This window comes from Hydrogenophaga atypica (genome assembly GCF_042665215.1).
Taxonomy (GTDB): Bacteria; Pseudomonadota; Gammaproteobacteria; order Burkholderiales; family Burkholderiaceae_C; genus Hydrogenophaga; species Hydrogenophaga defluvii_A.
This window is the reverse complement of sequence record NZ_JBHTCA010000019.1, coordinates 1-81397: the sequence shown is the minus strand read 5'-3', so window position 1 is coordinate 81397 and position 81397 is coordinate 1. Positions and strand designations below refer to the sequence as shown.

62 protein-coding genes, 4 tRNA genes, 2 pseudogenes and 1 riboswitch are annotated in these 81397 nt (G+C 64.5%); of the genes and pseudogenes, 21 read left to right on the top strand and 47 right to left on the bottom strand.

Translation table 11 applies throughout. The features are described 5' to 3' along the window. From gudD to ACFQPB_RS18300, 5 genes and pseudogenes are all read left to right on the top strand, one after another. Positions 1–161: pseudogene (gene gudD / locus ACFQPB_RS18320) on the top strand (glucarate dehydratase); the annotation flags it as partial. A 37-nt stretch (positions 162–198) separates the two neighbouring features. Beyond that, positions 199–1173 (top strand): TRAP transporter substrate-binding protein, encoded by a 975-nt coding sequence (locus tag ACFQPB_RS18315; RefSeq protein WP_382199902.1) that lies wholly within the window; start codon positions 199–201, stop codon positions 1171–1173. Positions 1174–1233: 60 nt separating this feature from the next. Further along, positions 1234–1764, top strand: a complete 531-nt coding sequence (locus ACFQPB_RS18310) for a TRAP transporter small permease (RefSeq protein ID WP_382199901.1) — start codon at positions 1234–1236, stop codon at positions 1762–1764. Beyond that, on the top strand, positions 1761–3068 hold the full coding sequence (locus tag ACFQPB_RS18305) for a TRAP transporter large permease (RefSeq protein WP_382226378.1): 1308 nt from the start codon (positions 1761–1763) through the stop codon (positions 3066–3068). The genes ACFQPB_RS18310 and ACFQPB_RS18305 overlap by 4 nt, the downstream gene beginning before the upstream one ends. A gap of 11 nt (positions 3069–3079) precedes the next feature. Next, a complete protein-coding gene (locus ACFQPB_RS18300) occupies positions 3080–5500 on the top strand; it encodes a glycoside hydrolase family 31 protein (RefSeq protein ID WP_382226375.1) in 2421 nt (806 codons plus the stop codon). A gap of 9 nt (positions 5501–5509) precedes the next feature. Here the strand turns inward: ACFQPB_RS18300 and ACFQPB_RS18295 are convergent, their stop codons facing one another. Continuing rightward, on the bottom strand, positions 5510–6268 hold the full coding sequence (locus ACFQPB_RS18295) for a sulfite exporter TauE/SafE family protein (protein ID WP_382226372.1): 759 nt from the start codon (positions 6266–6268) through the stop codon (positions 5510–5512). Between the two features lie 23 nt (positions 6269–6291). Beyond that, a complete protein-coding gene (locus ACFQPB_RS18290) occupies positions 6292–7218 on the bottom strand; it encodes a patatin-like phospholipase family protein (protein WP_382226369.1) in 927 nt (308 codons plus the stop codon). Positions 7219–7280: 62 nt separating this feature from the next. Here ACFQPB_RS18290 and ACFQPB_RS18285 point away from each other — a divergent pair, with 62 nt between their 5' ends. Beyond that, entirely contained in the window at positions 7281–8330 is a 1050-nt protein-coding gene (locus ACFQPB_RS18285; RefSeq protein ID WP_382226367.1) for an extracellular solute-binding protein, read from the top strand. A 259-nt stretch (positions 8331–8589) separates the two neighbouring features. Here ACFQPB_RS18285 and amt read toward each other — a convergent pair whose 3' ends face one another. From amt to ACFQPB_RS18270, 3 genes are all read right to left on the bottom strand, one after another. After that, positions 8590–10125 carry an ammonium transporter gene (gene amt / locus ACFQPB_RS18280; protein WP_382199891.1) on the bottom strand — a complete coding sequence of 512 codons (1536 nt, stop codon included), beginning with the start codon at positions 10123–10125 and terminating at the stop codon, positions 8590–8592. A gap of 35 nt (positions 10126–10160) precedes the next feature. Beyond that, the gene (gene glnK, locus ACFQPB_RS18275) at positions 10161–10499 is read right to left on the bottom strand and encodes a P-II family nitrogen regulator (protein WP_382199889.1); all 339 of its coding nucleotides are present in this window, start codon (positions 10497–10499) and stop codon (positions 10161–10163) included. A gap of 62 nt (positions 10500–10561) precedes the next feature. Then, positions 10562–11233: a TorF family putative porin gene (locus tag ACFQPB_RS18270; protein ID WP_382226365.1), complete on the bottom strand. Its 672-nt coding sequence runs from the start codon at positions 11231–11233 to the stop codon at positions 10562–10564. A 244-nt stretch (positions 11234–11477) separates the two neighbouring features. Between ACFQPB_RS18270 and ACFQPB_RS18265 the strand changes: the two genes are divergently transcribed. Together ACFQPB_RS18265 and ACFQPB_RS18260 are read left to right on the top strand one after the other, a co-directional pair. After that, positions 11478–13034 (top strand): YifB family Mg chelatase-like AAA ATPase, encoded by a 1557-nt coding sequence (locus tag ACFQPB_RS18265; protein ID WP_382226362.1) that lies wholly within the window; start codon positions 11478–11480, stop codon positions 13032–13034. Between the two features lie 129 nt (positions 13035–13163). Further along, the gene (locus ACFQPB_RS18260) at positions 13164–15659 is read left to right on the top strand and encodes a GspE/PulE family protein (protein ID WP_382226359.1); all 2496 of its coding nucleotides are present in this window, start codon (positions 13164–13166) and stop codon (positions 15657–15659) included. A gap of 122 nt (positions 15660–15781) precedes the next feature. On the opposite strand, the gene metH is transcribed toward ACFQPB_RS18260, so the two are convergent. The 4 genes from metH to ACFQPB_RS18240 form a co-directional block, all read right to left on the bottom strand. Continuing rightward, positions 15782–18505, bottom strand: a complete 2724-nt coding sequence (gene metH / locus ACFQPB_RS18255; RefSeq protein WP_382226356.1) for a methionine synthase — start codon at positions 18503–18505, stop codon at positions 15782–15784. 23 nt (positions 18506–18528) lie between these two features. After that, positions 18529–18596: riboswitch (S-adenosyl-L-homocysteine riboswitch) on the bottom strand. A 184-nt stretch (positions 18597–18780) separates the two neighbouring features. Next, the gene (locus ACFQPB_RS18250) at positions 18781–18978 is read right to left on the bottom strand and encodes a hypothetical protein (RefSeq protein ID WP_382199997.1); all 198 of its coding nucleotides are present in this window, start codon (positions 18976–18978) and stop codon (positions 18781–18783) included. Then, complete coding sequence (locus tag ACFQPB_RS18245) at positions 18951–19352, bottom strand: RNA-directed DNA polymerase (Reverse transcriptase) (protein ID WP_382226354.1); 402 nt, start codon at positions 19350–19352, stop codon at positions 18951–18953. The genes ACFQPB_RS18250 and ACFQPB_RS18245 overlap by 28 nt, the downstream gene beginning before the upstream one ends. A 541-nt stretch (positions 19353–19893) precedes the next feature. Beyond that, the gene (locus tag ACFQPB_RS18240) at positions 19894–20880 is read right to left on the bottom strand and encodes a porin (protein WP_382226352.1); all 987 of its coding nucleotides are present in this window, start codon (positions 20878–20880) and stop codon (positions 19894–19896) included. A gap of 360 nt (positions 20881–21240) precedes the next feature. On the opposite strand from ACFQPB_RS18240, the gene groES reads away from it, so the two are divergent. After that, the gene (groES, locus tag ACFQPB_RS18235; protein ID WP_342130091.1) at positions 21241–21531 is read left to right on the top strand and encodes a co-chaperone GroES; all 291 of its coding nucleotides are present in this window, start codon (positions 21241–21243) and stop codon (positions 21529–21531) included. Between the two features lie 43 nt (positions 21532–21574). Next, positions 21575–23224 (top strand): chaperonin GroEL, encoded by a 1650-nt coding sequence (groL, locus tag ACFQPB_RS18230; RefSeq protein WP_382199875.1) that lies wholly within the window; start codon positions 21575–21577, stop codon positions 23222–23224. 187 nt (positions 23225–23411) lie between these two features. Here the strand turns inward: groL and ACFQPB_RS18225 are convergent, their stop codons facing one another. Both ACFQPB_RS18225 and tal read right to left on the bottom strand, forming a co-directional pair. After that, entirely contained in the window at positions 23412–24950 is a 1539-nt protein-coding gene (locus ACFQPB_RS18225; RefSeq protein WP_382226350.1) for a methyl-accepting chemotaxis protein, read from the bottom strand. Between the two features lie 110 nt (positions 24951–25060). After that, positions 25061–26008, bottom strand: a complete 948-nt coding sequence (gene tal / locus ACFQPB_RS18220) for a transaldolase (protein ID WP_382226347.1) — start codon at positions 26006–26008, stop codon at positions 25061–25063. A gap of 55 nt (positions 26009–26063) precedes the next feature. Between tal and ACFQPB_RS18215 the strand changes: the two genes are divergently transcribed. Beyond that, a complete protein-coding gene (locus ACFQPB_RS18215; RefSeq protein ID WP_382199870.1) occupies positions 26064–26912 on the top strand; it encodes a MurR/RpiR family transcriptional regulator in 849 nt (282 codons plus the stop codon). Between the two features lie 2 nt (positions 26913–26914). On the opposite strand, the gene ACFQPB_RS18210 is transcribed toward ACFQPB_RS18215, so the two are convergent. Then, positions 26915–28900 carry an SDR family oxidoreductase gene (locus tag ACFQPB_RS18210; RefSeq protein ID WP_382226344.1) on the bottom strand — a complete coding sequence of 662 codons (1986 nt, stop codon included), beginning with the start codon at positions 28898–28900 and terminating at the stop codon, positions 26915–26917. 171 nt (positions 28901–29071) lie between these two features. Between ACFQPB_RS18210 and ACFQPB_RS18205 the strand changes: the two genes are divergently transcribed. The 4 genes from ACFQPB_RS18205 to ACFQPB_RS18190 all read left to right on the top strand — a co-directional run bounded on the left by ACFQPB_RS18205 (position 29072) and on the right by ACFQPB_RS18190 (position 32553). After that, the gene (locus tag ACFQPB_RS18205; protein WP_382226341.1) at positions 29072–29731 is read left to right on the top strand and encodes a phasin family protein; all 660 of its coding nucleotides are present in this window, start codon (positions 29072–29074) and stop codon (positions 29729–29731) included. Positions 29732–29843: 112 nt separating this feature from the next. Further along, entirely contained in the window at positions 29844–31088 is a 1245-nt protein-coding gene (locus ACFQPB_RS18200; protein ID WP_382226339.1) for a patatin-like phospholipase family protein, read from the top strand. A gap of 5 nt (positions 31089–31093) precedes the next feature. Further along, the gene (locus ACFQPB_RS18195) at positions 31094–31753 is read left to right on the top strand and encodes a TetR/AcrR family transcriptional regulator (protein WP_382199862.1); all 660 of its coding nucleotides are present in this window, start codon (positions 31094–31096) and stop codon (positions 31751–31753) included. Between the two features lie 23 nt (positions 31754–31776). After that, on the top strand, positions 31777–32553 hold the full coding sequence (locus tag ACFQPB_RS18190; protein WP_382226336.1) for a tetratricopeptide repeat protein: 777 nt from the start codon (positions 31777–31779) through the stop codon (positions 32551–32553). 137 nt (positions 32554–32690) lie between these two features. On the opposite strand, the gene ACFQPB_RS18185 is transcribed toward ACFQPB_RS18190, so the two are convergent. Continuing rightward, on the bottom strand, positions 32691–34199 hold the full coding sequence (locus tag ACFQPB_RS18185; protein WP_382226333.1) for a wax ester/triacylglycerol synthase family O-acyltransferase: 1509 nt from the start codon (positions 34197–34199) through the stop codon (positions 32691–32693). 97 nt (positions 34200–34296) lie between these two features. Here ACFQPB_RS18185 and ACFQPB_RS18180 point away from each other — a divergent pair, with 97 nt between their 5' ends. Continuing rightward, positions 34297–34551 (top strand): acyl-CoA-binding protein, encoded by a 255-nt coding sequence (locus ACFQPB_RS18180; RefSeq protein ID WP_382199857.1) that lies wholly within the window; start codon positions 34297–34299, stop codon positions 34549–34551. Between the two features lie 12 nt (positions 34552–34563). On the opposite strand, the gene ACFQPB_RS18175 is transcribed toward ACFQPB_RS18180, so the two are convergent. From ACFQPB_RS18175 to ACFQPB_RS18160, 4 genes are read right to left on the bottom strand one after another with little or no spacing between them, the layout of a single operon-like run. Beyond that, positions 34564–35802: a CaiB/BaiF CoA transferase family protein gene (locus tag ACFQPB_RS18175; protein WP_382226330.1), complete on the bottom strand. Its 1239-nt coding sequence runs from the start codon at positions 35800–35802 to the stop codon at positions 34564–34566. Continuing rightward, a complete protein-coding gene (locus ACFQPB_RS18170; RefSeq protein WP_382226327.1) occupies positions 35799–36122 on the bottom strand; it encodes a polyhydroxyalkanoic acid system family protein in 324 nt (107 codons plus the stop codon). Before ACFQPB_RS18170 ends, ACFQPB_RS18175 begins: the two co-directional genes overlap by 4 nt. A 9-nt stretch (positions 36123–36131) precedes the next feature. Then, on the bottom strand, positions 36132–37187 hold the full coding sequence (locus tag ACFQPB_RS18165) for an aminopeptidase (protein WP_382226325.1): 1056 nt from the start codon (positions 37185–37187) through the stop codon (positions 36132–36134). Between the two features lies 1 nt (position 37188). Beyond that, a complete protein-coding gene (locus tag ACFQPB_RS18160) occupies positions 37189–39258 on the bottom strand; it encodes a molybdopterin-containing oxidoreductase family protein (RefSeq protein WP_382226323.1) in 2070 nt (689 codons plus the stop codon). 98 nt (positions 39259–39356) lie between these two features. Here ACFQPB_RS18160 and ACFQPB_RS18155 point away from each other — a divergent pair, with 98 nt between their 5' ends. Together ACFQPB_RS18155 and ACFQPB_RS18150 are read left to right on the top strand one after the other, a co-directional pair. Continuing rightward, the gene (locus ACFQPB_RS18155) at positions 39357–40565 is read left to right on the top strand and encodes a M20 aminoacylase family protein (protein ID WP_382226320.1); all 1209 of its coding nucleotides are present in this window, start codon (positions 39357–39359) and stop codon (positions 40563–40565) included. Between the two features lie 17 nt (positions 40566–40582). After that, a complete protein-coding gene (locus ACFQPB_RS18150) occupies positions 40583–41680 on the top strand; it encodes a M14 family metallopeptidase (protein WP_382226317.1) in 1098 nt (365 codons plus the stop codon). Here the strand turns inward: ACFQPB_RS18150 and ACFQPB_RS18145 are convergent. From ACFQPB_RS18145 to ACFQPB_RS18115, 7 genes are all read right to left on the bottom strand, one after another. Then, on the bottom strand, positions 41677–42441 hold the full coding sequence (locus tag ACFQPB_RS18145; RefSeq protein WP_382226315.1) for a type III pantothenate kinase: 765 nt from the start codon (positions 42439–42441) through the stop codon (positions 41677–41679). The two genes, ACFQPB_RS18150 and ACFQPB_RS18145, sit on opposite strands and share 4 nt — an antisense overlap. 45 nt (positions 42442–42486) lie before the next feature. Continuing rightward, positions 42487–43908 carry an amidase gene (locus ACFQPB_RS18140; RefSeq protein WP_382226312.1) on the bottom strand — a complete coding sequence of 474 codons (1422 nt, stop codon included), beginning with the start codon at positions 43906–43908 and terminating at the stop codon, positions 42487–42489. Continuing rightward, positions 43905–45416, bottom strand: coding sequence for a M81 family metallopeptidase (locus ACFQPB_RS18135; protein ID WP_382226309.1), 1512 nt, complete (start codon positions 45414–45416; stop codon positions 43905–43907). The genes ACFQPB_RS18140 and ACFQPB_RS18135 overlap by 4 nt, the downstream gene beginning before the upstream one ends. After that, positions 45413–47044 carry a dipeptide ABC transporter ATP-binding protein gene (locus ACFQPB_RS18130; protein ID WP_382226306.1) on the bottom strand — a complete coding sequence of 544 codons (1632 nt, stop codon included), beginning with the start codon at positions 47042–47044 and terminating at the stop codon, positions 45413–45415. Before ACFQPB_RS18130 ends, ACFQPB_RS18135 begins: the two co-directional genes overlap by 4 nt. A gap of 3 nt (positions 47045–47047) precedes the next feature. Continuing rightward, positions 47048–47920 carry an ABC transporter permease gene (locus ACFQPB_RS18125; protein WP_382226303.1) on the bottom strand — a complete coding sequence of 291 codons (873 nt, stop codon included), beginning with the start codon at positions 47918–47920 and terminating at the stop codon, positions 47048–47050. A 1-nt stretch (position 47921) separates the two neighbouring features. Continuing rightward, entirely contained in the window at positions 47922–48875 is a 954-nt protein-coding gene (locus ACFQPB_RS18120; RefSeq protein WP_382199835.1) for an ABC transporter permease, read from the bottom strand. 99 nt (positions 48876–48974) lie between these two features. Then, on the bottom strand, positions 48975–50570 hold the full coding sequence (locus ACFQPB_RS18115; RefSeq protein WP_382226300.1) for an ABC transporter substrate-binding protein: 1596 nt from the start codon (positions 50568–50570) through the stop codon (positions 48975–48977). A 74-nt stretch (positions 50571–50644) separates the two neighbouring features. Between ACFQPB_RS18115 and ACFQPB_RS18110 the strand changes: the two genes are divergently transcribed. Further along, on the top strand, positions 50645–52093 hold the full coding sequence (locus ACFQPB_RS18110; RefSeq protein ID WP_382226297.1) for an amidase: 1449 nt from the start codon (positions 50645–50647) through the stop codon (positions 52091–52093). A 306-nt stretch (positions 52094–52399) separates the two neighbouring features. On the opposite strand, the gene ACFQPB_RS18105 is transcribed toward ACFQPB_RS18110, so the two are convergent. Together ACFQPB_RS18105 and ACFQPB_RS18100 are read right to left on the bottom strand one after the other, a co-directional pair. After that, the gene (locus tag ACFQPB_RS18105; protein ID WP_382226380.1) at positions 52400–52807 is read right to left on the bottom strand and encodes a rhodanese-like domain-containing protein; all 408 of its coding nucleotides are present in this window, start codon (positions 52805–52807) and stop codon (positions 52400–52402) included. Positions 52808–53011: 204 nt separating this feature from the next. Then, positions 53012–53524 (bottom strand): annotated as a pseudogene (locus ACFQPB_RS18100) (MBL fold metallo-hydrolase); the annotation flags it as partial. Between the two features lie 165 nt (positions 53525–53689). Between ACFQPB_RS18100 and icmF the strand changes: the two are divergent. Continuing rightward, positions 53690–56983 carry a fused isobutyryl-CoA mutase/GTPase IcmF gene (icmF, locus tag ACFQPB_RS18095; protein WP_382226294.1) on the top strand — a complete coding sequence of 1098 codons (3294 nt, stop codon included), beginning with the start codon at positions 53690–53692 and terminating at the stop codon, positions 56981–56983. Between the two features lie 83 nt (positions 56984–57066). Continuing rightward, complete coding sequence (locus ACFQPB_RS18090) at positions 57067–57999, top strand: exopolyphosphatase (protein ID WP_382226291.1); 933 nt, start codon at positions 57067–57069, stop codon at positions 57997–57999. A 34-nt stretch (positions 58000–58033) separates the two neighbouring features. Here the strand turns inward: ACFQPB_RS18090 and ACFQPB_RS18085 are convergent, their stop codons facing one another. The 21 genes from ACFQPB_RS18085 to ACFQPB_RS17985 form a co-directional block, all read right to left on the bottom strand. Next, positions 58034–60814, bottom strand: a complete 2781-nt coding sequence (locus ACFQPB_RS18085; protein WP_382226288.1) for a S8 family peptidase — start codon at positions 60812–60814, stop codon at positions 58034–58036. Positions 60815–60965: 151 nt separating this feature from the next. Then, entirely contained in the window at positions 60966–62069 is a 1104-nt protein-coding gene (locus ACFQPB_RS18080; protein ID WP_382226286.1) for an MraY family glycosyltransferase, read from the bottom strand. A gap of 30 nt (positions 62070–62099) precedes the next feature. Next, positions 62100–62861 (bottom strand): glycosyltransferase, encoded by a 762-nt coding sequence (locus tag ACFQPB_RS18075; protein WP_382226283.1) that lies wholly within the window; start codon positions 62859–62861, stop codon positions 62100–62102. A gap of 97 nt (positions 62862–62958) precedes the next feature. Then, positions 62959–63033: transfer RNA gene (locus ACFQPB_RS18070), tRNA-Thr, on the bottom strand. A 17-nt stretch (positions 63034–63050) separates the two neighbouring features. After that, positions 63051–63126, bottom strand: a tRNA-Gly gene (locus tag ACFQPB_RS18065). A gap of 62 nt (positions 63127–63188) precedes the next feature. After that, positions 63189–63264 (bottom strand) — tRNA-Phe (locus ACFQPB_RS18060). Positions 63265–63308: 44 nt separating this feature from the next. After that, positions 63309–63989: a response regulator gene (locus tag ACFQPB_RS18055; protein WP_382226280.1), complete on the bottom strand. Its 681-nt coding sequence runs from the start codon at positions 63987–63989 to the stop codon at positions 63309–63311. A gap of 30 nt (positions 63990–64019) precedes the next feature. After that, on the bottom strand, positions 64020–66311 hold the full coding sequence (locus tag ACFQPB_RS18050; RefSeq protein ID WP_382226276.1) for a sensor histidine kinase: 2292 nt from the start codon (positions 66309–66311) through the stop codon (positions 64020–64022). A gap of 5 nt (positions 66312–66316) precedes the next feature. After that, positions 66317–66988: a DUF4390 domain-containing protein gene (locus ACFQPB_RS18045; protein ID WP_382226273.1), complete on the bottom strand. Its 672-nt coding sequence runs from the start codon at positions 66986–66988 to the stop codon at positions 66317–66319. Continuing rightward, entirely contained in the window at positions 66960–68318 is a 1359-nt protein-coding gene (gene rsmB, locus ACFQPB_RS18040) for a 16S rRNA (cytosine(967)-C(5))-methyltransferase RsmB (RefSeq protein WP_382226272.1), read from the bottom strand. Before rsmB ends, ACFQPB_RS18045 begins: the two co-directional genes overlap by 29 nt. After that, positions 68315–68872 (bottom strand): LemA family protein, encoded by a 558-nt coding sequence (locus ACFQPB_RS18035; protein WP_382226269.1) that lies wholly within the window; start codon positions 68870–68872, stop codon positions 68315–68317. The genes rsmB and ACFQPB_RS18035 overlap by 4 nt, the downstream gene beginning before the upstream one ends. Before the next feature lie 98 nt (positions 68873–68970). After that, positions 68971–73191, bottom strand: coding sequence for a DNA-directed RNA polymerase subunit beta' (rpoC, locus tag ACFQPB_RS18030; protein ID WP_382226266.1), 4221 nt, complete (start codon positions 73189–73191; stop codon positions 68971–68973). A gap of 26 nt (positions 73192–73217) precedes the next feature. After that, complete coding sequence (gene rpoB, locus ACFQPB_RS18025) at positions 73218–77345, bottom strand: DNA-directed RNA polymerase subunit beta (RefSeq protein ID WP_382226263.1); 4128 nt, start codon at positions 77343–77345, stop codon at positions 73218–73220. A gap of 249 nt (positions 77346–77594) precedes the next feature. Next, a complete protein-coding gene (gene rplL, locus ACFQPB_RS18020) occupies positions 77595–77969 on the bottom strand; it encodes a 50S ribosomal protein L7/L12 (protein WP_382199697.1) in 375 nt (124 codons plus the stop codon). 38 nt (positions 77970–78007) lie between these two features. Next, the gene (rplJ, locus tag ACFQPB_RS18015) at positions 78008–78535 is read right to left on the bottom strand and encodes a 50S ribosomal protein L10 (RefSeq protein ID WP_382199696.1); all 528 of its coding nucleotides are present in this window, start codon (positions 78533–78535) and stop codon (positions 78008–78010) included. Positions 78536–78788: 253 nt separating this feature from the next. Next, positions 78789–79484, bottom strand: coding sequence for a 50S ribosomal protein L1 (rplA, locus tag ACFQPB_RS18010; protein WP_382226260.1), 696 nt, complete (start codon positions 79482–79484; stop codon positions 78789–78791). A gap of 1 nt (position 79485) precedes the next feature. Further along, positions 79486–79917 carry a 50S ribosomal protein L11 gene (gene rplK, locus ACFQPB_RS18005; RefSeq protein WP_086121537.1) on the bottom strand — a complete coding sequence of 144 codons (432 nt, stop codon included), beginning with the start codon at positions 79915–79917 and terminating at the stop codon, positions 79486–79488. Between the two features lie 125 nt (positions 79918–80042). Continuing rightward, positions 80043–80570 carry a transcription termination/antitermination protein NusG gene (nusG, locus tag ACFQPB_RS18000; RefSeq protein WP_382199983.1) on the bottom strand — a complete coding sequence of 176 codons (528 nt, stop codon included), beginning with the start codon at positions 80568–80570 and terminating at the stop codon, positions 80043–80045. Between the two features lie 68 nt (positions 80571–80638). Further along, positions 80639–81019, bottom strand: coding sequence for a preprotein translocase subunit SecE (gene secE, locus ACFQPB_RS17995; protein ID WP_382226257.1), 381 nt, complete (start codon positions 81017–81019; stop codon positions 80639–80641). 140 nt (positions 81020–81159) lie between these two features. Further along, positions 81160–81235 (bottom strand) — tRNA-Trp (locus tag ACFQPB_RS17990). 11 nt (positions 81236–81246) lie between these two features. Then, positions 81247–81397 (bottom strand): EF-Tu C-terminal domain-related protein (locus tag ACFQPB_RS17985; RefSeq protein WP_465262282.1); only part of this gene is annotated, 151 nt, incomplete at its 5' end.

Here is an 81397-nt window from a genome sequence, read left to right as displayed (position 1 = left end):
AGAGGCCCGGCCTGGGCATAGAGATCGACATGGCCGAGGTCGCGAAGGCCCACCAGCTCTACCAACAACATGGCCTGGGCGCGCGCGACGACGCCATGGCCATGCAGTACCTGATCCCGGGCTGGACGTTCGACCACAAACGGCCTTGCCTGGTGCGCTGAACCGATTTTTCACACGTCATCACAAGGAGGAGACCCCATGACACACACCACCCTGCGCCAACTGGCCTTGGCCGCTGCCGCTGCCCTCGTTTGCCATACTGCCAATGCTGCCGAGACATTGCGCCTGGCCCACGGCCTCAACGACACACACCCAGTACACAAGGCCATGGAGCGTTTTGCCGAACTGGCCAAACAAAAAACCAAGGGCGAGGTCGAGATCAAAATTTTCCCCAACGGTACCCTGGGTGGAGAACGTGAAACCCTGGAGCAGGTGCAGAACGGCGTGCTGGAGATGACCAAGGCCAGTGCCTCGCCGCTCGAAACCTTCGCGCCTGAGTACAAAGTCTTCAACCTGCCTTTCGTGTTCCGCGACAAAACACACTTCTTCAAAGTGTTGGACGGTCAAGTGGGTGCGAACATCCTGGCCTCCTCGCGTGCGCGTGGCTTCATCGGGCTGGCGTTCTATGACTCGGGTGCGCGCAGCTTCTACGCCAAGAAGCCCATCACCAGTCCTGACGACCTCAAGGGCATGAAAATCCGCGTGCAACAAAGCCCCACCACCATCAAGATGATTCAGGCCTTGGGCGCATCGCCCACGCCCATGCCCTGGGGGGAGGTCTACCCGGCCTTGCAGGCGGGCGTGGTGGACGGTGCGGAAAACAACGTGACGGCGCTGACCAGCGGCCGTCACGGTGAAGTCAGCAAGTTCTTCTCCGTCACGGAGCACCAGATGGTGCCGGACGTGCTGGTGATCTCCACCGCCAAGTGGGACTCGCTCAAGAAGCCGGTGCAGGACGCGCTGCGTGAAGCGGCCCAAGAGTCCTTTGTCTACCAGCGCCAGCTGTGGGCCGATGCCGAAAAAGCCGAGACCACAGCCGCAGAAAAGATGGGGGTGAAGTTCAACACCCCGTCCAAGGCCGCCTTTGTGACCAAGGTTCAACCCATGATGGACGCCGAGCGCAAGAACGCCAAGATTGCCGGACTGCTGGACCAGATCGAGGCCACCCGCTGACCTGACCACGAGACCCGCCGGTGGCCCTGCGGGTCTCTCGCCGCCACAGGAGAAAATCCCATGCTCAACACCTTGCGCACAGGCGTGGACCGACTGCTACAAGCCGCCCTCGTCTTGTGTTTCGCTGTTCTGTCATTTTGTGTGCTGTGGCAGGTCTTCACCCGCTACGTGCTCAACGACCCATCGACATTCACCGAAGAGGTGTCGCGTTTTGCTGTCATCTGGCTCAGCCTACTGGGCACTGCCTATGCCTGCGGGAAGCTTGAGCACATGGCCTATGACATGTGGGCAGCCAAGCTCAGCGGCCCTGCACTGCTGCGCCACATGCAGATGGTGGCCTTGATCGTGCTGCTGTTTGTCGTCGCCGTTTTCGTCTACGGCGGCGGTAAGCTGGTACTGCGTGCACATGAGGTCGAACAACTGTCGGCCACACTGGAGGTGCCCATGTCGTGGGTCTACGCCTGCATCCCACTGTCGGGCCTGTGCATGACTTTCTACCAGCTCGCCATCCTGATCGCCCCCGAGCGTTTCAAGGCTCCCGATGAGGTGAAGGACGCACTCGACCACGCCGAAAAGGAGATCGCCGCATGACCACAGCACTGCTTATTTTGGGCGTCGTCTTCACCGTTTTGCTGCTGATCGGCGTACCGGTCAGCTTCTGCATTGGCATCGGCACCCTGATCGCACTGTTGACGGTGACGCCCACCATTGACACGGCGCTGATCGTCTCGGCGCAGCGCATCGCCTCCAGTCTGGACAATTTCACCTTGGTCGCCATTCCATTGTTCATCCTGGCCGGCAGCCTCATGAACACCGGCGGGATCGCCCACCGACTGATTGACCTGGCCAAAGCGCTGGTGGGCTGGCTGCCTGGTTCGCTGGCCCACATCTCAGTAGTGGCCAATGCGCTGTTTGGCGCGATCTCCGGCTCCGCCGTGGCCAGCGCGGCCACCGTGGGCGCCACGCTGTCGCCATTGCAACGCAAGGCAGGCTACAACATGCCCATCTGCGCTGCAGCCAACGTGGCAGCCTCGCCCTGCGGCTTGTTGATCCCGCCTTCTGGCGCGCTCATCGTCTATTCATTGATTTCAGGCGGTACGCCCATCGATGTGTTGTTTGTGGCAGGTTATATCCCCGGCCTGATGATGGGCGGTGCCGTCATGTTGTGGCTGGCCGTGTTGGCCGCTCGGGGCGACTTGCCGCGCGACGTGCGTCGCTACGGGCTGGGGGAATCGGTGCAAATTTTTCTGCGCGCCCTGCCGGCACTGGCCATGATTTTTATCGTCATGGGTGGCATCGTCGGGGGCATTTTCACCGCCACCGAGGCCGCTGGGGTGGCCGCGTTCTACACCCTGCTGCTGAGCCTGGCCTACCGCAGCCTGAGTTTGGGCAACCTGCTCAAGGGCATGCTCAACGCCGCCGTGGGCACCGCCGTGGTGATGCTGATGGTGGGGGTGTCAATGACCATGTCGTGGCTACTGGCCAGCACCGGCTCGGTGCAGGCTCTGGGCAACGCCATCATTGAGTTGTCGTCCAACCCTTGGGTGTTGCTGTTGCTGCTCAACGTGTTGCTGTTGCTGTTGGGCACCTTCCTGGACATCACACCCGGCCTGCTGATCTTCACCCCCATTTTTCTGCCGGTGGCAGTCAAACTGGGCATCTCGCCGGTGCACTTCGGCATCATCATCACGTTCAACCTGTGCATAGGCTTGGCCACCCCACCAGTGGGCAGCACCTTGTTTGTGGCCGCACGCACCGCCAAGGTGCCGCTGGCCGCACTCACGCGGCCCCTGCTGCCCATGTTTGCTTTCCTCATCCTGGCCCTTGGGCTGGTCACTTTTATCCCCGCCTTGTCGCTCTGGCTGCCTGAACTGCTGCTGGGCAAAACCGGCTGAAATCATCCCTCATGCGGCTCGACCAACCTCCCGTCTTCTCGCTCCACGCCCACCACGGCAACCACCTCAAACTCAGCAGCCCCGAAGGCCACACAGCCCACGTCTTTGTGCTCGAAGACGACATCGTGAGGTTGATGGTGCTGCCGGGTGGTCACGTGCACATGCCACGCACCTGGGCCGTCGCGCCGGGGCTGACCGATCTCCCGCCTGAAGGCCGTGACCGTTTCGACCTCAGCGGCTTCGCGCTGCCCCGCTTTGAACTGGAACAGGCAGATGGCGAGCTGAGCGTCTGTACCCGACAGGTGCGCCTGCGTATCCGCCTGGCTGGCCTTCACTGCAGTTGGGACACCCGTTGCGACGATGGCTCATGGCAAACCGTGTTGCGTGATCGTGCCACCCAGGCCTACAACTTCGGCTGGTGGGACCAGCGTGTGTACCACTACGTGCAGCGCGAGCCAGGTGAGCGGTACTACGGCCTGGGCGAGCGTGCGGGCGAAGCCAACCGCGCAGGCCAGCGCTACCGCATGTGCAACCTCGACCCCATGGGCTACAGCGCACGCCACACGGACCCACTCTACAAGCACATTCCCTTCTATATCACCCGCAGCCAAGGCGAGGCCTGCGCCAGCCACGGCCTGTTCTACGACACACTGGCCGAATGTGTGTTCGACATGGGACGTGAGATGGACAACTACCACGGCCCCTACCGGCACTTCGTCGCCGAACACGGTGACCTGGATCTGTACTTCATTGCAGGTGCGCAGCCAGCCGATATCACGCGCCGCTACACCTGGCTGACCGGGCGGCCCGCCTTTGCGCCGCGTCATGCCCTGGGGTACTCGGGCTCCACCATGGGCTACACCGACGCGCCGGATGCGCACGCGCGCATGGACGACTTCCTGCAGCGCTGCGCCGAACACGACATCCCCTGCGACTCCTTCCACCTGTCCTCAGGCTACACCTCGATTGGGAAAAAGCGCTACGTCTTCCATTGGAACCGCGAAAAGTTTCCCGACCCCGCAGGCTTCGTGCAGCGCTGGCGCGATCACGGCGTGCGGCTGTGCGCCAACATCAAACCGGCGTTGCTGCGGGACCATCCGCGTTTTGCCGAAGCGTCCCAGGCCGGGCTGCTGGTGCAGGACCCGGACGGCCAGCCCACGGCCACACAGTTCTGGGACGACTCCGGCGCATACCTGGACTTCACCCAGCCCGCCACCATCACCTGGTGGAAGGCCTGCGTGACAGAAAGCCTGCTGGAGATGGGCGTAGCCGCCACTTGGAACGACAACAACGAGTACGAAATCTGGAGCGCCCAGGCACGCATCCATGGCTTCGGTCAGCCTCGCGCCGCACGCGAGGCGCGGCCCTTGCAAACGCTGCTGATGATGCAGGCCTCGCATTCGGCGCAGGCGGCGTTTTCGCCGGATGAGCGGCCATGGCTGGTGTCGCGCTCGGGCATGCCAGGCATGCAGCGCTATGTGCAGACTTGGTCGGGCGACAACCGCACCTCTTGGGAAACACTGCGCTACAACATACGCATGGGTCTGGGCCTGGCGATATCAGGCATCTCCCACACCGGACACGATGTCGGGGGGTTTTCCGGCCCAGCGCCCGATCCGGAGCTGTGGCTGCGATGGGTGCAGTTCGGCATATTCATGCCGCGTTTTTCTATCCACTCATGGAACGATGACGGCAGCGTCAACGAACCCTGGATGTACCCACAAACCACACCGGCATTGCGTGGGCTGATGCAGTTTCGCTGCCGCCTGATGCCCTACCTCTACCACCTGCTGTGGCGCTACCACAGCGCCTATGAGCCAATGATCCGGCCAACCTGGCACGATTTTCCAGCCGACGCGCAATGCGACGAAGAGAACGATGACATGCTGTTGGGGCCAGACCTGCTGGTAGCAGCCGTGGTGGAGCCGGGACAGCGCGAGCGCCGCGTCTGGCTGCCGGGCCAAGGCGGCTGGTACGACTGGCGCAGCGGCGCGCTCCACACCGCCGGTCAGTGGATCACTTTGGCCGCCCCACTCGATGGACCCCCGCCTTTGTTGGCACGGGAGGGCTGCGCGATTCCACTCAACACGGCACAAGCGGGCTTTCGCCGCACCGAGGACGAGCGTGGTTTCCGAGTCTTTCCGTTTCAGCACATCGGTGATTTCGAATCATTCTGCTTCGAAGACGATGGCCTTAGCAACGCTGCTCTTGCTGGGCAACACGGTCACTGGCGGGTGCGGGTCAGCAGCCAAACACAATGCCTGCGCATCGAGGTCCATCGCCTTGGCCCACTGCCCCCCACACAACACACGCTGTCCCTGTGGCTACCGCCGGACGAAAACCGCCCCGTTGAACTGGTAGGGGCATGCCTGCAGAGCGAGCAACACGACACCGACCAGTGGCGCCGTTTGGACATCCGCGTTGTCCAATGATTGAAGCAATCAGCGCAGGTAGGCGTCAAACCCGGTCTTGAGGATGAGTGCGCTGACCACCACAATGAACACGCCGCGCACAAAACCCGCGCCGTGTTTGAGCGCCAGGCGTGTGCCGAGCACGCTGCCCAGCACATTGGCCACCGCCATCACCAACGCAAAGTGCCACCACACGTGGCCCTTCCACGCAAACAACATCAGGGCCGAGGCGTTGCTGGCGGTGTTGAGCAGTTTGGCCGATGCGCTGGCGTTCAAAAAGTCGTAGCCCAGCCAGCGCACAAACAGGAAGACGAAGAAGCTGCCGGTGCCGGGGCCAAAAAAGCCGTCGTAGAAGCCGATGACCAGCCCCAGCGTGCTGGCCGCCATCGCCTCGCGGGCATCCACAAAACGCGGCGTGTGGTGGCGCCCCAGTTCTTTTTTGAGCAGGGTGTAGATCAACACCAGCACCAAAATCGCGGGCAACACCTTGCGCAGGAACTCGGGCGATATGACCGTGACTGTCCAGGCCCCGGCAAGCGAGCCGGCAAAACACACGGCCACGGCGGGCAACAAGGCGCGCCAGCGCAGGTTCACCCGGTTCGCGTACTGCCAGGTGGCCGCCGCCGTGCCCCACACCGAAGCGCCCTTGTTGGTGCCAAACAGCGTGGCCGGATGGGCCGCAGGAAAGGTGGCGAACAGCGCTGGCACCAGCACCAGGCCGCCGCCTCCCACAATCGAATCCACAAAACCAGCCAGACCCGAGGCCAGCGTCACCACAATCCATTCCATGGGAAGGATTGTCGCACCCGCTGTCACAGGGGCACGCGGCGCTCCAGCAGGGCTTTGAGGCGTGGCAAGGCGGCCGTCATGGCGGCACGCCCGGCTTCAATCGAACGCTGACGCGACGCAAAGTCGGCGCTGCCGACGCCGGCCAGCGCGGGCCGAACCACCAGATCGGCGCTGCCCAGCTCCAGCCGGTTGATGCTCTGCCCCATGATGGCAAAGGTCTGCAGCAACATGCGGAAGGTGTCGTTGGTGGGATTGCCCTCGGGCGCGCTGGAGATGTCCACCGCGATCACCAGCTCGGCCCCCATCTGACGCGCCTGGCGCACCGGCACCGGTGCCACCAAGCCACCGTCCACGTACTCGCGGCCACTGATGTCCACCGGCACGAACACCCCGGGCACGGCGCTGGAAGCGCGCACCGCCGTGCCGGTGTCGCCACGCCGGAAGACCACACCTTCGCCGCGCTGCAGTTCGGTGGCCACGACGCCCACGGGCAGCACCATCTGCTCCAGCAGCTTGCCTCCCACCTGCTGGTTCACGTAGCGCGCCAGCGCGTCGCCACGCAACATGCCACGGCTGAACAAGGGCAAGGTCCAGTCGGTGATGGCCGCCTCCTCCATTGACAAAGCGGCCCGCTCCAATTCCGCGCCGTTTTTGCCACTGGCGTACAAGACCGCCACCAGGCTGCCCGCCGAGGTGCCGGCCACCATCGCCGGGCGAATGCCGTTGCGCTCCAGCACCTGGATGACCCCAATGTGCGCAAACCCACGTGCCGCGCCGCCTCCCAGGGCCAGGCCCACGCGCAGCGGCCGCGTGGGCGCGGGTTGCGCCACGGGTGCTGGCGTGGGCTCAGGCGGCGTGGGCGGCTGCGGCGGCGTGGTGCACGCCGCCAGCACGACCAGCCCCAGCAGCATGCCCATACGCCACAGCCCATCCCGAACATGGATCTTCATTAAGAATGATTCGCGTTAGTGTTAATATGCCGCTGATTTTATCTGTCCACAGGAAAGTGACCATGCGTCTGAACGTCCGCCCCACCCTCGTGTTTGCTGCTGCGCTTGTGGCCCTGTCTGCGCCCGTGCTGGCGCAAGACAAAGTGCTCAACCTGTACTCGGCGCGTCATTACCAGACCGACGAGACGATGTACGAAGCCTTCACCAAGGCCACCGGCATCAAGATCAACCGCGTGGATGGCGATGACGCCGGCATTGTGAACCGACTCAAGGCCGAGGGCGCGTCTTCGCCGGCCGATGTGGTGCTGCTGGTGGATGCCGCCCGCATGGCCTCGGCCGACAGCCAGGGGCTGTTCCAGCCCATCCAGTCCAAAGTGCTGGACGACGCCATTCCCGCCCACCTGCGCGCTGCGCGCACGGCCGACGGCGTGACCTGGACCGGCTTCTCGACACGCGCCCGTGTGGTCGTTTACGACCCGCTGCGGGTCAAGGCCGCCGACGTGGCCACCTACGAGCAACTGGCCGACCCCAAGCTCAAGGGCCTGGTCTGCACCCGCGCCGGTTCGCACCCGTACAACCTGTCGCTGTTTGCCACCGTGGTCGAGCGCCTGGGCGACGCCCAGGGCGAAGCCTGGCTCAAGGGTTTGGTGGCCAACATGGCGCGCGACCCCAAAGGTGGCGACACCGACCAGGTCAAGGCCGTGGCCTCGGGTGAATGTGGGGTTGCGGTGACCAACTCCTACTACGTGGCGCGCCTGATCAAGTCCAGCAAACCCGAAGACCGCGCGGTGATGGAAAAAGTGCGCGTGGTCTTCCCCAACCAGGGCACCTCCGGCACCCACGTCAACATTGCAGGCGCTGCGGTGGCCAAACACGCCAAGAACCGCGCCAACGCCATCGCGTTCATGGAGTACCTGGCCAGCCCGTCGGCCCAGAACTACTTTGCCGACGGAAACAACGAGTTCCCGGTGGCCAAGGGCGTGAAGTCGGACAACCCCGCCATCAAGGCCATGGGCGGCGAGAACTTCAAAGGCGACAACGTTTCGCTCACCGTGGTGGCCAAGAACCTGCCCAAGGTGCAACAGATGCTGGATCGGGTCGGCTACAAGTAAAGACCACCCCGTTGCTTGCCCGCTTCGCGTGGCCGCATCCCCCTCAAGGGGCGACACCAGCCGTCCGGCAAAGCCGGCCCGGCGGTGTCCCCCGGCAATATCCTCCACAAAAAAACCGGCCCATGCCGGTTTTTTTGTGGGTAAAACCAAGACGACAGAAAAAGACCCGACCGCTTGCGCTGGTCGGGCCAAACATCTTTTGGAGATGATCTCTCTGACGGCTCAGTGACGGCAGGCCCTCGCGGGCCCGCCGTGTGGTTCAACGGTTGTAGGCGGTTTCGCCGTGCGAGCGGATGTCCAAACCTTCGCGCTCGTCTTCCTCGCTGACACGCAGACCAATCACCATGTCAACGATCTTGTAGGCCACGAAGGACACCACGCCCGACCACACGATGGTGATCAGCACGCCCTTGAGCTGGATCCAGACTTGCGAAGCGATGGAGTAGTCGGCAGCGGTCACCATGGTGGCAGTGACCCAGTCGGCCACGAAGCCAGGGCCACCCAGTGCGGGGCTGTTGAACACGCCCGTCAGCAAGGCACCCACAATGCCGCCCACGCCGTGAACACCGAACACGTCCAGCGTGTCGTCGGCACCCAGCATGCGCTTGAGACCAGTCACACCCCACAGGCAGGCGAAGCCAGCGATGAAGCCGATCACCAACGCGCCACCGATGCCCACGTTGCCGGCAGCTGGCGTGATGGCCACGAGGCCGGCCACGGCACCAGAGGCGGCACCCAGCATCGACGCCTTGCCCTTGTGCATGGCTTCACCCACGCACCAGGCCAGCACGGCGGCAGCGGTGGCGGCAAAGGTGTTGATGAAGGCCAGGGCAGCAAAGCCGTTGGCTTCCAGGGCGGAGCCGGCGTTGAAGCCGAACCAGCCCACCCACAGCAGCGAGGCGCCCACCATGGTCAGCGTCAGGCTGTGCGGGGCCATGGCTTCCTTGCCGTAGCCGATGCGCTTGCCCACCATGTAGGCACCCACCAGGCCGGCGACAGCGGCGTTGATGTGCACCACGGTGCCGCCGGCGAAGTCCAGCGCGCCGTGTTGCCAGATCAGGCCGGCCTTGCCGGTCATCTCGGCGGCCACTTCGGCCGAGCTGTAGGCGTCCGGGCCCATCCAGAACCACACCATGTGGGCAATCGGCAGGTAGCTGAAGGTGAACCAGATCACCATGAACAGCAGCACGGCCGAGAACTTGATGCGCTCGGCAAAGGCGCCCACGATCAGCGCGCAGGTGATGCCGGCGAACGTGGCCTGGAAGGCGGCGAAGCTGATCTCAGGAATCACAACGCCCTTGCTGAAGGTCGCCGCGTTGGCAAATGTGCCCGCCGCGTTGTCCCAGATGCCGTTCATGAACAGCCGGTCAAAACCACCGATGAAGGCGTTGCCCTCGGTGAACGCGAGGCTGTAGCCATACACAAACCACAGCACCGAGATCAGCGAGAAGGTGACCATGACCTGCATGAGCACCGACAGCATGTTCTTGCTGCGGACCAGGCCGCCGTAGAACAAGGCCAGGCCAGGCACTGTCATCAGGATGACGAGCAAGGTGGCGACCATCATCCAGGCGGTGTCACCCTTGTTGGGGACGGGCGCCGGAGCCGCTTCGGCGGCAGCGGGTGCCGCAGCGGCAGGCGCAGCGGCCGGTGCGGCGTCAGCGGCTGGCGCCGCCGGGGCGGCCGCAGCAGCAGGCGCCTCGGTGGCGGCAGGCGCAGCGGTCTGGGCCATGGCGGTGAACCCGCCGAAGGTCAGACTCAGGCCCAGGAACAGGCCAGTGATCAGTTTTTTCATGGGATGACTCTTTCTTCTGCGATGGGTTGCCGCTGTCAGAGCGCTTCTTTGCCGGTCTCGCCGGTGCGGATGCGCACGACCTGGTCCAGGCTGTAGACAAAAATCTTGCCGTCGCCAATCTTGCCGGTACGCGCCGCACCTTCGATGGCTTCGATGACGCGATCGACCAGTTCGTCGGCAACCGCCGCTTCGATCTTGACCTTGGGCAGGAAGTCGACAACGTACTCGGCGCCGCGGTACAGCTCGGTGTGCCCTTTTTGGCGGCCAAAGCCTTTGACTTCGGTGACGGTGATGCCCTGCACGCCGATGCCCGAAAGTGCTTCGCGCACTTCGTCCAGCTTGAAGGGTTTGATGATGGCGGTGACCAGTTTCATGGGGTTCCTCTCGATCGCGTTTCGGTCCGGCCCACCCCCGGCGGCGGTGGGCCGGCGGGTTATCACATGGCCTTGGCGAAGGTCACGACCAGGCGGTTCTTGTTGATGTCGCCGTAGACGTCTTTCTTGTTGGCACCCACCAAAGCGCCCTTGACCGAGTAGCCGTCGCCCAGGTCGTAGCCCAGGCCAACGCTGTAGTCGGTGTAGTCGGTGTAGTCGGTGCCGTTCTTGAAATCGGTGAAGCCGACACCCACGCTGGCGGTCAGGCCTTTGGCCACTTCCATCGAGTAGCTCAGGCTCAGGTAGCCGGCCTTGCTGCCACCGAAGTACATGTCGGACACGGTGCGGTAGTACTTGGCACCAAAGCCGGCAAAGCTCACGCCCGCATAGATTTCATTGGTGTTGGCCATGCCAGCGCCGGGGTACATGTAACGCAGGAAACCGACGTCGTAACCCACACCAGCCACTTCGCCCTTGTAGCCACCGTAGATGTCGGTCTCCAGGCTGTTGCCCGGCAGCCAGTTGACGTTGGAGTTCCAGATACCCACATAGGCACCGCTGCTGTGCGCGTAGTCAAAACCGCCTTGCAGGGCGGGCTTGTTGGCGGTCTGGTCCTGGCCACGGAACTTGTAGCTGCTGTTGATCGACACGTTGGCCGACAGCTGGGCAGAAGCCAGCATGGGCGCAGCAGCCAGCGCAACGATGGCCAAAGACTTGAATGCAGAAATTTTCATGGAGGACTCCGGTGGTTGATGGAAGACGGGGCCTCTTAAGCAGGGACTGTGCCAAGCAATGTCAATTCGGTGCCCAAGCCCATGCCACAGGCCTGTCCGCAGGGTAGGATGCGCCCACATCTGCGCCAAAATGCGCCCGCCCCAGCGCTTTCGCGCGTGGCGGCCAGCGTTTTCGCACCAACAACGTGCATTTCAGGGTCGGTACGCGCCGCCAGGGCAATGCACCAAATCAGGGAGTGGCGCCATGGGCTTGTCTTTGGTGCACAGCCGGGCCTTGGTGGGCCTGGACGCACGGCCGGTGCGTGTGGAGGTTCACCTGGCCAATGGCCTGCCCAGCTTCACGCTGGTGGGTTTGGCCGAAACCGAGGTGAAGGAGGCGCGCGAGCGTGTGCGCTCTGCCCTGCTCAACGCCGGGCTGGACTTCCCCTCCAACAAGAAGATCACCGTCAACCTCGCACCCGCCGACCTGCCCAAGGACTCGGGCCGATTTGACCTGCCGATCGCGCTGGGCCTGCTGGCCGCCAGCGGCCAGATCCAAACCGAGCGTCTGAACGGCTGGGAGTTTGCGGGTGAGTTGTCGCTGGGCGGCGAACTGCGGCCGGTCCGGGGCGCGCTGGCCATGGGCCTGGCCACCGGGGACCCACTTGGTGCCAGCCCCAGCCGCTTGGTGCTCCCGCCCGGCAGCGCCGAAGAGGCGGCCATGGTGCCCAGCGCACAGGTCTACCGCGCACACCACCTGCTGGACGTGGTGCGCCAATTTCTGCCCGACGCTTCGCTGGAGTCCATCGCCAGCGGCCCGGACGACGGCGCGGGTTGGTGCCGTGTGCGCAACGAGGCACCCACAGAGGGTCACCGCAGTGGCCGGCCCGACTTCGCGGATGTCAAGGGGCAGCCCCAAGCACGGCGGGCGCTGGAGATCGCTGCGGCAGGTGGACACAGCCTGCTGCTGGTGGGCCCACCGGGCAGTGGCAAGTCCATGCTGGCCCAGCGTTTCGCCGATCTGTTGCCCCCCATGACCGAGGCAGAAGCGCTGGAGGCCGCCGCAGTCGCGTCGCTGGCAGGGCGTTTCCAGCGTGAGGCCTGGGGACAGCGCCCCGTGGCCGCCCCCCACCACACCGCCAGCGCCGTGGCGCTGGTGGGAGGCGGATCGCCACCACGCCCCGGCGAAATCTCCCTGGCGCACCAGGGTGTGCTGTTTCTCGATGAATTGCCCGAGTTCCCCCGCGCGGCCCTGGAAGCGCTGCGCGAACCCCTGGAAACCGGCCGGGTGCGCATCTCCAGGGCGGCACATCAGACGGAGTTTCCTGCACGCTTCGTGCTCGTGGCAGCCATGAACCCGTGCCCGTGTGGCTACCTCGGCCATCGCCAACGCGCCTGCCGCTGCACGCCCGACCAGATTCACCGCTACCAGGGTCGCGTCAGCGGGCCACTGCTCGACCGCATCGACATGCACATCGAAGTGCCCGCCTTGCCCCCTGACGCCTTGCTGGCCCCCCAACAGGGGGAGACCACCGCCGAGGTGGGCACCCGGGTTCAGGCCGCTCGGGCGCTGGCACTGGCCAGACAGGGGCGCCCCAACCAGGCCCTGGACGGGGAGGCATTGGACACCCACGCCCAAGCCACACCCGAAGGCATGGCGCTGTTGCAGAAAATCGCCACCCGCCTGGCGTGGTCGGGGCGCAGCACCCACCGCACGCTGCGCGTTGCCCGCACCATCGCCGATCTGGCCGGCAGCCCACAGGTGGAGCCTGCACACATGGCCGAGGCGGCCCAGTACCGGCGGGCGTTGCGCAACCCGTAAATATGTGAGCACTTGTGACAATCACACCCTGGGTGCTGCCGATTCGCGCTTACCATAAGCGCCACCCGCCTGCCCACAGGGCTGTTCTGCTGTAGGGATGGCGACCTCACCCCATTGCACGCCATGTCCATGAGCCCGTCCGCAGCGCAAGAACCTACCCGCACCTCCACCGCACCGGCGGCATTTTTCTGGCCCACTCCACCTTATGCGAGCTACCGCGACGACACCGGTGCGGTGTCGGGCTGGCCTTGTGCGGTTGAAGGGGCCAACGGACAGACCCGCAATTGCCTGCTGATGACGGTGATCCCGGCCAACCGCGCGGCCTTGATCCAGGTGCCGCCCGCGCAAGTGAACATGCCACTGCGGTTTGCCATGTTCCGGCGCATCGTCTTGAAAACACCGCTGGCACCCAGCGGCCCAGCGGTGGACGCCGACGGTTTTGCCCAAAGCGAATTGCTGGACTACCGCCAGCGCCTGCACTACCGCGTGCACCTGGCGGATGGCAGCTCGGTCGAGGGCGAAACCGTGGGCCACGTGGAAAACGCCACCGGCCTGTTTCTGTTCCACCCGCTGGACGACCGCGACACGGTGGAACGGGTTTTTTACCCCCGCGAGGCCTACCGGGAGGTGCAACTGGGCGAGTCCATTGGCCAGGTGCTGGTGGACAGCCAAGCGGTGACCAAGGAACAGGTGGAGCGTGCAGCCGCCGAACAGGAGAACCTGCGCAACCGCAAGCTGGGTGACTACCTGGTGATCAAGGAAATCGTCCAGCCCGAACAGCTGCTGCAGGCGCTGGACCAGCAGTCCAAGATGCCCATGGTGCGCATCGGCGAAGCCTTGACCGCGCTGGGACTGATTTCGGACGACCAACTCAAGGACGCGCTCGACAAGCAGAAAACCGAACGCACCGTGCCCCTGGGGGAACTGCTGGTCAAAAGCGGGCTGCTGTCGCGTCAGGACCTGCAAACCGCGCTGGCGCGCAAGATGGGCTTCCCGCTGGTGGACGTGGCGGGCTTTCCCATCGAGGCCGATGCGCTGCGCAAGGTGCCGTTTGCCATGGCCAAGCGGCTCAAGGTGCTGCCGCTGCTGTGCCGCGACGGGGTGCTCATCGTCGCCGCCGAAGACCCATCCAAACGGGCGACCATTGAAGAGTTGGAGTTCACCACCCAGAACAAAGTGGTGGCGGCGCTGGCGGGCATTTCGCAGCTGGCGCAGGCCTTGCCTGCGGCCTACGGCAAGTTTGGGCTGGATGCGTCGAAAGTGCTGTCCATGCCCGGGCGCAACGACGAACAGGAGCCGGCCACGGCCGACAAGCTGCTGGAGTCGCTGGAACAACAATCCGGTTTCGCCGAACTGGACAACGAGCCGCTGATCGAACAGTCGGACAACTCGCTGGTGCGCCTGATCAACACCATGATCATCGACGCCTGCAACCAACGCGCGTCCGACATCCACGTCGAAACCTACCCGACCAAACGCAAGGTGCGCATCCGCTTCCGCAAGGACGGGCATCTGGCCCCCTACATGGAGCTGCCCCACACCTACCGCGCGGCCCTGGTGGCGCGCATCAAAATCATGTGCGACCTCGACATCTCCGAGCGCCGCAAACCGCAGGACGGCAAGATCGAGTTCGCCAAGTTCTCCAGCCAGTACCCGGTGGAACTGCGTGTGGCCACCGTGCCCACCCAGGGCGGGGCCGAAGACGTCGTGATGCGCATCCTGGCCTCGGCCAAACCCCTGCCCATGCCCGACCTGGGCCTGAGCGCGCCCAACCTGGCACAGCTCAAGGACGCCGTGGAGCGACCCTACGGCATGGTGTTGTGTGTCGGCCCCACGGGTTCGGGCAAAACCACCACGCTGCACGCGGTGTTGCAGCACCTCAACACCCCGCGCCGCAAGATCTGGACGGCGGAAGACCCCATCGAAATCACCAACCCCGACTTGCGGCAGGTGCAGGTCAATCCCAAGATCGACTGGACGTTTGCGAAGGCCCTGCGCTCTTTCCTGCGCGCCGACCCCGACATCATCATGGTGGGCGAAATCCGCGACCAGGAAACCGCCCAGGTGGCCATCGAAGCCTCGCTGACCGGCCACTTGGTGCTCAGCACGCTGCACACCAACAGCGCGCCTGAAACCATCCTGCGCCTGCTCGACATGGGCATGGACCCGTTCAACTTCTCCGACTCACTGCTGGCGGTGGTGGCGCAACGCCTGGTGCGTCAGTTCTGCAACGAATGCCGCAAAACCGAGGTGGCCAGTACCGAACAGGTGGACGAGTTGGTGCGCGACTACCTGCGCGCCTTCCCCGACGACCTGCGCCCCACCGCCGAGGCCGTGAAAGCCGAGTGGCTGGCACAACATGGTCGCAACGGGCAACTGCAGCATTTCCACGCGCCCGGCTGCAGCCACTGTGACAACACCGGCTTCAAAGGCCGAATGGGGGTGCATGAGCTGATGGTCAACGGCCCCGAATTGCGCCGACTGATCCAATCCCATGAACGGCCGGAAGTGCTGCAGTTTGAAGCCATGCGCCACAGCCACTTCCGCACGCTGCGCCAGGACGGCATCGAAAAGGTGCTGGCCGGGTTCACCAGCATCGACGAAGTGCGCGCCAACTGCAATTGACCCCCTCCGGGCGTGCACGAGCGAAACGCAAGCGCGGACACAACCGGGGATGCCGTCGGTCCGGCTCCGCCGGCCGACTGGCATCGCCCCCTGGGGGGTGAAGCCGAAGGCGGCGCGGGGGGTTACAAGTTCGGGGCCAGCAAACGCTGCAGTTCGCGCTCGTCGGTGTGTTTGCGTGCCGAGAGGTCACGCACCTGATCATCACCAATGCGGCCGACGTTGAAGTAGGTGCTTTGTGGGTGTGCCAGGTAAAAGCCGCTGACGCTGGCCGCCGGCGTCATGGCCAGGCTGTCGGTCAGGCCCATGCCAATGTCGTCGCACTGCAGCAGATCGAACATGTCGCGTTTCACGCTGTGGTCGGGGCAGGCAGGGTAACCTGGCGCAGGACGGATACCCTGGTATTTCTCCGCGATCAGGTCTTCGTTGCTCAACGCTTCGTCCGACGCGTAGCCCCACAAATCGGTTCGCACCCGCTGGTGCAAACATTCGGCAAACGCCTCGGCCAGGCGGTCGGCCAAGGCCTTGAACAGGATGGCCGAATAGTCGTCGTGGTCGTCCAGAAAGATTTTTTCGCGCTTTTCGCTGCCCAAACCCGCCGTCACCGCAAACACGCCCACGTAGTCAGGCGCCACGCCTTTGGGCGCCACAAAGTCTGCCAGGCAACGGCTCGGACGCATCACGCCGTCGATCACCTGTTTTTCGGTCTGCTGACGCAAGCCGTGCCAAGTCATGGCCACCTGGGTACGGCTCTCGTCGGTGTAGAGCTCAATGTCGTCGTCGTTGACCGTGTTGGCCGGGTACAGACCCACCACGGCGTTGGCACTCAACCATCGGCCCTCAATGAGCCTTTGCAGCATGCGCTTGCCGTCGCTGAACACGCGCTGCGCCTCGGCCCCCACCACCTCGTCCTTGAGGATGGCCGGGAAAGGGCCGGCCAAATCCCAGGTCTGGAAGAAGGGGCCCCAGTCGATGAAGCGAGCCAGCTCGGCCAGATCGAAGTTCTTGAACACCCGGCGGCCGATGAATTTGGGCGCCACCGGCCGGTACGCGGACCAGTCGATGGGCGTCTTGTTGGCCCTTGCCTGACTCAGTGGCCACAGCGGCACCTGTTTCTTGTTGGCGTGCTGCTGGCGCACCTTGTCGTAGTCGGCGTTGAGATCGGCAATGAACTGGCTGGCCTGCTCACTCAACAGACCTTGCGCCACGCCCACGCTGCGCGAGGCATCGGGCACGTACACCACCGGGCCTTCGTAGTGGGGTGCAATCTTGACCGCGGTGTGGACACGGCTGGTGGTGGCGCCACCGATGAGCAGCGGTATTTTGCGCAGGCGGAAGTGGTCGTCTTTCTGCATCTCACCGGCCACGTACTGCATTTCCTCCAGGCTGGGGGTGATCAGGCCGGACAGGCCCACGATATCGGCACCCTCGACCTTGGCGCGCGCAAGGATCTCGTGGCACGGCACCATCACGCCCATGTTCACCACCTCGAAGTTGTTGCACTGAAGCACCACGGTGACGATGTTTTTCCCGATGTCGTGCACGTCGCCCTTGACGGTGGCAATCACAATCTTGCCCTTGGGCTTGGCGTCGCCTCCGGCGGCCACCAGCAGGCGCTTTTCTTCTTCGATGTAGGGCAGCAGGTGGGCCACCGCCTGCTTCATCACGCGCGCGCTCTTGACCACCTGGGGCAGGAACATCTTACCCTGGCCAAACAGGTCGCCCACCACGTTCATGCCGTCCATCAACGGGCCTTCAATCACGTGCAGCGGCCTGCCGCCATCTGCACGGATGGCCTGCCACATTTCTTCGGTGTCTTCGGTGATGAACTCATTCAAGCCATGCACCAGTGCGTGGCTCAAACGCTCGCGCACCGGCAAGGCACGCCAGGCGTTCTTCGTGCTGTCGTCGCGTGCAGCGCCTTTGGCGCTTTCGGCGATTTCCACCAGACGCTCGCCGGCGTCCGGGCGCCGGTTCAGCACCACGTCTTCCACGCGCTCGCGCAACGTGGGCTCCAACTCATCGTACACACCGATCATGCCAGCGTTGACGATGCCCATGTCCATGCCGGCCTGGATGGCGTGGTAGAGGAACACGGTGTGGATGGCCTCGCGCACCGGGTCGTTGCCACGGAAGCTGAACGAGACGTTGGAGACACCACCCGACACCTTGGCGCCCGGCAGGTGCTGTTTGATCCAGCGCGTGGCATTGATGAAGTCCACCGCGTAGTTGTTGTGCTCTTCGATGCCCGTGGCAATGGCGAAGATGTTGGGGTCGAAGATGATGTCCTCCGGCGGGAAGTCCACCTCGTCCACCAGGATGCGGTAGGCGCGTTCGCAAATCTCGATCTTGCGCGCAAAGGTGTCGGCCTGCCCGGTTTCGTCAAAGGCCATGACCACGGCCGCTGCACCGTAGCGGCGCACCAGGGTGGCCTGGCGTTTGAACTCGGCCACACCCTCTTTCATGCTGATGGAGTTGACGATGCCCTTGCCCTGGATGCAGCGCAAACCCGCCTCGATGACGCTCCACTTGGACGAATCGATCATCACCGGCACGCGGGCGATGTCGGGTTCGGTGGCCATCAGGTTGAGAAAACGCACCATGGCGGCCTCGCTGTCGAGCATGGCCTCGTCCATGTTCACATCGATGACCTGGGCACCGTTTTCCACCTGTTGACGCGCCACGGCCAGCGCCTGCTCGTACTCGCCGTTGAGAATCAGCCGAGCAAAGGCTTTGGAGCCGGTCACGTTGGTGCGCTCGCCGATGTTGACGAACAGGCTGCCTTCGCCCACAACCAATGGCTCCAGGCCAGACAACAACATGGGAGGAACGTTCGCAAAATCGGGCATGGACTCACCTGAAGAAAACACAGTACAGGTGAGCGTCGTTGTCATCCAAGCCTGACACCCGGCACCGGGTGCTGCAACGCTCCTTGGTCAAGCACGTATTTTAAAGTCGATGGGGCCACAAAAGCGCCACCAAAGCGCTGCCAAGGCAACGGGTGAACATCAAATCGGCATAGGGGGCCTCCCTCATAGGAGGCGCACCTGCCACACCACCCGGCATGCGGGTCCGCCCCGGGCGGTTCGAGAGCTTGAGGTCATGACAGCCTTGGTGCTCCCAGTCAATCGAAGTACGCAATGGTGAGCACCGTTTTGAGCAATCGGTCACTGTTGCGCAACCAGCGGCGGCTGCTCACTGCCACTTGCCGCGCCACGTATTCTTTCGCACCCAGTGCTTTGAGTGCCCGGTAGGTGGTCTTCGCCCCCTTCCAGTGCTTGAGCTGGATCGCCCTCAAGCGGTGGCGCAACCACTCGTCCAGCTCTCGCGAGACCCTCGACGTTTGCGCCAGTCCGAAGTACGCCTTCCTGCCCAGCAGGTACCCAGCTCACGCTGGCTCCCATCGGGTTTGGGTATCAACACCTTGCGTACCGGAATGGGCCGGTAGCTGCCTGCCAGAAGCGCTTGGCGGATGTCGGGCCAGCTCGTGCGGATCAGCTGGGCGGTCTGCTCGATGTCGAGCCCGTCCACCCCAGCAGCTCCCTTGTTGGCCTTTACTTTTCTCCACGCGGCCAGCAGGTTCTGTCTCGTCAGCGCCGCCTCCAGCAGGCCAAGGCCCGCCATCGGCTTTGCCGACCCTGTGCCCTGGTGTTCAGCGAGCGGGCCGTTGGCTTCGTCGCTGATGAGATCACGCATGGCTTCACCGTGCGCTACGCTCACCCGCCCAGGTTGCCCCAGCATCTGACGCATGGCCTTTGACATCTCCCTGTCCTCAAGCACTCACTCTCGTTTGGTCCTTCGCCCTTGCCTTGTGACCTCATCGGCCCCGGCGCCTGCTACTACGACCTTTGCTGACTTCTCGCTCCGGCACAGCCGTCGCCCTTTCAGGCACAAGGCGAGCTCTCCCCAGGTAAGAACGCACACCTTCATCGCACAGCCGCCGCATCTACGCCACCTCGCCTTGGTCACAAGAGCTTCGCGGTTGTTTGCCCGCTTGCCCTGCTTGGCAGCGCCTTCTATGCGGTTCTTGTTCATCGGCTCGCGATTTACGCTTCACGCTTCCTTCCCACGCTCGGTCGCCCTCACGCAGCTGCGCTTCACTTTGCTCACTGTGACCAGCTCGCAGCGGGACTTGCACCCGCAGGTCATCCAAGCTGGGCGCACAAACGAAAAAGCCCGCTGTGTTTCCACAGCGGGCTTTTCATCTCATCCAAGCTGGCTTACGCCAGCGTATGGATTAGAAGGTGTGGCGAATGGACAGGTCGAAATTGGCCTTGGTGCTCTTGGCCTTGCCATAAGTACCGATCACGGCAGTGCGCTTGCTCAGGTTGTATTGAGCGCCCAAGCCCAGCTTGTTGGATTTGACCTTGGGGCCAGCAGCCAGTGCTTGGGTCTCAGAGCGGATGTAACCAGCGCTGAACACGGTAGCGCCCATGGGCACGTTCACGCCGAATTGCAGGGCGGTGTACTTGTTGGCGGGGTTGGCAGCGGAGCCGCCTTCGACGTTGTGGTAAGCCACTTTCAGATCGGCAACGCCGAAGTTGTAGCCGGCACCGATCACATATGCGTCATCGTCGTAACGGTTTTGCATCACGCCGCCCATCACGGTCAAAGGACCGGCAGCGTACACAGCATTGGCGCTGAACAGCGCCTCGGTGCCGGCAGCAGCGCCGCCCAGCTGAGCTGCGGTCTGGTCTTTGAAGCCGTAGGTGACGCCAACAGTCAGGCCACCGAACGAAGGGGAGGTGTAGTGAATGCCTTCCGAACGGCCCAGGTCAGCGTTGTCGGGACCGGTCGACACGTTACCGGCGGCAGCAGCGACGGAAGCCGAACGCACGGTGCCCCAGGGGTCAGCCCAGTTGTTCACATCGTTGTAGGCTTCAATTTCGCGGCCCAGACGGATGCTACCGAAACCACCGCTCAGACCCACGGTCGAAGCGCCTTGGAAGGTACGGCGGCCAGCGTTGGTGCCGTCGTTGTTGCCGTTGGTGGGGTTGAAGCGCTGTTGCAGCACGAAGTTGGCCTTCAGACCGCCGCCCAAATCTTCAGTACCGCTGAACACCAGGTTGTTCAGACCGTTACCCGCTTGGTTCAGCGTGGTGGTGCCTGCTGCGCCGTTGCGCACAATGCCCACATCCAACGAACCAGACAGGGTCACGGAAGACTGGGCGAAGGCGGCGCCGGTGGCAGCCACTGCGGCCAGAGCAATCAGAGTCTTTTTCATTGAGAGATTCTCCAAGGTTGAAAAAAGAGGCCGTGGGCATCAGCCCCAAGCCAACCTCCGTTTTGGGAAGTTGCTCTTATTGCACCAGAACCTGCCCGGTGACGCAAAACTTTCCCGGCTTTTGGGCACCGGGATGTTGTTTGAGTGCAACGACAAACAGGCACGACTCACTCGCATCCGTTTCGTCGTTCATTTTCATCACCTTGAAGGTTGGCACTTGAAAAATCGGCAGCACAGCCTAAAATCAGCACTCGTTGGACTTGAGTGCTAACATTGCACCATCCCACCGGCGCAGCCCTGGCAGCACACCGGTGTGGACTCCAGCTTTTACCCACTGTTGTTACACATTCAGGAGATTCCATGAAACTGCGTCCTCTCGCCGACCGCGTGATCGTCAAGCGTCTCGAACAAGAAACCAAGACCGCTTCGGGCATCGTGATCCCCGACAACGCCGCCGAGAAGCCTGATCAAGGTGAAGTGCTGGCCGTCGGCCCGGGCAAGACCAACGACAAGGGCGAAACCAAGGCGCTGTCCGTCAAGGTCGGCGACCGCGTGCTGTTCGGCAAGTACAGCGGCCAGACCGTCAAGGTCGATGGCGACGAACTGCTGGTCATGAAAGAAGACGACCTGTTCGCGGTCGTCGAGAAGTAATTCCCGCCCCACCTATTTCTCTATTTATCTAGGAGTCTGACAAATGGCAGCAAAAGACGTGATTTTTGGCGGCGAAGCCCGTGCCCGCATGGTCGAGGGTGTGAACATCCTGGCCAACGCTGTGAAAGTGACCCTGGGCCCCAAGGGCCGCAACGTGGTGCTCGAGCGCTCCTTCGGCGCCCCCACCGTGACCAAGGACGGTGTGTCCGTGGCCAAGGAAATCGAGCTGAAGGACAAGCTGCAGAACATGGGCGCCCAGATGGTCAAGGAAGTCGCTTCCAAGACCTCGGACAACGCCGGTGACGGCACCACCACCGCCACCGTGCTGGCCCAAGCCATCGTGCGCGAAGGCATGAAGTACGTGGCCGCCGGCATGAACCCGATGGATCTGAAGCGCGGCATCGACAAGGCTGTGGAAGCCCTGATCGCCGAGCTGAAGAAGGCCTCCAAGCCCACCACCACCTCCAAGGAAATCGCTCAAGTTGGCTCCATCTCCGCCAACAGCGACGCCTCCATCGGCGAAATCATCGCCAACGCGATGGACAAGGTCGGCAAGGAAGGCGTGATCACCGTGGAAGACGGCAAGTCGCTGCAAAACGAGCTGGATGTTGTTGAAGGCATGCAGTTCGACCGTGGCTACCTGTCGCCCTACTTCATCAACAACCCCGAAAAGCAAGCCGCGCTGCTGGACAACCCGTTTGTCCTGCTGTTCGACAAGAAGATCAGCAACATCCGCGACCTGCTGCCCACGCTGGAGCAAGTGGCCAAGGCCGGCCGGCCGCTGCTGATCATCGCCGAAGACGTCGAAGGCGAAGCCCTGGCCACCCTGGTGGTCAACACCATCCGTGGCATCCTGAAGGTCGTGGCAGTGAAGGCACCTGGCTTCGGCGACCGCCGCAAGGCCATGCTGGAAGACATCGCCATCCTGACGGGCGGCAAGGTCATCGCTGAAGAAGTGGGCCTGACCCTGGAAAAGGTCACCCTGGCCGACCTGGGCCAAGCCAAGCGCATCGAAGTGGGCAAGGAAAACACCACCATCATCGACGGCGCCGGCGCTGCCGCTGACATCGAAGCCCGCGTGAAGCAAGTGCGCATCCAGATCGAGGAAGCCACCAGCGACTACGACCGTGAGAAGCTGCAAGAGCGCGTGGCCAAACTGGCCGGCGGCGTGGCCGTCATCAAGGTCGGTGCCGCCACCGAAGTCGAGATGAAGGAAAAGAAGGCACGCGTGGAAGACGCCCTGCACGCCACCCGCGCTGCGGTGGAAGAAGGCATTGTGGCCGGTGGTGGCGTGGCCCTGCTGCGCGCACGCCAAGCGGCTGGCGCCATCAAGGGTGACAACGCCGACCAGGACGCCGGTATCAAGCTGGTGCTCAAGGCCATCGAAGCGCCCCTGCGCGAAATCGTGGCCAACGCCGGTGGCGAGCCCTCGGTGGTGGTCAACGCCATCTTGGCTGGCAAGGGCAACTACGGCTTCAACGCCGCCAACGACACCTACGGCGACATGATCGAAATGGGCATTCTGGACCCGACCAAGGTGACCCGCACCGCGCTGCAGAACGCCGCTTCGGTGTCCAGCCTGATGCTGACCACCGAGTGCATGGTGGCCGAGTCGCCCAAGGACGACGCACCTGCCGGCGGCATGGGCGGCGGTATGGGTGGTATGGGCGACATGGGCGGCATGGGCATGTAAGTGCTCCTTGCCTGAGACGCCATGCCGGCGTTGCAAGGGCTTGCCGTGGCGCTCTGCCACTGTCTTCGCCCTTGCGCCTTGGCCTGGCGCCTCATGCTGCGTCGGCGTACGTTGCTGCACGCTGACAACCCAAAAATAAAAAAACCCCGCGAGGCGACTCGCGGGGTTTTTTGTTGGGGCGCCTTGTTCAAGCGGTCTGGTGACCGAGCTTGAACACACCAATGGCCTCCGCCAAGCCGGCGGCCTGCTGCTTGAGGCTTTCGGCCGCAGCGGCACTCTCCTCCACCAAGGCGGCGTTCTGCTGGGTCATCTGGTCGAGCTGGCTGACCGCGACATTGACCTGATCAATGCCCTCGGCCTGTTCCCGCGCCGCATTGCTGATCTCGCCGATGATGGCCTGCACATTGGCCACGTTCTGCACGATGGCACCCATCGCCGCACCGGCGTCGTGCACCAGACGGCTGCCGTCGTCCACCTTGCCCACGCTGTCGCCAATCAGTCGCTTGATTTCTTTGGCCGCTTCGGCCGAGCGCCCGGCCAGTGAGCGAACCTCAGAGGCCACCACCGCAAAACCCCGCCCCTGTTCGCCCGCGCGCGCGGCTTCAACCGCCGCATTCAGCGCCAGGATATTGGTCTGGAAGGCGATGCCGTCGATCACGCCGATGATGTCCGAGATGCGCCGGGACGATGCGTTGATTTCGTCCATGGTCGTGACCATGCGCTGCATCACGTCACCCCCTTGCTCGGCAGCGCCCGAAGCCGCCACCACCACCGACTGCGCCTGCTGCGCCGCATCGGCCGACTGGCGCACGGTGCTGGTGATTTCTTCCATGCTGGCGGCCGTTTCTTCCAGGTTGCTGGCCGCCTGCTCGGTGCGTTGGCTCAGGTCTTGGTTGCCACTGGCGATTTGCGCGCTCGCCGTGCCGATGCTGTCGATGGACGCGCGCACATGCCCGATCACCCGCACCAGCGAGTCGCTCATGGTGGCCAGGGCACGCATCATGTCGCCCACTTCGTCCCGCCCTCGCGCCAACACCGGCGTGCTCAGGTCGCCTGCCGCCACGCGGTTGGCCACCGCCACCGCCTCGTTGATGGGCGCCACCACCGAGCGGCTGATGATCACGGAAAGCGCCAGGCCCACCCCGGTGAGCGCCAACATCAACACCAGGCTGATCCAGGTGGCGCGCTCGCCCGCTCGCGTGGCTGCGGCCTGTTGCTCGTGTGCGTCTTTCGATATCTGTTCAGACAGTTCCCGCACCAGACGTGACGGATCGCGATCCACCCCTTGCACCGCTTTGTCACCCACCGCCGAATCAAAGTTGGCGGCCTGAAACGCGGCGTAGCCCTGCGTGTAGCGGCTGGCCATGGTTTTGTGCGCCGCCAGGAACTGCCGGGCCAACTCACGGGCTTCGCCGTCAGGCAAAGTGTCCACCAGTTCGGTGGTGCGTTTGGCCACGGCAAATTCAATCTTGCCAAATGCCGACCAGTAGCGTTCCCGCTGTTGGGGGTCGCCGCCCCGCAGCAAGGTGTTTTTCCACTCCTGCACCTGGGTTTTGAACTGGCTGTCGATCTCGCGCGCGGTGCGCTCGCGCTCCAGCGAGGCAGCGACCTCGGTGTTGAAGCGCGCCAGCGCGCCGTTGAGCGCGTAAACGCCGCCCAGCCCCGCCAGCAGCATCAGCAACAAAATGGCACCAAAGGCCAGGGGAAGTTTGAGCTTGAGCTTCATGGCTTGCGTCCCAGAACATGTGGCCACGGCCGGCCACACCTCAGACGCTACCCCACCCCGCTCAAAAGGTAAAGTTTGTTAATTGTTTGCGGTGAATCCGCCACAAAACATCAGAGGCTTTGGATCAAGGCGTCCAGCTTGCGCGCATCGGCGCAAAAGGCGCGTATGCCTTCGGCCAGTTTTTCCGTGGCCATGGCGTCCTCGTTGAGCGCAAAGCGGAAGCCCGCTTCGTCATAAGACACCGGCTCCAGCGGCAGTTCGCGCGCGGCGGCGGCATCCAGCACACGGGGCAACGGGGCGTTGTTGGCGGCCAACTCGGCCAGCAACTCCGGGCTGATGGTCAGAAGGTCACAACCTGCAAGTGCCTGAATCTGGCCCATGTTGCGGAAACTGGCGCCCATCACCTCGGTGGGAATGCGAAAACGTTTGTAGTACTCGAAAATGCCACGCACCGAACGCACACCGGGGTCGTTCACGCCAGACTGGGCGGCCTCGTCCCAGGCAGCGCCGGCCGACTTCTTGTACCAGTCGTAGATGCGGCCCACGAAGGGCGAGATCAGCTGCACCCGGGCCTGACCACAAGCCACGGCCTGTGCGAATGAAAACAGCAACGTGAGGTTGGTGCGTATGCCCTGGCGCTCCAGCGCAGCGGCGGACTGTATGCCCTCCCAGGTGGCGGCCACCTTGATCAGCACCCGCTCTTTGGCCACCCCCTCGGCCTGGTACAGCGCGATCAGGCGTTGCGCGCGGGCCACGGTGGCGTCGGTGTCGAAACTCAGACGCGCGTCCACCTCGGTGGACACGCGGCCGGGCACCAGCGCCAATATCTCGCAGCCAAAACGCACCAGCAGCCGGTCCACCAACTCATCCAGAGCAGCACCTGAATGGGCGGCCACCGTCTGCGCCAACAGGGGTGCGTAGTCGGCTTTTTGCACCGCTTTCAGAATGAGGGACGGGTTGGTGGTCGCGTCTTGCGGCCGAAAGCTGCCCATCTGCTTGAAGTCGCCGGTGTCGGCCACCACGGTGGTGTGTTGCTTGAGTGCGTCGAGCTGGTTCATGGACGGGGATTATCGAATGAAATAAAGTTACGGTTTTGCCCGTCCATCGCACACCATGCTCGATCGCATCAAGGCCTCCCTGCCCTCCCTGGCGCCCGCTGAACAGCGCGTGGCCCAACTGGTGCTGAGCGACCCACGCCGCTTTGCCCAGTTGCCCGTGTCGGAGTTAGCAGCACGTGCCGAGGTCAGCAAACCCACTGTCATCCGCTTTTGCCGCAGCATGGGCTACGACGGCCTGAGCGATTTCAAGCTCAAACTGGTGGGCACGGTGAGCGAAGGCGTGCCCTTCATCCACCGCAGCGTGGACGTGGACGACAAAACCGGCGACGTGCTGGTCAAGGTGATCGACAACACCGTGGCCGCGTTTCTGAAGTACCGCAACGACGCATCCACCCACGCCGTCGAAAAAGCGGCCGACGCCCTGCTGGCCGCCTACCGCAAGGGCAAACGCATTGAGTTTTTTGGTGTGGGCAATTCAGGGGTGGTGGCGCAGGACGCGCAGCACAAGTTTTTCCGCCTGGGCGTGCACACCGTGGCGCACAGCGACGGCCACATGCAGGTAATGAGCGCATCGCTGCTGGGGCCGGGTGACTGTGTGGTGGTGATCTCCAATTCGGGGCGCACGCGCGACCTGATGGACGCCACCGACATCGCGCGCAAACACGGCGCCACCACCATCGTCATCACCGCCAGCGGCTCACCACTGGCCGCCGCCGGTCACATCCACCTGGCGGCTGACCACCCCGAAGGCTACGACCGCTACAGCCCCATGGTCTCGCGCCTGTTGCACCTGCTCATCATCGACGTGCTGGCCACCACGCTGGCGCTGCGCATCGGCGGCGCCAAGCTGCAACCGCTGCTCAGCGAGATGAAAAACAACCTGCGCAGCAAACGCTATACCTGACCTTAAAAGTGAATTCCCTGCATCATCTGCTGCAGGGCCGCAGCCTCCGGTGAAAGCTGCGGCTTGCCGCTCTTGTCGCCCTTGGCGGCACTGGAGTCGGGGAACATGCGGAAGCTGGTGTTCATCACGATCTGAGCGATGCGCGGCACAAAGGCGTGCAGCACCTGGCCCGTGATGCCCATGCGGGTGGCGATGCGCACCGGCTTGAAAATGCAGGCCTGGGCGATCAGGTCAGCCGCTTCTTCCGGCGCCAAGGTGGGCACGTTTTTGTAGATCTGCGTCGGCGCGATCATGGGCGTGCGCACCAGCGGCATGTTGATGGTCGTGAACGAAATGCCCTGGTCGGCAAACTCACTGCTGGCGCAGCGCGTCCAGGCGTCGAGCGCGGCCTTGCTGGCCACGTAGGCGCTGAAACGGGGCGCGTTGGTCAGCACGCCAATGGAGCTGATGTTGACCACGTGCCCTTTGCGCTTGGCTACCATGCCGGGCAGCAAACCCATGGTCACGCGCAGACAGCCAAAGTAATTGAGCTGCATGGTGCGCTCATAGTCATGGAAGCGGTCGTAGCTGCTTTCAATGGCACGGCGGATGGAGCGGCCAGCGTTGTTGATGAGGAAATCCACGCCGCCGTGTTTGTCGATCAACAGTTGCACAAAGCGGTCGCAGTCGGCCATGTCGGCGATGTCGGCGGGGTAGGCCACGAACTGGTAGCCCTTGCCGCGTGCTTCCGCGCAGGCCTCATCCAGCTTGTCCTGGTCGCGCCCACAAATGATGGTGGTGGCACCGGCCTCGGCAAACTTGTGCGCTGCTGCCAACCCGATGCCGGACGAGCCGCCAGTGATGAGCACCACCTTGCCGCCCACCGTGCCCTTGAGGCTGCGGTCGATCTGCAGGTCCGGATCGAGGTGGCGCTCCCAGTAGTCCCACAGGCGCCAGGCGTAGTCCTTGAGGTTGGGGCAGGTCACGCCGCTGCCCTTGAGCGCGGCCGTGGTTTCGCGGCAATCAAAACGTGTGGGGTAGTTGACGAAGGTCAGCATGTCCTCCGGCAAGCCGAGGTCCGTCATCACCGCGTTGCGGATGCGGCGCACCGGCGCCAGCGCCATCAGCCCCTTCTTCACGCTTTTGGGAATGAAGCCCAGCAACGCCGCGTTGACGAACAAATTCATGCGCGGCGCATGCGCGGCGCGGCTGAAGATGTCGAGCACGTCGCCCACGCGGTAGCCCACCGGGTCCACCAGGTGGAAACAGCGCCCCGCCACGTCCTTCTGGTGGCTGATGACGTTGAGGGCATCGACCACGAAGTCCACCGGCACGATGTTGATGCGCCCACCTTCCAGCCCCACGCTGGGCATCCACGGCGGCAAAATCTGGCGCATGCGCTGGATCAGCTTGAAGAAGTAATACGGCCCGTCGATCTTGTCCATTTCGCCCGTGGTGCTGTCGCCCACCACCATGGCCGGGCGGTACACCGTCCATGCGCCCTTGCACTCCTGGCGCACGATTTTTTCGCTCTCGTGTTTGGTCATGAAGTAGGGGTGGTCGAGGTTCTCGGCCTCGTCGAACATGTCCTCGCGGAACACGCCCTCGTACAAGCCGGCCGCCGCAATGGACGACACATGGTGGAAGTGCCCGGCATCGATGGCCTTGGCCAACTCCACCGTGTGGCGCGTGCCGTCCACGTTCACCGCCACCTGACTGTCCTCATCTGCGCTCAGGTCGTACACCGCCGCCAGATGGAAGAAGTGGTCCACCTGGCCCTTGAGTTTTTTGATGTCCTCGGCCGACACGCCCAGTTTGCGCGCCTTCAAATCACCCACCACCGGCACAGCGCGTGCCGCACTCACGCCCCAGTGGCTGCGCAATTCGGCCACTTTGCCCAGGCTCTCCTGGCGGATCAGGAAAGACACGGTGCTGCCCTTGCGCTCCAGCAGTTTCTTGACCAGGCGTTTGCCAATGAATCCTGTGGCTCCGGTGACGAAATAGTGCATGAGAAGTCTCCAATGAAGCGGGCATTGTCAACCGCCCGCGATACAGATGAATTCAGCACAAACCCGAGCCACGATTGGAGTCGCCACCCCAGGGTTTTAGTTGCCCTTCCCTACACAATGGCTGCGCGGCTTCGTACAGTGCAGCCACTTACCCCCACCGGAGAACACAGCATGGTCAAGAAGCTTCAGAAAATCAGCGCCCAGAAAAAGGGCGGCACCGACGCCGCGCGTGGCCCCCTGGCCGGCGCCATCAAAGACTCGGCTCAGCAGATTTGGTTGGCCGGCCTGGGCGCTTTCTCCAAGGCCCAGGAAGAAGGCGGCAAGGTCTTCGACACCCTGGTGAAGGAGGGGCTGAGCATCCAGCGCAAAACCCAGTCGGTGGCCGAAGAGCGCATCAACGAAGCCACCAGCCGCATGAGCGACATGGCCAACGGCATCTCCTCCAAGGCCGTGGGCCAATGGGACAAGCTGGAAAACATCTTTGAAGAGCGCGTGGCCAAGGCCCTGAACAAGCTGGGCGTGCCATCGGCCAAGGACGTGGACGCGCTGATCGCCCGCATCGACGAACTCAACCGCCACGTGCAACAGCTCAGCGGCAAGGGCAAGGCACCCACCAAAACGAGCACCCAAGCCGCAGCCAAGGCTGCGCCGGCCAAAAAAGCTGCGGCCAAATCCGTGGTGAAGGCAACCGCCAAACCCGCTGCCAAGGCGGCCACCAAGCCAGCCCCCAAAGCCGCTGCCAAGGCCGCTGCCAAAGCCCCCGCACGCAAGGCCGTTGCCCGCAAGAGCGTAGCGCCGGCCCCCGCACCGGCTGCCGACGCCACCGCCTGATCGAGCGCGTGCAGCGTGACACACAAGGGGCGTTGAACGCCCCTTTTTTGCGCCCGCTTCACTTGCTGCAATGCAGCAAGTGAAGCCCTACCAGCGATCTACACTTGACCCCATGAGCCGTTCCGCACCGACCGCGCCACAACGCCCCCACAAGCGCCCATCCAAGCCACCCCGCGTGGCGCTGGCGCTGGCCGGCGGGGGGCCACTGGGAGCGACCTTCGAGATCGGGGCCTTGTGCGCGCTGGCCGATGCACTGGAAGGGCTCGACCTCACCGGGTGCGATCACTACGTGGGCGTGTCGGCCGGTGGTTTTGTGGCGGCGGCTTTGGCCAACGGCATCACGCCCCATGCGTTGTGCGCTGCCTTCATCGAAGGGCAAGGCGAGGACGCACAAGGCTTCAATCCCAACGACCTCATGCAACCGGCCTACGCCGAAATGGCGCGCCGCGTGGCGTCCCTCCCGGGCCTGCTGCTGGGGGCATCGTGGGACCTGGTGCAGGGCAAGCCCTTGAGCCGCGCTCTGGAACGCCTGGGCCCGGCCCTGCCCACCGGCCTGCTTGACAACGAAGCGGTGCACCGCCAACTGCAACACCTGTTTGAGCAACCGGGCCGCAGCAACGACTTCCGCCAGCTGCACACCCGCCTGACGCTGGTGGCCACCCACCTCAACAGTGGCCAGGCCACGCCCTTTGGCCGCCCAGGCTGGGACCACGTGCCCATATCGCGCGCAGTGCAGGCCAGCGCAGCGCTGCCCGGCCTGTTCCCACCGGTGGCCATTGACGGTGAACACTACGTCGATGGCGCACTCAAAAAAACCGTGCATGCGACGGTGGCGCTGGACGAAGGCATGGACCTGCTGATCTGCCTGAACCCCCTGGTGCCTTTCGACGCCTCACGCCCCCAGCGGCGGCTGAGCCCGCGCATTCCCTCGCTGGTCGAAGGCGGGTTGCCGGCCGTGATGAGCCAGACCTTCCGCGCCCTGATCCACTCGCGCATGGCGCTGGGCTTCAAGCACTACGAGCGGCTCTACCCCCACACCGACATCCTGCTCATCGAGCCCGAGCCGCACGACGCTGAACTGTTCTTTGCCAACACCTTCAGCTACCACCAGCGCCGCGAGATGGCCGAACACGTTTACCAGCAAACCCTGCAATGGCTGCGCCAACGGCGGGCCAGCCTGCGACCGCAACTGGCCCGCCACGGCATCAGCTTGCGCGATGCGGTGCTCGACGATCCGCAGCGCCACCTGCTGGCGCCCGCGCGCCCACGCCACCGCTTGGGCCAGGCCCTGGCGCGCCTGCAGGACACGGTGGACGAACTGCAGCACACCCTGCGCCAGCGCGAAGCCCTGGCCTGAACCCCATGGTCAAAAAAGCACCACGCCGCACCGCCGAACGCATTCTGGAGGTGACGCTGGACCTGTTCAACCGCTTCGGTGAACCCAACGTCTCCACCACCCTGATTTCTTCGGAGCTGGGCATCAGCCCGGGCAACCTGTACTACCACTACCCTGCCAAGGACGAGCTGATCAACTCCTTGTTCGACCGGTTCGACAAGTCACTCAACGAGCTGCTCAACGCAGCCGACGACGTGCGCAACGTGGAGGACGCCTGGTTCTTCATGCACACCTTGTTCGAACGCATCTGGCAGTACCGTTTTTTGTACCGCGACCTCAACGACCTCTTGAGCAAAAACCACCGCCTGGAAACCCGCTTCCAAGCCGTGCTCAAAAACAAGTCGCGTGCGGTGCGAGCCCTGCTGGCCGGCATGGTGCGTGGCGGCGCGGTGCACATCGACGGACGCGAGATCACCCCCACCGCCCACAGCATGGTGGTGGTGCTGACGTACTGGCTCAGCTACGAATACGTGCGCGACCCGCGCCATGCGCTGGAGCCGGGCAATGCAGAGCAGGCCCTGCTGCGCGGTGCGCACCACACGCTGCACCTGCTGGCACCGTACCTGGAACCCGGCCAGCGCACCCACCTGTTGGGCTTGGCGGGCGCTTACGACAACGACTTCTGACACGACCCACGAGGAGACCAGCCATGGCCAAATGGACCGCCTTCCCCCACACCGGCGACTACAGCTGGGACACCACCAGCGTGAAAAAGCAGTGGGCACGACTGCACCGGGGCGATTGCGAACCCCTGCCCAAAGACGCCGCCGTGCTGGCCGCCTGGGTGCTGTTCCACAACGGCGAGTTCCAGAAAGCCGCCGAAGCCGGGGCCAAAGCCGGTGGCGCGGGCATCACCGTGGCCAACAAGGCCACCGCCATTTACGCCAACTACCTCGAAGCCAAGGAAAAAACCAAACTTGACCTGTTCATGCAGGTGGCCGAGCAGGCCGAAGCCCAGCAGGCCACTGAACCGAACAACCCCAACGCCTGGTATTGGCAGGCCTACGCCCTGGGCCGCTACAGCCAGGGCATCAGCGTGGCCAAGGCACTGGCCCAAGGCCTGGGCGGCAAGGTCAAGGCCGCACTGGAGCGGGCCATCGCGCTGGAACCCAAACACGCCGACGCCCACATCGGCCTGGGCACCTTCCATGCCGAGGTGATCGACAAGGTGGGCAGCCTGATCGGCGGCATGACCTACGGGGCCAAGAAGGACACGGGGCTCAAACTGTTCCAGGCCGCCATCAAGCTCAACCCCACCTCGGCCATCGCGATGGTGGAATACGCCAACGGACTGGTGATGCTGGAGGGCGACAAGAAGATGAAGGAAGCGACGAAGCTGTATGAACAGGCCGCCGCCTGCGAGCCACTGGACGCCATGGAGCGGCTGGATGTGGACATGGCCAAGGAAGAACTGGAAGACGACTGAGCCGCATGACGCGGCCGATGCTCAGCGCAGACTTGGCGCCGGGCCGCCCCAAGCCAGTCAGCCCCCATGGGGGGCAGCGACCCGCGAAGCGGCGGAGCCCCGAGGCGAACCCGAAGGGTTTGCCTCGCAAGGGGGCGTCAGTCCTCCAGCCCCCACGGCAGCATCAGTGAGAGCGTGAGCAGCTTCTGAAACTCGGGCTCGAAGCGGTCGATGATTTGCTGCGGGTCGGGGCACAGGCCGGCGTCGGTGATGAGGCCAAACTGCACGCCACCGCCGTAGCTGAGGATGGACACGCCCACGCCGATGTCGCCAGAAGCTGGCACCCAGAACATGTTTTGCTCCAACGTGGCGCCACACAGCTGGAGCTTTTGCACCGGGCCGGGCACGTTGGTCATCACCGCGGTGGTCTTGCGGTGGAACAGCGCCAGCAGCAGGTCCTGCACCGGCTTGGCCAGTGTGCCGGCGATGGACAACACGCCATAAACCAACAAGGGCTGGGTGCTGCCCTTGAGGCCGTTCATCCGGCGCTTGACCTCGTACAGGCGCTCCACCGGGTTGGACAGGCCCAGTGGCAGCACCAGCGGCACCAGACCAAAACGGTTGCCCAGTTGCCAGGCCTGGTCCAGCGGGCGCAGGTTGACCGGCACCATGGCGCGGATCTCCTTGCCCGCCGTTTCCTCGCCGCGGTCTTGCAGGTAGGCACCCAAAGCACCAGCCACACAGGTCAACAGCACGTCGTTGACCGAACAGCCAAGCGCCTTGCCGATGGCCTTGACGTGGTCCAACGGCACCGGCTCACACCACGCAACGCGTTTGACCGGGCTGGCCAGGCCCTTGAGCCCCGTGGGCGAGTCATCGGGCATGAGCACCAGCTCGGCCAGATCGCTCAGCACCTGGCCGCCTAGGCGCGCCAGATCGGCCGATTGCCCGATGGTTTCGAGCAAGCCCTCCTGCGGGCGCGACAGCAAGTCCAGCGACCGGGCGGCACCATCGCCCGCCATGTTCAGCGCCTTCACGGTGGCCCCGGTCAATGGCTTGAGCACGTTGCCCGCCAACCAGGTTTCCAGGCTGGTCAATGGGTCGTCGGTCGGTCCCGTCGATGCGCGCTTGCGGCGCTCGGGGGGCGGCAGGCCACCATCGAACAGGCTCATCATCACCGAGATCAGCGCGATGCCATCGCCTATGCAGTGGTGTATGCGCGCGATCATGGCCGAGCCACCGTCGTAGGTTTCAATCAACTCGAAGTCCCACAGCGGGTGGCGCCTGTCCAGCGGCCGCATGGCCAGCTCGGCCACACGCGCCTGCAGCGCCGCGCGTTCGCTCTGGCCGCGCCGAAGTTTGAGCTGGCCGCGCCGCACATGGTGGTGGATGTCGAAGTCGCGGTCGCGTACCCAGGTGGCGCCGGCCGCATCTTCCACCACCCGCTGCAAAAAGCGCGGGTATTTGGACAGCCGCGTCAACAAACGCTCGCACAGCGCGTCAAAGTCCACACCGGGCCTGAACACCCACACACCCACGATCATCATGAGGTTGGCAGGCGAGTCCATGCGCAGCCAGGCGGTGTCCACCTTGCTCATGCGTTCACCGCGCAAGCCCAGCGTGCCGGTCACGGCGCGGGCGACACTTTTTTGAAGACGGGTGGCCATCGGTGCGTTCTGGTGTGAAAGCTCTATTGTGTGCGGTGCCTGCCCCGTAAGATACCGCCCGCCACTACCCACAAACCCGAACCCCCGGAGACCTTTCATGTCCGATCTCAAAGCCACGTTCGAAGCCGCCGTCGCCAACTCCAAGAGCCTCAGCGAGCGCCCGGACAACAACACGCTGCTGCAGATCTACGCCCTGTACAAGCAGGCCACCGCTGGCGACATCACCGAGAAAAAACCCGGCTTCGGCGACATGGTGGGGCGGGCCAAGTGGGACGCCTGGAACAAACTCAAAGGCACCAGCAACGACGCCGCCATGCAGCAGTACGTTGACCTGATCAAGTCGCTGAGCTGAAGCGTTCACGCATCAGGCCACCACGCCGCGCTCGCGCAGCGCGGCGATCTGCGCGTCGGTGAGGCCCACCTCGCGCAACACGGCCTCGGTGTCCTGGCCCAAGGCGGGCGCATTGCGCCGGTGGCGGCCAGGCGAAGCACTCAGGCGGGGCACAAAACCGGGCACCAGCACATCGCTGCCATCGTCCATCCGCACCGACTGCAACATGCCACGCGCGGCGTAGTGCGGGTCGGCCGCGATGTCGGCCACGGTGTAGATTTTTCCCGACGGCACCTCGGCGGCCTCCAGTGCGCGCAACACCTCATCGGCTGTGAGGCGCGACGCCCACGCGCCAATCGCCGCGTCGATTTCGCCCACCCGCGCCACGCGCCCGGCGTTGTTCTGCATATCGGGAGCTGCGCCCAAATCATCGCGTCCGATACACGCCATCAAACGCCGGAAGATGCTGTCGCCGTTGCCGGCAATCAATACATGGCAACCATCGGCGCAGGTGTAGGCGTTGCTGGGCGCGATGCCGGGCAAGGCGCTGCCGGCCGGGCCACGCACGGCACCAAAGGCGCTGTACTCGGGCAGCAGGCTTTCCATGCAGTTGAACACGGCCTCGAACAGCGCCACATCCACCACTTGGCCCTGGCCTTTGGGGTGCTGGGGAGAGACGGTGGCGTGGCGGTGCTGCAAGGCCAGCAAGATGCCGATGACACCGTGCAGCGAAGCCAATGTGTCGCCAATGCTCACACCCACGCGCACGGGCACACGGCCGGGTTCGCCGCTGAGGTGGCGCAGGCCGCCCATGGCCTCGGCCACCACACCAAAACCGGGGCGGTCGCGGTAGGGGCCGGTCTGGCCGTAGCCGCTCACACTCAGCATGATCAGCCCCGGGTTCAGTGCCAGCAACACGTCGGGGCCCAGGCCCCAGTCCTCCATGGCGCCGGGGCGGAAGTTCTCGATCAGCACATCGGCCTCTGCGGCGAGCTTGCGCACAATGTCCTGCGCCTCGGGCTGGCGCAGGTCCAGCGCCACCGAGCGTTTGTTGCGCGACTGCACCTGCCACCAGACCGAGGTGCCGTTTTTCACCAGCCGCCAGCCACGCAGGGGGTCGCCCCCACCCTGACCGTTTTTGGGCGGCGGCTCGATCTTGACCACATCGGCACCAAAGTCGGCCAGGGTCTTGGCGGCGAAAGGGCCGGCGATGAGCTGACCAAGTTCCACCACCTTAAGGCCTTGCAGCGGGCCAGGCGTCACATCCGTCATGGTTTTTTCTTCTTCGCGGCCGGCTTGGCGGGCGCTGCGAGCAGTTGGTCGAGGTTCTTCACGATCTCGGCCTCGATCTTGTCCTTGAAGGCGCCGAGCAGAAAACCCAGCTGGGCATCGAGCTCAAAGCTGGCCTTGTTCACCCGCAGCGTGCCGGTGACGCCGGAGCGTTTGAAACACACCTCGTCCTCGACATCGCCCTCTTCGTAGGTGCACGCCATGCCGAACTCGCTTTCTGCCTGTTCGGCCCAGGCCCAGGCCACCTTGCGGGCCTTGGCCAGGCCCAGGGTGTGGTCGCGGTGGATGTGAAGGTTGGCCATGGGGAATCCTCAAAATCGTTGGGCAAGCAGGGCGCTGCGGCGTTCGTCCTTGGGCAGGCGGGCCAGCACGCGCACCGCATCATAAAACCGCGCAAAGTCGCGGCCCTCTCGCTCGAACAGGGCCTCAAAAGCCGGCACCAGTTCGTCGTACGCGGCCTGGGCCGCAAACAGGGCGTTGTTGGCCTGGAGGGCCCAGGCGTCGTAGCCAGCAAAGCCGTTCCAATGCACCTTCAAAGCGTCGTAGCCGCTGCGGAAACCCGCCATGGCCGCGTGTTTGGCGGTCAGGCGCTGGGTGCGGTCGGGCAGCGCGTAGGCCACACGCAGGGCGTCACGGGTCTGCCGCGCCAGGGCACGGAACTGCTGCCGGCGTTCGTCAAAACGCGCGTAGTCGGTCCGCGCGGCTTCGCTGGCCGTGGCCTGCCAGCGCGCGCCGCCCAGGCGCTCCACCGCGGTGGCAAAGGACTCGTTGAACACCGTGTCGTCGCGCACGTAGACCACCTGGTGCGCCAACTCGTGGAAGATCAGCCGCGCCAGTTCGCCTTCGGGGTAACCGATGAAGGTGCTCAGCAGCGGATCACCGCCCATCCAGTTGGTCCAGCCCAGGGTGGAGTAGGCCGGCACCGGGTAGACGCCCAGCTCCAGCGCCGGCTCGGCTTGGCGCACGGCGTCGGCAAAGGCGCGCGCCTCGGCTTCGTCGAAATAGCCTCGGTAGCCCACGCAGCCCAAGGCCAGAAAACACCACTGCTTGAGCTGCAGCGCGTCGTCGGGTGCGGCCACCACGTTCCACACCGCCGCGCGGCGCTTGAGGTCGGCATAGCGCGTGTAACTGGCGTTGTCGGGCAAGCCCAACTCGGTGACAGCGAAGCGGCGCAGGTGTTGGGCTTGCTGGAGTTTCAGGCGCAAGGCGGCACTGGTTTGGGCGTCGGCCAGCCAATCGTCCACCGACCGCGCAGCGCGCACCATCTGCAGGTGCCCGCTGACCGACTGCCAGTAGTAGCCCGGGTCCAGTGTGGCGCTGCAGCCGACGAGCAGCAACGCACACAGCGCCAGCCAAACCCGCCTCATGTCACGCCGTTTCCACCTGCACGTGGCAGTCGTAGAACGTGGGCGCACGGCCGATGTCGGTCAGGCGCTGGCTGGTGAGCTGGTTGACATTGGTGCCACGCAGGCCGAACTTGCGCCACCAGATGCCCAAACCATTGACCACGCCAGGGCGGGCGCGTTCGCTCACGCGGACCGCGCAGTGGTAATCACCGCGCTCGTTGAACACCCTCACCGTGCTGCCGTCCGAGATACCGCGTGCGGCGGCGTCTTGCGGGTGGATTTCCAGCACCGGCTCGCCCTCGATGTCACGCAGGCTTTTCACGTTGACGAAGGTGGAGTTGAGGAAGTTGCGCGCGGGCGGCGAGATCATGGCCAGCGGGTAGTCCGCGTGGGCACCGCCCGGTTCGAAGTTGGGCAGGTGGTCGGGCAAGCCGTCTTGCCCCATACGCGCCAGCGCTTCGCTGAAAAAGGTGCACTTGCCGGAGGGCGTGGGAAAGCCCCCTTCGGCAAAAGGCGCGTCGGGCACCGGCAACGACACAAAGCCCTGCGCCAGCAAGGTGTTGAAGTCCACCTCGCGGCCAAAGGCCTGGCGGCACATGGCTTCGTCGCTGTCCTGGAAACAGGCCTCGCCAAAACCCAAACGCTGCGCGAGGTCGCGGAAGATCTGGCTGTTGGGCCGGGCCTGCCCTTGGGGCGCGATGGCCGGGCGGTTGAGCAACACGTCGGTGTGGCCGTAGGTGCTGTGGATGTCCCAATGCTCCAGCTGGGTGGTGGCGGGCAGCAGGTAGTCGGCGTGGTCGGCCGTGTCGGTCTGGAAGTGCTCGATCACCACCGTGAACAGGTCATCGCGTGCAAAGCCCTGCACCACCTTGGCCGACTCGGGCGCTACCGCCACCGGGTTGCTGTTGTACACAATGAGCGCCTCGATGCGTGGCCCAAACTCGCGCGAACTGGGGCGCAGCAGGTCGTCGCCGATGGTGCTCATGTTGATGGTGCGCGGGCGCCGTCCCGCCAGCAAGTCGGGCCGCTGCAAGGCGGCGCGCTGGATGGGAAACTGGCTGGAGCTGCTGAGCAAGAGGCCACCCGCGCGGTGGCGCCAGGCGCCCACCAGCGCGGGCAGGCAGGCCACGGCGCGCACCGCGTTGCCGCCGCCGCGCACGCGTTGCATGCCGTAGTTCAGGCGGATGGCCACCGGCTCGCCACGGCGTGCGGTCTCGCCGTAGTCGCGCGCCAGTTGGCGTATCTGCTCTACCGGCACGCCACACACTTCAGCGGCGCGCTCAGGGGGCCACTCCAGCGCCCTGGCACGCAAGGCGTCCCAGCCCTCCGTGTGGCGGGCGATGTAGTCGTGGTCCAGCCAATCGTGGGTGATCAGCTCGTGCATGAGCGCCAACGCGAGCGCGGCGTCGGTGCCCGGCACCAGGGCGATGTGCTCGTGGCATTTCTCGGCGGTTTCGGTCTTGCGCGGGTCGATGCAGACCAGGCGCGCGCCGTTGCGTTTGGCCTGCTGGGCCAGGCGCCAGAAATGCAGGTTGCTGCCAATCGAGTTGCTGCCCCAGATCAGGATCAGCCGGCTCTCAGCAAAAAACTGCACCTTCATGCCCACCTTGCCGCCGTAGGTGTGGGTGAGCGCCTCGGCACCGGCGCTGGCGCAAATGGTGCGGTCCAGCAGCGAGGCGCCCAGGCGGTGGAAGAAGCGCGCTGCCATGCCGTCGCTCTGCACCAGGCCCATGGTGCCGGCGTAGCTGTAGGGCAGGATGGCCTCGGGGTTCTTGCTGGCGATGATCTGCAGCCGGGTGGCGATGGCGTTGAGCGCCTCGTCCCAGCCCACACGCACAAAGCGACCGCCACCCTTGGGCCCCACGCGCTTCATGGGATACAGCAGGCGCTCGGGGTGGTAGCTGCGCTCGGTGTACTTGGACACCTTGGCACACAACACGCCGTCGGTCATGGGGTGTTGGGGGTTGCCCGCGACCTTGACCGCCACGCCGTTTTCCACCGTGGTGAGCAGGGCGCAAGTGTCGGGGCAATCGTGCGGGCAGGCGCCACGCACCACCACCGGAACGGCGGCAGGGGACAGTGAGGTACTCATGCGCCACATTGTGCCGTGGGGACATTGGGAACGCCACGGCTGCGCCTTGCCACTGACACTGCTACGATGTTTCTTTACACCTCAACGACCTTGAGCCCATGAAACTCATCGACAGCATCGTGACCCAGGCCGCCGGCATTGCCGCCGTGCGACGCGAAATCCACGCCCACCCCGAACTGTGTTTCCAGGAAGTGCGCACCGCCGACCTGGTGGCCGCCAAGCTCACCGAATGGGGCATCCCCATCCATCGGGGCCTGGGCACCACAGGTGTGGTGGGCATCATCAAAGGACGTGACGGAGGCGCCTGTGGCCGCGCCGTGGGCTTGCGCGCCGACATGGACGCCCTGCCCATGCAGGAGTTCAACACCTTCGCACACGCCAGCAAACATGCCGGCAAGATGCACGCCTGTGGCCACGACGGCCACACCGCCATGCTGCTGGCAGCCGCCCAACACTTTGCCAAACACCGCGACTTCGACGGCACCGTTTACCTGATCTTCCAACCAGCGGAAGAAGGCGGCGGCGGCGCGCGCGAGATGATCAAGGAAGGCCTGTTCGAGCAGTTCCCCATGCAAGCCGTTTTTGGCATGCACAACTGGCCGGGTGCGGCGGTGGGCACGTTTGCGGTCAGCCCCGGCCCGGTGATGGCCTCCAGCAACGAGTTCAAAATCACCATTCGCGGCAAAGGCAGCCACGCCGCACTGCCCCACAACGGCATCGACCCGGTGCCGGTGGCCTGCCAGATGGTGCAGGCCTTCCAGACCATCATCAGCCGCAACAAGAAGCCGGTGGACGCGGGCGTGATCTCCGTCACCATGATCCACGCCGGCGAGGCCACCAACGTGGTGCCCGACAGCTGCGAGCTGCAAGGCACGGTGCGCACCTTCACGCTGGAGGTGCTGGACCTGATCGAAAAGCGCATGGAAGAGATCGCCCGCCACACCTGCGCGGCGTTTGATGCCACCTGCGAATTTGAGTTTGTGCGCAACTACCCGCCCACCGTCAACAGCGCGGCCGAGGCCAACTTTGCCCGCCAGGTGATGGCAGGCATCGTGGGCGAGCCCAACGTGCAGGTGCAGGAACCCACCATGGGTGCCGAAGACTTTGCCTACATGCTGCAGGCCAAACCCGGCGCCTATTGCTTCATCGCCAACGGCGACGGTGCCCACCGCGAGATGGGCCACGGCGGCGGCCCCTGCACCCTGCACAACCCCAGCTACGACTTCAACGACGACCTGATCCCGCTGGGCGCCACCTATTGGGTGGCGTTGGCCACACAGTGGCTGGCCAAGCCCACCCAAGCCTGAGCATTCAAGGAGCTCCCATGATCGATGTGAACGCGGCCTTCTCGGCCCGGTACGCGCAGGCGCGTGTCAAGTTCCTGGAAGGTGCGGCCGCTGCTGGCATGGCCATCCGCTCGTTTGAGCACCCACTCAAAGGCCGCGACGGCGAAACCCTGGCCATGGACGTGGCCCTGGACGGCCCGGCCGACGCGCAGAGCCTGCTCATCGTCAGCAGCGCCTGCCACGGTGTGGAAGGCTATTGCGGCTCGGGTGTGCAGGTGTTTGCCACGCACGATGCCGAGTGGCGCGCCAAGGCCGGTGCCGCTGGTGTGGCCGTCCTCTACATCCACGCGCTCAACCCCCACGGCTTTTCGCACGTGCGCCGCGTGACCAACGAAAACGTGGACCTGAACCGCAACTTCCAGGACTTCTCGCAGCCGCTGCCCGTCAACGCCGCCTACGCCGAGATCCACGACCTGCTGTTGCCCGCCCAATGGCCGCCCACGGCCGAAAACACCGCAGCCATCGGCAACTACATCGCAAGCAACGGGCAGTTGAAGTTCCAGGCCGCCGTCTCACAAGGCCAGCACCAGTTTGCCGACGGCCTGTTCTTCGGTGGCACCGCACCCACCTGGAGCAACATCACGTTGCGCGAGGTGCTGCGCACCTACGGTCGGCAAGCCAAGCGCCTTGCCTGGATCGACCTGCACACCGGCCTGGGCCCCAGTGGTTTGGGCGAGCGGATTTTTGCCTGCAAGGACGACAAAGCCGCGTTCGAACGCGCCAAGGCCTGGTGGGACCCCAAGGGCGAGACCCGCATCACCTCCATCTACGACGGCTCGTCCACCTCCGCCTTCCTGACCGGCCTGATGTGGATGGCCGCCTACCAAGAGTGCCCGCAGGCCGAATACACCGGCATCGCCATGGAGTACGGCACCCTGCCCTTCAACGAGGTGAGCCAGGCCCTGCGCGCCGACCACTGGTTGCACAAGCACCCAGAAGCGCCTGCGGAGCAACACGCCGCCATCAAACAACAACTGATGGACGCGTTCTACACCGACACCGACGCCTGGCGCGGCCAAATCATCAGCCAGGCGCGGCAGGCCATGTTCCAGGCGGTGGATGGGTTGTCGGCCTAACCAAACCGGCGGGAGGCGATTTCCAGCAGCCCGTCAAAAATCAGGCTCTCCACCAGCTCGCACTGCACCGACATGCTCGGTGCCATTTTCCAGCCGGCGCCGCCGGTCATGAAAACCACCGGCTCCTCGCCCGTGTGGTGCTTGAGGTTTTCCACCATGCGCTGCACCGCGCCGGCGATGGCGAAGGTGCCGCCGCTGGTGAGCGCATCGCTGGTGTTGGTGGGGAAGTCGCGCACCTCGCCGGTGGGCACATGCAGGCCGGCCGTGCCCGATTCGAGCGCGCGCAGCATGATGCCGTGGCCCGGCAGGATGATGCCGCCCAGAAAGCGGCCGCTGGCGTCGATGGCCTCCACCGTGACCGCCGTGCCCACCATCACCACCACACAAGGTTTGTGCCGGCCGCTGACGCGCAGGTGCTGCAAGGCGCCGATCATGGCGATCCAGCGGTCGGAACCCAGGCGCGCGGGGTGGTCGTAGCCGTTGGTGAGGCCGGCTTCCGCGTTGCCCGACACCACCCACTGCGGCGTGGTGTCCCACAGCTCCATCTGCTCCTCGACCCGGCGTTTCACCGCGTCCCCCGCCACCACACACCCCAGCATGCGGTGTGGCACGGGCAAAGCGGCCCAATCGCCCTCGGCCAGGGTTTCGATGTTCTCGAGGAATTGCGCACCGTGCGCCAGCACGCGGGCGCCCAACTGCGGGCTTTCATACATCGCCCACTTCAGGCGCGTGTTGCCGACGTCCAGTGCCAGAAAAGTCATGCGCGCATTATGACCAAGCCGTGACGGGGGTTTTCCCGGCCCGGCTCAGGCGGTCAACACGGGCCGAGGAATGGGGTGCACACGCTCGTAAGCCCGCGCTGCGCGCAGCACCTGCGCATCGCCAAACATGGGCCCCACCATCTGCAAACCGATGGGCAAACCGTCGCGCGTGAGGCCACAGGGGATGGTGCAGGCCGGTTGCTGCGTGAGGTTGAAGGGGTAGGAAAACGGCGTCCAGCCCAACATGGCTTCGGGGTCCATGGGCGTGTGGCCGGCCGGCTTCGCGTCAAAGGCCGGCACGGACACGGCTGGCGTCACCAGCAGATCAAAACGCTGCATGAACTGCCGCATGTGCGAGCCCAAGGCGCCCCGCTTCAGGTTCAGCTGCTGCACCTGCAGCGCGCTGTAGCGGCCACCGATCTCGGCCTCGGCGCGGAAGTCGGGGTCGGTCAGCGCCTGCTGCTCAGGGCTCAAGGTGTTCCACACCGTCCAGGCACCCAAAAACCACAGGCCGGTGCTGATGTCCAAGGGGTCATCAAAGCCGGGGTCCACCTGCTCCACCACCGCGCCCAGATCGGCCAGTTGTTGCACCGCCGCGTCCACCGATGCGGCCACCTCAGGGTGCACGTTTTTGGCATAACCCAGCGTGGGCGAGTAGGCGATGCGCCAGCCCCGTATGCCGTCGTCGAGACCGTTCAGGTAGTCGGTGCTGTCGGGTGGCAATGACGTCCAGTCGCGCGCGTCCGGCTGCTTGATGACGTTCATCATCAGCGCCGCATCACGCACGCTCATGGTGTGCGGCCCCAGGTGCGCCACCGTGCCAAAAGGCGACAGCGGGTAGGCCGGCACACGCCCGAAACTGGGCTTGAGGCCGAAGTTGCCGCAGAAGGCGGCTGGGATGCGCACGCTGCCCGCGCCGTCGGTGCCCACACTCAGCGGCCCCATGCCGGCGGCCACGGCCGCAGCGGTGCCTCCGGACGAGCCGCCAGGCGTTTTGGCCGGGTTCCATGGGTTGCGGGTGATGCCGGTCAGCGGCGAGTTGGTTTCGCCCTTGCAGCCGAATTCGGGCGTGGTGGTTTTGCCCAGCAGCACCGCGCCAGCCTCGCGCAGGCGGGCGGTGGCGGGGGCGTCCACGTCCCAAGGCTGGTCGGGGTTCACGGTGCGGCTACCCCGCAGCGTGGGCCAGCCTTGGGTGAGGATGAGGTCCTTGATGGAGGTGGGCACGCCGTCCAGCGGGCCACAGGGCGCGCCTTGTTGCCAGCGCGCTTCGCTGGCGCGGGCGCTGGCCAGGGCGGCTTCGTGGTCCACCACACAAAAGGCGCGCAGTTCGGGGTTGTGGCGGGCTATGCGGGCCAGTACCGCCTGTGTGGCCGACACGGGAGAGGCCTGCCCGCTGCGGTACAGGTCGAGCAGTTGCGAGGCGGAGCAATCTGCGAGGTCTGAGGGCAAGGCGGTGGGCTGGCTCATGGCGTTCTCCGTGTGGTGGCGGGCAGCTTTTTCCAGGGCAGGTCGGCCGGATCGGCGGCCATGGGGCCGGCGGCCTTGGCCACGATCACGCGCGAAGCGATGGGCGTGAAATCGGCGCGGAAGTGGTTGGAGCTTTTGACCACGATGAGCTTCATGCCCTCGGGCGTGATGCCCACCAGGCGCAGCAGCTCGCGGTCCAGCAGTTGCATCTTGCCGCTGACCACCGCCACCAACACGCCATCGATCTCCAGGCAGGCGCTGGCGCCCAGCTCCACCGTGAGGCCGGTCATCATCGCGCCTTTGAGCACGCAGCGCCCGTCGCTGACCGCACGCACCGTGAAGCGGCCTTGCACCGGCGCATCGCTGGGCAAGCCGGTGTAGGTGGGCACGGCGCGGCCCAGGGACAGGTCGATCTGCGCGCCCACGCCGGCCGCCACCGCCGCCTGTGCGGCCTCGGGGTCAAACAGCAGGCCAAGAGCAACTTGACCCGGGAAACGCTGCCCCGCGTGCTGCTGCAGCAAGGCGTGCAACATGCCGGTGGTGTTGCTGTCGCCGCCGGCGCCGGGGTTGTCCTGGGTGTCGGCCAACACCACGGGTTTGTCGGCGCGGGCGGCCAGGTCCAACGCGGCCTCGACCGCCTCGCGGGCGTCCAACCAATCCGGGCGCCACTGCGTGGGCTCGGCCACGCGCTTGTAAAGCAGCTCGCCGGCCAGTTGGGCCTGCTCGCCATAGCCCCACACCACGGCCCCACATTCGGCGAAGTCGGCAGCGGGGAAGCCCATGCAGAAGCTCAGCATGGCACCGTGGTCATCATCCAACGCGCGCAGGTAAGCGTAGAGGGTTTGCGCCGGCTCCATCCAGGTGCTCTGGGCGTTGAGCGGAATGAGGAAGGGCAGGCGGCGCCAAAACAGCACCTCGCGCCGGCCCAGGGCCAGCCGGCGCTGCAGCAGCTCGGCCGCCAAAGCGCCGGTGTCGGCCATGTCCACGTGCGGGTAGGTGCGGTAGGCCACCAGCGCATCGGCCTCGTGCAGCATGCGTTCGGTCACATTGGCATGCAAATCGAGGCTGGCGACGATGGGCACATCAGGCCCCACCAGGGCGCGCAGGCGGCCCAGCAACTCGCCTTCGCTGTCGTCGGCGTGTTCGGCCACCGCCGCGCCATGCAGGTCGAGGTAGATGCCGTCCAGGCCCTGCGGCAGCGCCGCGCGCACGTCATCGATGATGGCGGCGGCGATGCGCTCAAAGGCATCTTCGGTGACGTAGGACGAAGGCGTGGCGCCGGCCCAGGCCGAAGGCAGCAGCGTCCAGCCGTTGCGGCGCGCGGCCTGGATGAAACCACCCACGGGGATGTTGGCGTCGGCCAGCTGATCCGTCATGACCGGGCCGCGCACATAGGCGGGGAAGGTCTCGCCCGTCTGGAAGGCGGTCCAGTCGGCCAGACTGGGTGCGAAGGTGTTGGTCTCGTGCTGGTAGCCGGCGATCAGGATGCGGGTTGAACGGGGGGTCAAGGGGTGTCTCCGTGTGCCACGGCGGGCTGTGCGAAGTTGTGGCCGGGCGCGGCCTCGAACAGGCGCCGTGTGTAGTCTTGTTGGGGGTTGGCGTACAGCTCGGCGGTGGGGCCTTCTTCCACGATCTGTCCCTGGTGCATGACGATGACGCGGTCGCACAGTTGGGCGGCCACACGCAGGTCGTGGGTGATGAACAGCAGGCCCAGACCCAACTCGACCTGGATCTCGCGCAGCAGCGCCATGATTTGCGCCTGCACGCTCACATCGAGCGCGCTCACCGCCTCGTCGGCCACCAGCACCTGGGGTTTGCAAGCCAGGGCGCGGGCGATGGCCAGGCGCTGGCGCTGCCCACCCGAGAACTGGCTGGGGTAGCGCAGCAGGCCTTCGCGTGGCAGGCGCACTTGGTCCATCAGTTGCGCGGCCAGGGCCTCAGCCTCGGCGCGTGGCGTGCCAAAGTTGAGCGCGCCTTCGATCAGCGCCTCGCCAATGCGCATGCGCGGGTTGAGCGAGCGGTTGGGGTCCTGAAACACCACCTGCACCCGGTTGCGCAGCGGGCGCAGGCGCCCTTCGGGCAGGCGCGCCACTTCGGCGTCGCCCCAATAGGCCTTGCCTTCGGTGGGCTCGATGAGGCGCATGAGGCAACGCGCCAGGGTGGACTTGCCCGAACCCGACTCACCCACGATACCCACGGTTTCGCCGGCACGCACGGCCACACTGGCCGCCTGCAACGCACGGTGCTGGCGGGCGCGGCCCATCCAGTCGTGTGAGGTGTAGGTCTTGCCCACGGCCTCGCCGCGCAGCAGCGGTGCGCCGGTGGGCGTGGGCCGGGGCGGGGGCGGTGTGATGGACGGCACCGCCGCCAGCAGCATGCGGGTGTAGTCGGCCTGGGGACGGAACAACACGTCGTCGCGGCTGCCCTGCTCCACCGCGCAGCCTTTGTGCATGACCAACACCTCGTCGGCAATGTCGGCCACCACACCCATGTCGTGGGTGATGAAGAGGACCGCGCTGCCCTGCTCTTCCTGCAACTGCTTGATCAGACGCAGGATCTCGCGTTGCGTGGTCACGTCCAGCGCGGTGGTAGGCTCGTCGCAGATGAGCAGCGCGGGCTTGAGAATGACCGCCATGGCGATCACGATGCGCTGGCGCTGGCCACCGCTGAGCTGGTGCGGAAAGCTGCGCACCATGCGCTCGGGGTCGGGCAGCTTGACGCGGGCAAACATGTCGAGCACGGCCTGTCGGCGTTTGGCCACCGACCAGTCGGTGTGGGTGCGCAGCAGCTCGTCCACCTGGTCGCCGCAGGTCATCACCGGGTTGAGTGCGGTCATGGGTTCCTGGAACACCATGCCCATGGCCTGGCCGCGCAGCTGGCGCAGGCGCGCGGGCGGCGCGGCCAGCAGGTCTTCGCCCTTGAGCGCGATGCGCCCGCCGCCCACGCGCAGTTCGCGCGGCAGCAGGCCCATGACGGTGGTGGACATGACGGACTTGCCCGAGCCCGACTCGCCCACCACACACAAGGTGCGGCCGGGCGCAATCGACAGGCTCACGCGGTCCACCGCGTGGGGCCGGTCGGCACCGGCGGGCAGCGCCACCTGCAGGTTTTCAATGGAAAGAACGGGTGCGGCCATGGGTCAGGTGCGCTTGGCGAATTTGGGATCGAGCACGTCGCGCAGCCCATCGCCCAGGAGGTTGATGGCCAGCACCGTGGGCACCAGGAACATGGCCGGGAACAACACGTTGCCCGGGTACTGGCTGAACTGCACCCGGCCCTCGGCCATGATGTTGCCCCAGGTGGGCACGTCGGCCGGCAAGCCCAGGCCCAAGAAGCTCAGGATGGCCTCGGTCAACACCGCGCTGGCGGCGATGAAGGTGCCCTGCACGATCAGCGGGGCCAATGCGTTGGGCAGGATGTGCCGCCACAAAATGGTGGGTGTGGGCGTGGCCAGGGCCTTGGCGGCTTCCACGAAAGGCTCCTCGCGCAGGCTCAGCACCAGCGAGCGCACCAGGCGGGTGACGCGTGGGATTTCAGGCACGGCAATCGCCACCACCACCGTCCACAGCTGCGCGCCCAGTGCCGCCACCAGGGCGATGGCCAGCAGGATGGCGGGGATGGCCATGAGGCCGTCCATGAAGCGCATCAGCACCGCGTCCACCGCGCGGAAGTAGCCCGCCAACATGCCCAGCAGCGCCCCCATCAGCACCGCCACCGTGGCGGTGAACAGGCCCACCAGCAAGGACACACGCGTGCCATAGACGACACGGCTGTAGATGTCACGCCCGGCGTTGTCGCTGCCCATCCAGAAGGTGTGGGCCACGGTTTCGCCGCTGGGCAAGGCAAACTCGCCGCGCACACCCGAGGCGGTGTTGATGTGGCTGAAGTCCATGGCGGAGGGTTCGACCGTGCCCAGCCAGGGCGCGGCCGCTGCAATCGCCAGCAACAGGCCCAGCACCACGGCGCCGAAGCGGATGGCGTTGTTGCGCCAGAGTTTTTTGAGGATGCCCATGTCAGTACCTGATGCGGGGATCTAAAAAGAGGTAACTGAGATCGACCAGCAGGTTGATCAGCACATACAACACGCTGAACACCAGCACCAGGCCCTGGATGACGGGGAAGTCGCGGTTGAGCACCGCGTCCACCGTGAGCGAGCCCAGGCCCGGGATGGCGTAGACGGTTTCGGTGACGACCACACCCCCAATCAGCAGTGCGACGCCAATGCCCACCACGGTGACGATGGGCACGGCCGCATTCGCCAGCGCGTGGCGCAGCAGCACAGCAGATTCGCGTATGCCCTTGGCGCGCGCCGTGCGTATGTAGTCCTCGGTCAGCGCCTCCGACACGCTGGCGCGCGTGACCCGCGCGATCAGCGCCACGTAGATGGTGCACAGCGTGACCCAGGGCAGCACCAACTGCTGCGCCCAAGCCCCAACACCTTCGGACGATGGGCCGAACAGACGCCGGTAGCCTTGCACCGGCAGCCAGTTGAGCTGGATGGCGAACAGGTAGATGAGGATGTAGCCCACCACAAACACCGGCACCGAAAAACCCAGCACCGAGAAGCCCGACAGCAAGCGATCGAGCCAGCCCCCCATGCGCCAGGCCGCCAAGGTACCCAGCGGCACCGCCACCAGCACCGCCAGCACGATGGTGCCAAAGGCCAGCGACAGCGTGGGCTCCACACGTTGCGCGATCAGTTCGGTGACGGGCTTGCCCAGGTAGTAGGAATAGCCGAGGTCACCTTGCAGCACGCCGCCGATCCAGATACCGAACTGGGCCAACAAAGACCGGTTCAAACCCAACTGTTCGCGAATGCGTTCGATGTCGGCGTTGGTGGCGCTGTTGCCGGCAATCACCGCCGCCGGGTCGCCAGGGGTGAGGCGCAGGATCAGGAAAACCACCACGGCCACCACCAGCAAAACGGGCAGGATGGCGAGGAGGCGTTTGAGGAGGAATCTGAGCATCTGGGGTGGTCGGAAGACTGCAAAGTGCGATGGCAAAGAACACAAGCCGGGCCGAAGCCCGGCTTGTGCCGGCATCCATCACGCGGGAAAAAGCACCCTTCAGTTCTTCTTCACGTTCCAGTACACCTGCGCACCCGCCGGCACGATGCCGCTGACGTTGTCGCGCACGGCGGCCGGGTTGTTGTACTGGCCCAGGTGCACGTGCGAGGCGGTCTCGATGGCGCGCAGTTGCAGTTGTTCGGCCAGTTTTTTCTTCTCCGCATCGCTGCCGGCCTGGGCGAACTTGACCTTGAGCTCCTCAATCTGTTTGTCGTCCTGCCAGCCAAACCAGCCGTTGTCGCCGGCCGCGTTCATCATGGCCATGGTCAGCGGGTTCTGGATGTCACCGGCGGTCCAGGCGGTCATGAAGGCGTTCCAGCCGCCAGCGGCGGGCGCGTCCTTCTTGGCGCGGCGCGCCACCAGGGTGGCCCAGTCCATCTGCTGCATGTCCACCTTGAAGCCGGCGGCCTCCAGCTGCTGCTTGGCCACCAGGGGCAGCTTGGCGATGGAGGCCAGATCGGTGGGGCGCATCAGCAGCACCGGCTCGCCTTTGTAGCCCGCGTCCTTCAGCATCTGTGCGGCCTTTTTGGGGTCGGCGCTGCCGGTATAGAAGCTGGTGTTGTCGCTGGCGTACGGCGTGCCACACGGAAACATGCTCTTACAGAACTTGTACATGCCCGGCGTGCCCACCTGCGCCTTGAGGTGTTGCTCCTGCCCCAGCGCCACCATCGCGGCCTGGCGGATCTTCACGTTGTCAAAGGGCGGGTGTTTGTGGTTGAAGCGGAAGATGTACTGCAGACCCGCTGGTTGTGCATCCACCAGCTGCACCCCTTTGGTGGCCTTGAGCGATGCGTACTGCTCGAAGGTGGGCTGCTCGACGATGTCCACCTCGCCAGCCACCAGGGCATTGAACTGGGTCTGCGGGTCGCGGATGATGACCCACTCCACGCGGTCCACAAACACCGGCTTGCCGCCGGTGGTGCCGTTGGGCGCCTCGCTGCGCGACTTGTACTTGTCGTTCTTGACGTAGACCAGCTTTTCGCCCGGCTTGTACTCGGCCTGCACAAACTTGTAGGGGCCGGAGCCGATGTTGTCCTTGATCTGCTCACTGCCCGGTGTGGCCGCGATGCGCGCGGGCATGATGAAGGGCACGTTGCTGGACGGTTTGCCCAGGGCTTCGAGCATCACACCAAACGGTTGCTTGAGTTTGATGACAAAGGTTTTGGCATCGGGGGTGGCGTAGTCGGCCACACTTTTGGCGAGCACACCACCAAAGCTGTCGCGGCTGGCCCAGCGTTTGATGGAGGCCACCACGTCGGTGCTGGTGACGGGCGCGCCGTCATGGAACTCCAGGCCATCGCGCAGCGTGAAGGTCCAGGTCAGGTTGTCCTTGCTGACGTTCCACTTGTCCACCATCTGCGGCTTCACGGCGCCACTGGCATCGGTGCCAAACAGCGTGTCGTAAATCATGTAGCCGTGGTTGCGGGTGACGAAGGCCGTGGACCAGATCGGGTCCAGAATGGTCACGTTGGCATGCGGCACGATGCGCAGGGTTTTGGCCTGGACCTGGCCTTGGGCGTTGACGGCCAGGGGCATGACCATGGCTGCAGAAACAGCTGCCGCAGCAGCGATGGAAACCAGGGAACGACGCTTCATGAACACTCCAGTCAGAATGGGGGTTTGGTTGAAACTTCAAATATCGACGGTCACACCTGCAATATAGCGCCAACATGAGCCAGACGCCCTCCGACCTGACCCTGATGACAGCCGATGTGCTGTCGCAAGCCATTCACCAAAAGCAAGTGTCGTGCCGCGAGGTGATGGCGGCGACGCTGGCGCGCATCGATCGGGTGAACCCCCATGTGAACGCGATCGTGAGCCTGCGCGACGCGGACGTGCTGCTGGCCGAAGCCGATGCACGCGACGCCCAGTTGGCGCGTGGCGAATCCATGGGCTGGATGCACGGCATGCCACAGGCCATCAAAGACCTGTCCAACACCGCCGGCCTGCGCACCACCTTGGGTTCACCACTGATGCGCGACTTCGTGCCGTCCGAGGACGGGCTGATGGCCGCGCGCATGAAAGCCGCCGGTTGCATCGTGATCGGCAAGACGAACACGCCCGAGTTCGGGCTGGGTTCACACACCTTCAACAACGTGTTCGGCCCCACCCGCAACGCCTTCGATCTCACCAAGTCGGCGGGCGGCAGCAGCGGGGGTGCTGCGGTGGCGTTGGCCCAGCACCTGCTGCCAGTGGCCGACGGCTCGGACTTCATGGGCAGCCTGCGCAACCCGGCGGGCTGGAACCACGTGTTTGGGCTGCGCCCCTCACAAGGCCGTGTGCCCATGTGGCCGGCCAACGATGTGTGGCTGGCCCAACTGGGCACCGAAGGCCCGATGGGCCGCAGCGTGCGCGACGTGGCCATGCTGTTGTCCATCCAGGCCGGGCACGACCCGCGCACGCCGCTGAGCATTGCACAAGATGGGGGCGCTTTTGCCACGCCCCTGGACAGCGACCCGTCCGACCAACGCATCGGCTGGCTGGGCGATTTGAAGGGGCATTTGCCCATGGAGGCGGGTGTGCTGGACGTGTGTGAAGCGGCCCTGCACCGCTTCACCGACATGGGCTGCGAGGTGGACCACACCGCGCTGGGCATGGACCCTGCGGCGGTGTGGGACTGCTGGCTGGTGTGGCGCCAGGCGCTGGTGGGGCCGCGCATCGCGCCTTTTCTCATCAAACCCGACAACCGGGCGCACATCAAACCCGAGGCGCTTTGGGAGTACGACCAATCGCTCAAGCTCACCGGCGCGCAGTTGAACGCCGCCAGTGCGCAGCGCACGCGTTTTTTGCAGCAGATGCTGGCGCTGCTTGACCGCTTTGACGTGTTGGCGCTGCCGGTGGCGCAGCTGTGGCCGTTTGATGTGGACATGCGCTGGCCCACGGAAATTGCGGGCCGCCCCATGGACACCTACCACCGCTGGATGGAGGTGGTGATTTACGCGACGCTGGCCGGCCTGCCGGCCATCAGTGTGCCGGCGGGCTTCAACGCGCAAGGCCTGCCCATGGGCTTGCAGCTGATTGGCAAGCCACAAGGGGAGTTGGCATTGCTGCAGTTGGCGCATGCCTATGAAAAGACAGCGGTGGACTTGATGGCGGTTCGTCCACCGGCGCTTTCTTGAAGGCGCTCCCACTTGGTGTGCGAGATCGGTGCGACGGGGTGCGCTGCGCCGCTCGTGTCCTCCGCCGGCTGCGCCGGCTCCCCCTTTACCTCGCTCTGCAGCACACCCCGCCACACCGATCCGAGGCAGCGCTGGCACGTCACCGCAGGTTCACCTGCACTCGGGCGGAAAGCGCCGGGTGGCCCACGCAGTGAGGTAAAGGGGGAGCATCGCGCAGCGATGCGGAGGACACGAACGAAGTGGGCCACCCGGTGATTTCCGCCAGCGCCCACCAGCGCCCCCCCACCGCCCAAGGCCAGCAAAAATTCAGTTCTGCCGCCAAGGAAGCCCGTGCAACCGCCAGCCCCCACGCCGGCCCCGGTGGGCATCCGCATCCGGGTCCCCTTCGAAGCCTTCCAGGATGTTGTAGGCCACCAACCCCAACTCGGTGGCCCGCTTGGCGGCCGCAATGGAACGCACACCACTGCGGCACAACAGCACCACCTTTTGGCCAGCAGGCACGGCCGCGCGCAAGCCCTCGTCAAAACCAGGGTTCATGACCATGCCCGGCCACTGCTTCCAAGCCAACGGCACGGCGCCGGGCACAAAACCCACCCACTCGCGCTCGGCGTCGGTGCGCACATCCACCAGCACTGCCTCGCCGGCCTGCACCCAGTCCCACGCCAAGTGCGGCGACACGTCGCCTGCGTAACCCGCAGCGCTGCGCGGCTGCATCAGTTCGGCACCGTCGGCGTCGTGGCGAATGCCCGATGTGAGGTTGGCCGGCACGGCTTCGTCCATGCGCTTGGGGCGCGGCAGGTTGAGGGCATTCATGATGGCGACGAACTCGTCGCGCGTCTTGCCGGCCACCCGGGCGTTGTTCGCTTTTTCCCAGCCGATGGTGGACTGGGTCTGGCCCTTGTAGTCGTGCCCCGGCCACACCGTGGTGTCGTCGGGCAACTTGAACAAAACCTCGGTCAGGCTGCGGTACAGGTCCTCGGCGCTGCCCGACTGGAAATCGCTGCGGCCACAGCCGTTGATGAGCAAGGTGTCGCCGGTGAACACGTGGTGCGCATCGCCGGTGGACCACACGAAGCTCATGCTGCCCGCGGTGTGGCCAGGCGTGTGCAGGGCGCGGATTTTTTGCTGCCCAAAGACCAACTCTTCGCCGTCCTTCAACTGCACCGACGCGGTGGTGATGCCACACCCTGCGGGCGCCGCCGTTTTGGCACCTGCGAGTTCGGCCAGTTGTCCGGCGCTGGTGATGTGATCTGCGTGGGCGTGGGTTTCCACCGTCCACGCCAGTTGCAGGCCGTGGTCCTTCAGGCAGGCCAGGTCGCGCTCGATCTGCTCGTCCACCGGGTCGATGATCAGGGCCTGGCGGGTAGCGGGATCGAACAACACGTAGGTGTAGGTGCTGGAGGCGGCGTCGAAAAGCTGAATCGGCTTCATGGGTATTCCTGACAGGACACGGACAAATCGATGGTAATTCAGACACGCCAGACTGCGGGATTCCCGGGATGACACCGGCAGCGCTCTGCAGTACCATTGCGAATTGACGTTTACGTAAACGTCAATCAAGAACACCCCCGGCAGAGCCACCCACCCACCGACGCCATGACCGACCTGTCCGCCGAATTCAAAGCCCTGGCCAACTACCGCCCCACGCACAAGGTGCGTTTTGTCACCGCCGCCAGCCTGTTCGACGGCCACGACGCGGCCATCAACATCATGCGCCGCATCCTGCAGAGCATGGGTGCCGAGGTGATCCACCTGGGCCACAACCGCAGCGTGGACGACGTGGTGACCGCCGCCCTGCAGGAAGACGCACAGGGTATCGCCATCAGCTCCTACCAGGGCGGGCATGTGGAGTACTTCAAGTACATGGTGGACCTGCTTAAACAACGCGGCGGTGCCCACATCCAGGTGTTTGGCGGCGGTGGCGGCGTGATCGTGCCGCCCGAAATCCGCGAACTGCAGGCCTACGGCGTCTCGCGCATCTACAGCCCCGAAGACGGCCAGCGCATGGGCCTGGCCGGCATGATCGGCGAGATGGTGATGCGCTGCGACCAGGACCTGACGCCCTACGCGCCCACCTCGGTGGAGGCCATCCAGGGCCACGGCGAAATGCACTGGCGTGCGCTGGCGCAACTGATCACGGGGCTGGAAAACGGCAAAGCCGACGCCACCTTGGTGGTCCAACTCCACGAAGCCGCCAAGACCACCCAGGTGCCCGTGCTGGGCATCACCGGCACCGGCGGGGCCGGCAAGTCCTCTCTCACCGACGAGCTGATCCGCCGCTTCCGGCTGGACCAGAACGACGGCCTGCGCGTGGCGGTGATCTCCATCGACCCCTCACGCCGCAAGAGCGGTGGCGCGCTCTTGGGCGACCGCATCCGCATGAACGCCATCGGCCCCTGGCAGAACGGCCCGCGCGTGTTCATGCGCAGCCTGGCCACACGCGACTTTGGCAGCGAGATCAGCGCCGCGCTGCCCGACGTGGTGGCAGCCTGCAAGGTGGCGGGCTTTGATCTGGTGATCGTGGAAACCTCGGGCATTGGCCAGGGCGACGCGGCCATCGTGCCGCACGTGGACGTGCCCATGTACGTGATGACGCCTGAATTTGGCGCCGCCAGCCAGCTCGAAAAAATCGACATGCTGGACTTTGCGGAATTTGTGGCAATCAACAAGTTCGACCGCAAGGGCGCGCTCGATGCCCTGCGCGACGTGAGCAAACAGGTGCAGCGCAACAAAGAAGCCTGGACCACCCCCACCGAACAAATGCCGGTGTTTGGCACCATGGCCGCCCGCTTCAACGACGACGGTGTGACCGCGCTCTACCAGGGCCTGAAGGGCCGGCTGGCCACGCTGGGCCTGAAGCTGGGCGAGGGCCGCCTGCCCGTGGTGGACGTGCGCCACAGCACCAACCAAACGCCGGTGGTGCCCGGCGCGCGCATCCGCTACCTGGCCGAAATCAGCGACACCGTGCGTGGCTACAAAAAACGCGCCCGCGCCCAGGCACGCCTGGCACGCGAAATCCAGCAACTCACCGAGTCCGCCCGCATGCTGCGGGTGGACAAGCCCGACCGCGCCAAGGCCGCCGAAGCGGTGATCGACCTGGCACAAACGCGCGAGCTGCACCTGGACGCCGACGCGCGCAAGCTGCTCAAACAATGGCCGGAGATGCAGCAGGCTTACGCTGGCGATGAGTACGTGGTGAAAATCCGTGACAAGGAAATCCGCACCGCGCTGACCACCAAGTCCCTGAGCGGCACCACCATCCGCAAGGTCAGCCTGCCGCAGTACGAGGACCACGGCGAGATCCTCAAATGGCTGATGCTGGACAACGTGCCCGGCAGCTACCCCTACACCGCCGGCACCTTTGCCTTCAAGCGCGAAGGCGAAGACCCCACGCGCATGTTCGCCGGCGAAGGCGACCCCTTCCGCACCAACCGGCGCTTCAAGTTGGTGAGCGAAGGCATGCCCGCCAAGCGCCTGTCCACCGCCTTCGACTCGGTCACGCTCTACGGCAACGACCCCGACCTGCGCCCCGACATCTACGGCAAGATCGGCAACTCGGGCGTGAGCATTGCCACGCTGGACGACATGAAGGTGTTGTACGACGGCTTTGACCTCTGCAACCCCACCACATCGGTGTCCATGACCATCAACGGTCCTGCGCCCACCATCCTGGCGATGTTCATGAACACCGCCATCGACCAGAAGATCGCCAAGTTCAAGGCCGACAATGGCCGCGACCCCACCGACACCGAGATCGCCAAAATCCGCGAGTGGGCGCAGGCCAATGTGCGCGGCACGGTGCAGGCCGACATCCTGAAAGAAGACCAGGGGCAGAACACCTGCATCTTCTCCACCGAGTTCAGCCTGAAGGTGATGGGCGACATCGCCGAGTACTTTGTGCACCACAACGTGCGCAACTTCTATTCGGTGTCCATCTCGGGTTACCACATCGCCGAGGCCGGGACCAACCCCATCAGCCAGCTTGCGTTCACGCTGTCCAACGGCTTCACCTTCGTGGAGGCTTACCTGGCGCGCGGCATGCACATCGACGACTTCGCGCCCAACCTGAGCTTCTTCTTCAGCAACGGCATGGACCCGGAGTACACCGTGATGGGTCGCGTGGCGCGCCGCATCTGGGCCGTGGCGATGAAGGAAAAGTACGGCGCCAACGAACGCTCACAAAAGCTGAAGTACCACATCCAGACCAGCGGCCGCAGCCTGCACGCGCAGGAAATTCAGTTCAACGACATCCGCACCACGCTGCAGGCGCTGATCGCCATCTACGACAACTGCAACAGCCTGCACACCAACGCGTTCGACGAGGCCATCACCACGCCCACCGAAGACTCGGTGCGCCGCGCCATGGCCATCCAGCTCATCATCAACCGCGAGTGGGGCCTGGCCAAGAACGAGAACCCCAACCAGGGCGCTTTCATCATCGAGGAACTGACCGAGCTGGTGGAAGAAGCCGTGCTGGCGGAGTTCGAGCGCATCGCGGAGCGTGGCGGGGTGCTGGGCGCGATGGAAACCGGCTACCAACGCGGCAAGATTCAAGACGAATCCATGCACTACGAGATGCTCAAGCACACCGGCGAGCTGCCCATCATTGGCGTCAACACCTTCCGCAACCCGCACGGCGACACCACGCCCGAGACGCTGGAGCTGGCGCGCTCCACCGAGGCGGAAAAACAAAGCCAGCTGCAGCGCCTGACCGATTTCCACGCCCGCCATGCGGCCGAAGCGCCCGCCATGCTCAAGCGGCTGCAACAGGCCGTCATCGAGAACAAAAACGTGTTCGACGTGCTGATGGACGCGGTGCGCGTGTGCAGCCTGGGCCAGATCACCAACGCCTTGTTTGAGGTGGGTGGCCAGTACCGCAGAAACATGTAAATCAAAATTTCTGCGCTTGCCCGGCGGTGGTGGTTATGATTTTGTAACCATTCACCGCCTTTTGTTTTTGAGGACCCCGTTCCATGGCCGAGCAAAAATTCCGACTGGTCACCCGCAGCGACTTCGACGGCCTGGTCTGCGCCGTGCTGCTCAACGAGCTGGAGCTGATCGACGAGATCACCTTCGTCCACCCCAAGGACATGCAGGACGGCAAGGTGCCCATCACGGGGCGCGACATCACCACCAATCTGCCCTATGTGGCCGCCGCCCACCTGGCCTTTGACCACCACGAGTCCGAGACCATCCGCAACACGGGCGAGCGGGCCAACCACATCATTTCTGCCAGTGCGCCCTCTGCCGCGCGTGTGGTGTACGACCACTACGGCGGCAAGGCCCGCTTCCCGCGCATCAGCGACGAGATGATGGACGCGGTGGACAAGGCCGACTCGGCCCAGTACAACCGCGACGAGGTGCTCAACCCCAGCGGCTGGACGCTGCTGAACTACCTGATGGATTCGCGCACGGGTCTGGGCCGTTTCCGCAACTTCCGCATCAGCAACTACCAGCTGATGATGGACCTCATCAAATACTGCCGCGACCACAGCATCGAGCAGATCCTGGCCCTGCCCGACGTGGTGGAACGGGTGGACATCTACCGCGAACACGCCGACAAGGCCAAGGCCCAGTTGCTCGCCAACACCACGGTGCACGGCAACCTTGCCGTGCTCGACCTGCGCAACGAAGAGACCATTTACGCGACCAACCGCTTCATGATCTACGCGCTGTTTCCGCAGACCAACATTTCCATCCACGTGTTGTGGGGCCTGCAGAAGCAGAACACGGTGTTTGCCACCGGCAAGTCCATCCTGGACCGCAGCAGCAAAACCAACGTGGGCGAGCTGATGCTGCAGTACGGCGGCGGCGGTCACCAGGCCGCCGGCACCTGCCAAGTGGACAACGACCGCGCGGCCGAGGTGCTGGCCGCGCTGATCAAACGCATCAACGCCGACGGCTGAAGCGCCCGCCCGGCCAACGCGCCGGGCTGTGCCTTCAGCGCATGGCGCCCAGTTGCCGCTGCCACTCGTTCAGCTGAGCGGCTGCGGCGCCAGTGGGCTTGCCCGTTCCGGCGTCGGCCGTGTGGGTGTTTTCCAGAGCGGCCTCCGTCAGCACACGTGCGGTCAAGGTCACCTGCAACATCGCTTCTTTGCTGCGGTCGCCCACGCCCCCCACCGACAGGGTGGGCCAGCTGTTCAACGCGCTGCCCGCCCCCGCCAGTGACGCTGCGGTGAACGGGTAACAGCCGCTCAAGCTTGCCAGGGCAATGTGGTAGTGGTGGTAGCAGCCCTGGAGCCTGCCATCGACCAGGTGAAAGCGGTAGAAATCGTCAAAAGCCATGCCGGGTGCGTACAGCGAATGGTTGGCGTAGCGGCTGCTCCAGCCGCCCACCATGCTGCCGCCCCACTGGTTGATGCCCCAGACGTTGTAGTCACCGGCATTCACCTCGCTGGGGCGCAGGTGGGCCAAGGTCCAACGCTCGCTGAAACTGCGCCCCACCACGTAGTCGGCCCGCCAGATGCCCAGCAGGCTGGCCGACTGTTGGTGGGCTTCGGCCACATCGGCGTTCACACTCGCCCGCACAGTGACCTGCTGCCCATTGGCCAAACGCAACCGGCCTTCAAGTGACGACACCCACGACCATTCGCCCTCCACGCCGGCTTGCGGCTGCAGCAGGTGGGGCAGGCCGCCCGAGGGTTGCTGCCACTGACCTCGAAAAACGCCGTCCGCGCCACGGGTGAGCACCGCTTCAACCCAGGCCGGCTGTCCGTTGTCGGCAAACGCATGGACACCGATGCGCACCTGCGCGGCCTGCTGTTCGAGCAAGAAGCCCATGCCCGGCCGCTCGTCTGCCCACCACACACCGGTGCGCCCATCGGCTGGTGCACTCGCAAAACCAAACCGATCGCGCACCAGGGTCCAGGTGCCCATGGGCGTGCGCAACTGCGTCGCCAAGGCGTCCGTCTTGCGCCAGCGCACCTCGCCCATATCGGCCGCAGGTTGGGGCGCGCGGGCCGGGCCGTTCAGGCTGGCACCGCCTTCATAAGCGATCAGGCGCCCCACCCATTCGCCCGCCTCCGCGTCTGCCACCAGCCGCGCGTGAGCCCACAGGGGGCGGCCAGCGGCGTCGCGGTACTGCACGCTCAACAACACCTCCTGGCCACGCACGTCCACAAACGCCTGGCGCGAAGCGTCGACCGTGTCGCGCCACCAACCGGCCTCGGGTGCCACGCTGCCCAGGGTTTCAGCGGTCAGCCCCGTGCCGGTCAGCGGCCGGTGCGCCGGGTACATCGCGGCCAGAGACACCGCTGCGGCCGCGTCCAGCACACCGGCACCACAGCGCTCGGGCACACAGTCGTTGCCTGTGCCCTGCGCAAACGGTCGCGCCGATGCACGCAACAGCGCCCCGACCTGGGTGGGCGTCAAGCCCGGGTTGGCGGCCAACATCAAAGACACCGTGCCCGCCACGTGGGGCGCGGCCATGCTGGTGCCACGTTTGCGCAGGTAGCTGCTGTCGCCCGTGGGGCCCTGTCTGCCGCTGTCGCCCAAGGACACGATGCCGGTGTCGCTGCCCGCGTTGCCACCCGGCGCGGCGAGCGCCACCCCAGCACCAAAGTTGGTGTAGGAAGCCTGCTCGCCCCCTTTGCCCAGCGCGGCCGTCACCAGCACCCGCTGGCAACTGGCCAAAACGGTGCCCGCCACGTTTTGGGCTTGGTTGCCGGCGGAAGCGACCACCACAGCGCCGCGCGCCCACGCCTCGTCCAGGGCGCCCTGCATTTCGCTGGAGCAGTGGCCGGCGGCCCCCAGACTGAGGTTGGCCACCCGCGCCGGAGTGGGGTTGGCTGGCGCACCGGCCACCGGCGCACCCACGGCCCACCGCAAACCATCGGCCACGTCGGAGATGTAGCCACCGCCACGCCCCAATACGCGAACCGGCAGCACCCGCGCCCGCGCATCGATGCCGGCCACACCCACGCCGTTGCCACGCTGTGCGGCCACGATGCCGGCCACGTGGGTGCCATGCCAGCCGCTGTTGCGCGGGCTGACACCTGACAGCCAGGGCTCGCTGCCATCCACCCAGTCACCCGGGTCGCTCGCATCGGGATCGCGACCATTGCCGTCGTTGGCATGCCCGACGTTGGACACAAAATCGTAGCCCGGCAACAGGCGCCCTTGCAGATCGGCGTGCGGCAGGATGCCAGTGTCAAGCACCGCCACCACCGTGGCCGGGCTCCCCAGGGTCAGCGTCCACGCGGCTTGCGCCTGGACCCCGGAGCGGACCACGTTGGCGGACGCCAGACTCCATTGGTCGGCCCATCGCGGATCGTTGGGCGCCAGCGTGTCGGACCACACGCGCATGTCGGGCTCGGCATGGGCCACGGCCTCGTTCGCCATCAGCCGCTGAACCACGGCCGTCACCTCGGCCTCGCCCATGGCCTTGGGCAAGGCCATCACCACGCTGCCGCTGGCGGTGCGACGAACACTGCGCAAGGTGACGCCGCTGTGCAGGCTCAGGGTTCGGGCGTATTCGGCGGCGCGCTCCTCGAACTGCTGGCCGGCCAACTCCTCCACGAGCCGCACCAGCACCTGATCGGTTTGAGCCTCCACGGCACTGCTGTTGATCAACACGGTGTCGGCGGAACTGTCCACCGGCTCGCCCGCAGGCACCGGGCTGGTGGCACCACCACCACAAGCGGCCAGCCCAGCGCAAAACCACACAGCGGCCACTGGCCGCCACCACCCGTGCGCGCCGCAGCGCATGGACTGTTGCAACATGACACCCCCCAAAACCGTCAATTAATGTGAGACGACCTCAGGATATCACTGCTTATTGTTGAAACAAACCAATAATTGACACAATTTAACCATTAAATTGTAAGTGTCAATTAATTATTGGATGGATTTTGCGATTTGGCGCACGATTCTTTCAATGTCGCAGCCAACGAGGCACACGGAACCGGACGATGGCGCTGTAGGCCCAGAGGTAGCTGACCACAAACAGCACCGTCATCGCCATCAAGACACCGGTGTGGCGCCAAAACAGCACCGCTGGCGCGGCGGTGAGCAGGGTGAAGCCCCACAGATACGGCGAGGTGCGGTTGTTGCGCATCAACATGCGCCGCGACTCATCGTCGTGAAAGACGCCACGCACAATGCGGCGGTAGATCAGCTGGTGAAAATGCAGCGCATCGGCCACGCCTGGCGAGACGCCGCGCGCGGACTTGCGGAAGATGGAGAACAGCGTCTCCCAGACCGGGTAGATCAGCAGCAGCACCGGAAACCAGGGCGACACCAGCGGATGGCGCTGCACCAGCGTGATGCTGATCAGCGCGACCACCGTGCCCCAGAGGTAGGCCCCGCCGTCGCCCGCAAACAACAAGCCGCGCGGGTAGTTCCAGACCAGAAAACCCACCGTGGCGCCGGCCAGCGCCAGACTCAAGGTCATCATCTGCCGGTCGCCCACCTGAAGCGACACATAGGCCAGTGCGAGGCAGACCAACAAGGCCACGGTGCCCGCCAGACCGTTGTAGCCGTCAATCAGGTTGAAGGCGTGGGGCAGGCCAGCCACAGCAAACACAGCCAGGGCCACCCCCGGCCAGACCGCTGCCGCCCACCAGCCATCCACCCAGGGCAAGCCCAGGCGCGGCACGGTCAGGTCCATGGCCCAGATGGCCACCACAGCGGCCATGGCGGTCAGTCCAAGACGGAACGCCACCGCGAGCCGCTGCGTGACGTCCTCGTACACCCCGGCGCCCGTGGACACACCCGTGGCAACGGCCCAGGCCAGCAGTTCAGCCGCGGTGAAGTTGGCACGGGGCGGCCAACCCATGGGGCTGGCCACCCCAAGCCACACCAACGCCAGCAACAAGGCGCCTCCCATGGCCACACCACCCACACGCGGCACATGGCCCCAGTGAAATCGCTGGGGCATGTCGCCGGTGTAGTGTTGTGTGTGGCCACGTGCGTAGCGAATCAACCACGCGCTGAAAAAAAACGAAAAGGCGGCGCAGAAAAACAGCAGAAAAGGCATGCCACCACCAAGGCTTGTTGAGTCGCGCGATTATCGCTGCCCGCGCAGCACCCGCTGTTGCAGCCGGTAACGCCAGAACGCAACACTGCACCACAGTCGCAACAGGCTGTGCACATGCCAGCCCAGCGCGTGCCAGCGGCGCAGGCTGTCACGCTGCGCGTGGTGTTGGGCGGTGCCGGGCACCCGCGTCAATCGCAGACCGGCCAACTGCAACCTGAGGCACAAATCCACGTCCTCGCAATACATGTGGAAGCGCTCATCAAAGCCGCCCACAGCGCGGTAGGCCGACGACGGCATCAGGAGCAAGGCGGCGCTGTACCAATCGGTCCCCCGCTCCGGGCGACGCAGAACACGGCGACGAAACAGCGCCCACGGCGTGACGAGGGCACGCTGGTTGTCCTGCACAGTGCCGTCCGCGTTCAGGAGCGTGGCGGTCACCGCACCGGCGCCCGGCAGGCTGGCCGCCGCCAACAGCTGTGGCCACAGCGCCGGGTCGGTCAATCGCATGTCGGGATTGAGCACGCAAAAAAACGGCGACGCCACATGGGCAAAGGCCTGGTTGTGGTTGGCCCCAAAACCCAATGGCCTGGGGTTGTGGATCTCGATCACCTCAAACGGCAAACCGCCCGCGGCCAGTGGCGAAGCAGGCAGGTTGTGTGTCACCACCACCCGACACAACAAGCCCGATGACACCGACGCCAAATCCTGCAGCAAGGGAGGCAACCACGCGTCATGCCCATGGCTGACCACGGACACGGTGATCGGCGGTGAAGTGGGGTGAACGGGAAACATGCAACTCCTGCGGGCTGCCCAGCGCAGCCACACCAGCACAAAGTGTAGGCCACACGTTCAAGGCAAACAGCCTGTTTGCTCGCGGAGCCGAGAAGGCTGGTGCCCATGGCGGGAATCGGACCCGCGACCTCTCCCTTACCAAGGGAGTGCTCTACCACTGAGCCACATGGGCCATCCATCAAAAAAGGATGGAGCGGGAAACGAGATTCGAACTCGCGACCTCAACCTTGGCAAGGTTGCGCTCTACCAACTGAGCTATTCCCGCGTTTTTTGACCACATCGGGGGTCAAAGAAAAAGCCCACCAGCGGATGGGCTTTTTGAAATTTTGGTGGCCTGGGACGGAATCGAACCATCGACACGCGGATTTTCAATCCGCTGCTCTACCAACTGAGCTACCGGGCCATCAAGACGAAAATTATAGCACGGAAATCAGCGCATTGCGCCCATCAATGTCCGTTGCGTTTGCCGCGCGACAGATCGACACCCAGTTGCTTGAGCTTGCGGTAGAGGTGGGTGCGTTCCAGGCCGGTTTTTTCGGCGACCCGCGTCATGGAGCCGCCCTCTTTGGCGAGATGGAACTCGAAGTACGCCTTCTCAAAACCGTCGCGGGCCTCGCGCAGTGGCGCGTCCAGTTCGAAACTCTGCACCCCTTGTGGCCCCACCGGCAGCAGTGGCTCCACGGCAACCACGTGCGGCGCCACCACCGCTCCCGAGGGCTCTTGTGGACCCGGCAAGGGCATGCGCATGGGCGCGGGTTTGGCCGGCGTCTTGTTCAGACCAAGCTCCACCGCCTTGAGCAATTTCTGCAAGGTGATGGGTTTTTCGAGAAAGGCCATGGCGCCGATGCGGGTGGCTTCGACGGCGGTATCGATGGTGGCGTGCCCGCTCATCATGATCACCGGCATGTTGAGCAATCCGGCACTCGACCACTCCTTGAGCAGCGTGACACCGTCGGTGTCAGGCATCCAGATGTCGAGCAGGATCAGATCAGGCCGCTGTGCGTTGCGCAGGGCCCGTGCCTGTGCCGCGTTTTCGGCCAGATCCACGCTGTGCCCTTCGTCGTTCAGAATTTCGAACAACAAGTCGCGTATGCCCAACTCGTCGTCTACCACCAGTATGTTTGCCATGGCCGCGCGCGGATGTCCTCGCTGATGTTGTCAATTTGCAACTGCGAATGATAGCGACACTTGAGCCCCCACCAGCCGCCCCTCGCTCATGCGGTTGCTCAGGTCGATGCGGCCACCGTGTTCGTCCATGATTTTTTTCACCACCGCCAGGCCCAGGCCAGTGCCTTTGGTTTTGGTCGTGACGTACGGCTCGAAAGCGCGCTGCAGGATGTGCTCGGCGAAACCGCTGCCCTCGTCGGTGACGATGAGGCGCACCCAACGCCCCGACTCGGACCGGCGCGTGCGCAAGCACACCACGCCTGCGCTGCCCGGCGCGGTGGCATCCTGCGCGTTTTGCACCAGGTTGTGCACCACCTGCCGCACCTGCTGGGGATCGGCCATCACAGGTGGACACAACGGGTCCAGCTCGTGCCGCACCGGCACCTCCGCCTGGTCGTAGAGCGAGAGGACATCGAGCACCAAGGCGTTGAGATCCAGCGGGGTGAGTTGCGCCGCCGGCAAGCGGGCGTAGTCGCGGAATTCGTTGACCAGGCGCTTCATGGCATCGACCTGGTCGACGATGGTCTTGACCGATTTGTTGAGCAACGCCAGTTCCGGGCCACTCACCTTGTGCTCCAACTTCATGGCCAAACGCTCGGCCGAGAGTTGTATGGGCGTGAGCGGGTTTTTGATTTCGTGCGCCAGACGCCGCGCCACCTCGCCCCAGGCCTTGGAGCGCTGGGCAGAAATCATGTCGGAGACGTCGTCAAACACCAGCAGGCGTTCGTTGTGGGGCAGGATGGCGCCGCGCGCAATCAGGGTGAGGTGGCTGCGCAGGTCTTCGGTCATAGAGGCCTGCGCGCCATCCACGGACAACTCGAACGATTGTTGCCAATGTCCGCCTTCGTGGGCGGTCTGTTCCGACAGAAAACGATCGAACTGGGCCATCACCCCTTGCCCGAACACCTCCAGCCCGGGCACGGTGGCCAGCACCTGGCCCAGGTGCAGCGACAGGCTGCGGTGCAGGATGCGCGCCGCGCCTGGGTTGACGCTGAGGATGGCGCCCTGTTCGTCCAACACCACCACACCGGCGGTCAGGTTGTCCAGAATGGTCTGCAGGTTGGCGCGCGCGGCGTCCACCTGCTCCAGGCCGCGCTGCACCTCGGCGCGGGCGTCGGCCAGGTCCTGTGTCATGTGGGCAAAAGTGCGGGTGAGCCCGGCCAGTTCATCGCGTGCGGTCAACGCCGCTTTGGGGCGCAAGTCCCCTTTGGCCACTTCGCGCATGCCTTCGGCCAACACCAGCAGCGGGCGCACCAGCTGGTTGCCCAGCAGCACGGCCAGCAGCACCGCACCAAACACGGCCAGAAACAGGGCCAGCGTCAAGGTACCGATGTACATGCGGCGCAGGCCCTGCCGCGCCAGTGCGCGTTCCTGGTATTCGCGGTGTGCGGCTTGCACCGCCAGGGCATCGGCCACCAGCAAGGGCGACAGTGGCACGACCACCTCCAGATATCGCAACTCGCTGGACAGCCCCAAAGAGGACACGTTCACCACGGCCAGCGCGCGGATGCGGGCCACCTCCGATGGCGGTGCCGGCGTCGAAGGGATGTCACCTGCCACCACGCCGTTGCCGCCCTCCTCCAGTCCTTCGACCGACGCCAGGGCACGTTGGGCGCGCACATTGCGCAACAAGGCCGCTGGCGGGCGTTCGGGCTTGAGGGCAAAACGCGAATCGCCGGCGGCGGCGATGGCCTGCCCACCGGCACTCCACAGGATCACGTCCTTCACACCCAGCTGCTCACGGATGCGCTCCAGGGCCAGACCCGCGCCGGCATTGCTCACGTCGGACAGCGCGTTGGCGGCCACCCGCGTTTTGGTGGCCAGGTCATCGCTGAGGACATCCAGCGTGTTGCGTCCCAGGTTGAGCCCCGCAGTGAGCGCGGACTCCACCCGCACGTCGAACCAGCTTTCAATGGAGCGCGAGACAAACTGGTACGACACCGTGTAGATGAGCAGCCCTGGAAGAAAGCCCACCAGGCCAAAAATCAGGGCCAGCTTGACCAGCAACTGGCTGCCAAATTTTTTGCGGCGCATGCGCAGTGTCAGGCGGACCACCACCCAGCCAATCACCGCCAGCAACACCCCCGCCACAGCGATGTTGATGCCCACCAGCCAGCCGAAATAGGTTTCGTACAACACGCGGTTGTTGGTGGCCACCGTCAGCAAAAACAGCAGCACCATCACCACACCGGCCACAAACACCAGGCCCGTGCCCAGCGCCCAACGCAGCGGCGCCGACTGGCGCCAGGGGGTGCGCGGTGCGGGTGGGGTGGTTGTGGCCATGTGGTTCAACGGGTGGGCTCTGCCACCGATTCCGGGGCCGCCGGGGCCGGCGCGTCGCCCGATTCGGCGCTGGCCGAGGTACGCAACTGGCGCGTGATGTCGATGTTCCAGTCGGGTTGGTTGGCCATGCCGATCTGGAACGGCCGAGGCAACAGCGAAAGGTCCAGGCGAAAGCGGAAGGCCACGCTGTAGCGTTCACCGTCGTCGAGCCGGCTGTCGTCGGCCACTTTCCAGCGCGCCAGGCGGCCCAGGGCGGCCACCGCTTCCGACAGGGTTTCAAAGTTCTGGTGCAGTGCGTATTGCTGCGCGTTGCCTGCGCCCGCGCCGGCAGAAGCACTCAGACGCCAGCGGCGTGTCAGCGGCTGGTAGGCCAGGCGCAGGGTGCGCGTGGCGGTCGCGATCCGCTTGTCCGTCCAGTACCAGCGGGGCTCATACACGTCAGCCTGGTAGACAAAATAGACCGGCACGGCCTTGAACAAGGCGTCTTCCACCGCCGGCCCCAGTTCCAGCGGCAAACGCGCGGTGATGAACAGGCCGTCGGTGCTGCGCTGCACCGCCACGGCGGCGTCAGTCGCCGGCTGCTGGGCCTGGCTGGGGGTGCCCCACCACAGGCCAACCCACAGCAACACCACCCAGACCACCAGGCGGTCAAGTCGTTGCCTTCTCCAGGCAGGCATAAAAAAAGCCGTCGTGCTCACCCGAATCATTGTCGTTGAACTGCCCACCTCCCTCCGGCAGACCGGGCAACAAATGCCCCGGTGCCACACCGGCACGCGCACCACTGTGGCGTTCAAGAAACGCTTTCACCTGGTCGCTGCCCTCGGCGCGAAAGACCGAACACGTCGCATACACCAGCCGCCCACCAGGTCGCAGCAAAGGCCACAAGGCGTCGAGCAACACGCGCTGCTGGTGGGCCAGCTGGGCCACGTCCGCTTCGCGCCGCAGCCAGCGCACGTCGGGGTGGCGCCTGACGATGCCCGACGCTGTGCAGGGCGCATCGAGCAAGATGGCGTCAAACGGCTCGCCGTCCCACCAGTCGGCAGGGCGCGCGGCATCGGCCGCACGCACCTGCGCCGCCAGGCGCAAGCGGCGCAGGTTGTCGTGGATGCGTTCGCAGCGCTGCGCGTCTTTGTCCAGCGCCAGCACGTCCACGTCGGCGTGCTCCAAGAGGTGGGCGGTTTTGCCGCCGGGGGCGGCACAGGCGTCCAGCACCCGCAGTCGTTGCTGGCTGTCGTGCCCTGCCAGCAGCAGCGGCGCGGCCTGTTGCGCCGCGAGGTCTTGCACCGACACATCACCGTCCGCAAAACCCGGCAACCGGTCCACCGGCACACCGTGGTCCAGCAGCACGCCATACCCGTCGCCCGCCGCGCGCGCCGGCAACCCGGCGGCGGTGAGGCGCTGCAAATAGGCCTCTCGGCTGCCGTGGCGGCGGTTCACCCGCAAAGCCATGGCCCCCGGGCGGTTGCTGGCCGCCAGAACGGCCTCCCATTGCTGGGGGTGGTCTTGCTGCACACGGCGCACCCACCACGCGGGGTGGTTCCAACGCGCCTCGGGGTGGCGGCCAGCTTGCACCAGCAAGGCCGCCGCCTCGCGTTGGAAACGCCGCAAGCAGGCGTTCACAAAACCGGCCTGCGCCTGGGTGTCGTGCGCGGTTTTGGCCGCCTGCACGGCTTGGCTCACCAGCGTGTGCGCGCTGTAGTGGGGCGCGCCTTCGTCGGCGCTGAGTTCAGGCATGAGAGCCAACGCCAGCTGCAACAAGGCCCGCACCGGGGGGGATGGCGCGCGGTTGGCCAACAGCTTGACCAGGGCGGCGGTCATGCCGGCCTGACGCAGGGCGTGGAACACCAGGGCCTGTACACCCGGGCGCAGCGCGCTCGGCACCTGCGGCAAAACATCAGAAAGTGAGCGCCCGCTCTGCACTGCAAGCAGACACTGCGACGCTGGTGCCAGTTGTTGCGAAAGCGCGGGCGCCTGCGCACCCTGGGTCATGGGTACAGGTTGGATCATGGCAGCGCCACCAGGGGCTCCAGCGGGAAGAAGCCGAACACGCGCGCCAACACCACCGTAGGGAACTGCGCGGTGGCGTCGTTGAATGCCTGCACGTGGTCGTTGTAGGCCAGACGCGCAAAGCCGATGCGGTGGCGGGTGTCGAGCAAGGCCTCGCCGATTTCCCGCACCGCCGCATCGTGCTGCAGGTCCGCATGGTGCTCCACCAGGGCCAACACGCGCTGCAGGCTGGCGGCCAACATTTGCTCCGCCCCGGCCAGGGCCCCCAGCGGGCCTGCCAGCAAGGGGGTCGCGCGAGCGCGCTCTGCGGCTTCACGGGCTTGGTTGCCGGCGGCCGTCAAGGCATCCAGCGCACCGCTCTCCTGAGACAAGGGCCCTGCCACCAAAGTCATCAACCGCACGATCAGATCGTGGCGGCGGCGCAGTTGTTCATCGAGCTGAGCGAACGCCGCGCCAATGGCGTTTTTCAGCCGCACCAGGCGGTTGTAGGCGCCCACAACCCAGAACACGAGGATGGCACTGGTCGCGATCAATACCCATAAGCCGGAAGTCATGAACGGCATTCCTTGTCAACACACGGTGAAACAGGCAGAAAAACGCCCCGGGCCGAACCCGGGCCGGGGCGCTTTTCGGGCCAAGGGCGCGAGGCGACTTATTCGCCAGCAGCGCCTTCGGCAGCGGCGGCCGCGTCGGCCTGGTCAGAGGCCAGCTGCATCGCATCGGCTTCGGCGATGGCGCGACGCTCTTCGTCGTCCATCTTCTCGCGGGCCTTGCGGGCATCGTGGTAAGCCATGCCGGTACCGGCGGGGATCAGGCGGCCCACGATCACGTTTTCCTTCAGGCCGCGCAGCGGATCGCGCTTGCCCATGATGGCAGCTTCGGTCAGCACACGCGTGGTTTCCTGGAAGGACGCGGCGGAGATGAACGAGTCGGTGGACAACGAGGCCTTGGTGATGCCCAGCAGCACGTTGCTGTAGGTCGCCGGGATCTTGCCGTCGGCCAACAGCGCGTCGTTGGTGTTGAGGATCTCGCTGCGCTCGACCTGTTCACCCGCGATGTAGCTGGAATCGCCCACGCTGTCGACGACCACACGGCGCAGCATCTGGCGAACGATCACCTCGATGTGCTTGTCGTTGATCTTCACGCCCTGCAGGCGGTAGACGTCCTGCACTTCGTCGACGATGTAGCGGGCCAGCTCTTCCATGCCCAGCAGGCGCAAGATGTCCTGCGGATCGGCCGGGCCGTCCACCACGCTTTCGCCCTTGTTGACCACCTGGCCTTCGTGCACCAGGATGTTCTTTTCCTTGGGCACCAGGTCTTCCCAGACCTTGCCGTCCGGATCGGTGATCTGCAGGCGGATCTTGCCTTTGGTCTCCTTGCCGAAGGACACGGTGCCGGTGAGTTCGGCCAGCACACCCTTGTCTTTGGGGCTGCGGGCTTCGAACAGCTCGGCCACACGCGGCAGACCGCCGGTGATGTCTCGCGTCTTCTGGCCTTCGACCGGGATACGCGCCAGCACCTCGCCGGGACCCACGTCTTGGCCGTCGCGCACCTGGATCAGCGCGCCGACCTGGAAGCCGATGGTCACCGAGTGGTCGGTGCCGGGGATCTTCACTTCGTTGCCTTGGGCATCGATCAGCTTGACCTGCGGACGCACGACCTTGGCCGCGCCACGGCGCTTGGGATCGATCACCACCAGCGTGCTCAGGCCGGCGACATCGTCCACCTGCTTGGCCACAGTCAGGCCCTCTTCCACGTTCTCGAACTTCACCTGACCGGCGAACTCCGTGATGATGGGGCGGGTCAGCGGGTCCCAGTTGGCCAGGATGGTGCCAGCCTTGATGGTCTGGTCGGCCTTGATGGACAGGATGGCGCCGTAAGGCACCTTGTGGCGCTCACGCTCACGGCCGTGTTCGTCGTGGATGACAATTTCCCCGGAACGGGAAATCACCACCAGTTCACCCTTGGTGTTGGTCACGTAGCGCATCGTGGCGTTGAAGCCGATGATGCCGCTGGACTTGGCTTCCACGCTGGAGGCGATGGCCGCACGCGAGGCCGCACCACCGATGTGGAAGGTACGCATGGTCAGCTGGGTGCCGGGTTCGCCGATGGACTGGGCGGCGATCACACCCACCGCTTCGCCCATGTTCACCAGGCCACCACGGCCGAGGTCGCGACCGTAGCACTTGGCGCAGATGCCAAAACGGGTTTCGCAGGTCAGCGCGGTGCGGACCTTGACCTCGTCCACACCAGCGGCTTCCAGCATGTCGAGGATGTCCTCGTCCAGCATTTCGCCGGCGTGCAGCAGCGTGGCGCGGGTTTCGGGGTGGATCACCTCTTCGGCGGTCACACGGCCCAGCACGCGGTCGCGCAGCGATTCGATGACTTCACCACCTTCGACGATGGCGCGCATCAGCGTGCCATTGGAGGTGCCGCAGTCGTTCTGGTTGACCACCAGATCCTGTGTCACGTCCACCAGACGGCGCGTCAGGTAGCCCGAGTTCGCGGTCTTCAACGCCGTGTCGGCCAGACCCTTGCGGGCGCCGTGGGTGGAGATGAAGTACTGCAACACGTTCAGACCTTCACGGAAGTTCGCCGTGATGGGGGTCTCGATGATGGAGCCGTCAGGCTTGGCCATCAGGCCGCGCATGCCGGCCAGCTGGCGAATCTGGGCGGCAGAACCCCGCGCGCCCGAGTCGGCCATCATGTAGATGGAGTTGAACGACTCCTGATCGACTTCCTTGCCGGAGCGGTCGATGGTCTTTTCCTTGGCCAGCTGGGCCATCATGACCTTGGAGACTTCGTCACCGGCCTTGCCCCAGATGTCCACCACCTTGTTGTAGCGCTCGCCAGCGGTCACCAGACCCGACGAGTACTGCTGGGCGATTTCCTTCACCTCGTTCTCGGCGCGCTCTATGATGCCGTGTTTCTCCTTGGGCACCAGCATGTCGTCCACACAGATGGAGATGCCGGCCTTGGTGGCCAGGCGGAAGCCGTTTTGCAGCAGCTTGTCGGCAAACACCACGGTTTCCTTCAAGCCACATTTGCGGAAGGAGGTGTTGATCAGGCGCGAGATTTCCTTCTTCTTCAGCGCCTTGTTCAGGTTGCTGAAGGCCAGGCCCTTGGGCAGGATTTCAGACAACAGGGCGCGACCGGCGGTGGTGTCCACCATCTTGGTTTCGGCCACGAATTCGCCGCTGTCCTTGTCCTTGACCCACTCAGTCAGGCGCACGCTGATCTTGGCGGTCAGTTCGACCACACCAGCCTCCAGCGCGCGCAGCACCTCGGCCAGGTCGGAGAAGACCATGCCTTCGCCCTTGCCGTTGATGCGCTCGCGGGTGGTGTAGTACAGGCCCAGCACCACGTCTTGCGACGGCACGATGGAGGGTTCACCCGAAGCCGGGAACAACACGTTGTTGGAGGCCAGCATCAGGGTGCGGGCTTCCATCTGCGCTTCCACCGACAGCGGCACGTGAACGGCCATCTGGTCACCGTCGAAGTCGGCGTTGAAGGCCGAACAGACGAGCGGGTGCAGCTGGATGGCCTTGCCTTCGATCAGGATGGGTTCAAACGCCTGGATACCGAGACGGTGCAGCGTGGGCGCACGGTTCAGCAGCACCGGGTGCTCTTTGATGACCTCTTCGAGGATGTCCCACACCACGGGGGTGCCGGCTTCCACTTCTTTTTTCGCTGCCTTGATGGTGGTGGCGATGCCCATGGCTTCCAGGCGCGAGAAGATGAAAGGCTTGAACAGCTCCAGGGCCATCAGCTTGGGCAGGCCGCACTGGTGCAACTTGAGGGTCGGGCCCACGGTGATGACCGAACGACCGGAGTAGTCGACGCGTTTGCCCAGCAAGTTCTGGCGGAAACGGCCGCTCTTGCCCTTGATCATGTCGGCCAGCGACTTCAGGGCGCGCTTGTTGGCGCCCGTCATGGCCTTGCCACGGCGGCCGTTGTCCAGCAAGCTGTCCACGGCTTCCTGCAGCATGCGCTTTTCGTTGCGCGCGATGATTTCTGGGGCCTTCAGCTCCAGCAGGCGGCGCAGACGCGAGTTGCGGTTGATGACGCGGCGGTACAGGTCGTTCAGGTCGGAGGTCGCGAAGCGGCCGCCGTCCAGGGGCACCAGCGGACGCAGGTCCGGCGGCAGCACGGGCAGCACGTCCAGCACCATCCACTCGGGCTTGATGCCGCTCTTCTTGAAGGCTTCCAGCACCTTGAGGCGCTTGGCGTTCTTCTTGATCTTGAGCTCGGAGCCGGTCAGGTCGTTGCGCAGCTTCTCGATCTCGATGTCGAGGTCGATGGACTCCAGCAGGTCCTTGATGCCTTCGGCGCCCATCTTGGCCTCGAACTCGTCACCCAGCTCCTTGCGCTTGGCGTCGTAGTCGTCCTCCGACATGATGCTGAACTTCTTCAGCGCGGTCATGCCGGGGTCGGTCACCACATAGGCTTCAAAGTACAGCACACGTTCGATGTCGCGCAGCGTCATGTCCAGCACCAGGCCCAGACGCGACGGCAGCGACTTCAGGAACCAGATGTGGGCACAGGGCGCGGCCAGGTCGATGTGACCCATGCGCTCGCGACGCACCTTGGTCTGCGTGACTTCAACGCCGCACTTCTCGCAGATGACACCACGGTGCTTGAGGCGCTTGTACTTGCCGCACAGGCACTCGTAGTCCTTGATGGGGCCAAAGATCTTGGCGCAGAACAGGCCATCGCGCTCGGGCTTGAAGGTGCGGTAGTTGATGGTCTCGGGCTTTTTGACTTCACCGAAGGACCAGGAACGGATTTTTTCCGGCGAGGCCAGACCGATGCGGATGGCATCGAAATGCTCGTCGGGCGTGAACTGCTTGAACAGGTCGAGCAAGGATTTCATTTGTCGGTTTCCTTTTCTTCAGTGAATCACGAACGCTCGAGTTCGATGTCGATACCCAGCGAGCGGATTTCCTTGACCAGCACGTTGAACGATTCCGGCATGCCGGCTTCGATGGCGTGTTCGCCCTTGACGATGGACTCGTACACCTTGGTGCGGCCCTGCACGTCGTCGGACTTGACGGTGAGCATTTCCTGCAGGATGTAGGAGGCGCCGTAGGCTTCCAGCGCCCAGACTTCCATTTCGCCGAAACGCTGGCCACCAAACTGCGCCTTGCCGCCCAGCGGTTGCTGCGTGACCAGCGAGTACGGGCCGGTGGAACGGGCGTGCATCTTGTCGTCCACCAAGTGGTGCAGCTTCAGGTAGTGCATGTAGCCCACCGTGGTCTTGCGCTCGAAAGCGTCACCGGTGCGGCCGTCGAACAGCTGCGCCTGCGTGCGGGTCGCGGTCAGGCCCTTGGCCTTCGCGATGTCGTCGGGGTAGGCGAGCTGGAGCATGTCCATGATCTCCTTCTCCGACGCGCCGTCGAACACGGGGGAGGCAAACGGCACGCCCGTGGTCAGCTCCTGCGCCATGGCGCGGACTTCGCTGTCGCTCAGAGCAGCCAGGTCTTCCTTGCGGCCGGTGGAGTTGTAAATCTGCTCCATGAAACCGCGCAGCTCGCTGGCTGCCGCTTCACGCTGCAGCATGTCGCCGATGCGCTGGCCCAGGCCCTTGCCGGCCCAGCCCAGGTGGACTTCCAGCACCTGACCGATGTTCATGCGCGAAGGCACGCCCAGCGGGTTCAGCACGATGTCGACCGGCGTGCCGTCGGCCAGGTGGGGCATGTCTTCCACTGGGGTGATCTTGGAGACCACACCCTTGTTGCCGTGGCGACCGGCCATCTTGTCGCCAGGCTGCAGGCGGCGCTTGACGGCCAGGTAGACCTTGACCATTTTGAGCACGCCAGCGGGCAGCTCGTCGCCTTGTGTGAGCTTCTTGCGCTTTTCTTCAAACGCCAGGTCGAAGCTGTGGCGGGTCTGCTCCATGGAGTTCTTGATGGACTCCAGCTGAGCGGCCACGTCGTCTTCGGCGGGGCGGATGTCAAACCAGTGGTACTTCTCGACTTCGGCCAGGTAGGCCTTGTCGATCTTGGTGCCCTTGGACAGCTTCTTGGGGCCGCCGTTGGCGACCTTGCCCAGCAACAGCTTCTCGATGCGGTCGAACGCGTCGGCTTCCACGATGCGCAACTGGTCGTTCAGGTCCAGGCGGAAACGCTTGAGTTCGTCGTCAATGATCTGCTGGGCACGCTTGTCGCGCTGGATGCCTTCGCGGGTGAAGACCTGCACGTCGATCACGGTGCCGCTGGAACCCTGGTCCACACGCAGCGAGGTGTCCTTCACGTCGGACGCCTTCTCGCCGAAGATGGCGCGCAGCAGTTTTTCTTCTGGCGTCAGCGTGGTTTCGCCCTTGGGCGTGACCTTGCCCACCAGCACATCGCCCGGCAGCACTTCGGCGCCCACGTAGATGATGCCGGAGTCGTCCAGGCGGTTGAGCTGCTGCTCGGCCAGGTTGGGGATGTCGCGGGTGATTTCCTCGGCGCCCAGTTTGGTGTCGCGCGCCATCACCACCAGTTCCTCGATGTGGATGCTGGTGTAGCGGTCGTCGGCCACCACCTTTTCGGAGATCAGGATCGAGTCTTCGAAGTTGTAGCCGTTCCAGGGCATGAAGGCGATCAGCATGTTCTGGCCGATGGCGATTTCGCCCAGGTCGGTCGAAGCGCCGTCGGCGATCACGTCACCCTTGGCCAGCAGATCGCCCTTCTTGACGATGGGGCGCTGGTGGATGTTGGTGTTCTGGTTGGAACGCTGGTACTTGATCAGGTTGTAGATGTCCACACCCACTTCACCGGCCACGGCTTCGCCGTCGTTGACACGGATCACGATGCGGGTGGCGTCCACGTAGTCCACCACGCCGCCGCGCTTGGCGGTGACGACGGTGCCCGAGTCCACGGCGGCCACGCGCTCGATGCCGGTGCCCACCATGGGTTTTTCCGGACGCAGCACGGGCACGGCCTGGCGCGACATGTTGGCGCCCATCAGCGCGCGGTTCGCGTCGTCGTGTTCCAGGAAGGGCACCAGCGAGGCGGCCACCGACACGATCTGCGCAGGCGACACGTCCATGTACTGGATGGTGTCGGCCGGGGTCAGGATGGATTCACCCTTTTCACGCGCAGAGATCAGGTCACCCGACAGGCGGCCTTCGGCGTCCAGCGTGGCGTTGGCCTGGGCGATGACGTACTTGCCTTCTTCGATGGCCGACAGGTAGTCGATCTGATTGGTCACCTTGGCATCGACCACACGGCGGTACGGGGTTTCGATGAAACCGTATTCGTTCAGGCGGGCGTACAAAGCCAGCGAGTTGATCAGACCGATGTTCGGGCCTTCAGGCGTTTCGATCGGGCACACACGGCCGTAGTGGGTGACGTGCACGTCGCGCACTTCGAAGCCGGCGCGTTCGCGGGTCAAACCGCCCGGGCCCAGGGCCGACACGCGGCGCTTGTGGGTGATCTCGGCCAGCGGGTTGGTCTGGTCCATGAACTGCGACAGCTGCGACGCACCAAAGAACTCTTTCAGCGCGGCCGAAATCGGCTTGCTGTTGATCAGGTCGTGCGGCATGAGCGGCTCTTGCTCGGCCTGGCCCAGACGCTCCTTCACAGCCTTCTCGATACGTGCCAAGCCGGTGCGGTACTGGTTTTCGGCCAGTTCGCCCACGCAGCGCACGCGGCGGTTGCCCAGGTGATCGATGTCGTCCACTTCGCCACGACCGTTGCGCAAGTCAACCAGGATCTTGACCACGGCCAGGATGTCCTCGTTGGACAGCACCATGGGGCCGGTCGATTCGTCGCGGCCCACGCGGGCGTTGAACTTCATGCGGCCCACACGCGACAGGTCGTAGGTGTCCGGGTTGTAGAACAGGCGATGGAACAAGGCCTGCACGGCGTCTTCGGTCGGCGGCTCGCCGGGGCGCATCATGCGGTAGATGGCCACGCGGGCGGCAAATTCGTCCACCGTTTCATCGATGCGCAGGGTCTGGCTGATGTAGGCGCCCTGGTCGAGTTCGTTGGTGTAGATGCAAGGCAGGTCCTGCACACCCGAGGTGCGCAGCTTCTTCAGCAGCGCTTCGGTCAGTTCTTCGTTGGCCTTGGCGATGATTTCGCCGGTGTCGGCGTCAACGATGTTCTTGGCCACCACACGGCCCAGCAGGAAGTCTTCCGGCACGCTGATGTGCGTGGTGGCAGACTGCTCCAGCTCACGGGTGTGGCGCGCGGTGATGCGCTTGTCCTTGGCCACCACCACGTTGCCCGATTTGTCGGTGATGTCGAAACGCGCGACTTCGCCACGCAGGCGCTCGGCCACAAACTCCATCTGCGCGCCACTGTCCATCAGGCGGAAGTGGTCGTTGACGAAGAAGTTGGCCAGGATGGATTCCGGGTTCAGGCCAATGGCCTTGAGCAGGATGGTGACCGGCATCTTGCGGCGACGGTCCACACGGAAGAACAGCACGTCCTTCGGATCGAATTCGAAATCGAGCCACGAGCCGCGGTAGGGAATGATGCGAGCCGAGAACAACAGCTTGCCCGAGCTGTGGGTCTTGCCCTTGTCGTGTTCGAAGAACACACCCGGCGAACGGTGCAACTGAGACACGATCACGCGCTCGGTGCCGTTGATGATGAACGAGCCCTTGTCGGTCATCAGGGGCACTTCGCCCATGTAGACCTCTTGTTCTTTCACTTCCTTGACCACCTTGGACTGCGCGGTCGAGGACTCGCGGTCATAGATGATGAGCTGCACGCGGGCGCGCACGGCAGAGGCGAAGGTCAGGCCACGGGTCTGGCATTCGCGCACGTCAAACGCCGGCTTGGCCAGGTTGTATTCGACGAACTTCATCTCCACAAAACCGTTGTGGGAGACGATGGGGAAGGCGGCTTCGAACGCGGCCTGCAGGCCTTCGGGCGAGCGCTTCTTGGGCAGCTGGTCGGCTTGCAGGAAGGCGGTGTAGGCGTCCTTCTGCATTTGCAGCAGGTAAGGAATCTCGAGCACGTTTTCGCGGCTGCCAAAGCTTTTGCGAATGCGCTTGCGTTCGGTGTAGGAATAGTTCGTCTGTGCGGATGCCATGAGATCTCCGGGCTTGAGGTCTGCGGCGACTGTCTTGCCAGCGCTGTGGCATTGCTTGGTGGCTGGCCTCTACCAACCATTGGCGGACGGTGGCGCATTGCACGCCACCCGAACCAAGTCGTCTTCTGCAGTCGGGGTCAGAAGACACTCAGGAAACGGCGCATGGGGGGGCCGGCTCTTGAATGTGCTCTGAAAGCACCAAAGGCTGGAGGCCCTTATCGGACACTCCAGCCTCGGAACAGAACCGAATTACTTCAGTTCGGCCTTGGCGCCGGCTTCCACCAGCTTCTTCACAGCGGCTTCAGCATCGGCCTTGGCAACGCCTTCTTTCACGTTCTTCGGTGCGCCGTCGACCAGGTCCTTGGCTTCCTTCAGACCCAGACCGGTGATTTCGCGCACGGCCTTGATGACGGACACCTTGTTGGCGCCAGCTTCGGTCAGCACAACGTTGAACTCGGTCTTCTCTTCAGCGGCCGGGGCAGCAGCGCCACCGCCAGCAGCGGGAGCGGCCATGGCGGCAGCGCTCACACCAAACTTCTCTTCGATGGCTTTCACCAGGTCGTTGAGTTCCATGACCGACATGCTGTCCAGGGCGGTCAGAAATGCGTCTTTATCGAATGCCATTTTGATTTCCTAACAATTGGTTAACAGGGGCTGCGCACTCAGGCGGCAGCAGCTTCCTCGGCTGCCGGAGCGGCAGCGCCTTCGCCTTTTTTCGCCGCCAGGGCACCCAGCACCACAGCGGTGCGGGAGATGGGCGACATCAGCAAGCCACACAACTGGGCCAGCAGCACTTCCTTGGACGGGATGCTTGCCAGTTGCTTCACGCCGTTGGCGTCCAGGGCCTTGCCCGCATACACGCCGCCGCGGATGACCAACTTGTCGTTGGTCTTGGCGAACTCGGCCACCACCTTGGCGGCGGCCACTGCGTCTTCGGAAAAGCCATAGATCAGCGGACCGGTCATCTGGTCTGCTGCCACTTCAAAACCGCTGCCAGCCACAGCACGGCGTGCCAGGGTGTTCTTCAGAACACTCAGGGAAACACCGTTGCTGCGTGCGTTGACGCGCAGTTTGTCCATGGCCGCGACCGTGATACCACGGTACTCCGCCATCACGAGCGTTTGAGCTTTAGCTGCGAGGCCGGTCACTTCGGAAATGACCGCTTCTTTCTCACTGCGATTCAGACTCAAGGTCTACTCCTTCAAAATGCACCTCAGGGCGTGCCCCTTGGTGCGCGGGATTGCAGCGACCAACTGTGTCAGGAAAATTCCATCTGCAGCGGGATCGCCATCTGCGCTGGCGTTGCGTTCATTAAGCGGTTCGGGGTTTGCACCCTTGGCCGCGCCAGCGGTCTTGGATGGCCCCACCCACACTTTCGTGCAAGCGGGCCCACCACATTCAGGTGACCAGCCCAAAGACCGGCCACCCAAAAATCTCACACGATCAAGCCGAGATGGATTGCATGTCGACGCGAACGCCCACACCCATGGTCGACGAAACCGCCACTTTGCGCAGGTACACACCTTTGCTTGTGGCCGGCTTGGCCTTGTTCAGGGCATCGATCAGCGCCACCAGATTGCCCTGGAGCTTGTCGGAATCAAACGAGCGGCGACCGATGGTGCCGTGGATGATGCCGGCCTTGTCGACACGGAACTGCACCTGACCGGCCTTGGCGTTTTTCACAGCCGTGGCAACGTCGGGGGTGACCGTACCCACCTTGGGGTTAGGCATCAGGCCACGGGGACCCAGGATCTGACCCAGGGTACCCACCACGCGCATCGCGTCGGGCGAGGCGATGACCACATCGAAGTTGATGTTGCCGGCCTTGACTTCAGCCGCCAGGTCGTCCATACCCACCACGTCGGCACCGGCGGCCTTGGCCTCTTCGGCCTTGGCACCTTGTGCGAACACAGCGACGCGTTTGGTTTTGCCGGTGCCGTTGGGCAACACGACGGCGCCACGCACCACCTGGTCGGATTTCTTGGCATCGATGCCCAGCTGCACCGCCACGTCGATGGACTCATCGAACTTGGCGTTGGCGCATTCCTTGATGATGGCCAGCGCGTCGGTCAGGGCGTACAGCTTGTTGCTGTCGACCTTGCCTTCAAAGGCTTTTTGTTTCTTGGTCAGCTTGGCCATGTCACACGCCCTCCACAATCACGCCCATCGAGCGGGCCGAACCGGCGATGGTGCGCACAGCGGCGTCCAGGTCGGCAGCGGTCATGTCCTTCATCTTGGTCTTGGCGATCTCTTCGAGCTGTGCGCGCGTGATCTTGCCGACCTTTTGCTTGTTGGCCACAGGCGAGCCCTTGTCGAGCTTGATGGCCTTCTTGATCAAGGTGGTCGCCGGAGGCGTTTTGATGATGAAGGTGAAGCTCTTGTCGGCAAAAGCGGTGATCACCACGGGCAGTGGCAGGCCGGGCTCGACACCTTGGGTCTGGGCGTTGAACGCCTTGCAGAATTCCATGATGTTGAGGCCGCGCTGACCCAGCGCCGGACCGATCGGGGGAGAGGGGTTGGCCTTACCAGCTGGCACTTGCAGCTTGATGAAGCCGACGATTTTTTTCGCCATGTTTTAGCTCCTGCGAGTGCAAACGACCGCCCCTTTTCAGGTGGACAGTCTCCTCGCGGTTGGGGACCCGGTTGATGAAAGGAGGCGTTTGCGTCGGGCCTGTCCCGCAAACACCACGCTCAGGCTCAGGTCTTTTCGACCTGGGCAAATTCCAGCTCGACCGGCGTGGCGCGACCAAAAATGGTCACCGACACGCGCAGCTTGTTCTTTTCGTAGTTGACTTCTTCGACGGTGCCATTGAAGTCGGCAAACGGGCCTTCCTTCACGCGGATGTACTCACCCACCATGAATTCGACCTTGTGGCGAGGCTTGTCCGAGCCTTCCTGCATCTGGTTGACGATCTTCTGAACGTCTTCCTCGGAAATGGGCACGGGGCGGTTTTTGGCCCCACCCACAAAACCCGTCACCTTGTTGGTGTGCTTCACCAGGTGCCAGGTGTCGTCATCCATCACCATTTCCACCAGCACATAGCCAGGGAAAAACTTGCGTTCGGTGGTCCGCTTCTGGCCGTTCTTGACCTCCACCACCTCTTCGGTCGGCACCAGGATGCGACCGAACTTCGCCTGCATGCCGGCACGGTTGATGCGCTCGACGATGTTGCGCTCGGCCGCTTTTTCCATGCCCGAATAGGCATGCACCACATACCAGCGCATGCCTGCAGCCGCATTGGCCGCAGCCACCTCGGCATCGGCCGCCAAAATACCCTGCTCAGTGGTCATTGTTATCTCCAGCCCAGAACGAGGTCATACAACACCCATTCCAGGGTCTTGTCGGTGAACCACAGGAACAAGGACATCACAAACACAAACGCAAAAACGTAGGCCGTCATCTGCATGGCCTCTTTGCGCGCCGGCCACACCACTTTTTTGACTTCCCGCACCGAGTCGCGCCCATAAGCGATCAACTCTTTGCCAGCCTCCGAAGTGAAGAACACCCCCACCGCCGCAGCCAAGGCCACCAACAAGGCCAGCCAACGCACGTAGGAAGCCTGCTGCGCCAACAAGTAGAAGGCCACAAAGCCACCCAGCAGCAGCAGCACGGCCGCTGCCAGCTTGGCTTTGTCAGCGCCCGTGCTGACAGTTTCGATTTGCGAAGTGGCCATCTGAACCCGTAACCTAAAAAATGAAACGCACACCAAACAAAACGCTTGAGGCACGCAAGCCCACCTGAAGCCTGAGGCTTCGGCGGGCTTGAAAACCACCACAAAGAGGGAAGACCTTCAGATCTTCGCCACTTGGTCAGTGGCAGGGGCAGTAGGAATCGAACCTACAACCTTCGGTTTTGGAGACCGACGCTCTGCCAATTGAGCTATACCCCTACAGATCGAAATCAAGCAATGATCTTGGCCACCACGCCGGCGCCCACGGTGCGGCCACCTTCGCGGATGGCGAAGCGCAGACCTTCTTCCATGGCGATCGGGGCGATCAGCTTGACGGTGATCGACACGTTGTCGCCAGGCATCACCATTTCCTTGCCTTCG

What these genes read in the sequence shown, in the direction of transcription:
- ACFQPB_RS18315 (WP_382199902.1), top strand. Translation starts at nt 199, where the DNA reads ATGACACACACCACCCTGCGCCAACTGGCCTTGGCCGCTGCCGCTGCC.
- ACFQPB_RS18310 (WP_382199901.1), top strand. Translation starts at nt 1,234, where the DNA reads ATGCTCAACACCTTGCGCACAGGCGTGGACCGACTGCTACAAGCCGCC.
- ACFQPB_RS18305 (WP_382226378.1), top strand. Translation starts at nt 1,761, where the DNA reads ATGACCACAGCACTGCTTATTTTGGGCGTCGTCTTCACCGTTTTGCTG.
- ACFQPB_RS18300 (WP_382226375.1), top strand. Translation starts at nt 3,080, where the DNA reads ATGCGGCTCGACCAACCTCCCGTCTTCTCGCTCCACGCCCACCACGGC.
- ACFQPB_RS18295 (WP_382226372.1), bottom strand. Translation starts at nt 6,268, where the DNA reads ATGGAATGGATTGTGGTGACGCTGGCCTCGGGTCTGGCTGGTTTTGTG.
- ACFQPB_RS18290 (WP_382226369.1), bottom strand. Translation starts at nt 7,218, where the DNA reads ATGAAGATCCATGTTCGGGATGGGCTGTGGCGTATGGGCATGCTGCTG.
- ACFQPB_RS18285 (WP_382226367.1), top strand. Translation starts at nt 7,281, where the DNA reads ATGCGTCTGAACGTCCGCCCCACCCTCGTGTTTGCTGCTGCGCTTGTG.
- amt (WP_382199891.1), bottom strand. Translation starts at nt 10,125, where the DNA reads ATGAAAAAACTGATCACTGGCCTGTTCCTGGGCCTGAGTCTGACCTTC.
- glnK (WP_382199889.1), bottom strand. Translation starts at nt 10,499, where the DNA reads ATGAAACTGGTCACCGCCATCATCAAACCCTTCAAGCTGGACGAAGTG.
- ACFQPB_RS18270 (WP_382226365.1), bottom strand. Translation starts at nt 11,233, where the DNA reads ATGAAAATTTCTGCATTCAAGTCTTTGGCCATCGTTGCGCTGGCTGCT.
- ACFQPB_RS18265 (WP_382226362.1), top strand. Translation starts at nt 11,478, where the DNA reads ATGGGCTTGTCTTTGGTGCACAGCCGGGCCTTGGTGGGCCTGGACGCA.
- ACFQPB_RS18260 (WP_382226359.1), top strand. Translation starts at nt 13,164, where the DNA reads ATGAGCCCGTCCGCAGCGCAAGAACCTACCCGCACCTCCACCGCACCG.
- metH (WP_382226356.1), bottom strand. Translation starts at nt 18,505, where the DNA reads ATGCCCGATTTTGCGAACGTTCCTCCCATGTTGTTGTCTGGCCTGGAG.
- ACFQPB_RS18245 (WP_382226354.1), bottom strand. Translation starts at nt 19,352, where the DNA reads ATGCGTGATCTCATCAGCGACGAAGCCAACGGCCCGCTCGCTGAACAC.
- ACFQPB_RS18240 (WP_382226352.1), bottom strand. Translation starts at nt 20,880, where the DNA reads ATGAAAAAGACTCTGATTGCTCTGGCCGCAGTGGCTGCCACCGGCGCC.
- groES (WP_342130091.1), top strand. Translation starts at nt 21,241, where the DNA reads ATGAAACTGCGTCCTCTCGCCGACCGCGTGATCGTCAAGCGTCTCGAA.
- groL (WP_382199875.1), top strand. Translation starts at nt 21,575, where the DNA reads ATGGCAGCAAAAGACGTGATTTTTGGCGGCGAAGCCCGTGCCCGCATG.
- ACFQPB_RS18225 (WP_382226350.1), bottom strand. Translation starts at nt 24,950, where the DNA reads ATGAAGCTCAAGCTCAAACTTCCCCTGGCCTTTGGTGCCATTTTGTTG.
- tal (WP_382226347.1), bottom strand. Translation starts at nt 26,008, where the DNA reads ATGAACCAGCTCGACGCACTCAAGCAACACACCACCGTGGTGGCCGAC.
- ACFQPB_RS18215 (WP_382199870.1), top strand. Translation starts at nt 26,064, where the DNA reads ATGCTCGATCGCATCAAGGCCTCCCTGCCCTCCCTGGCGCCCGCTGAA.
- ACFQPB_RS18210 (WP_382226344.1), bottom strand. Translation starts at nt 28,900, where the DNA reads ATGCACTATTTCGTCACCGGAGCCACAGGATTCATTGGCAAACGCCTG.
- ACFQPB_RS18205 (WP_382226341.1), top strand. Translation starts at nt 29,072, where the DNA reads ATGGTCAAGAAGCTTCAGAAAATCAGCGCCCAGAAAAAGGGCGGCACC.
- ACFQPB_RS18200 (WP_382226339.1), top strand. Translation starts at nt 29,844, where the DNA reads ATGAGCCGTTCCGCACCGACCGCGCCACAACGCCCCCACAAGCGCCCA.
- ACFQPB_RS18195 (WP_382199862.1), top strand. Translation starts at nt 31,094, where the DNA reads ATGGTCAAAAAAGCACCACGCCGCACCGCCGAACGCATTCTGGAGGTG.
- ACFQPB_RS18190 (WP_382226336.1), top strand. Translation starts at nt 31,777, where the DNA reads ATGGCCAAATGGACCGCCTTCCCCCACACCGGCGACTACAGCTGGGAC.
- ACFQPB_RS18185 (WP_382226333.1), bottom strand. Translation starts at nt 34,199, where the DNA reads ATGGCCACCCGTCTTCAAAAAAGTGTCGCCCGCGCCGTGACCGGCACG.
- ACFQPB_RS18180 (WP_382199857.1), top strand. Translation starts at nt 34,297, where the DNA reads ATGTCCGATCTCAAAGCCACGTTCGAAGCCGCCGTCGCCAACTCCAAG.
- ACFQPB_RS18175 (WP_382226330.1), bottom strand. Translation starts at nt 35,802, where the DNA reads ATGACGGATGTGACGCCTGGCCCGCTGCAAGGCCTTAAGGTGGTGGAA.
- ACFQPB_RS18170 (WP_382226327.1), bottom strand. Translation starts at nt 36,122, where the DNA reads ATGGCCAACCTTCACATCCACCGCGACCACACCCTGGGCCTGGCCAAG.
- ACFQPB_RS18165 (WP_382226325.1), bottom strand. Translation starts at nt 37,187, where the DNA reads ATGAGGCGGGTTTGGCTGGCGCTGTGTGCGTTGCTGCTCGTCGGCTGC.
- ACFQPB_RS18160 (WP_382226323.1), bottom strand. Translation starts at nt 39,258, where the DNA reads ATGAGTACCTCACTGTCCCCTGCCGCCGTTCCGGTGGTGGTGCGTGGC.
- ACFQPB_RS18155 (WP_382226320.1), top strand. Translation starts at nt 39,357, where the DNA reads ATGAAACTCATCGACAGCATCGTGACCCAGGCCGCCGGCATTGCCGCC.
- ACFQPB_RS18150 (WP_382226317.1), top strand. Translation starts at nt 40,583, where the DNA reads ATGATCGATGTGAACGCGGCCTTCTCGGCCCGGTACGCGCAGGCGCGT.
- ACFQPB_RS18145 (WP_382226315.1), bottom strand. Translation starts at nt 42,441, where the DNA reads ATGACTTTTCTGGCACTGGACGTCGGCAACACGCGCCTGAAGTGGGCG.
- ACFQPB_RS18140 (WP_382226312.1), bottom strand. Translation starts at nt 43,908, where the DNA reads ATGAGCCAGCCCACCGCCTTGCCCTCAGACCTCGCAGATTGCTCCGCC.
- ACFQPB_RS18130 (WP_382226306.1), bottom strand. Translation starts at nt 47,044, where the DNA reads ATGGCCGCACCCGTTCTTTCCATTGAAAACCTGCAGGTGGCGCTGCCC.
- ACFQPB_RS18125 (WP_382226303.1), bottom strand. Translation starts at nt 47,920, where the DNA reads ATGGGCATCCTCAAAAAACTCTGGCGCAACAACGCCATCCGCTTCGGC.
- ACFQPB_RS18120 (WP_382199835.1), bottom strand. Translation starts at nt 48,875, where the DNA reads ATGCTCAGATTCCTCCTCAAACGCCTCCTCGCCATCCTGCCCGTTTTG.
- ACFQPB_RS18115 (WP_382226300.1), bottom strand. Translation starts at nt 50,570, where the DNA reads ATGAAGCGTCGTTCCCTGGTTTCCATCGCTGCTGCGGCAGCTGTTTCT.
- ACFQPB_RS18110 (WP_382226297.1), top strand. Translation starts at nt 50,645, where the DNA reads ATGAGCCAGACGCCCTCCGACCTGACCCTGATGACAGCCGATGTGCTG.
- ACFQPB_RS18105 (WP_382226380.1), bottom strand. Translation starts at nt 52,807, where the DNA reads ATGCAGCCGCGCAGCGCTGCGGGTTACGCAGGCGACGTGTCGCCGCAC.
- icmF (WP_382226294.1), top strand. Translation starts at nt 53,690, where the DNA reads ATGACCGACCTGTCCGCCGAATTCAAAGCCCTGGCCAACTACCGCCCC.
- ACFQPB_RS18090 (WP_382226291.1), top strand. Translation starts at nt 57,067, where the DNA reads ATGGCCGAGCAAAAATTCCGACTGGTCACCCGCAGCGACTTCGACGGC.
- ACFQPB_RS18085 (WP_382226288.1), bottom strand. Translation starts at nt 60,814, where the DNA reads ATGTTGCAACAGTCCATGCGCTGCGGCGCGCACGGGTGGTGGCGGCCA.
- ACFQPB_RS18080 (WP_382226286.1), bottom strand. Translation starts at nt 62,069, where the DNA reads ATGCCTTTTCTGCTGTTTTTCTGCGCCGCCTTTTCGTTTTTTTTCAGC.
- ACFQPB_RS18075 (WP_382226283.1), bottom strand. Translation starts at nt 62,861, where the DNA reads ATGTTTCCCGTTCACCCCACTTCACCGCCGATCACCGTGTCCGTGGTC.
- ACFQPB_RS18055 (WP_382226280.1), bottom strand. Translation starts at nt 63,989, where the DNA reads ATGGCAAACATACTGGTGGTAGACGACGAGTTGGGCATACGCGACTTG.
- ACFQPB_RS18050 (WP_382226276.1), bottom strand. Translation starts at nt 66,311, where the DNA reads ATGGCCACAACCACCCCACCCGCACCGCGCACCCCCTGGCGCCAGTCG.
- ACFQPB_RS18045 (WP_382226273.1), bottom strand. Translation starts at nt 66,988, where the DNA reads ATGCCTGCCTGGAGAAGGCAACGACTTGACCGCCTGGTGGTCTGGGTG.
- rsmB (WP_382226272.1), bottom strand. Translation starts at nt 68,318, where the DNA reads ATGATCCAACCTGTACCCATGACCCAGGGTGCGCAGGCGCCCGCGCTT.
- ACFQPB_RS18035 (WP_382226269.1), bottom strand. Translation starts at nt 68,872, where the DNA reads ATGACTTCCGGCTTATGGGTATTGATCGCGACCAGTGCCATCCTCGTG.
- rpoC (WP_382226266.1), bottom strand. Translation starts at nt 73,191, where the DNA reads ATGAAATCCTTGCTCGACCTGTTCAAGCAGTTCACGCCCGACGAGCAT.
- rpoB (WP_382226263.1), bottom strand. Translation starts at nt 77,345, where the DNA reads ATGGCATCCGCACAGACGAACTATTCCTACACCGAACGCAAGCGCATT.
- rplL (WP_382199697.1), bottom strand. Translation starts at nt 77,969, where the DNA reads ATGGCATTCGATAAAGACGCATTTCTGACCGCCCTGGACAGCATGTCG.
- rplA (WP_382226260.1), bottom strand. Translation starts at nt 79,484, where the DNA reads ATGGCCAAGCTGACCAAGAAACAAAAAGCCTTTGAAGGCAAGGTCGAC.
- rplK (WP_086121537.1), bottom strand. Translation starts at nt 79,917, where the DNA reads ATGGCGAAAAAAATCGTCGGCTTCATCAAGCTGCAAGTGCCAGCTGGT.
- nusG (WP_382199983.1), bottom strand. Translation starts at nt 80,570, where the DNA reads ATGCGCTGGTATGTGGTGCATGCCTATTCGGGCATGGAAAAAGCGGCC.
- secE (WP_382226257.1), bottom strand. Translation starts at nt 81,019, where the DNA reads ATGGCCACTTCGCAAATCGAAACTGTCAGCACGGGCGCTGACAAAGCC.